This is a genomic window from Luteimonas sp. GW821-FHT14E02 (assembly GCF_058803905.1).
The window spans coordinates 375,593-488,837 of sequence record NZ_JBXAPK010000002.1 but is presented as its reverse complement, the minus strand read 5'-3'; the positions used below and the strand labels follow the sequence as shown (position 1 = coordinate 488,837).

Below are 113,245 nucleotides of genomic sequence, written 5' to 3'. Positions count from 1 at the left end.
ACGAAACCGACTCCGGCCTCGACATCGACGCGCTCAAGCATGTCGCCGAAGGCGTCAACGCGCTGCGTTCGCCCGAACGCGCCTTCCTGGTCATCACCCACTATCAGCGCCTGCTCGATTACATCCGTCCCGACGTCGTGCATGTGCTCGCCGATGGCCGCATCGTCGAAACCGGCGGGCCCGAACTGGCGCTTGAACTGGAACAGCACGGCTATGCCTGGGTGAAGGAGCGCATTACGCCCGAGGCGGCTGCGTGATGAGCACGTTGCTGCAATCCTTCCGCGAATCCATCGCGACGCTCCGGTCCTCGAGCGGCCCAGCGACGAGCGACGCCGATCGCCAAGCCGCGATCGAATCGATCGTGCAAGACGGCCTGCCCAGCCCGCGCAGCGAAGCCTGGAAGTACACCTCGCTGCGCGCACTGGAACGCCGCGCGTTCGCGCCGTCGCTGGACTTGCCCGCCTTCGACGATGCCTTGCTCGCCGACGTTCCCGCGCCGCGCCTGGTTTTCATCAATGGCTGCTTCGATGCCGCGCGCTCCGACACCTCCCACCTGCCGGCTGGTGTCGACTTGCGCGCGCAGGCCATCGGCACACCGTCCTCGGCCAGCGACGTGGACGACTCGCCACGCAACGATGAGGTATTCGCCAGACTCAACGACGCCCTGGCTGAAACCGGCGTGCAGCTACGCATCGAAGCCGGAGTCGCGGTCGAATCGCCCGTGCATCTGGTTTTCGTCGCCGCGCCTACGCCACGCGACCTGGCCTGGCACCTGCGCCACGACGTCGTGATCGGTGACGGCGCCACGCTGTCGCTGGTCGAGCATCATCTCCAGGCTGGCGCCCACCGCCACCTGGCCAATACGCGATTGATGCTGCGGCTCGGCGCCGGGGCGACATTGCACCATGCTCGCGCACAGCAGGAAGCCGATGGCGCGACGGCGATCCTGCGCACCGACGCGACACTCGCGCGCGAAGCCACCTACCACCGCCTCGATCTCGAACTCGGCGGCGCACTGTCCCGCCACGAACTCAACGTCCGCCTTGAAGGCGATGGTGCGCGACTCGTCGCCAACGGCGTGCTGCTCGCCGACGGCAAGCGCCATCTCGACACGCGCCTGGCCATCGAGCACGCGGCCCGCAATACCGCCTGCTCGCTGCTGTGGCGCGGTATCGGCGCCGGACGCGGCCATGCCGTGTTCCACGGCGGCATCACCATCCATGAAGGCGCCGACGGCAGCGATGCGAATCTTTCCAACAAGAATCTGCTGCTGAGCGAAAACGCCGAAATCGACACGCAGCCGGTGCTGGTGATCCACGCCGACGAGGTGAAAGCGGCGCACGGCGCTACGGTCGGTCAATTGGACCCGACGGCGATGTTCTACCTGCGCTCGCGCGGCTTGCCGGCGAACGAAGCGCGCCGCTTGCTGACCTCCGCGTTCGTGCGCGAACCGCTGGCCGTGATCGCATCTCCGGCGTTGCGCGACACGCTGCAGACACGTCTCGATGCTGCTTTGCACGATCTGGTGAGCGAATGAACGAATCACCATCCGTCGGCCCGACTCCCGTTCCCCAGCCGCATGGCACGGAAGCAGCGCATGCCATCGATTGGGATCGCGTCCGCGCGGACTTCCCACTGCTGCAGCGTCAGGTCCACGGCAAGGCGCTGATCTATTTCGATTCCGCCAACACCGGGCAGAAGCCCGCGGCGGTGATCGAAGCCGTCGACGACTTCTACCGTCGCCACAATGCCAACGTCAGCCGCGCCGTGCATCAGCTGGGCAGCGAAGCGACGGAATCCTACGAGAGTGCGCGCAAGAAGCTCGCCCGCTTCCTCAACGTGCGCACGGACGAGCTCGTGCTGTGCAGCGGCACCACCTTCGCGATCAATCTGGTCGCATACTCGTGGGCGCTGCCGCGACTGAAACCCGGCGACGCCATCCTGCTCACGCGCATGGAGCACCACGCTAACATCGTGCCGTGGCAATTGGTCGCCGAGCGCACCGGCGCCAGCATCAAGGTGGTCGAACTCACGCCCGAAGGCGCGCTCGACCTCGACATGCTGCACACGCTGATGACGCCCGAGGTGAAGCTGCTCGCCGTCGCCCACGTCAGCAACGTGCTCGGCACGGCGAATCCGGTGCGCGAGATCTGCCGCGAGGCAAGGCGCCGCGGCATCGTCACGCTGGTCGACGGTTCGCAGGCGGTGCCGCACCGCCCGGTCGACATCAAGGCGATCGGCTGCGACTTCTACGCCCTCACCGGCCACAAGATGTGCGGCCCCACGGGCACTGGCGCGCTGTGGGCACGCAAGGAACATCTGGTCGCAATGCCGCCGTTCATCGGCGGCGGCGAGATGATCAAGGAAGTCAGCTTCGACGGCACCGTCTACAACGACGTGCCCTACAAGTTCGAGGCCGGCACGCCCAACATCGCCGGATTCGTCGGGCTCGCGGCCGCCGTCGATTATCTGGATGCGCTCGGCATGGCCAATGTCGAGGCCCGCGAGCAAGCATTGCTGGCGCATCTCATGGAAGAACTGTCGAAATTCGACGGCCTGCGCATCTTCGGTACCGCGCCGGGCAAGGCCGCCGTGGTCTCGTTCCTGGTCGAGGGCGCGCATGCGCACGACCTCGCCACCCTGCTCGATCTGGAAGGCGTGGCCATCCGCTCCGGCCAGCATTGCGCGCATCCGCTGCTGCAGTGGTTCGGCGTGGCCGCCACCTGCCGCGCCTCGCTGGCGTTCTACAACACGCACGAAGAAGTGGAACACTTCGTCGCCGCGTTGCACAAAGTGCGCAAGCTGCTCGGCTGAGCACACTGGACCACTGCATGCCTTCCTCGCTCGCACGGGATCGGGAAGATTTCGACGACATCCTTGCGCAGGCCCTCCGTCACGCGCAGGCCTATCTGCACGGTCTCGACCAGCGTCCCGCCAGCGCGGGACTTGCCGAAGCCGACATAGGCGACGCGACCACGCTACCGGAGAACGGACCGGGCGCGGCCGCGGCACTCAATGAGTTCCACCGCGAATTCGAACACCATCTCTCGGCGAGTCCGGGATCGCGCTATTTCGGCTTCGTCACCGGTGGCGCCACCCCGGCGGCATTGGCCGCGGACTGGCTGGTCGGCACTTACGACCAGAACGCGCAACTCAACAACGACACCTGCGCGCCATACATCGAAGCCCAGGCCATCGACATGCTGCGCCAGCTGCTGGACTGGCCCGCGCACTGGAACGGCATCTGCGTCACCGGCGCGACAATGGCGAACTTCACAGGACTGGCGATCGCGCGACAGTGGTATGGCCACGAGCTCGGGCACGACATCGCCGCCGATGGCCTGCATGGCCTGCCTCCGCCCGCGATCTTCGCCGGCAGCGCGCATTCCAGCACACTCAAGGCATTGGCGATGCTCGGCCTGGGTCGCAACGGATTGCATGCCTTGCCGTTGCTGCCGCAGCGTGAAGCGCTCGACGTGTCTGCGCTCGAGTCCGCGCTGGATGCACTGAACGGCACGCCTGCCATAGTCTGCGCCAGCGCCGGCACGGTGAATACCGTCGACTATGACAACCTTGCCGCGATCGCGCATCTCAAGCAGCGCCATCGCTTCTGGCTGCACGTCGACGCAGCCTTCGGCGGTATCGCGGCGGCTTCGAATCAACACCGCCACCTGCTCGCAGGCATCGAGGCGGCCGACTCGGTCACGGTCGACGCGCACAAATGGCTCAACGTGCCCTACGACTGCGCGGTACTGTTCACGGCGCACCTGCCATTGCAGTTGCAGGTGTTCCAGAACCATTCGCCCTATCTGCCGCCACCGCGTGCCGTCACCAACAATTATCTGCATCTGGGGCCAGAGAATTCGCGCCGCTGGCGCGCGCTGCCGCTGTGGATGACCCTGCGCGCCTATGGACGGGACGGCCATGCCGAGATCGTGGAGCGCAATGTCGACGCCGCCCGCTATTTCGGCGAACTGATCGCCACCGAGCCGCGTTTGCGCCTGGCGGCACCGGTACGCTTGAACGTCGTCTGCTTCGGCCTCGCCGACGGCGACGATGCGAAGCTCGCGGCGCTGAAGCGACGCCTGGATGCCGAAGGCACCGCCTACTTCTCGGCATCGCGCCTGGGCGACCAGGCGATCCTGCGGGCGGCGATCTGCAACTGGCGCACCACCCGCGCCGACATCGATCGCAGCTTCGCCGCGCTGCGTGACTGCCTCGACGCCGAACTGCAATAATCCCGCACCCGCCGTCCCTTCCGCGCAGATGACTTCCACCCTGCAATTCCGCGCCGCCACGGCTGCTGACATCCCCGCCATCGTCGATCTCGTCACCTCCGCCTATCGCGGCGACGCCAGCCGTGTCGGTTGGACCACCGAGGCCGATTTCCTCGACGGCAACCGCATCGATCCGGTCGTCCTGCAGCACGACATCGAACGCCCGCGCAGCCGCGTCGTGCTGGCCGAGCGCGAGGGCACGGTGCTGGCTTGCGCGCATGTCGCCGAGGAAGATGGACACGGCTACTTCGGCATGTTCTCGGTCGTCCCCGGCCTGCAGAACGGCGGCATCGGCAAGCTGCTGCTGGCCGAGTGCGAGCGCATCGCGCGCGACGAGTGGGCCCTGCCCGGCATGCACATGACCGTGATCGACATTCGCGACGAGCTGATCGCCTTCTACGAGCGTCGCGGCTATCGTCGCACCGGCATCTACAAACCCTTCCCGCACGGCGATGCGCGTTTCGGCATTGCCAAGCGCGACGACCTGCGCTTCGAAGTCCTCGAAAAGGCGCTGTAGCCTCGCTTCTGGCCAACGTTTTCGAACAGGAGCAAGCCCTCATGTCCGACTGGATCCGTGTCTGCGCCACGTCCGAGCTGCTGCCGGGCGAGACCGTCGTGGCCTGGGACGGCGACACGCCGATCCTGGTCTTCAACTACGACGGCGACTACTACGCGCTGGAAGACCGCTGCAGCCATGAGGACTTCGAACTGTCCGCCGGCATGTTCGATGCCGACGAGGCCACCATCGAGTGCGCGCTGCATGGGGCCAAGTTCGATGTTCGCGACGGCCGGGCTTTGTGTGCGCCGGCCTATGCCCCGGTTCCCAAGTTCCCGGTCAAGGTCGAGGACGATGCGGTCTGGACCCGCGACGACCGTTGAAGTTGCCCAGTTGAAGACGCCCATTAGCCGGCTCTAGGCCGGCCCAAGCGTCTGCCGCGCCTTTGTAATCAAGAATAATTATCATTAATATATAGGCGAGCCGGCCGTCGGCCGGGATTGGGATCGTCCTGTAATGAATATCTCCGCGTTGGCTGTCGCTCCGCTGGCAGCCGCCCTAGCGACCGCGCTCGCCTCCCCCGCGTCGGCCTCCGATGCGCTTCCCGCCACCACTGTGGCCGCGACCGAATCGGCCACACCGGCCGGGACCGAACAAAAGGAAGCGACCCAGCTCGATACGGTCGAGGTCGAGGGTCGCCAGGTCCGCAAGGTCGCCTCTCCCAAATACACCGAGCCGCTGCTCGACACGCCGCAGTCGGTCACCGTCGTCACCAAGCAGGCGATGGACCAGCAGGGCCTGCTGTCGCTGCGCGATGTGCTTTCCACCCTGCCCGGCATCACCTTCGGCGCGGGCGAAGGCGGCGGCGGCTACGGCGACAGCATCACGCTGCGCGGATTCAACGCCAGCAGCGACATCACCACCGACAACGTGCGCGACAGCGCGCAGTACAGCCGCACCGATACGTTCAACATCGAAGCGGTGGAGCTGATCAACGGCGCCAATTCGGTGTACTCCGGTGCCGGTTCGGTCGGCGGCAACATCAATCTGGTCAGCAAGTCCGCGCGCGGCGGCGACTTCACCCTGCTGCAAGGCGGCGCGGGCACCGACGGCTACGGCCGCATCACCGTCGACAGCAATACCGATTTCGACAACGGCACCGCCTTCCGCATCAACGCGATGGTGCATCAGAACGACGCGCCGGGCCGCGATTTCGAGGACTTCGAGCGCTGGGGCATCGCGCCGTCGATCGCGTTCGGCCTGGGCAGCGACACGCGCTTCACGCTGAGCTATCTCCATCAGCACGACGAGAACGTTCCGCAGTACGGCGTGCCGTACTTCAGCGCCTTCGGCGGACCGTTGCCGGGCGTCGATCCGGAGAATTACTACGGCTATCGCAACCTCGACAAGCAGGAGATCGACGTCGACATGCTCACCGGCGTGTTCGAGCACGATTTCACCGAGAACACGACGCTGCGCAGCCTGGCGCGGTTCCAGAAGGTCGATCAGCTCACCGTCGTCGATGCGCCGCAGGGCACGTGGTGCCTGGAGAACGGTATCAATCCGGCGACTGGAGCGACTTGTACATCGCCGAATACTTATCGACCCAGCGGTCCGCGTGGCCATTCGCGCGACACCAGCAATGCGATCGCGATCAGCCAGACCGATCTGACCGCGCGCTTCAACACCGGCGCGGTGGAGCACGCGCTGGTCGCCGGCGTCTCGTTCTCGCATGAGAACTTCGATCTGGACACTGTGAGCCTGACGCGCAATCCGGACGGCAGCCCGGCCACATTGCCGCCGATGTCGCTGACCGATCCCGACGCGCGCTACAACGGCCCCATCAATCCCACCTTGACCGGCCGCACGGAAGGCACGCTCGACAACCAGGCCGTCTATCTGTTCGACACGCTCAAGTTCGGCGAACACTGGATGCTGAACCTCGGCGCGCGTTACGAGCACAACGAGGGCGACAGCGTCGCCTGGAACATCAAGACCTATACCGCGCCAACTGCAGAAAATCCGAATCCGGACAACAGCAACATCGGCAGCGTGCGCGGCAGGAACGATCCCGCGCGCAACGAGGACGACCTGTTCTCCTATCGCGCCGGCCTGGTCTACAAGCCGACCGCGAACGGCACGATCTATCTGTCGTACTCCAACAGCAAGACGCCGTCAAAGGCTTCGGTTAATGGCTCATGCACTCTGACTCAAACTACGAGCAATGGTGTCCTGCAAGGCAATGCCAACTGCTCTTCAGATCCGGAAACCGCAGTCAACATCGAGTTGGGGACCAAGTGGGAACTATCCGAGGGATTGGCACTGACCGCAGCCGTCTTCCGCAACGAACGCCAAAACTATAAGGTGTCAGACCCCGGCAATCCCGACAATCCTCTGGGCGAGCAACAGCTCGACGGCGAAGCGCGCGTGGACGGCATCACGCTGGGCCTGGCCGGCCACATCACCGAGGCCTGGGCGGTGTATGCCGACGTCGCCTGGCTCGACAGCGAAGTGCTGCAAGGCATCTCCGACTACAACAAGTCGCAAGGCGTCGCCGACCCGCTCAAGGGAAGGGCGATCAGCGGCACGCCGGAACGCTCAGGCAGCGCGTGGACCACCTACGACTGGAATGCCTGGACCTTCGGCTACGGCATTACCTATCAGAGCGGCTACGAGTGGTACAACGCGAGCGGCGCCAACGGCGGCGACGTCAGGGGTTACACCACGCATCGCGCGATGGTCGCCTACGAAGTCAACGATCGCCTGAGCCTGCAGCTCAACGCCAACAACCTGTTCGACAAGGAGTACTACATCCGCGTCCGCAACAACGGCTGGGCGACGCCGGGCGATGGCCGCCAGGTGGTGTTGAGCGCCAGTTACAGGTTCTAATCCGCCAACGCCGGCCACGCGGCGCCCGCCCCGGCGAGCGCCGCATCGAGAGCAAGCCATGCTGTTGCAGATTCCCCAAGTCCTCACCGCCGAACAGGTCGCGCTTTGCCACGAACGATTGGCGCAGGCTGACTGGGCCGACGGCCGCATCACCGCCGGCCATCAGTCCGCCAAGGCCAAGGACAACGCGCAGTTGCCGGAAGACTCCTCGGCGGCACGCGAACTGGGAACACTGGTGCTGGAAGCGCTCTCGCGCAACAGCACGTTCTTCTCGGCGGCGCTGCCCAAGCGGATCTATCCGCCGCTGTTCAATCGCTACGCCGGCGGGCAGTCGTTCGGTTATCACATCGACAATGCGATCCGTTACGACCGCAGCGGCGGCCGCGCCGAGCCGATCCGCACCGACCTGTCGGCGACGCTATTCCTGAGTGCACCGGAAGAGTACGACGGCGGCGAACTGGTGATCGAGGACACTTTTGGCACGCAAAGCGTGAAGCTGGCCGCAGGTGATCTCGTGCTGTATCCCGGCACCAGCCTGCACAAGGTATTGCCAGTCACGCGCGGCATGCGACTGGCCTCGTTCTTCTGGATCCAGAGCATGCTGCGCGAGGACGCGCAACGACGCATGATGTTCGAACTCGACGTGTCGATCCGCCGGCTCACGCAAGCCGTGCCAGAACATCCGGCGCTGGTGCAGCTGACCGGCGTGTACCACAACCTGCTGCGGCGCTGGGCGGAGCCGTGAGCGACGCCGCGCGCACGCCGGTCGCCGACCTCTCCGCGCAACAGCGGCGCGGTTTCTGGCTGCGCACGCTGCATCAGTGGCATTGGATCAGCTCGGCGGTATGCCTGATCGGCATGCTGCTGTTCGCGATCACGGGCATTACTCTCAACCATGCCGCGAAGATCGAAGGCAGTCCGAGGGTCGTCAACGAGAAGCTCGTGCTGCCGGCGGCATTGCTTGGTTCGCTCGGCAAGCGCGGCTCTGATGAGCATGCTGCCGGCAACGCACCCTTGCCTCCCACCGTCGGCGACTGGCTGGGGGAGCGGTTGAAGATTTCGATCGGAAGCCGCGAAGCGGAATGGTCCGAGGACGAAGTCTATCTCTCCATGCCAAGCCCCGGCGCCGATGCCTGGCTCAGCATCCAGCGCGCGGACGGCGCCGTGGAATACGAGCGCACCGATCGCGGCTGGATTTCGTATCTCAACGATCTGCACAAGGGCCGCAACGCCGGGCCGGCCTGGGGCTGGTTCATCGACATCTTCGCCATCGCCTGCGTGATCTTCACCGTCACCGGACTCTGGCTGCTGCAACTGCATGCGCGGCAGCGCCGCATGACCTGGCCCTATGTCGGGCTCGGACTGCTGGTGCCGTTGTTGCTGGCACTGATCTTCATTCACTAATCGCAAGGCTTCTTCATGCGCGTTCAACTCACCATCGCTCTGAGCGGCCTGCTGGCCATGCCGGCCTACTCCGCCGAATTCGATCTCGACATCGAGATTCCGCAACTCAAGGTCGCCGAATACCATCGCCCGTATGTCGCGGTCTGGGTGGAAGGCGCGGACCAGAAGACCGCGGCGAATCTCGCGGTCTGGTACATGAGCAAGGACACCAAGGAAGGCCACGGCACGAAGTGGCTGCCCGACCTGCGGCAATGGTGGCGCAAGAGCGGGCGCACGCTGAAAGTGCCGGTCGACGGCGTCACCGGCCCCACACGACCGGCCGGCAAGCACGCGCTGAATTTCGATAACAAGAGCCCGCAGCTGGCGCAGCTCGCACCTGGCGACTACACGCTGGTGGTGGAAGCCGCACGTGAGGTCGGCGGCCGCGAACTGCTCAAGATTCCCTTCCGCTGGCCCGCGCAATCGCCGCAGACCGGCAAGGCGCAAGGCACGACCGAACTCGGCGCGATCGCGCTCTCGATCAAGCCTTGATCGTCCATCCGGGCTTCCTTTTCCGGGCACCCCACGTTGCCACTTCGACGGAGCACATCATGAAACGTCTTTCCTTCCTCACTCCAGCAGCCCTCGCGCTGGCGATCGCCGCGCTGCCCTTCTCTGCCTTCGCACACAAGGCCTGGCTGATGCCGTCGCAGACCGTGATCGCGGGCGAAGATCCGTGGATCACCGTCGACGCCGCCGTCTCCAACGATCTGTTCTACTTCAACCACGTGCCGCTGCGCCTGGACAACATCGTCATCAGCGCGCCAGATGGCAGCCGCGTGGAAGCGCAGAACAGCGCCACCGGCAAGTACCGCAGCGTGTTCGACGTACAGCTCAAGCAGGCCGGCACCTACAAGATCGGCGTCGTCAACGATTACGCCATCGCCAGCTGGGACGTGAATGGCCAGCGCAAGCGCTGGCGCGGCACGCCGCAGGCGCTCGCCACCGAGGTGCCGAAGGATGCACAGAAGCTGGAAGTCGGGCAATCACTGAGCCGCGTGGAAACCTTCGTCACCAACGGCTCACCGAACGACACCGCGCTCAAGCCCAGCGGCGACGGCCTGGAGCTGGTGCCGGTCACACACCCCAACGATCTGTTCGCTGGTGAGGAAGCGAAGTTCCGTTTCCAGATCGACGGCAAGCCGGCCGCCGGCCTCGCGGTCGAGATCATTCGCGGCGGCACGCGCTATCGCAACGCGCAGGATGAGATCAAGCTCACCACCGACGCCAACGGCGAGTTCAGCGTGAAGTGGCCGGAAGCCGGCGTGTACTGGCTCAACGCGAGCAGCGAGGACGACAAGGTGACGGTGCCGCAAGCGAAGCAGCGCCGCCTCGGTTACGTCGCGACGCTGGAAGTATTGCCCCAGTAAGGCGGCCGTTGTTTCAGCAGCAAATCGTCTTATCCGACCGTGTTGGACTCCGCTCCTTCCATCGCCACGCAGGCCGTGCACATGCTCTATGGCGAAACCATGGGCACGCGTTGGCGCGTGAACGCGGTAGCGTCCACGAACGCCGATCTGCATCTTCTGCATCGCGACGTCCAGTCTCAGCTGGATGTCGTGGTGGCACAGATGAGCACGTGGGAAACGGATTCGGACATCTGCCGTTTCAACCGCGCCCCTGGCGGTACCTGGCACGTATTGCCGCAAGCCTTCTTCGATGTCCTGCGTTGCGCGTTCGACATCGCCGGGGCGAGCGGTGGCGCCTACGACCCCACCGTCGGGCCGCTGGTCAGCCTGTGGGGATTCGGCGCCGACGGCACCGGCCATCGCATTCCGGAAGCAGATGAAATCGCCGACGCGCGCGCGCGCGTCGGCTGGCAGCACATCGAGCTCCGCGCCGAAACCTTGTCGGCCCTGCAGCCAGGTGGCATTTCACTCGACCTCTCCGCGATCGCAAAAGGCTATGGCGTGGATGCGATCGTGGGGTGTCTGTGCGAACGTGGCATCCCAGCGGCGCTGGTGGACGTGGGCGGCGAACTTCGCGGTTACGGCCACAAGCCGGATGGCAAGGCGTGGCACATCCTGGTCGAATCCCAAGAAGAATCGGATGACGACGCCCCTTGCGTACTCGTCCTGGAGAGCGGCAAAGCAGTCGCAACTTCCGGCGATCGCTGGCATCGCTTCGAACAGGACGGACGCCGCTACGCGCACACGATCGATCCGCGTAGCGGACGACCGGTCGAACACGCGCCGGCCTCAGTGACCGTCGTCGCCGACACCGCCATGCAGGCCGATGCCTGGGCGACCGCATTGACCGTCATGGGCATGCAGGACGGCGTCGACTTCGCCACACGCCATGGCCTGGCGGCACGCTTCGTTGCACATGCCGAGGGGCGAATCGTCGTTCGTGTCACGCCGGCTTTTCCGCAACCGCTCGCGGCATGAGTTCGCGGCGCAAGTCGAAAATGATGTCGCGCCAGATGTTCGGCAACGCGGTCGTGCTGCTTGGGTTGTTGATCGTGATCGCGGCCCTGCTGCCGCTGCACGACGATGTCTGGTGGTACGGATCGCCGCGCGCGGAACGGTGGGCGTTCGCAATCTTCGCGATCGTGCTTTATGCCACATTCTGCGGCGCTCTCTGGTGGCGGACGTCAAGCGCTTCGCGCAAGGCGCGCCAAGCCCTCGCGGCATCCGGCGCGAATGCCGGCATCCTCGTGGCCTGGGCCAGCCAGACGGGCTTCGCCCAGCAGATCGCCGAACGCACCGCCGACTCGCTGGCAAAGGCGGGAGTCGCCGTCCGGCTCCGTGAACTTGCCGACATCGACGCGTCGACACTCGGCGCGCACGAGCGCGCCCTGTTCGTCGTCAGCACCACGGGCGAAGGCGACGCGCCCGATCACGCCCTCGCCTTCGTGCGCGACGTGCTCGATAAGGAAATCGCACTCAGCAACCTGCGCTACGGCATCCTCGCGCTTGGCGATCGAAAGTACGCGAATTTCTGCGGCTTCGGCCATCGACTCGAGCAATGGCTGCGACGCGCCGGCGCGACATCCTCATTCGACCTGATCGAAGTCGACAACGGCGATGCTGGCGCGCTGCGTCACTGGCAGCACCATCTCGGCCTGCTCGCCGACGCGCCGGAGTTACCGGATTGGGCGCCGGCCAGCTACGAACGCTGGACGCTGCACGAACGACATGAAGCGAATCCCGGAAGTGTCGGTGGCGGCGCCTATCACATCGAGCTGCGGCCGCCGCCGGGAATCACGCTGCACTGGCAAGCCGGCGACATCGCCGAAATCGGTCCGCGCAATGCGCCGTCGGCGGTTGCCACTTCCCTTGCCGCGCTGGGAATGCGGGGTGATACCGAAGTGATTCGCGATGGAGAAAAGATCTCGCTCGGAGAAATCCTGGCCCGATCGCATCTGCCAACAGCATCGGAGGTCAGGGCTCCGGACGCGCAGACGCTGGCGCAAACTCTGAACCCGCTACCGCATCGTGAATACTCCATCGCGTCGCTGCCTCAGGACGGCAGTCTGCATCTGCTGGTGCGGCGGATGCGGCGTGGCGATGGTCAGCCAGGACTTGGCAGCGGATGGCTGTGCGATCACGCACTGCCAGGCGGCGAGGTCGCGTTGCGGATTCGCAGCAATCCCAACTTCCATCCACCCGCCAAGGAACGGCCAATGCTTCTGATCGGCAACGGCACGGGCATCGCGGGCTTGCGCGCGCACCTGAAGGCGCGCATCGCCGCGGGCGCGCGGCGCAACTGGCTGGTGTTCGGCGAGCGCAATGCCGATCGCGATTATTTCTATCGCGATGAGATCGAAAGCTGGCGAACGGAGAGCTTCATCGAGCATCTCGACCTCGCGTTCTCGCGCGATCCGGCCGAAAGCACCAAAAACACCGGAAGCCTCGTTGAAAAGCGTTACGTGCAGCATCTTCTGCGCGACCGCGCAGATCGTCTACGCGTTTGGGCGGCCGAAGGAGCGGCGATCTACATCTGCGGTAGTCTCGAAGGCATGGCGCCAGGCGTGGACGCCGTGCTGCGCGAAATCCTGGGAGACGCCGCGGTCGACGGCATGCTGATCGACGGCCGCTATCGTCGCGACGTGTACTGAGCGGCACTGCGGCGCGCGATGCGCCCTATGACGAGGGAAGCGATACGATCCGGATTGCCAGCAGCTCGCCGCCGCCATCGAGCAGGAAGCGCTTGCGAACCGGCTCCGAAAGCATCACGGTATCGCCGGCCTGCAATTCGGGAAGTTCGGGCGCGCCATCGAACCGAGCCGCGCCGGCGATCAGATACAGCGCCCAAATCGTTCCGGGTTCTGTGAAGAAGACCATCGGCCCGACCAGCGGCCGGTGATGCAACTCCGCTTCGCACGCATCCCGGCGCCACATCAGATTGAAATCCTGGGTAGGCCCATCGACGAGTTCTCCGGTGACGACCCGCTCGCCGGCAAAACGCAGGCGGCCGTGCGGCGGTTGCAGGAGATGCGATTCGCCGTCATCGAAACGCAGGCGCAGTCCTTCTCCACTGAGCAAAACGAGTTCGCGTTCGATATCGGGAAATGCCGAGAACGGAGCGTCCTGCTCGATTTCGGCGATCGACAGGCGCCAATCCCAATCCCGGCTTCCCGCGGGCACGTGGGCGTGGATTTCGCGCGTCCACCCCAAGCCGTTGCGCCAGCGTTCCCGGCGATATTCGGATGCCGGAATCACCCGCGTCCGGCTCGCCTGTGCCTGTTCGTCTGCCATCGCGACAGTGTAGAGGCTGGTCGGAGCGCGCGAGCAAGAAAGCATGCTTGCGAAGTGAAAAAGCCCACACATCGAACCGCGCCGTCGGCGCGATGAGATGTACGGGCTCTTGCGGAGGGCCCCGCATCAAGGGACCCGCATAAAAAGAGTCGCCCGGCCACACACTACCTTGTGCGCGGCTCGGGCGACGGCACGTCCTTGTAGGCAATCCTTGCCATTCCATGTGAAGCTTCCCGCTTCCGCTAGCCGCCCTGCTCGTCCTGGCATGGCGTCAGCGATCGGAGGGATGGTCCGGACCGGCTCCCCTCGAACCGGTCCCGACGCACCGAAGTTTGTGCCCCTGCTCGCACTCCGGCCCCGATGACAAGCACTTGCGTGCCTGGCCTGCACCCGCCTTCCGTAGCGCGTGCAACGTGAAACTTTGCTTCCGTCTCCGCTCTCAGCGCTGCATCGCCGCGCGGGCCGAAGGCCTGGCCGGCGTCGCTGCCGTGCGGGGCGCCGCGGACGACGCGCCGATGAGGATGCGGTCGCGATTCTTCTCCACGGTCTTCAGCCCGATCCCCTTGACCATCGCCAGCTGTTCCGGGCTCCGGAACGCGCCGTTCTGCTTGCGGTAGGCGACGATCGCCTCGGCCTTGGTCGGGCCCACGTTCAGCAGAACGCGATCGAGCTCCGTGGCGTTGGCGGTGTTGATGTTGACCTTGTCGGTGGCCAGCGCGCTTCCGGCCAGCACCAGCGACAGCATCAGCGAGGTGAACACTTTTTTCAGGGTCGAGGTCTTGAAGAACTTCATGGCATTGCTCCTTGATTTGGTATGGGATCCATCCCTGGCGGTTCGCTCCGCCAGTGGAGACAGTGTCCATGACTCCATCGGCACAGCGTATCGCCGCACCGGCTGCGGAACAGCCGGGGGATGCCGCATCGCCGTGTAGGAAAAACCCTACCCCCCGGCGGTAGAATTGGCGTATCCCCCTTGCAGTGAGGTTTTTCCCATGGACGACAGCCAGTTCGAGCCAGCCCGCATTGAGCGCTTCGTCTCGGAAAAATGGGACGACGATATCGTTCCGCAACTGGTCGAATACATCCGCATCCCCAACAAGTCGCCGATGTTCGACACCGACTGGGTCCAGCACGGCTACATGGACGACGCCGTCCGGCTGATGGAATCCTGGGCGAAGGCGCAGGCGGTTCCCGGGATGACGGTGGAAGTGGTACGCCTGGAGGGCCGCACACCGCTGATCTTCCTCGACATTCCGGCGTCCGGACCGGAAACGGGCGAGGACTGCGTGCTGCTCTACGGCCATCTCGACAAGCAGCCGGAGATGACCGGCTGGGACGACGACCTCGGCCCCTGGAAACCCGTACTGCGCGGCGACAAGCTGTTCGGCCGCGGTGGCGCCGACGACGGCTACGCGATCTTCGGCTCGCTCGCCGCGATCCAGGCGCTGAAGGAGCAAGGCGCGCCGCATGCGCGCTGCGTGGTGCTGATCGAGGCCTGCGAGGAATCCGGCAGCTACGACCTGCCGGCCTACGTCGACCATCTGGCCGACCGCATCGGCAAGCCCTCGCTGGTGGTGTGCCTGGATTCGGGCTGCGGCAACTACGACCAGCTCTGGTGCACGACCTCGCTGCGCGGGCTGGCCGGCGGCAACCTGACGGTGAAGGTACTCGGCGAAGGCGTGCACTCCGGCGATGCCTCGGGGGTGGTGCCTTCGAGCTTCCGCCTGCTGCGCCAGCTGCTCTCGCGTATCGAGGACGAGAACACCGGCCGCATCCTCATTGAAGGCCTGTTCGCCGACATCCCCGCCGACCGGCTGACGCAGGCCAAGCGCGTCGCCGAAGTGCTGGGCACCGCGATCTACGACAAATTCCCGTTCCTGCCCGGCATGACCCCCATGGCGGACGATCTGACCGAACTCGTGCTCAATCGCACCTGGCGCCCGGCGCTGTCGATCACCGGCGTGGATGGCATTCCGCCGCTGGCCTCCGCCGGCAACGTGCTGCGTCCGCATACCTCGGTGAAACTGTCGCTGCGCCTGCCGCCCACCGTCGACGGCAAGCGCGCTGGCGAACTGCTGCAGGAAACCCTGCTGCGCGACCCGCCCAACGGCGCCAAGGTCACGCTCGATCTGGAAAAGGCGGCCACCGGCTGGAACGCGCCGGCGATGGCAACGTGGCTGGAGCACGCCATCGACGATGCCAGCCAGGCGTTCTACAACCGTCCCGCGATGTACATGGGCGAAGGCGGCTCGATTCCGTTCATGGGCATGCTCGGCGAGAAGTTCCCCGGCGCGCAGTTCATGATCACCGGTGTGCTCGGCCCGCATTCCAACGCGCATGGCCCGAACGAATTCCTGCATATCCCGATGGGCAAGCGCGTCACCGCCAGCGTGGCGAAGGTGATCGCGGCGCACCATGCCGCCAGCGTGCGCGGTGAGACCACCGGCTCGGCCGTGGCTGCGGACAGTGGTGATCGTCATGGGGATCACGGCTGCTGCTGAGGCAACGCTGCCAAGTCGGCGTTGTCGCGCGCCGTGGACGGCGCACGCGCGGCTCAAGCACGCAAGTGCTTGAGCCAGCGGTCGCGAATACGGGCTCCGTCCGAACTCGCAAACACCCAACAAGCACGGGATGGACTTGTCAGGTGTCGCCATGAATCCTGAATCGATCTCGGCCGAAACTGCGAACTCCGTTCCAATCCTAGGCCCGTCTGCTACAGTGCCGCCGCCATCCAATCGCGGGAGCGCGGCAACATGTTCAACGGCATCTTGGGTTACATCATCGGCGGTGCGGTGATCGGCATCCTGGCCCGGTTCTTCAAACCTGGCGCCGATCCGATGGGCTGGATCCTGACCATCCTGCTGGGCATCGCGGGCGCGGTCGTCGGCGGATACCTATCGGGCATGCTCGGCGTGACCAGCCGGTTCCTGGTGTGGGTGATCGCCATCGTCGCGGCGATCGTGCTGCTCTTCCTCTACGAGATGCTCCGCAAGAAGAAGAGCTGACCCGGCTTCGGCCGTCACAGCCAAAAAAGAAACCGCGCCCGATGCGCGGTTTCTTTTTTGGACGGCATCGTTCCGTCCGCATCACAGGACGATTTGCAGCCTGGCATGCGATATTGCCGATCGCGTCGGCTCCGCATTTTTTGATTTCGCTGACGTTCCAATTTCGCTCTCAAGGCCATCCCCCATGCCCGCCTATCGCTTCGTCACCGTGGACGTCTTTACCGATCAGCGCTTCGGCGGCAATCCGCTCGCGGTGTTTCCGGATGCGCGCGGCCTGTCGGATGCCGAGATGCAATCGCTCGCGGCGGAGTTCAATCTCAGCGAAACGACATTCGTGTTTCCGCCCGAGAATCCCGCGCACACGGCGCGCGTCCGCATCTTCCATCGCACCGCGGAGATGCCGTTCGCCGGACATCCCATGGTCGGCACGGGCTACGTGCTCGCGCGCGAGGGACGCGGTGGCGACGGCACCCTGCTGTTTGAAGTGCCGGCAGGTGTCGTGCGGGTGAACATCGAGCACGATGCCGCCGGCGAAGTGACCGGAAGCCTGATCTCCGCGCCACAGCCGCTATCGACCGGCGTGGAATTCCCTGTCGAAACGATCGCGACGTGCGCCGGTCTCGAGACCGCCGACATCGTGCTGACGATGCACCGTCCGATCCATGCTTCGGTCGGCACCTGGTACGTCATCGCCGAGGTCACGCCCGATGCGCTCAAGCGCGCCAAGCCAAACCTGGAAGCGTTTCACAAAGTATGCGTGGAACGAACGGAATTGAACGGCCGCTTTTCGCTGCATCTCTATGCGCACGATCGGGTGGAAGGCGAATCCGTTCACCTGCGCGCGCGCATGTTCGCGCCCGAGGCCGGCACGATCGAGGATGCCGCGACGGGCAGCGCGAACACGGCGCTCGCCGCATTGCTGTTGTCGCACTCGAACGATGACGCACGCCGTTTCGAGATCATGCAAGGCGTGGAAATGGGGCGTCCGAGCCTGCTCCATGCAACGGCGTCGCGCGCGGCGGACGGCATCCGCGCGACCGTCGCGGGTCATTGCGTGCCGATGTTGCGTGGCGAAGCCCTGCTTTGATGTTCGTGCTCGCCGTTCTCACGCGAGCGATCTGTCGCAGTTGATCCCGATCACAATCCCGACCGCGATCGATACCGATGCCGCGTTGACGCGGCGGCGATCACATTGACGCCCGGCGGAAGTCGATAGGCTGCCAGGACCGGATGGGGGCCGGTTGGCGCCGCATTCGACATAAGCGGAAAGCTCCGGGCATCCCGGAGTTTCCATGGATCAGGAACCCTCAGGGGATATATCGATGAGCAAGGTCGCAACACTGGTGTTGTTGGGCGCAATGCAATTCGGCGTTCTCGGCTTTGGCGCGGGCAACGCATCCGCCCAGGAAATTTGCCTTCCGCCAGCGGACGATGGGACTGGGCAGTTGCCGCCGGACGATTGCATTCCGGCGGACCCCTCGCCGCCTGGCCCATCCGGTCCATCGCACCCTCCGGGCCCGATACCGAATCCGCCTGCGGAAGATCCTTGAGCCGCTGACAGAAAAACGTTGACGCATCACGATGGCGCGGCCGGACACGATCGCGCCATCGTGCTTCAGATAGAACCGTCGGACACGCCCTACTCGTCCAGCACTTTCGCGATGACTCGCTGCGCCAGCGCTTCGGAGGTATGCGATAGCGTGTCGAGCACGATCTCAGCGTTCTCCGGCGGCTCGTAGGGCGAATCAATGCCGGTGAAATTCGGCAGTTCACCGCGCCGCGCCTTGGCATAGAGCCCCTTGACGTCACGGCGCTCGGCTTCGGCGAGCGGCGTATCGACGAAGACTTCGATGAAATCACCCGCGGCAAACAGCGCGCGCGAAGCCTCGCGTTCGGCGCGGAACGGCGAGATGAAGCTGACCAGCACGATCAGGCCGGCATCGGTCATCAGCTTGGCCACTTCCGACACGCGGCGCAGGTTCTCGACGCGATCCTCGTCGGTGAAGCCGAGGTCGCGATTCAAACCATGGCGCACGTTGTCGCCGTCGAGCAGATAGGTGTGAAAGCCGCGCGCGAGCAATCCCGCCTCGACCAGGTTGGCGATCGTCGATTTGCCCGCGCCGGACAAGCCAGTGAACCAGACGCAGCGCGGATGCTGCCCCTTCAGCGCGGCGCGTGCCCTGCGATCGACGCTGAGCGCCTGCCAGTGGATGTTGTCGGCACGGCGCAGGCCGTGACGGATCATGCCGCAACCGACCGTGGCACGCGTGAGCGGATCGATCAGCACGAAGCCGCCGAGCGCGCGTTCCTGCGCGTAAGGCGCGAAAGCGACCGGCGCATCCAGCGACAGCGTGATCTCGCCGATATCATTGAACTCCAGGCGTTTCGCGGCCAGCGGCTGCAGGCTTTCCGGATCGAGCTTGTGCTTGAGCTCGCTCACGCGCGCGCCGACGCTGCGCGCACCGAGCTTGAGTTGATAGCGCCGGCCGGGCAACAGCGCGGCCTGATCGAACCACAGCACGTCGGCGGCGAACTGATCGCTGGCCGCCAGCGGCGCCTGCGCGATCGCCAGCACGTCGCCGCGTCCGGCATCGACGTCCTCGAGCAACCGCACGGCGATGGCGTCGCCGCCGTATGCGACGTCGGTGGTATCGCCGGAACGGGTGATCTCCGCGACGGTGGCAACCACGCCCGCCGGCTCCACGCGCAGCGTATCGCCGGCATGCAGAATGCCCGAGACGAGCGTGCCGGCCAGCCAGCGCGCCCCATTGGCACCGCGCAGCACCGCTTGCACCGGCAGACGCGCCGGCAACGCGGCCTCGCGATTCTCGATCTCGACGTTGTCGAGGTGCTCCAGCACCGTCGGCCCCGCGTACCAGGAGAAATTCGCCGAACGCGCGGTCACGTTCTCGCCCGTCGCCGCGGCGAGCGGAATGGCGACGACGTCCGTGATGCCAAGCTGCGCGGCATGCGCGCGATAGGCATCGGCGATCTCGTCGAAAAGCGCGCGATTGTAGCCGTCGCGATCGAGCTTGTTCACCGCCAGCAGGATGTGGCGCACGCCGAACAGCGCCGCGATCGCGGTGTGCTGGAACGTTTGCGGCAGCAATCCCTTGCCAGCGTCGACGAGGACGATGGCCAGATCGGCGACCGATGCGCCGGTCGCCATGTTGCGCGTGTATTGCACGTGGCCGGGGCAGTCGGCGATCAGGTAACGGCGGCGCGCTGTCTGCAGATGGCGCCAGGCGACATCGATGGTGATGCCCTGCTCGCGCTCGGCTTCGAGGCCATCCAGGAGCAATGCGTAATCGAGTTCGCCGCCGCGCGTGCCGTGGCTGGCGCTGGCGCGCGTGAGTGCGACGCGTTCGTCGTCGGAAAGACGGCCGGCTTCGGCCAGCAATCGGCCGATCAGCGTGCTCTTGCCGTCGTCGACGCTGCCGCAGGCGACGATGCGCAGGATGTCGCGCCCGGCTCGCGCCGGCTTGGCTTCCTCATGCCCGGCTTCCGCGTGGATGCGTGGGACGGCCACCATCTCAGAAGTACCCCTCGCGCTTTTTCTTCTCCATCGTATCGCCGTCGGCGTGGTCGATGAGGCGGCCGGCGCGCTCGGATTGCGCACTGGTTTCCATTTCGGCGATCACGGCGTCCAGATCGGTGGCATCCGACTCCACCGCGCCGGTCAGCGGATAGCAGCCGAGGGTGCGGAAACGCACGCGGCGCAGCTGCGGGGTTTCGCCGGCTTCCAGGCGGAAGCGTTCGTCGTCGACCACGATCAGGGCGCCGTCACGTTGCACGGTCGGGCGTTCGGCGGCGAAGTACAGCGGCACGACGGGAATGTTTTCGCGGCGGATGTAGCGCCACACGTCGAGTTCGGTCCAGTTCGAGAGCGGGAACACGCGCACGCTCTCGCCCTTGCCGACGCGGCCGTTGTACAGCTGCCACAACTCGGGACGCTGCCGGCGCGGATCCCAGCGCTGCTGCGCGTCGCGGAACGAGAAGATGCGCTCCTTGGCGCGCGATTTTTCCTCGTCGCGGCGTGCGCCGCCGATCGCGGCGTCGTAGCCGCCCGCTTCCAGCGCCTGCTTCAACGCCTGCGTCTTCATGATCTCGGTGTGCACGCTGGCGCCATGGCTCTGCGGGCCGACACCGTCGCGCACGCCATCGGGATTGATGTGCACGCGCAACTCGATGCCGGTTTCGGACGCGCGCTGGTCGCGGAAGGCGATCATCTCGCGGAACTTCCAGGTGGTGTCCACGTGCAGCAGCGGAATCGGCGGCACGGCCGGCGCGAATGCCTTCAGCAGCAGATGCAACAACACCGAACTGTCCTTGCCGATCGAATACAGCAGCACGGGCTTGCGGCTCTCCGCGGCCACCTCGCGCAGGATGTGGATGCTTTCGGCTTCGAGGCAGCCGAGTTCGTCGCGGGGACGGTCGATTGGCTCGATTGGGTTGGTTGCAAGGGAAACGGTCATCGGCTCGGGTCGCACGGTTGTTCGAAATTGTACCCAGGGCCCCCTCGCCCTCCGTAAATGACTGCGGGGCATAACCGAATAACTCAGCTTCCTTTCCGCATCGCCGCCGGTGCGCCTAGTGTCGTCCCAACTCCGTGACCGGAACAACGGCCGCTCGCGATGCCATCGCCCAATCCCCTGCCCGCCCCGCCCTTGTCCGAAGAACAGGCGGACACGATCGCCAAGCTGACCCGCGCGCTCGACGCCCCCGGGCTATGGTGGCTGTCGGGCTACGCGGCGGGATTGGCGACCTCGCGGCCGGCTTCCGCCCAGTCCGCTCCTGCCGTTGCCGTGCGCCCCGATGCCGCGACGGCAGGGCGGCTGACCATCGTCTACGGCAGCCAGACCGGCAATGCCAAGCGCGTCGCCGAGCAGCTGGCGCTGGAAGTGGAAGGCGCCGGCCTCGCCGTCCGCCTGCTGCGCGCCGATGCCTATCCGGTGCGTGAGCTGAAAACCGAACGTCACCTGTACCTGGTCATCAGCACCCAGGGCGACGGAGATCCGCCGGACGATGCCCGCGAACTGTTCGAATTCCTGACCGGCAAGCGCGCGCCCCGCCTGGAGCACCTGCATTACGCCGTGCTCGGCCTCGGCGACTCCAGCTATCCGCAGTTCTGCGCGATCGGTCAACGGCTGGACGAGCGCCTGACCGAACTGGGCGCGCAGCGCCTGCTGCCGCGCGGCGAGGCCGATCTCGACATCGACACCGTCGCGATCCCCTGGCGCACGCAGGCCGTGTCCGCGGCCAAAAAATTGGAAAGTCCGGCCATGGATGGTCGGGCTCTTGCGAAGGATTCGCATACGGCAAAGCCGCTGGCGACGGTGACGCCGCTGCGCCCGCAGATCGCCGCATCGGCGGCAACCCACGACCGCGATCATCCGTTCTCGGCCGAGCTGATCGCCAACCAGCGCATCACGCTGGCGCGCGGCAAAGCGGCGTCGCCCAAGGACATCCGCCACATCGAACTGTCGCTGGAAGACTCCGGCCTGCACTACGAGCCCGGCGACGCGCTCGGCCTGTGGCCGCGCAACCCCGACGCGCTGGTCGATGCGATCCTGGCGACGCTCAAACTCGACGGCGAACAGGCCGTCGCGCAAGGCGATACCACCCTCCCATTGCGCGAATGGCTGGCGAGCAAACGTGAACTCACCAAGCTCGCCCGGCCCTTCATCGCTGCCCAGGCCGAACGCGGCGGCGACGCCGAACTGCAATCGATCCTGCAGCCCGGCAATGTGGTGCTGGGCGAGTGGCTCGCCAATCGTCAGGTCATCGACCTGCTGCAACGCCATCCCGCCGACTGGTCGGCCGAAGCTTTGGTCGCCGCGCTGCGGCCGCTGACGCCGCGGCTGTATTCGATCGCCTCCAGCCGCAAGGCCGTCGGCGACGAGGTGCATCTCACCATCGCGCACGTCGAATACGACAGCGGTGCCCAAGATGGCATGCTCCGTTGGGGCGCGGCGTCGCATTACCTCGCCACCCGCGGCGAAGGCGAGCGTCTGCCGGTCTACATCGAAACCAACGAGCGCTTCCGCCTGCCGGCGGACGCTTCGCGTGACGTGATCATGATCGGCCCCGGCACCGGCGTGGCGCCGTTCCGCGCCTTCGTGCAGGAGCGCGCGGCGACACGCCCGATGACAGCCGGCGCCCCCGGCCGGAACTGGCTGTTCTTCGGCAACCCGCATTTCCGCAGCGATTTCCTCTACCAGCTGGAATGGCAGCGCGCGCTGAAATCCGGCGAACTCGATCGCATCGACCTCGCCTTCTCGCGCGATGTATTGAGAAGTCAGGCCATGGATGGCCGGGCTCTTGCGAAGGATTCGCACAAGGTCTACGTGCAGGACCGCATCCGCGAACGCGGCGAGGACCTTTACGACTGGCTGCAGAATGGCGCGCACCTGTACGTCTGCGGCGCCATCGCCATGGGCAAGGACGTGCACGGCGCATTGCTCGACATCGTCGCCGAACACAAGCCCGGCGACCGCGACGCGGCGGCCGAATACCTCGACAACCTGCAGCGCCAGGGCCGCTATGCCCGGGACGTGTACTGATGAGCGCGCACTCCGTCGAAGACATCAAGCAACAAAGCGCGCGACTGCGCGGCTCGTTGCTGCAGAGCCTGGCCGACCCGGTCACCGGCAGCCTGCGCGAGGACGATCAGACCCTGATCAAGTACCACGGCAGCTACCAGCAGGACGACCGCGACATCCGCGACGAGCGCCGCCTCGCCAAGCTGGAGCCGGCCTACAGCTTCATGATCCGCACGCGCACGCCCGGCGGCGTGGTCACGCCCTCGCAGTGGCTGAAGCTCGATGCCATCGCCACCACGTTCGCCGAGCGCGGCCTGCGTATCACCACACGGCAGGCGTTCCAGTTCCACGGCGTGATCAAGACCGAACTCAAGGCGACGATGCAGGCGATCAACGCCGCTCTCATCGACACCCTGGCCGCCTGCGGCGACGTCAACCGCAACGTCGCCGTCGCTGCTAATCCGCACCTTTCCGCCGCGCATGCGACGGTGTACGCGCAGGCCGCCGCGCTGTCCGAGCACCTGCTGCCGAACACCCGCGCCTACTACGAAATCTGGCTGGACGAGGAACGCGTCGCCAGCAGCGGCAGCGAGGACGAGCCGATCTACGGCGAGCGCTATCTGCCGCGCAAGTTCAAGATCGGCTTCGCCATCCCGCCGACCAACGACGTCGACGTGTTCGCGCAGGATCTCGGCTTCATCGCGCTCTTCGATAAAAATTCTGTCGATGAAAATTCAGCCGGCGAAGCCGACGCACTCGTCGGCTACAACGTCACCGTCGGCGGCGGCATGGGCGCCACGCATGGCGATCCGGAAACATATCCGCGCCTCGGCAGCGTGATCGGCTTCGTCACTCCCGACCAGGTCACCGCCGTCGCCACGGCCGTGGTCACCGCACAGCGCGATTTCGGCAATCGTGAAGTCCGCAAGCGCGCCCGTCTCAAATACACCATCGACGACCACGGTCTCGACTGGTTCCGATCCGAAGTCGAACGGCGTGCAGGTTTCCCTCTCCTTCCTGCGCGTCCGTTCGGCTTCGCCCACAACGGCGACCGTTTTGGCTGGAGTACCGGCGAAGACGGTCGCTCCCACCTGACCCTGCGGATCCCCGCAGGGCGCATCGTCGATGGCGCGCTCGATGATCTCGGCGAAGCAGTGCGGCATCTGAGCGGCCTGCGCCGGATCGCGCAGATCCTCGAAGCCGCCAACACAGCCGCGCCCGACGCACAGCAGGCGCACTTCCGTCTGACGGCGAACCAGAACCTCGTCATCGCCAACATCACGCCCGACCTGCGCGAACGCATCGACGCGCTGACGACGGAATACGAACTCGATTCCTGGCGCCGTGCCAATCCGCTGCGCCGCAATGCGCTCGCCTGCGTGGCAATGCCCACGTGCGGACTGGCGATGGCCGAAGCCGAACGCTATCTGCCCGACATCGTCGGCAAGGTTGAAGCCTTGCTTGCTCGCCACGGCATCCCCGGCGCGCCGATCCACCTGCGCATCAGCGGTTGCCCGAACGGCTGCTCGCGCCCCTATCTCGGCGAAATCGCCCTGGTCGGCAAGGCGCCCGGCCGCTACAACCTGATGCTCGGCGCCGATCATCGCGGCCAGCGGCTCAACACGCTGTATCGCGAGAACATCGCCGAGCCCGAGATCCTCGACGCGCTCGATCCACTGATCCGCGACTACGCGCGCGAGAAACACTTCGACGAAGGCTTCGGCGACTTCCTGGTCCGCAGCGCCATCGTTTCCATCCCCGACAAAGACACACGCAACGGAATCCCCGTAGAGGTACTGGCATGAGTCCGCCCGATCCCATCACCGCCGCCGAATCGACCCAGTCGCTGGCCGAACTCAACCGATGGTTGGGCGAGCGCAGCGCCGAGGAGCGCGTGGCCTGGGCGCTGGAAAACACCGCCGGCGAACACGCGCTCTCGTCCAGCTTCGGAGCGCAGGCGGCGGTCTCGCTGCACCTGGTGACGCAGCAGAAACCCGATATCCCGGTGATCGTGATCGACACCGGCTATCTGTTCCCGGAAACCTACCGTTTCATCGACCAGCTGAGCGACCAGCTCGCCCTCAACCTGAAGGTCTACCGCCCGCAGATCGGCATCGCCTGGATGGAAGCACGGCATGGCAGGATCTGGGAAGAAGGTGTCGACGGCATCACCCGCTACAACCGCCTGCGCAAGGTGGAGCCGATGCAGCGCGCGCTGCGCGAGTTGAACGTGCGCACCTGGATCGCCGGCCTGCGCCGTGGGCAGTCCAGCACGCGCAAGGCCATCGACTTCCTCGAACTGCGCGACGGCCGCTGGAAACTGCACCCGATCGCCGACTGGAGCGATCGCGACGTCTGGAATTACCTGCAGGCGCATAACTTGCCCTATCACCCGCTCTGGCATCAGGGCTATGTCTCGATCGGCGACATCCACACCACGCGACCGCTGGAACCAGGCATGCGCGAGGAAGACACGCGCTTCTTCGGGCTCAAGCGCGAATGCGGGCTGCATTTCGACGACGGGGCCAGCGTCGCGGCCTGAATCCAGTGATCTTCTGATCCACGAATGCGGAATCAGCCGGCAGCCTGCCGCGCCAGCCGCTCGAGCCAGAGGAAATTGGCCAGTGGCGCCATCGCCGCTTTCGCCCTGGCTGTCGACACCTCGTCCAGCAATGCAAGCACGACCCGCTGATCGACCAGCCCCAGATCGGCCAGCACGCATTCCTGCAATTGCATGGCAATGGTGTTCGCCTGTTGCGAGATCAGATCGGACAGGACTTTCGCGAAGGTCTCCTTCACGTAACCGGCAGGGAAGATTTCTTCGCCCAGTTGGTGATGCAGATACCGTCGCATGACCGCACGGCCGTGTCTCGATTCCTTCGGAAGCCGATGGCAAAACGCCACCAGATCCGGAGCACCGAGCGGATTGACCGGCCACAGGCCATGTCGGAGCAAATGCGGCGCCTGACAGACGCCAGCGAGCAACCCCGATACCGTCACCGGGCTGGTCGGCGCATCGAATGCGCGCAAGAACCGAGCAACACTCTGCGCGCGCGGCGTCAGAAGCTGAAAAGCATAGCTTCTGGCCTCCGTGACCGCCCCAGGAGCGGCTTGGCCATCTCCCTGCGTTTCACCGGGATACACTGGAAATAGTTCGTCTCCGCCCAGGCCGGTGAACAACATGTCGCAGCCGCGCGCTCGCGCCGATCGCCACAAGGCCTCGAACGCTTCCAGATAGAACTCCGGATGCGGGTATTCGGTGCGAATCCCCGGCCGTAGATCGAGCGTCGGCGGAAATGCGGCGATCTCCACGGTATCGTCGAGCAAACCCAGCCGGGCCGCGATCTTCCGCCGGCGTTCGATCTGACTGCGTCCCAGATCGCCGTCCAGCAGAATGCCCAGGCTTGCAACCGGCCCATGCATCGACGTCAAGGCGCTGGCCACAGTGGCCGAGTCCATGCCGCCGCTCAGTTCTGTCGCCATCCGGCCGGCGGTCGCGGGCCGCATCGCGACCGCGCGATGCAGCAATTCTCCGAACGCGGTCAATCCGCCGTCGCCGGTCGGCGAAGATGCGGGCGAAGCCACCTCCGCCGCCGCGGGATACTGGTAGCGCGCCTTGCCCGGCTCCACGTAGAACGATGCCCGCTCCGTCAGCAAGAAGACACCGACGAACAGCTGGCGTGCCGAATAGAACGTCTGCAATGCCAGATGATGGCTCGCGACTTCGACATCGATCGCCAAAGGTGTTGTGAAGAAGTCCGCGAGATCCCAGGACATCGTCAAGCGCTCGTTCGTGGCTCGACAGTAGACCGGCGCGGAACCCAATACGCCGGCTCTCGCCCGCAGCCGACATCCGGCTTGAGCCACCTCGATCAGCACATAATCGAGTGGCCACAACAGGCACGCCTGGTATAGCTGATGGAACCGCTCGGCATCGACGGTTTCGATCGTGATCGGCTCACGAGTATCGCTGCCCGCCATCCGCTCCCGCACGACGGCGAACCACTGGCCATCGGTACGAATCAGCAACGTTTCGAGTGCCGGATGCGAATAAGGGTCGATCCTGCTTTGTCCCAGAGCAATGCAACCACCTCGCCATGTCGGATCGTTCGCAAGATCGGACAGCGCGATATCGGCCTTGAGCATCGGATGCTTCCTGCAAAGAGAAGCGCCGCCCTGAAGAAGGGCGGCGCCATGTCGCGAATGCGACGTTCAACCGAACAACGCGGACTCAGCCCCCCTGGCTGTAGTAGCCGCGAGCATCTTCAGGAAAGCCAATGGGCTTGGCGAGCAGTGCCTCGGTAATCGCGTCCTTGGGCATCGGTGCGTCGATTTGCACCCCGAACGGATTGATCTCGTTCGATTTCTCTTGCAGCTGAACTTTCAGCAGTTCCATGACAACACTCCTGTCATCTCATAGACCGCCATTTGGCGGCAGCCCGAAGTTATCACCAAATCCGTTGACGCTCCGTATGCACCATTTTCATGCCGATATTCCCTGGCCTCGTACCGGCCACGACCGCCAGTCTCTTCGTCCGCTGATACCTTGCGCCGTGATCTTCACATTCATTCAATGCAACCCGCACCAATCCGGCGTGGCGTGAACGGAATGTCCTGGTCCGGCGAAGGTTTCCGCTGATCAGAACGTCCAGGGAAACGCCTCGCAGACAGCGCCGCCGACGTGTTCCGGCAGGCGCGCATCGCCCTCCTCATGCTCGCAGACGAATACGCCGCCCGACAGGGCGCCTCAATCTCAGCCTGCCGAATACCGCGGCATGGGCCGTTATTCGAATCATCTTCCGTTCTTGAATTCAGCCCTGCCAAATCGGCGGGCGATATGACGGACCAAGCAGACACCTAGAACGGAAATTGCGGGAAGTATCCATCCCCCAATCAATTGAACCGCGATGGTGTTGTTGTCGTAACGCATCCAGGGCGCATGCATCCCTTGTGCCGATGCCGCGGCGAGGCCCAACGGGTTGTAAACCAGGCCGGTATAGAAAACCGATATCGCCCAGGCAACCAGAATGGCGATCGCACCTCGCACGAACAGCCGGCGTGGGTACGGAAGCAATGTAAGCGCTATCGCCACAGCAGCAGGCACCACCACGGAACCCAAGCCGGCGATCTGGAACAGCTGTTGCGCGGTCATATGCGCCCCCGCGCTACACCGTGATCGGCTGGCTCAGTTCCACCCACGCCGGCGGCGTCGGCCACTGCGGTTCGAGATTGCCTTCGAGCACGCGGCGCAGATCGCGCGGATCCAGCTGTGGCGCGAGATGGTGCAGCAGCGCCAGCGCGTAGTCGCGCAGGACGCGGCCGCGTGGGATCACCGCCCAGGTGATGCATTCGGGCAGCGCTTTTGGCGCGGGCAGGATGCGCAGATCCGCGTCCTCGCGGGCGCCGATCGCCATCTCCGCCAGCAATCCGGCGCCGAGGCCGGCACGCACGTAGGTCTTGATGAGGTTGGCGTCGCGCGCGGTCATCGCGATCTGTGGCTCGACGCCTTCGGTGGCGAACGCGCGTTGCAGCGAAGAGTCGGCGCGAATCGAGGATTCGTAACTGATCAGCGGATGCTGCGCGAGCTCGACGAGAGTCGGCGCGCGGCCGAGATCGGCCAGCGGGTGCGCGCGCGGCAGCAGCAGCACGCGCCGCCAGCGATACAGCGGCACCGCCAGCCCGCCCTGCGGCACGCTGCCGGCGCTGCTGATCAGTGCGAGATCGGCATTGTCCTGGGCCAGCTTCTGCAGCACTTCCGCATCGCCCGCGGCCTGCAGGTCCACGTTCACCTGCGGGAACTGGCGCTTGATCGCCGCGATCACCGGCGGCAGCACATAGCGCGCCTGCGTGTGCGTGGTGGCCAGCAGCAAGCGGCCGGCATGCTCACCGCGCTCGTTGGCAGCATAGCTGCGGATATTGGCGGCTTCCTCGAGGATGCGCCGCGCGTGCTCCAGCACGCGCTCGCCCGCGGGCGCGATGCCTTCCAGGCTGCGGCCCTTGCGCACAAACAACTGGAAGCCGAGTTCATCCTCCAGCTGCTTGAGCTGCTTGGACAGTCCCGGCTGGGTGGCGTGCACGCGCTCGGCCGCGAGCGTGATGTTCAGCCCGGAATCGACGATGGCGACGAGGTAGCGGAGTTGGGTGAGGGTCATCGCGACAGGTACCGTGGAGGCGCTCCGGGAGCGAGGCCACCCCGGAGATATATCTTTTTATCATGATGAAAGGATTCGTCAACATATCGTTACGCCTGGAACCTGTCCAGGGCGGACTTCGCCCAGCTTATGCCGATAAGGCATAAGCGCAGGAGTCGGCGCCATTTCCGCGCCGGGGCGGCCATCGCTAGCGTCGGTCTCCCAGCCGAGGCTTTCACATGCCCGACGATCCCACCCCTCTCTATCCCCTGTTCGCCGATCTGCGCGGCCGCACCGTGCTCGTGGTCGGCGGCGGCACGGTGGCGCGGCGCAAGGTCGAAGCGCTGCTGGAAGCAGGCGCCCGCGTGGTGGTCGGCGCGCCGCGGCTGGAACCTACGCTCGCGGACTGGGCGGCGCGGCATCGCATCGCCCATCGCGCCGGCGAGTTCAACCCCGACTGGTTGCGCGATGCCTGGCTCGCCATCGCCGCCACCGATGATGCCGCGGCCAACCACGCCATCGCCGACGCGGCCGAGCAGCGCTATGTCTGGGTGAACGTCGTCGACGATGTCGAACTGTCGCGCTTCCAGGTGCCGGCCCGCGTTGAACGCGGCCCGCTGCAGATCGCGATCTCCAGCGGCGGCGGTGCGCCGATGCTGGCGCGGCTGGTACGTGAACGGTTGGAAGCGCAGTTCGACGAGTCCTACGGCGCGCTGGCGCAGCTGCTGACGCGGCATCGCGAGCGCATCCGCGCGCGATGGCCCGACCTTGCCGCGCGCCGGCGCGGTTTTGCGCGCCTGCTCGCCGGGCCGCTGCAATCGCTGCTGCGCAAGCGGCAGCACATCGCCGCGGAGCATGCGTTCGAGAAGATCCTGGATGCGGATTCCGCGCACGAAGCATCATCACTTACACGGACGCCGATCGGTTCCGTGGCACTGGTCGGCGCCGGCCCCGGCGATCCCGGCCTGCTCACGCTGCGCGCGCTGCGTGTGCTCAACGAGGCCGACGTCATCCTCCACGACCGCCTCGTCAGCCCGGAAGTGCTGCAACTCGCGCGCCGCGATGCCGAGCGTATCGAGGTCGGCAAGCAGGCGGGTCACCATCACGCGACGCAGGAACGCATCAACGCGTTGCTGATCGAGCATGCGCTTGCCGGCCGCCGCGTGGTGCGGCTGAAAGGCGGCGATCCGTTCGTGTTCGGCCGCGGCGGCGAGGAGCTCGTAGCCCTGCACGTCCATGGAATTCCATTCGAAGTCGTTCCCGGCATCACCGCCGCAGTCGCCTGCGCGGCCTACGCGGGCGTGCCGCTGACCCACCGCGATCATGCGCAATCGGTGCGCCTGGTCACCGCGCAGTGCAAAGCCTCGCTCGACACACTGGATTGGCCGGCGCTGGCGCAGGAACGGCAGACGCTGGCGGTCTACATGGGCGTGGCAATGCTCGATACGCTGCAGGCACGGCTGATCGCCCATGGCCGCGATGCGGCGACACCGTTCGCGCTGATCGAAAACGGTTCGCGCGCCGACCAGCGCGTGGTGACAGGGCCACTGTCGCAACTCGCCGAGCGTGCGCGCGGGCATGACGTGCAATCGCCAGCGATGCTGATCATCGGCGAAGTGGCCGCGCTCGCCGATACGCTGCATTGGTTTGGCGAAGCGCCGCTCGGCGCGCTTCAACAGGTACTGGATAAAGCTGCATAACCCCCTGCTTGCAGGAGGGAAATGAAGAGGGGTAACGCGGCGCATGACGCCGAGTTGCGCACGTAAACGCCGGAACCCCTCCCGACCCGCCCCTGCATTCGCAGGGGTGGAAGCAAAAACCCAAACTCATACACTGAAGACACCACCATGGCCCTTTACGACAGCATCCTCGACACCATCGGCCACACGCCCATCGTCAAGCTGCACCGGCTGCCGCCCAAGCACGTCACGCTCTACGCCAAGGCCGAATCGTTCAACCCTGGCGGTTCGGTCAAGGATCGCCTCGCCCTGGCCATCGTGCTCGATGCCGAAGCCAAGGGACTGCTCAAGCCTGGGGACACCATCGTCGAGGCCACGTCGGGCAACACCGGCGTGGCCTTGGCGATGGTGGCTGCCGCGCGCGGCTACAAATTCGTCGCGACGATGACGGAAACCTTCTCCATCGAACGCCGCAAGCTGATGCGCGCCTATGGCGCCAAGGTGATCCTCACACCTGCCGCCGAACGTGGCAGCGGCATGGTGCGCAGGGCCGAGGAACTGGCGAAGAAGCACGGCTGGTTCCTGGCGCGGCAGTTCGAGAATCCGGCCAATCCGGCGTATCACCGTCAGACCACGGCGGCGGAAATTCTGCGCGACTTCGCCGGCAAACGGCTCGACTATTTCGTCAGCGGCTGGGGCACCGGCGGCACGCTCACCGGTGTCGGCCAGGTGTTGAAGGTCGCGCGCCCGGAAGTGCACATCATCGCCTCGGAACCCGCCGGCGCCTCGCTGCTCACCGGCAAGGACTGGCAGCCGCACAAGATCCAGGGCTGGACGCCGGACTTCGTGCCCGCCGTGCTCGATCGCGACGTCGCCGAACAGGTGCTGCCGGTCGACGACACGCTCGCGCGCGACACCTCGCGCCGGTTGGCCGCGGAGGAAGGCATCTTCGTCGGCATTTCCGCAGGCGCCACCGTCGCCGCGGCCTTGCAGGTCGCCGAACGCGCGCCGGAAGGTTCGGTGATCCTCGCCACACTGCCGGATACGGGCGAACGCTATCTGTCGACGTTCCTGTTCGAGGGCGTCAACGAAGGCTCGGACGACGACTGGCTGGCTTCGCTCGACACGAAGGCGGAAGCGGCTTGACCGTCATGTCGGCACCGGGAATGAAACGCAGGCGGAAAGGGATCTGCGATCGCTGTCCTCGCAACATCAATTGAGTTTGTTGCGATCTCGATCCCTCCCCCGCGTCGGCCGGCCCTCCGGAGGCGCTTCCCTCAAGCTCTCTCGAAGGAGACGCGCATGTCCGCGCCGCTTGCACGCCACCGCTTTGCCCGCCTGAGCCTCGCCGTCGCCTTGTCGACGACGGCACTGCCGTTGTTCGCCGCCGACCCGCCCTCTTCGCAACAGCCCACCGTCGAGGATCTCGAACGCCGTTTGCGCGCCCTGGAACAGCGTTACGGCGCGGTGCCCGCGAACGATGGCGAGACCGCGAGCGTCGCCGATCTCGATCAGCGCCTGCGCATTCTCGAGCGCAGACTGGAACTGCAGGAAGAAGCCGCGACAGCCAAGGCGGCCTCCGCCCCGGTTGTGGCCATCACGCCGGAAAAAGGCCTGTCGATCAAGTCGGCGGACGGCGACAACGAAATCCGCTTCCGCGGCCTGGTGCAGGCCGATGGCCGTTTCTTCATCGGCGACGACGCACCGCCGCAGAACGACACTTTCCTGCTGCGTCGCGTGCGCCCCACCATCGAAGGCACCTGGGGCAAGTGGATCGGCTTCCGCATCACGCCCGAATTCGCAGGCGACAGCGCGACGCTGGTGGATGCCTACATCGATCTGAAGTTCGATCCGCGCGCCACCGTGCGCGCCGGCAAGTTCACCGCGCCGGTGGGCCTGGAACGCTTGCAATCCTCCGCATCCACGGCACTGATTGAAAATGGTTTCCCCACCGAACTGGTGCCCAATCGCGACATCGGCGTGCAGCTGCAGGGCGAATTCGCCAAGGGCGCCGTCAGCTACGCGGTCGGCATCTTCAACGGAACGGTCGACGGACGCGATGCGATCACCTCAAATCCCGACAACGAACTGGAAACCGCCGCGCGCATCTTCTTCGAACCCTGGAAGAACAGCGGCAATGCGCTGTCCGGCCTCGGTTTCGGCATCTCTGCCACCAGTGGCGACAAGCGCGGCACCGGCAACAATTTCCTGACGCGCTACCGCACGCCGGGACAAGCGACCTTCTTCAACTATCGCGGCGCCGTCGCCGCGGACGGCGATCACACACGCTGGTCGCCGCAGGCCTGGTACTACCGCAACTCGCTCGGCCTGCTGGGCGAATACGTCAGTTCGAAGCAGGAAGTCGTGCTGCCCGCGAACGGCACGCGCGCCGAGCTGGATCATCGCGCATGGCAGGTGGTCGGCAGTTACGTCCTGACCGGAGAAGACGCCAGCTACCGGGGCGTGGCGCGGCCTAACCATCCTTTTACGCCCGGCGGTGCAGGCTGGGGCGCATTCGAGATTGCTGCACGCTACGGGAGGTTGACGCTCGACGACGATGCATTCCCCCTGTTCGCCGATCCCACGGTCGCCGCGCAGGAAGCCACCTCGTTGGGATTGGGCCTGAACTGGTATCTCACCGCCAATCTCAAGCTGATCGCCAACTACACCCAGACCAAGTTCGATGGCGGCGGCGCGAACGGCGATCGCGAGGACGAGAAAGCGTTCTTCACCCGCGCACAGGTGTCCTTCTAGGAATCCCGCATGTCGTCTCAGCATTCAAAGCATGATCGGACTTGCTCATGGAACGTTCGGAGCTGTCGTCGATGTCGATAAGACGTCGATGAAACGCAGCCCCCCACTCCCCACAGAGAACTCCATATGAAATCCCCACTTCGTACTCTAGCTCTCGGCCTCGCTCTTGCCCTATCCGCCGGTGCCGCGCAGGCCACAGAATTGCTCAACGTTTCCTACGATCCAACCCGCGAACTGTACGCGGACTACGACAAGGCCTTCGCCGCACACTGGAAGCAGCAGACCGGCGAAACGCTCGAGATCCGCGCCTCGCACGGCGGCTCCGGCAAGCAGGCGCGCGCCGTGATCGACGGGCTCGAAGCCGACGTGGTCACGCTCGCGCTCGCCGCCGACATCGATGCGATCGTCGACAACGGCAAACTGCTGCCCGCCAACTGGCAGAGCCGCCTGCCGCACAACAGCGCGCCCTACACGTCCACCATCGTCTTCCTGGTGCGCAAGGGCAATCCCAAGCAGATCAAGGACTGGGGCGATCTGATCAAGCCCGGCATCGGCGTGATCACACCGAACCCGAAGACCTCCGGCGGCGCGCGCTGGAACTATCTCGCCGCCTGGGCCTGGGCCTCTGCGCAATATCGCGACGGCGCCAAGGTGCTGGACTATCTCTCCAGGCTGTTCAAGAACGTGCCCGTGCTGGATACCGGCGCGCGCGGATCGACCACGACGTTCGTCGAGCGCGGCATCGGCGACGTGCTGATCGCGTGGGAAAACGAAGCCCTGCTCACGCTCGGCGACGCCGATACGCGCGGCAAGTTCGAGATCGTCGTGCCCAGCCTCAGCATCAAGGCCGAGCCGCCGGTGGCGTGGGTCGACAAGAATGTCGACAGGCACGGCACGCGCAAGCAGGCCGAAGCGTATCTGCAATGGTTGTATTCGCCGGAAGGACAACGCCTGGTCGCACGCTACGGCTACCGCCCGGCGGAGCCGGACAAAGTCGACAAGGCGGAGCTGTCGAGGTTTCCCGCGGTGAAACAGGTGACCATCGACAACGCCTTCGGCGGCTGGAAGAAAGCGCAGAAGGAACATTTCGCCGACGGTGGATTCTTCGATCAGATCTACAAGCCGGCGAAGTGAAATTGTTCCCCCTCTCCCGCGAATGGATGAGGGGGGAAGCGGATGCTCGCAAACCGTTTTTCCTGACGTCCAGATCATCGCAAGGAATTTTTTGACGCTCCGGACATGACCGCCTCCTCTCTCTCCCTACCCGCTCTTTCTCCCATGCGCCTGCGCAGGCCGCTGCCGGGCTTCGGCCTGAGCCTGGGGCTGGGCCTGGCCTGGCTCGGCTTGATCGTGATGCTGCCGCTGGCGGCGCTGGCGATCCGCGCCGCCGGACTCGGCACCGACGGCTGGCTGCGCGCGATCCACGACGAACGCGTGCAGGCGGCGTTGAAGCTCAGCTTCGGCACCGCGCTCGTCGCCGCCCTGATCGCCTCGCTCGCCGGCGCGCTGATCGCCTGGGTGCTGGTGCGTTACCGCTTCCCCGGCCGGCGCCTGTTCGATGCCGTCGTCGACCTACCGTTCGCGCTGCCCACGGCCGTGGCCGGCATCGCGCTCACCGCGCTGTATTCGCAGACCGGCTGGGTCGGCCGCTGGCTGGAGCCGCACGGCATCCACATCGCCTACACCTCCACCGGCATCGTGATCGCACTGGTCTTCATCGGCCTGCCGTTCGCGGTGCGCACCGCGCAACCGGTGCTGGAAACACTCGGGCGCGAACAGGAAGACGCCGCCGCCTCGCTCGGCGCTTCGCGCTTCACCACGCTGCGGCGCGTGATCCTGCCGGAACTGTTACCGGCACTGCTTACCGGCTTCTCCCTCGCCTTCGCGCGCGGACTTGGCGAATACGGCTCGGTGATCTTCATCGCCGGCAACAAGCCCTACCAGACGGAAATCGCACCGCTGCTGATCACCATCCGCCTGGAGGAATACGACTACAACGGCGCCATCGCCATCGCCGCGCTGCTGCTGGCGGCCTCGTTCCTGTGCCTGCTGGCAATCAATGCGATCCCGACACTGTTCGCGCATGAACGCAAAGGACGCCGCGATGTCTGAACACGATCATCTGCAAGGACCCGTCTGGCTGCGCTGGGGATTGATCGCGCTGGCGCTGCTGGTCATGGTGCTGCTGCTGGTGCTGCCGCTGGCAATGGTGCTGGGCGCGGCGTTCGCGAAGGGCGTCGATGTCTGGTTCGCGGCGTTGAAGGAGCCGGACGCGGTTTCGGCGCTGAAACTCACGCTGTTTACCGCCGCGATCGTGATTCCACTCAATGCGGTATTCGGCGTGTTCACGGCCTGGGCGGTGACGCGCTTCGAATTCCCAGGCAAGCGCGTGCTGATGGCATTGATCGACCTGCCCTTCGCGGTGTCTCCCGTGGTCGCCGGTCTGTGCCTGGTGCTCTTGTTCAGCACCAGCCACGGCTGGTTCGGGGAATGGCTGAGCGATCACGGCTACAAGATTCTTTTCGCGCGGCCCGGCATCGTGCTGGCCACACTGTTCATCACCTTCCCGTTCGTGGTGCGCGAGCTGATCCCGCTGATGCAGCAGCAAGGCAGCGATGAGGAAATCGCCGCGCGCTCGCTCGGTGCCAGCGCCTGGACCATGTTCTTCCGCGTCACCCTGCCCAACATCAAGTGGGGCCTGCTGTACGGCGTTCTGCTGTGCGGTGCGCGCGCGATGGGCGAATTCGGCGCGGTGTCCGTGGTCTCCGGCCATATTCGCGGTCTCACCAACACGCTGCCGCTGCACATCGAGATCCTCTACAACGAATTCAACGGCACCGCCGCGTTCGCCGTGGCCTCGCTGCTCGCGGGGCTGGCGCTGATCACACTGGTGCTCAAGTTCTGGCTCGAAGCCCGCCACGGCGATGCCCTGGCGCAATCCCATCGTCGACATTGATCCCGGGCATCCGCATGGCTTTCGTCAACATCATTCCCCTCGAACCGCCGACGGATGCACCGGCAGGCGCAATCGTTCATGATGAACGTATGGTCGATTCTCCGAAACACGGCGTTTCGCTGCATCTGCACGGCATCAGCAAACGCTACGCCAACAACGTTACCGCGCTCGACGCCGTGAGCCTGGACATCGCCTCCGGCGAGCTGGTCGCCCTGCTCGGCCCGTCCGGTTCCGGCAAGACCACCCTGCTGCGCGTGATCGCGGGGCTGCTGCATCCCGACAACGGCCGCCTACTGTTCGGCGACACCGACGCCACGCGCCTGCGCCTGCGCGAGCGCAACGTCGGCTTCGTGTTCCAGCATTACGCCCTGTTCAAGCACATGACCGTGGCGGAGAACGTCGCCTTCGGCCTGCGCAGCCGCCCCTGGCGCAAGCGGCCGAAGCGCGCCGTGATCGCGCAGCGCGTGCAGGAACTGCTGACACTGATCCAGTTGCCCGATCACGGCTTACGCTATCCCGAGCAACTGTCGGGCGGCCAGAAGCAGCGCGTCGCGCTGGCACGCGCGCTGGCCATCGATCCCACCGTGCTGCTGCTCGACGAACCGTTCGGCGCACTCGACGCCAAGGTGCGCATCGAACTGCGGCGCTGGCTGCGCAAGCTGCATGAGCAGACCGGACAGACCACTGTTTTCGTCACCCACGACCAAGACGAGGCGCTGGAACTGGCCGACCGCGTGGTGGTGCTGCGCGACGGCCGAATCGAGCAGGTCGGCACGCCGGAAGACATCTACGCGGCGCCGGCATCGGCCTACGTTTTCGAATTCATCGGCCGCGCCAACGTGATCGAAGGCCAGGTCGCGAACGGTGTGTTCTCGGTCCAGGATCAATCTTGGCATCTGCCCGCCGACGATCTGGTCGAAGGCGCGGCGAAGCTGTACGTGCGGCCGCACGATTTCGTCATCGCGCCCACGGGTGAAGGCCTGCTGCGCGGCCATGTCGTCGCCGCGCACCGGCTCGCCGATCGCATCGTCGTCGAAGTGGCACTGCCCGAGCGTTCGCGCACGCTCGAGATCGATCTCGTCGCCACGCCCAGCATCGAGGTGCCGGCACCTGGCAGCGAAGTGGGATTGCGCCCGCTACGTTTCCGGATTTTCCCCGCGCCCGAAGATCAGAACGGCGGCGCGTGACGGATGAAGGGGCTGTAGCCCGGCGCTTCCGGTTTCAGTTGCCTGCGCTCGTCCACGCCTGCGCTACGAACGCCCGTAGACGTCCTCGTAACGCACGATATCGTCCTCGCCGAGATAACTGCCGGATTGCACCTCGATCACTTCCAGCACCTCAGAACCCGGGTTCTCCAGCCGGTGCCGTGCGCCCAGCGGAATATAGGTGGACTGGTTCGGATGCAGATCGAACACGTCGTTGTCGCGCGTGATGCGCGCGGTGCCGCGCACCACGATCCAATGTTCGGCACGGTGCTTGTGCGATTGCAGTGACAATCGCGCGCCCGGCTTGACCTTGATGCGCTTGACCTGGAAGCCGTCGTCGGCATCGATGGAATCGTAGCTGCCCCAGGGCCGGTGCACCTCGCGATGCAGGACCGCATGGCTGCGCTGATCGGCCTTGAGCTTCGCCACCACGTCCTTGACCTGCTGCACGCGATCCTTGCGCGCCACCAGCACGGCATCGTCGGTTTCCACCACCACCAGATCGTCGACGCCGACCAGCGCCACCAGCCGTCGCGCATAGGCGTAGCTGTTGCGCGTGTCCACCGCGATCACGTCACCGTGATGCGCATTGCCGTCACCGTCCTGCTCGCTGACTTCCCACAGCGCCGACCACGAACCGACGTCATTCCAGCCGATATCCACCGGCAGCACCATCGCGTGATCGGTTTTCTCCATCACCGCATAGTCGATGGAGTCCGAGGGACTGGCGGCGAATGCTTCCTTGTCGAGGCGGATGAAGTCGCCGTCGTCCTTGGCCGTTTCGAAGGCGCGACGCACCGCGACGAGGATATCGGGACGGAAGCGCTCCAGCTCAGCCAGATAACGCGAAGCGCGGAACAGGAACATGCCGCTGTTCCAGTAGTAGCCGCCAGCGTCCAGATAGCCCTGCGCCGTGGCGGCATCGGGCTTCTCGACGAAACGAAGCACGCGGCGCACGCCGGTGCCTTCAGCGTCGGCCTGGATGTAGCCGAATCCCGTCTCCGGGGCTTCCGGCACGATTCCGAACGTGATCAGCGCATCTCCCGCGACGGCCGCGGCGGTTTCGACCGCGCGCCTGAACGCCTGCGCGTCACGCACCACGTGATCGGAAGGCAGCACCAGCAGCAGCGGATCGTCGCCACCGGCCATCGCCTGCAATGCCGCCGCCGCGATCGCGGGCGCGGTGTTGCGCCCCACCGGTTCGAGCAGGATCGCGGCATGTTCCACCCCGACCAGCCGGAGCTGCTCGGCGGCAAGGAAACGGTGCTCCTCGTTGGCCACCACGATCGGCGCGGCGGCGGCCAGCGGCGCCACGCGCTCCCACGTGTCCTGCAGCATCGTCCGCTCGCCAACCAGCGCCAGGAACTGCTTGGGATAGGCCTCGCGCGACAATGGCCATAGGCGCGTCCCCGACCCTCCCGACAGCAGAACCGGTTGCACGCGTGGATTTGCTGAACTCATCGACCATCTCGCCCGTTGCGTGCCGGGAGTTTACCCTGTTGCACGTCCACAAGAGGCCGTCCCCCTTGCCACACTCCGCCATACCGCGCGACCAGCAGCGCCTCGATTGGGCCCGGGCCGCCACCGGTCACGATGCGCTCGATCTGCAACGCGCATCGGTCGACGCGGGCTTCCGCAGCTATTGGCGCGCCACCGCCGACGGCCAAACCTCGACGCCCTCGATGACCTGGATCGTCATGGACTCGCCTCCCGACAAGGAGGACGCCCGTCCCTGGCTGCGCATGCGCGAGTTGCTCACGGCCGGTGGCGTGCGCGTGCCGGAGGTGCTGGCGCAGGATGTCGAGCATGGCTTCCTGCTGCTCGAAGACCTCGGCGGCCCGACGCTCGCGCAGATCTTGAACGAAGACAATGCCGATGCACATTTCGACGCCGCGATCGAACAGCTGTTGCGGCTGCAGTCGATCACGCCACCATCCGATATCGGCAGCTTCGGTGAAGCATTGCTGCAACGCGATGCGGGGCTATTCGAAGAATGGTTCCTCGGACGCCATCTCGGGCTGCAGTTGGACTGCGGCGACAGCGATCGCCTGGAACTCGTGCAACGCCGCCTGATGGACAACGCACTGGGGCAGAAACGCGTGCTCGCCCATCGCGACTACATGCCGCGCAATCTGATGCCCGTGTCCGACGGACCGGCCGTGCTGGATTTCCAGGATCTGGTCAGCGGTCCGATCGCCTACGACCCGGTCAGTCTGTTCAAGGACGCTTTCCTCAGCTGGCCGCTGGCGCGCGTGGATGGCTGGCTCGCGCGCTATCACGCGCGCGCGGCGGCGGCCGGACTTCCCGTGCCTGCCCTTGACGTCTTCATGCGCGATGCCGACTGGCTCGGCGTGCAGCGCCATCTCAAGATCCTCGGCATCTTCTCGCGATTGCATCATCGCGATGGCAAGTCGCGCTACATCGCCGATGCGCCGCGCTTCATCGCTTATCTCGACGAAGTGCTCCCGCGACATCCGCAGCTGCATCCGCTCATCGAGCTGATCGAGACGCGGGTGAAGCCGGCCATGCGCGCGGGTGTCGCCGCATGAAGGCGTTGATCTTCGCCGCCGGGCTCGGCGAACGCATGCGTCCGCTCACCGAGACCACACCGAAACCGCTGCTGGTTGCGGGCGGGAAGCCACTGATCGTCTGGCATCTGGAGAAGCTGGCGGCTTGCGGCATCCGTGACGTCGTCATCAACACATCGTGGCTGTCCGAGCAGTTCCCGCGCACGCTGGGCGATGGCACGCACTGGGGATTGCGCATCACGTATTCCTACGAAGGCGGGAAGCCGCTGGAAACCGGCGGCGGCATGCTGCATGCACTGCCTTCGCTCGGCGCGGAACCATTCCTGCTGGTCAACGGCGATATCTGGACTGATTTCGATTTCACCTCACTGCCGTCGTCGCCATCGGGATTGGCGCATCTGGTCATGGTGGATGCCCCCCGTTATGCCGCGCAGGGAGATTTCTCGCTCGGCGACGATGGGCTGGTGCGCGCGGAAGGCGGCGAGAAGCTGACCTATGCCGGGATCGGCGTCTATCGCCCGGAAATGCTCGATGGTTGGCGCGAGATCATCGGTGCGGCGCCAGGCACCGAACGGACGCCACCGGCTTTCAAACTCGCACCGCTGTTGCGCGCCGCGATGGCGGACGGAAAAATTTCCGGAGAGCATCATCGCGGCGCCTGGACCGATGTCGGCACGCCGGAACGGCTGCGACAACTCGATGCATCGCTCACCATGCACGGCGAAAGTACGTCAAGCCGACAATAATCGGTTTGGAATTCCGAGAAGAACGGATCACGGATTCGTCCGCGCGGTGAAGCCTCCCGCGCGAATCGGGCGACGCGACTTCGAACCGTCGCGCTTCCATTACAACTTCTTCTTCGCAACGCCGACCACCGATCTGCAACGCAGGAAGGCGGCAATGCCCTACCTCCGCGTCATTTCGATTCGTTATCTGAAAAGTAGAAGGGCGCGTTAGGGTGATGCGCGTCAAATGCGTTCTGTGTAAGGGGACGCGAAGAACCGAGAGTCGAGCGTCACTCGTTCACTCTTTACCAGTATGGGAATCACTCGATGAAGAAGTTGTCTAAACGGAAATTCGCCGTTCTCGGACTCGTCGCCGCGTGCGCCGGCGTCCTGGTCATCGCGCGCCAGCCGGTTGCGCAATCACCGATGATCGGCACGCAACAAGGTCCTCTCGCCACCAACAGCAATACCTACAGCGGGCTGCTGTCGCCGACATCGCAACCCGCCACATATTCGACTCCGACGCCACGCAATTCCGCGCAAGCGAAACTCGGTGCCGGCCAATTGTTGCAGGCAGTGCAATTGTTTGCGCAGAACCAGAGCGGTATCGCGCCCTCGTCGCAGAGCGGCGCATCGTCACGCACGCCTCGAAGCGGGACATCCCGCGCATCGATCGCGGCGCAGATCGCCGCGCTCGACGCGGCCGGCATCCCGCTGGATTTCCGTGACGGCGAAAAGGTCAAGATCAACATCAATCTGGGACTGCCCCTCGAGGAACTCCAGAATCCCAGCCTGCTCGATCGCGCCACCTCCGCGCTGCGCGAGACCTTGCACTCCGCCGGCCTGGAAGCGCAAAAAATCAACGGCTCGCCCAGCCTCGAGGCCAAGGTGCCGTTGGCGCAGCTGGAATGGGTGGCCAGTCTCGATCCGGTCTCACAGGTCTCGCTGATGGCGATGCCGCAAACGGTCGCCTTCACCGACGGCGCCGATGCGAGCAACCTCGACAAGCTGCGCTCGCTCGGCAATTACGATCAGCTGGCGGCGGGACTGCGCCGCGATCTCAAAGGCGAAGGCTTGACCATCGCGGTATTCGATCAGTTCATTGATTCCAGCGGGGAGATCAAGAAACTGCAGGACGCGAACGAATGGCCCAAGAACACTACTGCGGTGCCCGACAAGGTCACACTAACCAAGCCGACCGGGAGCGCATTCGGATTCGCCGACTACCGGGGCAAGCATGGCAATGCCGTCATCGAGATCGTCTACGACATCGCCCCGGAAGCCAAATACCGCATCTACGATGCCGGCTACACCGCCGATTGGGTGGCCGGCATCCAGGATGCGGCCAACCTCAACTCGCGCAACGAACCACAGGGAGAACCCCGCGCGCAGGTGATCACCGCTTCGCAAGGATCGCCTCTGCTCGCGCCGGGCGACGGCACCGCAACCGGCAGCAGCAAACTCAAGGGGCTGTACGATGCGCTTGAGGCGGCCGCGCGCAACGGCGTACTCGTGCTCAATGCCGCCGGCAACGAGGCCGATGGCAAATACTGGGACGGCGCCAGCACCGCCGGGGCCGGCGTCAATGTGGCGCAGGATTTCGATACCGGCAATCTCGACGCCAACGGCCAACCGATCCTCGACGCCGTCAACCGGGTGCGCAACTCCCAATTCGCCGACTGCGTCCCGGTCGGTTCGACAATCCGCGCCAACGATGGCTTCGCGCAAATCAAGGTGAGTCTGGCCTGGAACGATTGGACCCGCGCCGACAACACCACCGATGCGGATTACAAGCTCGAATTGGTGTACTGGGGCGATGAGGTCCGCAACTGGCTGGGCCAGGTCACGCAGATGGCAGGCTGGAGAGTGCTGAACACCTCCGACACCGCGCAGACCGGCCAACCCGGCCAGGAACCTACCGAAAACCTCAATGTACAGCTTGGTGCCGGAACCAAGACTTCGCAGTGCAATGGCGTTTTCAATTGGGCTGGCGCCGGTTTCGCAGGCGGCGGCAAGTTTGGCGTTCGCGTGGTGCGCAAAACCGCCAACGCGAGCAATTTCCTGCGGTTGTCCGCTGCCGGCTACAACGGTCATTTCGGATATTCGCAGTCGGCACGCTCGTTGATTCACCCGGCCGACCTGGCCAGCGTCGTCACGGTGGCGGCCCTGGATGCGGCGACCTCGAACCTGGAGGCCTACAGTTCGCGCGGCCCGGTGCTCGCCGCCGGCGGTGCGCAACCAGCGGGTCAGGCCGAAGGCAATGCCAAGCCCGACCTGGCCAACTTCGCCAACGTCGATACCGTGTCTTATGGCGACAATACGTTCAACGGCACGTCGTCCGCGACACCGCACGCGGCCGCATTGGCGTTACTCGGCTTGCAGCATCAGCGCCAGCTCACCAACGCAACGGTGCCGGCACCGTTGCCGGCGGATGCGACCGCGCAGCAGAAAGCCGATCGCACAGCCTTGTTGAAGCAGCGCAACGTCGACCTGTCCGACTCGACCTACGACTCGCTGGTCTACGTCGCCAACACTGGCGGCAACGATCTGGGTGACGCGGGATTCGACGCCAGCTACGGCCATGGCCGCCTCAAGTTCCACGACCAGGCGGAAGCCTGCTTCCTGGCGGCGACCTATGACGCCAAGTACCGTTCGCTGCTGCCGGCGCAGCTCAGCCCGCTCCCCGAAGGGCAGAAGAGCTACGACCAGCTGCAGACCGAGAACAGCACGCTCTGCGCGGCCGTGGCCGCCGGCGACGCAATTGCGCCGACAGCGGTGGATTGATTGAACCACTGAAGCGCATGACGTCCGCGCCGCTGCGGGGCGGCGCGGGCTCTCTCCTCAGCACCGGGGGAATCTCCGGTGCTTTTTTTATTCGGACGATCGGGCGATCGGCGGGCGATGGAGCGACACTCCCGTCTCAGTCCGCGTGCTTGCATGCGGCGGCATCAGGCGGAAGAATCCGCGGCGAACATCCATCATGCCGGTCCATACAATGATCGCGAACTCGATTTCGACCAGAAAATTCCTCAGCCTGATCCCTGGCTCACCGATACCGTGGCGCCGGAATTCATCGACTGGCCCGCACAGGAGTGACGCATGCGTTTGAGCGCACAGCAAGGAGACATCACCAGGCTCGCGCTCGATGCGATCGTCAACGCGGCCAATTCCTCGCTGCTGGGCGGCGGTGGCGTGGACGGGGCGATCCATCGTGCGGCCGGTCCCGATCTCGTGGCGGAATGCCGTCTCCTGCACGGCTGCAAGACCGGAGAGGCCAAACTCACGCGCGGCCATCGCCTGCCGGCGAAATACGTGATCCACACGGTCGGCCCGGTCTGGCGCGGCGGCAACGATGGCGAGCCGGAATTGCTGGCGTCGTGCTACCGGCGCTCGCTCGAAGTCGCGGCGAAGCATGACATCGTCAGCATTGCCTTCCCGTGCATCAGCACCGGCATCTTTGGATATCCGCCAGAGCCGGCGGCTCGCATCGCCATCGCGACGGTGCGCGAAACGCTGGCGTCGCTCGATGCGATCGAGGAAGTGGCGTTCTGTTGTTTCTCGGCGAGTGATCTGGCGCTCTACCGCGAGCTTCTTGCTGAGGCCTAGAGATAATCGTCATTCCCGCGAAGGCGGGAATGACGACGGTGGAGCGACAGCGGCTTAATCGATCCCCAAGGTCTGGCGCAGGAACGGCACGGTGATGCGCCGCTGCGCCGCGAGCGAGGCGCGATCGAGCGTATCCAGCAGCGCGGCCAGGCTGGCCAGGTCGCGATCGACGCGCTTGAGCAGCCAGTCGATCGCCGCATCCTCGATCACCAGGCCGCGGCGCTGTGCGCGAAGACGCAGCATCTCGCGCCGACCGGCGTCGTCGAGCGTCGTCAGCATGATGCGCGTGCACTGGGAGAGTCGCGAACGCAGATCCGGCAGGAGCAGTCCCAACGCATCCGGCGCTTTGCGCGCGGTGTAGAGCACGGCCTTGCCGGCGTCGAAGGCGCGGTTGTGGAAATCGAATAGCGCAACCTCGTCGTTGCGATCACCGGCGATGATGTCGAGTCCGTCGAGCGCGATCAGATCGTTGTCATGCAGGGACGCGAGCGCATCCCGCAGTCTTCCCGCAGCCACCATCAACGGCAGATAAGCGCTGCGTCGCCCCGCGGATTCGGCCGCGGCGCAGGCGGCCAGCGCGAGGTGGGTCTTGCCCGATCCAGCGCTTCCAGTGAGATAGAGTCCGCGCACAACCGCCCCATCCGCCGCGCGATCGCCGTCCACACCCGACGACATCGCCCGCAACAGCGGCAGCGCGCCCTCGGGCGCGGCGACGAAGGTCTCGAAACGCTGATCCGGCGGATAACGCAAGGCCAGGGGCAGTTGCGCGCCCTGCCCCGCGTTCGCTCCCGACTTCGGACCTGAAGCCGACCGGCTCACGCCTGATCGCCGTCCTTGCCGTCGTTGGAAGGTTTGGCGCTGTCCTGAGCGATGACGCCACTTTCAGCGGGCGCTTCCGGCATCACGATCGTCGGCGCATCGCCGGCGTACAGGCGGCTGTGCGTGTAGCGTTCGTGCGCATAGCGCAGTAGCACGTTGGCGACCGCCGCCACCGGCAGCGCCAGCAGCATGCCGAGGAAGCCGAACAACTGCCCGCCCGCGAGCACGGCGAAGATCACTGCCACCGGATGCAGGCCGATGCGATCACCGACCAGTTTCGGCGTCAGCCAATAGCTCTCGATGATCTGGCCGATGCCGAACACTGCCAGCACGCCCGCCACGTGCTTCCAGTCGCCGTACTGCACCAGCGCGGCGATCACGCCGAACACCACGCCGCTGACCGGGCCGAGATACGGCACGAAGGTGAGCAGGCCGGCGACGATGCCGATCAGCAGGCCCAGATCGAGCCCCACCGCCCACAGACCGAAGCCGTACATCGCGCCAAGAATCAGCATCACCGTGAACTGGCCGCGCAGGAAACCGCCGAGCATGCTGCTGGATTCGTTGGCCAGCCGCGAAACGGTGCTCAGGTGCGCGCGCGGCACCAGCGCGGCGACGCGCTCGATGAAGACGTCCCAGTCACGCAGGAAGAAGAACGTCAGCACCGGGATCAGCACGATGTTGGCCATCCATGCGAACAGCGCGAAGCCCGAACGCGACAGATAGCCGAGCGCGGTGGTGGCGATGCCGCCAGCGCGCTCCCAATGCGTGCGGACCTGCTCGATCAGGTATTCCGGATCGAGCCAGGTGGCGATCTCCAGGCCGGTGCGATGCTCGATCCACGGCACGGCGGTGTAGATGAACCAGTCGCGATACTGGGGCAGCGATTCGACCAGGGTGAGGATCTGGCGCTGGATGGTCGGCACCAGGATCACCAGCAGCAAGGCCAGCAACAACGCCATCAGCGTGAACACCAGGATCACCGCGGTGTTGCGCGAGCGGCCACGGCGCTCGAGCCAGTCGACCAACGGATCGCCCAGCCAGCCCAGCAGCGCGGCGACCACGAACGGCGTGAGCACGGGGCCGAGCAGCCAGATCAGCCAGCCGGCGGCGAGCGCCACCAGCGCCCACTGCAGCCGCTTCAGGAACAGCGCGATGTCGTCCATGGCTTCGGTGTGCATGGTCGAGGTCTCAGCGCAAGGTGAACACGACAGGTGCGACGATCGGGCCCGTCGCTTCGCCTTCCGGACTGCTGACTTCGACCAGCGCGCCGTCGCTGCCGAGCATGCGCCGGAATCCGGGCAGGCCGGTCAGCAGGTCGAGATCGACCTCCAGCCCTTCCGGCGTCGCCCGTACCGGCGTCACGCCGCGCACCACCGATATGCCCTGCAGGATGGCGGTCAGGCGGATGTAGTCGTCGGCGCTGCGCAGGCCGGTGAAGACGACGCGATACTTGCCCGGCTGCCCGGCGGCGCTGCGCTTGGCGTATTTCTTCATCAGCGCGTCGGCCGCGCCATCAGCGCCGTTGGCCATCGCCTGGCGCGCATCGCCCTCGTTGCCGCTCCACTTCGACAGCACGCGGCCGTTGTCGACGAAGACCCAGTCGGCGGTCCAGCCGCCCTTGTCGCGATAGAGCTTGCCGATCAGCTGCATCGGCGGGCTGTAGCGCGCCGACAGGCGCGCGATGGCGGCGGTGTCGCCGCGCCAGATCGCGCCCACGGCGGCCTGCTCGGCGGCGCTGCCGGAAGGCAGGCCGAGGCGGTAGCCGCGCTCGATCGCCCGCTGCAGCACCGAGCGGGCGACGTTGTTCTGCGCCAGCCCCACCAGCCGCGCGCCCGAGCCGTCGTCGATCGCCAGCCACAGCACCGGCTTCGGCCGCGGCTCCGGCCAGACCGGCAGCCCCAGGGCCGAGGCGATACCGTCCACGTCCGCCTGTTTGAAGCGCACCACCAGCGTGGTGCGGTAGGTCGGCGTGCCGTTGGGGGTGGCGCCCTCGTCCTGGCGGTAGTCGTAGGTGTCGACGAAATCCCTGGCGCGGCGCAATTCCTTGCCCACGCCGGGGCGGGAGGGCGCGCCACGGTCGCCGGAGAGCTTGCTCAGCACCTGCGCCAGCGCGCGGGCGAAGGCGCCGTTGCGGGCGGCATCGGTCTGGTCCTTCACCGGCACTTCGGCCTCGTAGACGCCCTGCGCCGCCGCGCGATCGCCTTCCACGCGCTGGGCCTGGGCAGTGCTGGCCACGCATAACGTAGCCGCCAGCAACCACTTCCAATGTCCCGTGAACCGGAATGCCAGACGCATCATTCGTCCTTCAGCCAAAGAATTCGGATGAAATGGTAGCGCAGCCGCCTCTTCAGCCGCGATTTCGGCGCCTGCGCCCGCTGTGGCGCTGTTAAAATTCGAGGTTTCCCGCCTCAGCGACCGCCGTGACGACTCCCAGCCCCCTCACCTACCGCGATGCGGGCGTCGATATCGACGCCGGCAACGAAGTCGTCGAACGCATCAAGCCGCTGGTCAAGCGCAGCTTCCGCCCCGAGGTGATGGGCGGGCTGGGCGGCTTCGGCGCGCTGTTCGACCTGTCGAACAAGTATCGCGAACCGGTGCTGGTCTCCGGCACCGACGGCGTCGGCACCAAGCTCAAGCTCGCCCAGCAGCTGAACCGCCACGACACCATCGGCATCGACCTGGTCGGCATGTGCGTGAACGACGTGCTGGTGCAGGGCGCCGAGCCGCTGTTCTTCCTCGACTATTTCGCCACCGGCAAGCTCGACGTCGACACCACCGTGGCCGTGGTCGGCGGCATCGCCAGAGGCTGCGAACTGGCCGGCTGCGCGCTGATCGGCGGCGAGACCGCCGAGATGCCCGACATGTATCCGCCGGGCGAGTACGACCTCGCCGGCTTCACCGTCGGCGCGGTGGAAAAATCGCAGCTGCTCGACGGCAGCCAGGTGGCCAAGGGCGACATGCTGATCGGCATCGCCTCCAGCGGGCCGCATTCCAACGGCTATTCGCTGATCCGCCGCATCTATGACCGCGCCGGACGCCCCGCCGATCTCGACGTCGGCGGCGTCAAGCTCGTCGACGCGCTGATGGCGCCCACCACGCTGTACGTGAAGCCGATCCTGGAACTGCTGCGCGGCGAACTCAGCCCGCACCTCCACGCCATGGCGCACATCACCGGCGGTGGCCTCACCGAGAACATCATCCGCGTCGTGCCCGACGGCCTCGGCCTCGACATCACCGCCTCCACGCTGACACTGCCGCCGGTCTTCGACTGGCTGCAACGCGAAGGCGCGGTGCCGGATGTCGAAATGTGGCGCACCTTCAACTGCGGCATCGGCTTCGTGCTGATCACCTCGGCGGACAGCGCCGCCGCAATCGAGGCCGAACTCGATCGCCTGGCGCTGGCGCACCGGCGCATCGGCGAAGTGGTCGCCGCTCGCGGAGACGAGCGCGTCAGGATCGGATAAGGGCATCCCGGGGCGGCTCGCATCGCCCCGATCTCCCCGACACCCGCATCCGAACCGGCGCGAAATCTTCCCATCTCGTCCCGGTTTCATCCCCAAACGTTCCTGTCCCCGGCGCCGCCATCTGGCTAGCGTCGATAGCCATCCGGCGCGCCGCGCCGGAGGGTTTCTTCGAACAGGAAGGGGGTTCCCATGTTAGGCAATGGAGATGGCATTTCCCGGTTGCGGCGTTCGCTCGCCGTCGCCGCGGCCAGCGGGCTGCTGCTGGCGTCCTCGCTCGCGCAGGCGAGCTTCGAGAGTCATTACGGCGAGAAGGAATGGCGCGACGGCGGTGAAGACGTCAAGGCCGTGCGTTATTGCAAAGGTGGCGGTTCGGTCGTCGCGGGCACGCGGCACTCGCCCGATGGCGCGAGCGAAGTCCTGGTCGTCCACGCCGATGACAACGGCGCGGTCATCCCGCCCGCGCAATGGACCTATCGCATCGCCGGCGCGGAGAAGTCCAGCGCCTACGGCATCGTCGAACTGCAGGACGGCCGTGGATTCGCCATCACCGGCGCCGTGAACACGGGCGATGGCAGCCAGATCTTCGTCCTGCAGATCAATTGCGAAGGCAAGCCGCTCTGGACCACCCTGCTTGCCAATCGCAGTGACAAGGACCGCGCGACGGGCTACGACATCCTGCAGAGCGCCAGCAAGGGCGATGTGGTCGTGGTCGGCGACGAACTCGACAGCGACGGCGGCCTCGGACGCGGACGCATCGCGCGCCTGGACCTGTCCGGCGGCGTGCTCTGGGATCAGGGCTACGACGGACCGGAGACCGGTCTTGGTCTGCGCTTCCGCGCGGTGACCGAGAATCTGTCCAACAGCGGCGCCTCCACCGATCTGGTCGTGGCGGGTTCCGCCATCGACAAGAACAATCTGCGCCGCGCCCTGATGTTCCGCACCGATGGCGGCGGCAATCCGCTGTGCGATTCGATCCTCGGCGACGGCCAGGATCATCGTGATTTCCTCGGCCTCACCGCGCTGAGCACGCCGAATTTCCTCGGCGAGACGGTGCTGGTCGGTGTCGTGTCCGGGCTGGATGAAGGGGCGCCGACGAGTGCCTATCTGGCGCGCTACACGCGTGGTGGTTGCCTGGCGCGAGTCCAGAGTGTCGTTTCCGACATCGGCAACGTCTATGCCTACGATGTCGCGGAAACGCCCGAGCTGGGCACCAGCGGCAGCGCGCTCGCCGTCGTCGGCACGATCAGCAATGCGAGTGCCGGCACGCGCGGCCATCTGTTCGTCGCCAACATCAGCAATCTGCTGTTCAACATCGCCCCGCCGCGGCTGTACGGCAACAAGCTCAAGCATACCGAAACGCTGTTCGCGATCGATCGCAAGTCCGATCACTTCGTTCTGGCCGGCAGCACGTTCAGCGATCCTGAGCATGTCGGCGATTCGCAGGACTTCTTCCTCGTGCAAACCGATACCGGCATGTGGACCGGATGTACCGACCCCTGGAATCCCGAAGTGAAGGCATCGACACCGAATCCGAAGAACTTCCCGCCTCGCGTCGAGAAGATCGTCGAGTTCAAGCAGACGGATAGTGCATTAGGCGAAGCGCACGATGCCGGCATCGTCTGCGATCCCACCAAGGACTGCGAGGCGGTGATCAACAACGGCACGGTGAAACTCGGCGTGTCCAAGACCGGCTACCTCAACGTCGATTGCCCGGACGCCAAGCCATCCATCGGGCGTGCCAGCACCACGCGCGTCGGCTTGCGCTATATGAAGTCGCCGCCATCGGGAACCGATGAAGCGGATGCCGCCTCGCCGGGCTGCCCTTGCGAGGGTTGGGGCGTGGCCGCCGCCGATCTCGGCGTCACCGCGCACACCTCGATGTGGGAAGGCACCAGCGCCAACATGATCGTCGATGTGTTCACCTACACGACGAGCGACGCGACTTCCGTGGTGCGGATCCTCGGCGCCTCGGGTGGTCCGGTGCTCCGCGTCACCCATCGCTACATTCCGATCACGGTCACGCCGTACCTGTATCGCGTGGAAGTGAAGATCGAGAACATCGGCACGAAGGCCATCAACGATCTGCGCTACACCCGCGGCATCGACTACGACGTACCGCCGAATGCCTTCTCCGAGTACATCACCATTCAAGGCGCGGGTTCGCCGATGGTGATCCAGGCGAACGACGACGGCTTTAATTCGGTCGACCCGCTCGCGCCCAACTTCAACTTCGGCGGCGTGGGCAACTTCATCGACTGGGGCGCCGGCGATTACGGCGCTCACTTCGACTTCAAGCTCGCTGGCACGCTGAATCCGGGGCAGACGCGCGGCCTGATCACCTATTACGGCGCGGCGCCGAAGGAAACTGCGGCCCTCAATGCCCTCAGCCTGGTCGGCGCGAACATCTACTCGCTCGGCCAGAGCAACTGGAGCGGCGGACCGTTCGGTTCCGGCGGCGGCCCGACCGGATCCTATGGCTATACGACCGGCGAGCCGGTGACGTTCATGTACGGCGTCGACGGACGCGAACGATAAGGCATCGCTTCCGCACTCCGGCATCGTGCCGGAGTGCGGCTGACGCTGCGCAGCAAGGAAGGACGGCTCGAAGCACGCTTCGAGCCGTCATCGTTTCAGTCCTTCATCAACGCCCGGCCCCACCCGTGCGCGAGCACCGCATCGATGCGTCGCTGCAGGTCGGCGCGCACGCACTGCTCCAGCGCGCACTCGTTCAGCACGTAATAGGCCGATCGCACGACTTCGCGCCAGCGCGGGTGGCGCGGCAGTTTCGCCAACGCCAGATAGCGCTCCATGGCGCGGGCGCGCAGGCGACCGTCGTCGATCGTGACGCGCCAGATGCGGCTCTTCTCCGCGAACTCGAGCCGGCGCAATCCCGTGCTGCGTTCCCATGCCTCGACCACGCCCAACATCAACTCGACGAGCGCGTAGCGGAACGATTCGCACGTATCCGCATCGCCTGCCGACGAAGCGGTCGTTGCCGCCACGACTTCCCGCGTCATACCCGCACCGGCGAGGGGAACGGCAACCGTCACCTCGGTTACGGCACGCAGGCGCCGCCTCCCCTGCACGTGGGCGGCCGAAGTACCCGCGAGAACCCATCGCCATGTCTTCATGCACCGCGTCCCTGGTTCGTCGCGATCGAAATCGCGGCGGCAATTGTTGTTCGGAGTCCCTAATCAACTCGCGAAACGATATTGCAACCCGACACGCTGTCCAGGAACGGGCGATACATTTTTCCGAAAGGAGACGCGGCAATCGCGTCTCCCCGGCATCGGATCACCTTTACTGCGTGATGAATGCCTTGTACGGCAAGGGCAGCGGCGATGCCCAGATCGCTGAATACGGGCAGTCGTTGCGCGCCGGCAATCCCTTGAAGCGATTGGCCAGATAGTTCAACGCGGGCAAGGCACCTTCTGCTTCACCCGCGATGTGCACCAATCCGATCAGCGGCACCGGCGTGAAGGTGCGCATCACCTCCACCGGAACGCCCTCGCGGCAGTATTGCAGCGCGAGATCGTTGTCGGCCTTCACCGGAACGAGTTCGTCGAACTCGTCGTGATAATTGAGGATCGGCACGGTCCGCGGCGCGCGCTTTCCGGCGAGCGTGTTGATCCCGAAGATGTACTTGCCGGCCTTCGACTCCGGCACGGGCACCCACGGCTCGACGGTGAACATTTCCAGCGGCGCCAGCACGGGACGCTTGAGGATGCCTTCGATCAGGGTTTCATCCTGCGCGGAATCGATCAGCTGCTTGCCCGCGGGATTGAGGTACTCGTAGATTCCCGCCTCCGGGAATGCGCGATTCAAACCGGCGATCGCCGTCACCAGCAGACTGCCGGCGACGAATTTGCCGTTGTTGTTGTAATACATCTGCACCAAGTCAGACGCCGCGCTCGCACCGACCGCGGCACCCTTGACGTTCAACTCCGGCGCATACGATTCCTTCAGATAGGCGGCCCAGCCGGTGGCATGGCCGCCGCCGGAATAACCCCACAAACCGACCGGCGTGTTGGACGCCAATCCGGCCGGCGCATAGTTCAACACCGCGCGCACGCCGTCGAGCACGCCGTGCCCGGCCTGCGGACCGGCGATGAACTGCGCGTGCGGGCCCTCGTAGTCCGGATAAACGATCGCGTAGCCATAAGCCAGCGCAGGCAGCGAGAGCGACACCTCGAAGGTCGGATTGGCCAGCGCACCCGCGCTCAGCAGCCCGGCGCGCAGAGTGTAGGAAGGCGCGGCGCGCGTGGTGGTGGAATCCTGCGCCACCTGGAACGCGATCAGCGGACGTGGCCCGCTGCCGATCCACGGCCCTTGCGGCACCAGCACCGTCGCCACCTGCGCGGTCGGCTGGTCGTGGCTGTCGAGCGACTTGTACAGCACCTGATAGGCGTTGATCTTCAGATTCTTGAGTTGCTCGAACCACGGAAAGAATTTCTCGGCCGAGCCGCCGAGCTCGCTCAGCACATCCGTGGACAGAAACGGCAGTAGATATTGCGCATTGATCGTCCTGTCGCGAAGCACCGTGCCATTGGGCAACGACTCGTAACCGGATGGCGGAACGTAGAACGGATCGTTGTCCGGCAACGGCACGACTTCGGCATGCGCCGGATTCGCCGCAACGCCGATCAATCCGAAGATCAAGGCAAACGCCCATGCGGTGAACCCGGCATGACGGCGCACAAACCGATCGCCGCGCGCACGATGCGCCGGCTGGATGACAACACTCATCGCTTACCCTCCCGAGGTAATGGCACTCCGGCCTGCTTGTATCCAGATGTATACCTAGCAAGCAGGCATGCCTGGCGCAACCGGCAGGCGACGAGCGGTCCCGGCATGGCCCGATCTGCACATCGTCCTGTCCTATCATGCTGGCCCCTTCCCGTCGGCCGCTGCATGCCCCGTTCTCTGCGTCTCGCCGTGCTCGCTTCCGGGCGCGGCAGCAATCTGCAGGCCCTGATCGACGCGATCGCCGAGGGCGAACTCGCGGCCGAGATCGTCGGCGTGTATTCCGACAAGGCCGACGCCGTCGCCTTGCAGCGCGCGCGCGGCGCAGGCATTCCCGCGCATGCGATCACGCCGAAACAGTTCGCCACGCGCGCCGAATTCGATGCCGCGCTGTTCGCGCGGATCGACGCGGCGACGCCCGACCTGATCGTCTGCGCCGGCTACATGCGCCTGATCACTGCGGACGTCGTCGACGCCAGGCGCGGGCGCATCATCAACATCCACCCTTCGCTGCTGCCGGCGTTCAAGGGCCTGCACACGCACGCGCAGGCGCTGGCGGCGGGCGTGTCCGAGCACGGCGCCAGCGTGCATTTCGTCACCGCCGATCTGGATGGCGGCCCGGTGATCGCACAGGCGCGGGTGCCGGTCCTGCCGGGCGACAGCGTGGAAACCCTCTCCGCCCGTGTTTTGGCCCAGGAACATCCCTTGCTGCTGGAAACCGTCCGGTGGCTGGCCGCGGGGCGGATCGTCCTGGCCGAAACCGGCGCCTCAGATGCCGGCGCTGCTGAAGCCCCCATTCATGTCGATGGTGCACCGCACCCGCCGCTTCAGCTGGCATCCAACCGCCGCTTTGCATGATGGCCGCCAAGCTTTCGAAGACGCCCCCATGAAACCCCTCATGCTGACCGCGGCCCTCGCCCTCGCGGCATGGCTGCCCGGCAGCCACGCCCAGGAAGTCGCGCCCGCGCCGGCATCCGCCTCCACGCCGGTCTCCACGCCCGTGCCGGAGACCACCGCGACGACGCCGCCCGAACTGCAGCCGTTCGTGGCCAGCTACCAGGCCTACAACGCCGGCAAACTGGCCGGAAACGCCACCATGCGCGTCGTCCACAACGGCGGCACGCAGTGGCGCGCGGATCTGGGCATCGAGGGTAATCGCGGCTTCATCGGCATCCTCGGGCTGAACATCCAGCAGAGCACGGTGTTCGACGACATCGACAACCGTTATCGCCCGCTCACCCAGAGCACGGTGCGCAAGGGCCTGTTCCTGGGCAAGAAGGTCCTGGGGGTGTACGACTGGAACGCGCACAGCGCGCAGTGGCAGGGCGATCTCAAGAAAGACCGCCGCAAACCCATTCCCCTGCAGGATGGCGACATGAACGGCCTGCTGATCGACCTCGCCATCATCCGTGATGCCCAACCCGGCAAACGCCTGCAATACCGCTTCGTTGAACTCGGCCGCGCCCGTGACCATATCTACGAAGTAGCCAAAGAACCGGAAACCGTGGCCGTCGGCGAACTGAGCTATTCCGCCCTGCGCGTTTCACGCGTCAACGGTGGCAACGACGAGACCATCTTCTGGGTCGCCGACGGCGTACCGACCCCGGTACGCATCCTGCAGCGCGAAAACGGCGAGGACGGCATCGATCTTCGCCTGACCGAATACCAAGGAGTGAACTGATGTCCCTCAGCCTGTCCCCCAAGAAGCATTCCATCGCCGCCGCCACGCTCGCCCTCGTGTTCGCCAGCGCGCCTGTCTTCGCCGTCAAGCCGTTCTCGGCCGACTATCAGGCCAGCTACATGGGCATCGCCGGCGTCGGCAAGATGACGCTCGAACCGCAAGGCGGCGACAAGTGGAAGTACACGCTGTCGGTCGGCAGCGGCGGCATCCAGCTCAACCAGAACACCGTGTTCGAGGACAAGGGCGGGCAACTGCGTCCCCTGTCCGGCCGCGACTCGGCGCTGCTGCTGATCAAGAAAAGCGACAAGACCGCGAACTACGACTGGGACAAGGGCGTCGCCACCTGGGGCGGCGACGTGAAGCCCGAGCGCACCGGCCCGGTGAAGCTGCAGTCGGGCGACGTCGACAGCCTGTTGCTGAATCTCGCCATCGCCCGCGACGTGGCGGCCGGCAAACCGCTCAACTACCGTCTGGTCGACGAGGGCCGCGTCAAGCAGGTCAGCTTCAAGGTCGCGGGCAAGGAAGCGATCACGATCGGCGGCCAGCCGAAGCAGGCCACGAAAGTGGTGCAGACCAATACCGATGGCAAGCAGATCACCGCCTGGGTCGTCGACGGCATGCCCGTGCCGGCGCGCATCCTGCAGCGCAAGGACGGCAAGGACGACATCGATCTGCAGGTGAAGTCCGTGCACTGAGCACACCCAACCAGCCTGCGTCATTCCCGGCGGAGCCCGATGCATTCGGGCTCCGCTTTTTTATGGCTCGCATCTGCCGACCTAGGGCAAGCCCCAGGTGTTTTTAGGGTCAGCCCTAGCTTGGTAGTGCGATCCCGGTTCGAGACGATAACGACATCCGTCACATCGGCGCCGCGCCTGCCAAGGAGACCGCGATGCTTCCGCGCGAAGATGTCTACGTTCCGCCGCCGCCCCCGCCGCCGCCCCCTCCACCGCCGCCCCCGCCGCCTCCACCGGAACTGGCCAAGAAGCCGCCCGCGGAGAAGCAGCAGATCGTCGACGGCATGACCGAACAGCAGGTCAAGGATTACAAGACCGAAGTCGACAAGCTGCCCAAGAGCGAGCAGCAAGAGGTGGCCAACAGCTTCGCCAAGGATCTCGACGCCAAGCAGCTGGCGAAACTGCGCCCGGCCTTCAGCGAAGGCGACAGCGGCAAGAACGCCGTCGACCAGGCGGTCGACAACTTCGGCAGCGCGCAGGTCAAGGCCGACTATCCGAAGGAAGTCATCGCCAACGATCCCGCCATCCACAACACGCTCACCAAGCTCGGCTTCAACCAGCAGGAAATCGACAGCGCCTCCGCCAGGACACTCAGCGCGCTCACCCAGGCCGCGGAACACGTCAACCAGCAGGAATACGGCAAGGCCTTCGACGAGTTGAAGCAGCTCGCCGCCGACGGCCAGCAAGCGCTGGCCGAAAAAGCATTCTCCGGTGTCGCCAAGCAGATCGAGAACCTGCCCGAACCGGTGCGCGACATCCTCACCGACGCCAACGCGGTCAAGGAACTGATCAACGCCGGCGGCGACGTCGTCGACAAGTTGTTGCAGGGCGACATTCCCGGCGCGGTCGGCGCCATCGGCAACAACAAGCCGCTGCGCGATGCGGTGATCGACGCGGCACTGAAGAATCCCGATTCCAGTTTCAGCAAGGGCGCGAAGGCACTCGGACTCGATGCCGACAAGCTGAAAGAAGCCGGCGACGCCGCACCTTCGCTGCTGCAGGCCGCCCAGCACGCCGCCAAGGGCGAATGGGCGCAGGCCGGCACCGCGCTGGCGGGCGCCGCCGAGAAGGCGCCCACGCTGGTCGCCGACGGCATCAAGCACATCGCCGACAAACTGCCCGAACCCGCCAAGTCGATCCTGGGCGACGACAAGGTCGCCGAGCATCTCTCCAAGGCCAGCCCGGAGGTGCTCAAGAACCTGATCGAAGGCAAGCCCGTCGAAGCACTCAAGGGCCTCGGCGCGAACAAGGAATTGCGCGACGCGGTGATCGACGCGGCGTTGAAGGACAAGAACTCCGACTTCAGCAAGCAGGTCGAGAAGCTCGGCCTGTCCGCCGACGATCTGAAGAGCATCGGCGACGGCATCCCCGACGCGATGAAGGCGATCGAACACGCCGCCAAGGGCGAATGGAAGGACGCCGCGCTCGCGCTGATCGACGCATCCGGTCATGCGCCCGACGTCGCCGCCAAGGCGATCCAGCATTTCGCCGACAAGCTGCCGGAGCCGGCCAAGTCGATCGTCGGCGACGACGCCGTCGCCAAGAAACTCGCAGAGGCGAGCCCCGAAGCGCTCAAGGCACTGGTCAACGGGGATCCCAGTGGCGCCCTGCAGCACATGGCGCAGGACAAGGGCTTGCGCGATGCCGTGATCGACGCGGCGCTGAAGGACAAGAACTCCGACTTCAGCAAGAAGGTCGAGAAACTCGGCCTCACCGCCGACGACCTCAAGCAGGCCGGCGATGGCTTGCCCGACGTGATGAAGGCGGCCGATCTCGCCGCCAAGGCGCAGACGCCGGAAGACTGGAAGAACGTCGGCCTCACGCTCGCCGACGCGGCCGGCAAGGCGCCCGACGTGGTCGCCAAGGGCATCCAGGGACTGGCCGGCAAACTGCCCGAAGGATTGGCGAAGACCATCCTCACCGACGAGAACGTCGCCAAGGAACTAGCCAAGGCCAGCCCGGAAGCGATCAAGGCCATGCTCAATGGCGACGCGGCCGCCGCGCTCAGCGCGGTGAGCGGCAACAAGCCGCTGCGCGATGCGGTGATCGATGCGGCCGTCACCGATCCTTCGGTCAAACCACTGCTCGAGAAGTACGGCATCACCGCGACCGATCTGAAGGAAGCCGCCGACGCCGCCGGCCCGCTGTTCAACGCCGTCAAGTACGCTTCCGAAGGCAAGATCACCGAAGCACTGAGCGAATTCCAGAAGGTCGGCGACGCCGCGCCCACTCTGCTCCCGAAGGTCGCCAAGGCGATCTACGAAAAACTGCCCGAAGCCACCCAGCAGAAGCTCAAGGATCTGGGCTACGGCATGGAGAACATCGGCGAAGTCGCCAAGGCCCTGCCCTCGCTGGTCAAGGCCGGCGAGGCGATGCTGCAGCAGCCGCCGGACTGGAAGACCGCGATCAAGGAAGTGCTCAACGCCGGCGAAGCCGCGCCCACCGTCGGCAAGGAAGCGATCCAGAAACTCGGGCAGCAGATCCCGGACGGCAAGTTCGATCTGGTCAAGAAGCTGCTCTCCGACGACAAGGTCGCCTCCGGCCTCGCCAGCGACACTGCGCTGCACGATGCCATCGACAAACTGCTCGACGGCAAGACGCCGGAAGGCGCCAGCGAACTGCTGCACAACGACGGCATGCGCGATGCCGTGCTCGATGTGGTCAGCCAGGATCCGAAGGTCGTCGAAGCGCTCGGCAAGGCTGGTCTCACGGCCGAAGACCTCAAGCAGGCCGGTGCCGCATCGCCGCATCTGCTCGATGCCGGCGTCGCGCTGCTGAAGAGTCCGCCAGACTGGTCGGGCGCACTCGATGCGCTCGGCGAAGTCCAGAACGCCGCGCCCGATCTGCTCGGCAAGGTCGCCGGCAAGATCTACGACCAGTTGCCGCAGCCGATCAAGGACAAGTTCGGCGAACTGAAGATCACCAAGGAAGACCTGCTCGAAGCCGGCGCCGCGCTGCCCCATTTCGTCGATGCGGTGAAGGCACTCGGCAATCCCGACGGTCCCGACTGGCAAGGCGCGCTGCAGGCGATCGGCCAGGCCGTCGACGCCGCGCCGGGCCTGGTCACCAAGGCGATCAACGCGCTCGGCGCCAAGATCCCGGACAAGCCTGAAACGCAACTGCTGCGCTCGATCCTCACCGACGAGAACCTGATCAAGACGCTGGTCAGCGACGACTCACTGCATGCCTCGCTGAAGCAGATGCTCGACGGTGACATCGCCGGCGGCCTGAAGGGCATCGGCGACAACGAGCAGGTGATGGGCGCGCTGGCCGACGTGTTGTCGAAAGACCAGGCGTTCATGGCGCGGCTGGAACCACTCGGCATCAAGACCGTCGACGACCTCAAGCAGCTCGGCCCGTCGGTCGCCAACGTTCTCGAGTTCGCCGACGCCGTCAAGAGCGGCAACATCGCAGAATCCGTCAAGGCCTTCGCGACCTTCGCCAAGGAACTGCCGGACGGCATGAAGCAGCACTTGATCGACACCATCGTCGACAAGTTCAAGCTCAAGCCGGAAATGAAGCAATTGCTCTCGGGCGTGCTCGAAGCGGCTTCCACGCCGGAAGTGGCGCAGGCGATCGGCGACGCGGTCAAGGCGTTCGCCGGCGGCAACCCGGTCGAGTTCATCAAGGCACTGGGCAACGCCGGCAAGATCATCGCCGAGAAGACGCCCGACCTCGCCGTCACCTTCCTCAACGCACTGAGCAAGCTGCCCGGTTCGGTCGGCGAATTCTTCTCCGATGCCAAGCTCAACGAAGGCATCGTCAAGTCCGGCGCGCTGTCGAGCTTCTTCGATGCCGTGACCAAGGTCGCCGACGGCGACATCGGCGGCGCGATCGGATCGCTGGGCGATGCGATCGGCAAGCTGATCACCTACGGCGAACGCGCGCAGATCGGTCCGTTCGATCCGCTCGGCATGTTCGGACCCAGCTTCGGCCCCTACGACCTGCCCTTCGGCAAGGACTCGATCGAACTGATCGGTCGCCTGGTCACGCAGTTCGTCGATGCGATGCCGGACAAGGTCAAGGCCTTCCTCAAGGAGAAGGCCGGCGAAGCCGTCGCCAGCACTGGCCTGAAGTCGATTCCGGTGGTGGGTCCGGTGATCGGCGTGGTCGATGCCGGCTCGGATCTGATCAGCAGCATCTCCAACGGCGAGAGTGGCCTGACCATCGCGCTCAACGCCGCCGATCTCGCGATCAACGCCGCCAGCTTCTTCCCGCCGGCGCAAGCGGTGCTGACGCCGTTGAAGACATTGCTGGGCGTGGCCAAGGGCGTCAATGCCACGGTCGAGTTCGTCAACGACATCCAGGACTTCGGTCAGCAGTTCACCGGCATGAGTTGAACCTCACGCCGATCCCCATCCTCTCCCGCATGACGGGAGAGGATTGGAGGCGAATGTGGTGTCGTGCGCAGAACCGTGGCCCCGCGTTTTTCGAGATGCCTCAGCCGAGATTCAAGCCGCGCAGGAATTCCAGCGTCCTCGCGACGCGCTCCGCATGCGGCATTCCGGGCTCGAGTTCGAGCAGGCGTCCGGGCGCAACGAACTTGTCGGTGCGCTCATGGATGAAACGCTTGGCCTCGGAGCGAAACATGTTGCCATCGCCTTCCGACACGCGTGGCGCGGTGGCGCGCTTCTCCACTTCCGACCAGTCCACCACGCAGGCGTCGACATGTTCGAGATAACTGAGCCATGCGGTGCCGTACAAACCCAGGCGCGGCTTGTCGCCATGCAATCTCTGCAACACCTGCCGGTAATAGCCCGCCAATGCATCGACGGGACCGAGCGTGTGACCGCCGTTTTGCAGCAGCGCGTCCAGGGTCGTCTGATCCTGCGCCATCGCCTTCGAGATCTCATCGTTGCTGACCGGATGGAATCCGGCCTCGCGAAAGACTTCGTCGGCCCAGGCATCCGCATCCAGCGGCGGGTTGTCGAGAATGATCGCGATCTGGCTGCCCATAACGCCCCCGTTACTTTTGAAATTCCAGTATAGCCTTCAATACCATTCTCTTCTGACAACGGAGACCCTGGATGAAAATCCAATCGCTGTCATTGCTCGCCGCCGCCGCGCTCGCATGCGCCGCGTGCAAGAACAACGCCGAAGCACCTGCTGCGACCGCTGACGCATCGGCACCCGCCCCCTCTTCTCAACAAGCGCCAACCGCCGAAACGCCTGTCGCAGACAGCGCGACGACGGCGGAAGCCACGACCGCGACGGCGCCCGCCGCGGATGCAGCAACCGACGCCGCACCGGCGACTGCGTCGGGCGGCTGGAGTTATGAAGGAAGCGACGGCGCGAAGCGCACGGCCAGCGTACCCGGACGCGGCAGCGACGGTGGCAGCGCGCAACTGGTCTTCGCCGACGATCCCGTCTGGGGCCGCACCGCGTATGTCGAATTCACGCAGGACGGCATCGATTGTCCGACTGGCTGCAAGGCACAGGTCAGCGTCGACGGCGGCGCCGCGAAAACCGTCCAGGCCTCGCGACCGGAAACACCGCAGCCGCGCCTGTCTCTGCGTGAACCGGACAAGCTCTGGCAATCGATCGCGAGCGCGAAAACACTCTCGATCGAATTTCCGGCCAAGTCCGGCATCGGCAAGGTCGAATTCGACGTTGCCGGCGTCGATGCCAGCAAGCTCCCCGCCGGCTGGAACTGAACACATGGGCGCCTGGACCTACGAAAGCATGCCGGTCGACGGCGGCACGCGCGTCACCGCCACGCTGATCAGCATGATGCGCGTGTATCTGGACAACGGCGGCGCAAACTTCGTGCGGCTGGTGTTCCGCGACGACCCGATCTGGGGCTACGACGCACATCTGGCGCTGGACAGCGGCGACTTCGATTGCCCGACCGGTTGCAGCGTCGACATCGCCATCGATGGCGGCCCGCTGCGCACGATCAAGGCGTCACGCCCGGAGTCGTCAACGCCGATCCTGTCGATCCGCGAACCGCGCGAACTCTGGTATGCGTTGCGGGACGTGCAACTATTGACGGTGGATTTCCCCGCTCGCGGCAAGGGCATGCAGCGCGCCAGCTTCGATGTCAGCGGACTGGATCGTTCGCGTTTGAATTGGGATCAGCAGTCCTACGCACGGACGCACGCGCCTGCGACGTAACCATCCGGTCAGGCCGCTCCGCGCGGAGCTGGCGCTTACTTGTCCTTCCCAGCGACTTCAGTGCGGCACGACACCTTGAACGGGTCCTTCTCGCCCTTGCCGATCCAGTAGAACGTGCGACAGGTGCGCGCGCCCTGCTGCGTGGTGCGCACGCCCACGGCATACGCGGCCTGCAGCATTTCATGATTGGAGACGTTACCGTCGCCGTTCCAATCCATTTCCTTCGGCTGCACGCCCGCCGTGAAGGCGACGCCCACGTACCAGGCCCAGCCTGCATAGGCGACCAGGACGACGCAGACGATCCACCATAGCCTGCGGCGTCTGCTCAAACGTGTGCGTGGGTCTGTCGGCATGTCGTTGTCCTCAGTCGAGGCTGTGGAACACTCAATCGGTCCTGCGAATCTGCGCGCCGAGCGCGGACAGCTTGTCCTCGATGCGCTCATAGCCGCGGTCGAGATGGTAGATGCGATCGATGATGGTATCGCCATCGGCGACGAGGCCGGCGAGGATCAGCGAGGCCGAGGCGCGCAGGTCGGTCGCCATCACCGGCGCTCCGCTCAACTGCGCCACGCCGTGCACGGTGGCGCGATGGCCCTCGACGTGGATGTCGGCGCCGAGACGCAGCAGTTCGTTGACATGCATGAAGCGATTTTCGAAGATCGTCTCGTCGATGATGCTGGTGCCTTCGGCAATACAGTTCATGGCCATGAACTGCGCCTGCATGTCGGTCGGAAATCCGGGATGCGGCTGCGTGACGATATCGATCGCCTTCGGGCGGCGCCCGCGCATGTCGACGGTGATGCGGTCGTCCTGCACGCTCACGTCGGCGCCGGCTTCCGCCAGTTTTTCGAGCACCGCTTCCAGCGTGCCCGGATTGGCATGCGTGGCGGTGACATGGCCGCCGGTCATGGCAGCGGCAACGAGGAAGGTGCCGGTCTCGATACGATCGGCGACGACACGATGGGTGCCGCCATGCAGGCGCTGCACGCCCTGCACCTCGATGCGGCTCGTGCCCGCGCCTTCGATCTGCGCGCCCAGTTCGACCAGGCAGGCGGCGAGATCGACGATTTCCGGCTCGCGCGCGGCGTTCTCGATGATGGTGGTGCCTTCGGCGAGCGTGGCGGCCATCAGCGCGTTCTCGGTGGCGCCGACGCTGACCATCTCGAAATTGATGCGTCCGCCCTTCAGGCGCTTCGCCTGCGCCTTGATGAAGCCGTGTTCCAGCGTGATCTCCGCGCCCAGCGCTTCCAGCGCGCGGATGTGCAGATCGACCGGACGCGATCCGATCGCGCAGCCGCCCGGCAGCGAGACTTCGGCAGCGCCGTATTTCGCCAGCAGCGGCCCCAGCACCAGCACCGAGGCGCGCATGGTCTTGACCAGCTCATACGGCGCGACGTGGCTGTGCACGCTGCGCGGATCGATGCGCAGCGAATAGTCGTCGGCGATCTCGACACCGGCACCCAGCTCGGTGAGCACGCGCAGCGTGGTCTTGACGTCGTGCAGCCGCGGCACGTTGCCGATCGCCACCGTCTCATCCGCCAGCAGCGCCGCGCACAGGATCGGCAGCACGGCATTCTTGGCGCCGGAAATGGCGACTTCGCCCGCGAGCGGACGCCCGCCGGTCACTACGATCTTCTGCATTTAGACGCGCTCTTCTTCAGGTGTCAGCGTGCGCAGGGCAAGCGCGTGGATCGCGCCGCCCATCAATTCGCCCAGCGTGGCGTAGACCATGCGGTGCCGTGCCAGCGGCAGCTTGCCCCGGAACGCCTCGGCAACCACGGTTGCCTCGAAATGCACACCGTCATCGCCCTGCACGGCGGCGCGTGCGCCCGGCAGGCCCTGTTCGATCAGATTGCGGATGGTATTGGCGTCCAAATTTCTGCTAATCCTGCCTGCCGCGCCGGGCGCTCCCAGATGGTGCTTACCGGACGGTTCTTGAATCGCGGCACTACGGTCAGTCCGGGATTTTTGGGAGTTTCCGGGCTTTCGCGGGAATAACCGCATAAAATGAATGGATTAGATTAACGGAAACGGCCCCGGTCTGGTATGCCCGCCAACGGAACACAGCCCATCGACGACGCAGCGCTCGCCGCCAGCGGCCGCCGCGTTTTCGAGATCGAACAGCAGGGTCTCGCCGCCGTCGGTGCGCGCATCGACGGCGAGTTCTCGCGCGCCTGCCGCCTGATGCTGGCCTGCACGGGCCGTGTGGTGTGCCTGGGCATGGGCAAGTCGGGACACGTGGCGCGCAAGATCGCCGCCACCCTCGCTTCCACCGGTACGCCGGCCTTCTACGTGCATCCGGGCGAGGCCGGCCACGGCGATCTCGGCATGATCACCGACGCCGACGTGGTGCTGGCGCTGTCGTACTCGGGCGAGTCCGACGAGATCCTGACGCTGCTGCCGGTGCTCAAGCGCCAGGGCAATCTGCTGATCGCGATGACCGGCCGTCCGCAATCGTCGCTGGCGCGCGAGGCCGACGTGCACCTGGACGTCAGCGTGCCGGCCGAGGCCTGCCCGCTCGATCTCGCGCCCACCACCAGCACCACCGCCTCGATGGCGCTGGGCGATGCGCTGGCGGTGGCGCTGCTGGATGCGCGCGCCTTCACCGCCGATGACTTCGCGCGTTCGCATCCGGCCGGCGCGCTCGGCCGGCGCCTGCTGCTGCACATCCGCGACGTGATGCACACCGGCGAGGAAGTGCCGCGCGTGCCCGGCGATGCCACGCTGGCCGAGGCGCTGATGGAGATGAGCCGCAAGCGCCTGGGCATGACCGCGATCGTCGACGGCGACGATCGCCTGCTCGGCCTGTACACCGACGGCGATCTGCGCCGCACGCTGGCCGATCCGGCCATCGATGTGCACGGCGCGCGCATCGCCGACGTGATGACGCGTGCGCCGGTCACCATCGACGTCGATGCGCTCGCCAGCGAGGCCGCGCGACTGATGGAAACCCGCAAGATCACGATGCTGATCGTGCTCGACGAGGCACAGCGCGTCGTCGGCGCGCTCAACATTCACGACCTGTTGCGGGCGCGCGTGGTGTAAGAAACGACTCGACACACCCTTGAACGGACCCATAGACATCTTCGTGCCCAATCCGCCCACCTATTCCGCCGATCTGCTCGCACGCGCCGCGAAGATTCGTCTGGCGTGCTTCGACGTCGACGGCACCCTGACCGACGGGCGCCTGTACTTCGACAGCGAAGGCCGTGAGCTGAAGGCCTTCCACGTCCTGGACGGCCAGGGATTGGTGTTGCTGCGCAAGGCGGGCATCACGGTGGCGTTCGTGACGGCGCGCAACAGCGTCGTCGCGGAAAGGCGCGCCGCCGAACTCGGCGTCGAGGCGCATATCGGCGTCAAGGACAAACAGGCCTGCGTCGACGAGATCCGCGCGCGCCTGGGCCTGAGCGCCGATCAGGTCTGCTTCATGGGCGACGATCTGCCCGACCGCGTCCCGATGCAAGCCGCCGGCCTGGCGGTGGCGCCGGCCAACGCGCACGCCAGCATGCTCGCGATCGCGCACTGGCGCACCACCGCACGCGGAGGCGAAGGCGCCGCGCGCGAGCTGTGCGATCTGCTGCTCGCCGCGCAGGGCCATGACGTGGCGGAGGTCGCATGACCTGGCGCGGCACCCTTACGCTCGTGCTGCTGGCGGCGGCCATCATCACCGGCTGGTCGGTCTGGCAGCAGCGCGCCGAACAGGCTCCGACTGTGACCGCCAGCACACGACCGAGCTACCTGCTCCACGATTTCGAGGTCATCGCCCTCGACAAGCAGGGCAAGGAATCCCTCACCCTGCGCGCGCCGCAACTGGCACAGAACCCCGACGACAGGACCATGTCGATCGAAACGCCGCTCTTCTTCCTGCCCGACAAGGAAGGCCAGCGCTGGGAAGTGCGCTCGAAAACCGGCTGGGTGGCCGCCGACAACAGCGAAGTGCGCCTGCGTGGCAACGTCGTGGCCAACAGCCCGCCGGGTGCGCAGAAGCCCTCGACGCTGAAAACCGAGCAACTGAACGTTTTCCCGGACAAGAACGAGGCGACCTCCGAGGTTCTGGTCACGGTCACGTCCCCGGGCTCTACAATGCGGGGCGTGGGGATGCAGGCCGATCTGGCGGACAAGCGCATCCGCCTTCTTTCCAAGGTACAGATGACCAATGACCCGAAGCGCCGTTAGCCTCCTGCCCTTGATCGCGGCCGCCCTTTTGCTGGCCGGCCCCGCCTGGTCGAAGACTTCCGATCGCGATCAGCGAATGAACGTGACGGCCGACAGCAGCGACTGCTCGACCACCGACGGCCCCTGCCTCCTGATCGGCAACGTCCACATCGTGCAGGGCACGCTGGACATCCAGTCGGCCAAAGCCGACTTGCGACGTGCCGACGGCGACATCAAGACCGTGAAGCTCAACGGCTCGCCGGTGAAGCTGAAACAGCAGAATGACGACGGCGGCTGGATGAATGCCATCGCCGACCAGGTCGACTACGACCTGCCCAACGACACGGTGGTGTTCACCGGCAACGCGCATGTCGATCAGCCCGGCCGCGGCTCGATGGCCGGCGGCCGCATCGTCTACAACACCAAGACCGGACAGGTGCAGAGCGGCTCCGCTGTTGGCGACGGCAAGGGAGTACAGATGACCTTTGAGCCGAAGAAGAAATCCCAGCAGCCCGCCGAGAAGAGCAAGACGCCAGCACAGACGCCGCCGAAGCAGGACAGCAAGTAATGCTGATCGCGAAGGGACTGCGCAAACGCTACCGCTCGCGCGAAGTCGTCCGTGATTTCGGCCTGACGCTCGATGCCGGCGAAGTGGTCGGCCTGCTCGGCCCCAACGGCGCCGGCAAGACCACCTGCTTCTACATGATCGTCGGCCTGGTGCCGGCCGATGACGGCGAGATCGTGCTCGACGGCCGCGACATCACCGCCGAGCCGATGTACACCCGCGCACGCCTCGGCGTCGGCTATCTGCCGCAGGAACCGTCGGTGTTCCGCAAGCTCACCGTGGCCGACAACATCCGCCTGGTGCTGGAACTGCGCGAGGACCTGGATGCGCGCAACCGCCAGCGCGAACTGGAAAAGCTGCTCGACGAATTGCAGATCGGCCACGTCGCGGACCAGATCGGCGCCAGCCTCTCCGGCGGCGAGCGCCGCCGCGTGGAAATCGCGCGCGCCCTGGCCGCCAATCCGCGCCTGATGCTGCTCGACGAGCCCTTCGCCGGCGTCGATCCGATCTCGGTCGGCGAGATCCAGCGCATCGTCGAACATCTCAAGCACCGCGGCATCGGCGTGCTGATCACCGACCACAACGTGCGCGAGACCTTGGGCATTTGCGATCGCGCGTATATCCTCAGCGAAGGCGGCGTGCTCGCGCAGGGGGCTCCGGACGCGCTGCTGGCCAATCCCGATGTGCGCCGGGTCTACCTGGGGGAATCCTTCCGCCTGTAGATGACGGGGCGCGTTCGACGGATGTCATCGACATCTGTCACGCTCTCCGAACGCCTGGTCACGGATGGCTAGGCCGTGGGCTTCCAGAGCCCGTCATTTCGCGCCAGGGACGACGACGCGAGGTAGCGGGTTCCGGGAGACCACGGGCAACATAACGTGGATCCCCCGATGAAGCCGCGCCTCCAGACATCCCTCAGCCAACAGCTCGTCCTGACGCCCCAGTTGCGCCAGGCGCTACACCTATTGCAACTCTCGGCGCTGGAACTGGAATCGGAAATCAACGCGGCGATCGAGAGCAATCCGCTGCTCGACTGGGAAGAGGCCGAGCCGTTGCGCGTCGCCGCCTCGCCCGACAAGCCGACGTCCCAGGCCGCGGGCAGCGATGAGCCCGACGCCGACGCGCACCGCTGGGAAAATGCGCACGAGGACGGCTGGCAGGAGCAATCCTGGCAAGAACATAGCTGGCAGGAGCGGCATGAAGGCGGCCGGCCCGGCCATGAGGACGACAACGCCGCCGAGCGGGTCGTGCAGACCGACGATCTGCGCAATCACCTCACCTGGCAGCTGCGTCTCACCCAGCTGTCGTCGCGCGACATCGCCATCGGCCTCACCCTGATCGACGCCATCGACGACGACGGCTACCTGCGCGAGCCGCTGTCCGCCATCGCCGAGGCGCTGCGGCCGGATCTGCTGTGCAGCGAGGACGAGATCGTCGCCGTGCTGCGCCAGATCCAGCGCTTCGACCCCTCGGGCGTCGGCGCGCGCGACCTGGGCGAATGCCTGTCCCTGCAGCTGGACGCCCTCCCCGACGACACCCCCGGCAAGGCCCTGGCCCGCCGCCTGATCGCCGGACCGATCGATCGCCTGCCCAGGATCGGCATCGCCGGGGTCGCCGCCGAGCTGAAATGCGACGCCGAGGCCGCCGCGATCGCGCTGCAACTGCTGCGCACCCTCGATCCGCGCCCCGGCGCCCAGGTCGGCGCCCTGCCCACCGATACCTACGTCACCCCGGATTGCATCATCAGCCGCCACCAGGGCATCTGGCGGGTCAGCCTGGCCGATGAGCGCCGCCCGCGCCTGACCATCCACCACGGCTACGAGCAGATGATCCGCCACGCCGGCGCCAGCGACGCCGGCTACCTGCGCGGCCGTCTCCAGGAAGCGCGCTGGCTGCTGAAAAACCTGCACCAGCGCGGCGAAACGCTGCTCAAGGTGGTGCAATGCCTGGTGCGCCAGCAGTCCGGATTCCTGGAATTCGGCGCCCAGGCGCTACGCCCGCTGACCCTGCGCGAGGTGGCGGCCGAGATCGGCCTGCACGAATCCACCGTCTCGCGCGCGGTGGCGCGCAAGTACGTGCGCACACCGCGCGGCACCCTGCCGCTGCGCGCTTTCTTCGCCTCGGGCATCGATACCGGCGGCGGCGGCGAGGCCTCCAGCACCGCCATTCAGGACATGATCAAACGCCTGATCGAGGCCGAGAACCCCGGCAAACCGCTCTCCGACGCTCGCCTGGCCGACATGCTGAAGGCCTCCGGCGTGCCGGTCGCGCGGCGGACGGTCGCCAAATACCGGGAAGCGCTCAACATCCCCTCCTCGCACGATCGGGTGCGGGTGGACTGAAGCCGGCGAACCGCACCGGCCGGCCGGCGGAACCGCACGCAACCCGGCATCGTTCCGCAACATGACGGCAACCTGTCCGTCCAGCCGGGTGGAAACTGTCATAAACATCCCTTCCCGCGCTCCCCGGGCTGCGTTAACCTGCTTTTAGCCATCGCCGTCAAAGTTGGCGCGATGCTGATAGCCGTCCAAGTCGAAAGGAGAAGCGGATGCGTATCGAGACCCATGGTCAGCAAATCGAAGTCACTCCCGCACTGCGCGATTACGTTGAAAACAAACTGCAACGACTCTCGCGCCATTTCGACCAGCCCTTCGATGTCCGTACCCAGCTCAGTCTGGACAAACCGAATCACTGCGCCGAAGCCACCGTCAACCTCGCTGGCAAGACCTTGCACGCCGATGCCAATGCCATCGACATGTACGCCGCGATCGATCTGCTCGCCGACAAGCTCGATCGCCTGCTGATGAAGCACAAGAGCAAGGTCGTCGATCATCATCGCGGCGAAAACGCATCCCGTGACGGGAGTTTTGGGTGAGAGACCGCGCTTAGTCGATGCCCCATCGGCATCGACTGCGGTCCCGAACGCCCGACCAGGGATCGAACCGCGCCGTCAGCGCGGTGAGGCGGGCCGGACGATCCGAAGCCAGCAATCTCTCGCCACGGACGGCAGCCATGACGCATCAAGCCATCCCAAGATAGCCACCCCAACGATGTCGCTCGCCACCCTGCTCGCCCCCGAGCGCATCGCCCTGCTCGCCGATCCCGGCGATCGCGACGACGTGCTCGACGCCGCCGCCCGCCTGCTCTCCGCCGCATCCTCCGCGCAAGCTTCCGGCATCGCCGAAGCGCTGCGCGAACGCGAGCGCGAGTGCTGCACCGCCATCGGCTGCGGCGTCGCCATCCCGCATGCGCGCGGCGATGCCTTCGAGCGGCCACGCGGCGCATTCCTCCGTCTCGGGCACGCGGTCGATTTCGGCAACGGCGACAAGCCCGTTGATCTCGTCTTCGCATTGAGCGTGCCCGAGGATGCGCCGGAACTGCACTTGCAGGCCTTGTCCGAACTCGCCGATCATTTCTCCGATGCGCAATTCCGCGAGGCCTTGCGCAGCGCGCGCGACCGCCCCGCCTTGTGCGAGGTGTTGCTCGGGGAATCCGACAGCTCCACGACAACGGCCAAGACAGTCCGATGAATGCCAGCATCACCGCGCAAGACCTGTTCGACCAGTTGCGCGACCGCCTCGGCCTGCGACAACTCGCCGGACAACGCGGCGAATCGCGCGTGCTCGAAGCGGTGGAAACCGTGGCGCGACGACCATCGCTGGCCGGTTACCTCAACATCATCTATCCGAACAAGGTGCAGATCCTCGGCACCGAGGAACTGGCCTGGCTCGACAGCCTGGAATCGCGCATCCGCTGGGCGACGATCGAGAAGATCATCCAGTACCGGCCGCTGGCGATGGTGATCAGCAAGGACCAGATCTGTCCCGAGGATCTGCGCCGCGCCGCGGAAGAATCCGACACGCCGCTGTGGACCTCGCCCAAGCGCGGCCACGAGCTGCTCAACCACGTCCAGTACTACCTCGCGCGCACGCTGGCGCCGCGCGTGACGCTGCATGGCGTGTTCATGGAGATCTACTCGATCGGCGTGCTGATCACCGGCGAGTCGGGCTCGGGCAAGAGCGAACTCGCGCTGGAGCTGATCACGCGCGGCCACCGCCTGGTCGCCGACGACGCGCCGGAATTCACCCAGATCGCGCCCGACGTGCTCGACGGCACCTGTCCCGAACTGCTGCAGGACCTGCTGGAGCTGCGCGGCCTGGGCGTGCTCAACATCCGCCAGATGTTCGGCGACACCGCGGTGAAGCGGAACAAGTACCTGCGCCTGATCGTGCATTTGAGCCGCCCCAACACCGAACTGGGCGCCGAGAGCGACGGCATGCACCGCCTGACCGGCGACCTCGGCGTGCGCCAAGTGCTCGATCTGGACGTGCCCATGATCACCCTGCCGGTGATGCCCGGCCGCAACCTCGCCGTACTGACCGAGGCCGCCACGCGCACCCACATCCTGCGCGCCAAGGGCGTCGACCCGGCCGCGGCGTTCATGGCGCGGCACTCGCACTTCCTGGAGCGCGGGGACCGGGACGGGTCGTGACGGTGCGCTTAGCCGATGCCCGATCGGTATCGGCCGCACCAGCGCAACGCCCGGCCATGGATGACGCCAAGAGCGATTCCCGCCTTCGCGGGAATGACGAGTCAAATGCCGCGGGGCGGCCGTCCCGGGCCTTCCGTGGTGGAAGCTGCCACGAATCTTTGAAACCATAGGGCCGATGAACAACACCGCCCCTCCCCTGCTCCTCGTCGTCAGCGGCATGTCCGGCAGCGGCAAGTCGGTGGCGTTGCACACCTTCGAAGACCTCGATTTCTACTGCGTCGACAACCTGCCGCCGGAGCTGCTGCCCAATTTCGTCGACAGCGTCGCCCGCGACCACGGCGCGCCACAGCGCCTGGCGGTGGGCATCGACGTGCGCAACCGCCAGAGCAACCTCACCAACATCCCGGAATGGCTGTCGGCGGTGGGCGCGCTGGGACTCGATCCGAAACTGGTGTTCTTCGACACCCGCGACGAAGTCCTGCTCAAGCGCTACGCCGACACGCGCCGCCGCCACCCGCTCAGCCAGCGCGGCCTCGCGCTCGGCGATGCCATCGCGCTGGAGCGGCAGATCCTGAAACCGCTGCGCGCGCTGGCCGACGTCATCATCGACACCAGCGATCTCAACGTGCACCAGCTGCGCCGGCGCATGCGCTACGAGCTCGACCTCGAACGCGAACTGCCGCTGTCGCTGCTGTTCGAATCCTTCGCCTACCGGCGCGGGATTCCGGCGGACGCGGATTTCCTGTTCGACGCGCGCATGCTGCCCAACCCGCACTGGGACGCGCGGCTGCGCCCGCTCTCCGGCCGCGATGCCGGCGTGCGCGAATACCTGGAAACGCAGCCGGAAGTAAACGAGTACCTCCAGCAGATCACCGGCCTGCTCGACACCTGGCTGCCGCGCATGCATTCCAGCACGCGCAGCTACGTCACCATCGCCTTCGGTTGCACCGGCGGGCGCCATCGCTCGGTCTATCTCGCCGAGAAGCTGGCCGAACATGCGCGAGAGATGGGATGGGCGGATGTGTCCACCTATCATCGCGAGCTGGAATAAGTTCGTATGACTGGCCAGGCGACGACTTCCACGGAAGCTCCAGTCTCACGCTTCCGGCCCGTCGCCCTTGTCTGTTAAGTTGACCACATGGCCGTCGGCATCCTCCTCGTCACCCACCAGGGCATCGGCACCGCATTGCTCGCGGTGACGACAGCGTTGCTGCGCAACCTGCCGCTGAAGGTCGAGGCGTTCGAGGTGCCGTTCGAAGGCGACCCCGACGCCCTGCTCCCGCAGGCCAGCGCCGCGCTGCGTCGCGCCGACGGCGGCGACGGCGTGCTGGTGCTGACCGACCTCTACGGCGCCACGCCCAGCAACCTGGCGGCGAAGCTGGCGCGCCTGGGCACGCCGGTGCGGCGCGTCTCGGCGCTGAACCTGCCGATGCTGCTGCGCGTGCTCAACTACCCCGAACTTCCGCTCGACGAATTGCCCGCGGTCGCCGCCGCCGGCGCCCGCAACGGTGTGATCCATAACGATGCATGAGAGACAGGTTCTGAGATGATCGAACGCGAACTGATCGTGTCCAACAAGCTCGGCCTGCATGCGCGCGCCACCGCCAAGCTTGTGCAAGTGCTGTCCGGCCATCGCTGCAGCGCCACGCTCACCGCCAAGGGCCGCGAGGTCAACGCCAAGAGCATCATGGGTGTGATGCTGCTCGCCGCCGGCTACGGCACGCCGGTCGTGCTGCGCGTGGATGGCGAGGACGAAACTGCCGCGATCGACGCGGTGGTGGCGCTGTTCGAACGAAGATTCGACGAGGAGACCTGATGCGGCAACTCCTCTCCGGCCATGGTGCGTCACGAGGCAATGCCCTGGGCCGGGCACGGGTGCGTCATCCGCACGCGCTGGAGGTCGCCGAGGAGCGGATTCCCGCCGAGGCTGTCGATGCCGAAGTCGAACGCATGCACGAGGCGATCGCCCTGGTGCAGACGGAGATGCAGGCCATGCGCCAGCGCCTGCACGGCGCGCTCGCGCAGGAAATCGGCGAGTTCATCGACATGCACGCGCTGCTGCTCGACGATCCCGAGCTGCTGCAGGGCCTCGACGAACTGATCCGCCAGGCCCGCTTCAGCGCCGACTATGCCCTGCGCCTGCAGCGCGACCGCCTCGCCGGCGTGTTCGAGGCGATGGACGATCCTTATCTGCGCAGCCGCATCGACGACATCGACCACGTCATCGGCCGCCTGCACGCCGCCCTGCATCGCCGCGATGCCGATCTGCAGGGCGTGGCCGGCGAAGTCCTGGTCACCGACAATGTCGCGCCGTCGGAACTGGTCCAGCTGCAGGCCCAGGGCGTGATGGCGATCGTCACCGCGGCCGGCAGCACGCTCTCGCACAGCGCGATCCTGGCGCGCAGCATGCATCTTCCGCTGGTGGTCGGCGCCGCGCAGGCATTGCATGCAATCAACGACGGCGACGTGCTGGTGGTGGACGGCGCCAGCGGCCTGCTGGTGGTCGAACCCAATGCCGACGATCTGCGCGCCTACCGCAATCGCCTGCGCGAGGAGAAACGCGAACGCAAGCAGCTGTACCGCCTGCGGCGCGAACCCACGCGCACGCTCGACGGCGTCGACATCAAGCTGTTCGCCAATGCCGAATCGCGCGAGGACGTCGCCGAAGCGCACGCGCTCGGCGCCGCCGGTGTCGGTCTGTACCGCACCGAGTTCCTGTTCCTGCAACGCAGCGAGCTGCCCGACGAGGAAGAACAGTTCCGCGCCTACCGCGACGTCGCGATCGGCATGACCGGGCGCGCCGTCACCATCCGCACCCTCGACGTCGGCGCGGACAAGGCCGACCGCACCGGCCTTGCACTCACCAACGAGCCGAATCCCGCGCTCGGCTTACGCGGCGTGCGCCTGTCGCTTGCCCGCCAGGACGTGTTCGAGACGCAGTTGCGCGCCATCCTGCGCGCTTCCGGCTACGGCCCGATACGCATCCTGGTGCCGATGATCACCAACCGCGAGGAAATGCTGGCGGTGAAGCGGCTGATCAAGCGCGTGACCGCCGATCTGCGCAGCGAAGGCCACGAAATCGCCGAGAACATTCCGCTCGGTGCCATGATCGAGGTCCCGGCCGCGGCGATCGCGCTGCCTTCGATCATCGGCACCGTCGATTTCATCTCGGTCGGCACCAACGATCTGGTGCAGTACCTGCTCGCGACGGATCGCGGCAACGAGGCGCTCGGCGACCTGCATACGCCGCTGCACCCGGCGGTGTTGCGCCTGCTGTTCGAGGTGATCCGCACCGCCAAGCGCCGCGGCAAACCCGTTGCGGTCTGCGGCGAGATGGCCGGCGATCCGCTGTTCACCCCGCTCCTGCTGGCGCTGGGCCTGGAAGAATTCAGCCTGCATCCCGGCACGTTGCTGGAAGTGCGGCGCGCGATCCGCGCCAACGATCTGGCCGCCTTGCGCGGCGACGCGCGCGCGCTGCTGCGCGCCCGCGATCGCGATGCGATCGAAGACTGGCTGCGCAAGGCGTCTTCGGGCGGCATCACGACGGCCGCGCACTAAACAAAGCGATAACGCCACGCTTCACAAGCGACACGAAGAAGATTCGCCGTATCAACACCGCCGCTTCTATTTCCCGCGCATGCTGGTGTGTGCAATCAAACATGTGACGAGATCCGCGAATTCCGTCGTCCGCACGAAAGCGATGATCGTCCGAACTTCGCCGATACCGGGACCTCGTTCTCATAACTCCGCCGACCGAATCCACACGAAGGACTTGTCGCGCGTGTTAATGCCGTTACGTCGGTAACGCAATCGATGCGCCGCGGCCTCCGCCGCCGGCAACCAACGCGACTGCGCACACCAAACCCCTGTTACGCGATGGCTTCGCAAGCGTTGCCGTAACGATACTTATCGCCTCCAGATGCGCTTCCTAGAGTCGACGACGTCGGCAATGCGGATCCGTGTTCCAGCCTCGGCCAGGAATCCGGAACGCGAGTGATCCCGGCATCCATCCATTCTTCCAAACGCATTCCAGAGGATTCTCCAATGAGCAGCCTGACCCTTTGCAACAACACGCCCTATATCGCCCAGTACGTGGTCCTCAACGGCGAACAGGTGATCGCACGCATCCCCGGCATCGGACCGAATTCGCAGATGCTCATCCCGACCAACGACACCTATCAGGTGACGGCGACGGCGGTGATCAACGGCAATACCTACATCTCCGCGCCGCTGGACGTGAACGGCCCGACCAGCTTCCTGGCACAAGTGGTGCAGGTGCAGGCACAGGGTACCTACGAGTTCAACCTGGTCGAACTGCCCAGCAGCAATCCCAACCAGCTGCAGTTCCAGAAAACCTGCCTGAGCTCGGTCACCTTCACCATCAGCAAGAACGGCGCGCCGTTGCAGACGGTGGTGGTCAGCAACGCCTTCGAGATCCAGACGCTGACCATCGGTGACACGTTCTACATCTACGCGGTGATCAACGGCGTCACCACCGACACCACCACCACCACCAACCCCAACGCGGTCGTCACGGCGAATACCGACACCAGCACGCTGGAGTTCGGCTACTACACGCTCGACATCGGTTGACGGCACCTCTGTCAACGGCATGCCAGCGGTGTCGCCGTGCGGCCTGCTTCCGCCCCCCGCGCAGGCGGGGGGCCGGCCGCGGCGATGACGCCTTTTCCCTTCTGCAAGGAAAACTCTCATGAGCACAACCAACTTCACCCTGCGCAACGGGGTGCCGCCAAGCATCGGCCTGCTGACCTATGAGATCCACGATGCCAGAGGAAGGCAATCCAGGATCATGGTGCAGCACGAGGGGACCGTGTTGCACCCCACGTCGCTGGAACACGCGCCGTGGACCGTCGGCTACCAGATCACCGATGGCAAAAGCTCCCAGCCGATCCTGGTCGGCGATGCATGCAAGACGCGCGATCCGTCGGCCAGATTCACCGTGGACTTCGGCATGCTGATCGATACCGACGAGACGCCGGCGCCGCCGGACGACGGATGGCCCGGTGACTGGAAGCCGATCGACAGGATCATTCCGGACGCTTCGCTGTTCGAAGCACCGGTCACCAAGAAACTGGACTTCGCCATGCAAGCGCAGGCGCAGACCCAGTGGTGCTGGGCCGCGGTGAGTTCCTCGGTCGCCGGCTTCTACCGGCCGTCTGGCACTGATCCCAATCCCGATTTCACCCAGTGCAGGCTGGCAGGCTGGGCATTCGCACCGTCTGGCAAGCCGGACGAATGCTGCAAGGACGGCGGCAGCTCGACCTGCAATCGCCCGTACAAGACCAGGCTGGCACTGCAGCATGTGAAACACCTGCACGAAGTGCTCGAACATCGCCTGAGCTTCGAGAAGATCCAGGAGGAAATTGTCGGCGACCGTCCGATCGGAGTGTCGATCGGCTGGACCCGCGGCGGCGGTCATGCGGTGACGATCACCGGCTACACCACGATCGAGGACGCTCAATACATCCAGGTACAGGATCCGGGCGGCGCCACCAAGAAGCTGGTGCGGTTGACGAGCTTCCCCAAGGGCGGCACCTGGCGGCGAACCTTCACCACTCAGGCCTGAAACGGAGATATCACGATGAAAATCATGCAACAGCACAACCTCCCGGCCGTCGATCATCTGGTCCGGAATCTGGTGGAAGGCGCGCACGATCAAGGACTGCTGTCTTCGGACCTGCAAGACGTGGCGCTGTCGGAAATCGAAAGCGGCATGCTGCACGAGATCCGCGAGATCTCGCTGCACGACCTGGCCGAAGGCGGCGGATTCCAGCACGCCGTGCCGACCGGACTGCGTTGCCTGCTGCGCAGTGGCAGGACCACCAGCGCCGCGGTCGATCTGGACACGGGCACCGCGCACGACGAAGGCGATGTCGAGATCGAGGGGCTGGTGGAAGGCGACCAGATCCGCCACGTCGGGCAGGCGCTGCAGCGCATCAACGCGCATTCGCCAAGCAGCGGCGGCGATGCAGGCGTGCTCTCGCTGCTGCGCTGCCGTGCCCTCAACCTCGAGGTCCTGGTCATGGAACCCGAGGGCGGCGGCAAGCCGCTGGTCTTTCCGCTGCTGCCCGGGCTCGCGCCGCTGAAGGAACGTGTCTACAGCGAACTCGCGTTCCGCAAGGCGATCCAGCCCGAAGCCAGGCGCGTGCTGGCCGAGTATTCGCGCGCCAGCGGCGAAAGCCTGGAAGGCTGAGTCAGTCGTATCTGGATGTCCCCGCCAAGGATCGGCGGGGACGCCCCCGCAAGCCTCCGAGAGAATCCCGTCATGCACAGTCATCGCGAACCATCGATTCCCGTGCCGGACGCGATTCCGGCTTATGACCATCATTGGCGGAAGACGGCACGCGCCGGCTTCGAGGTCGAGGTGGCGTGGCGTTGCCTGGATCGCGGCCGCGCGATCGAAGGACAGGTGCGCGACTTGCGCGGATCGGCACTGATGCCGTTCGCGCTGGCGCTGGACGGGCACGAACGCATCGTGCTGGTCCTGACGCATTCGATGCTGCCGCAACCCAACGAGACCTTCGTCGATGTCACCCTGCAGTTGCAGCGCCGGGGTGATCTGGTCCTGCTCAATTGCGAGCTGCCAGTCAGCGACAGCGAGTACTACAACGGACCGATCGGCCAATGGCAGTTCGCTCCGCCGACGCCTGGTCCGTCGCCCTCCCCCGATCCCGACGACGACGACGACATCTCGATCCTGGCGCCGATGGACGCGGGCGATCTGTTCCCGTTCGTGTGGATGCAACCGCTCACGCCACGCGAGATCGACGAGATCCCTTTGCGTTTCGTGCATTGCGCGAATCCATCGTCGTTGCCGCTGTACCAGCAGTTGCTGCAGGCAGACAACGCGGCGGCGAAGATCGCCGCCGCGCAAACCTTCCATGCCGGCAGCGGTTTCGTGAAGGATCTGTCCGCGCTCGGGCCGACCGTGGCGCGCATGCCCGGCGTCTGCCGGCAATTCCTCGGCCTGACCGGCAGGATCGGACCGCTCGAACTGATCGAACTGGCCGAACTGGAACTGGGATTGCCGCCGGGCACGAGCCTGGAGGATTACCTCAGTGGCAGCGAATGGCAGACGGCTCTGCCCGCGCTGTGGCAAAGCGTGTTCGCGATCGCACTGGCGGGCATGCCTTCCGATGCCGCGATCGCGTCGCGCATGTGCGCGACGCTGCGTCTGGGACAGTTCCTGACACTGGTGACGGAAGATGCCATCACGACACCGGCGCTGGACACCGAAGCGGCGCGGCACCTTGCGCTGCAGGCGCGACTGGTCGTGCCGGATGCGGTCGCCACGCAACCGCCCTCACCGTCCCTGCATGGCGGCACCGGGAGCGCGAGCTGGGAAGTGCTCGGCATCGGACAGCTCAGGCTGGCACGTCATTGCCTCGTCGGTTATTCGACGGGCGAACTTGCCGACGTGGTCAACGTGATGCCGCGCGAACGACAGGAAGTGCAGGAACACAATCTCACGCACGCATCCGCGCACGAGCAGGCGCGCAGCGCCGGCGAACGCGAACACGAACAGCGCCGGCAGCGCTCCGACAGCAGCGAACTGGCCGACGCCGTCGCCGAAGTCATGGCCGCCGATGGCCTGGCGCGCAATCTCAGCAAGGTCACGCCCTCTTACGAGAATCTCAACATGTCACTGTCCGGCACCTGGGCCGGCAGCGCGGCCAACGCGGCCTGGAACCGCAAGGACCAGACTTCGCTGGTGCAGCGGATCACCGAACGCGCCGTGCATCGGCTCAACGACCGCGTCAGCCGGCGCCGCGGCCTGGAATGGCAGGCGCTGCGCGAACAACGCCGCTCGCAATTGATCGACAACAGCGGCCACGGCCGTCTGGTTGGCCTCTATCACTGGATCGATCGCGTGGTGCGGGTGCGGCTGGAGCCATTGGGCGGCCGGCTGGTGCTGGAATTCCTGCTGACCGACCCCGCCGGACCCTGGCTGCAGCAGCTGTGCGATGCCAGCCAACCGCCCCTGCAGAAACCGCCGTCACTGCCGGCGCCGCAATCGCAACAACCGCCCTACAGTATCGTCACGGCCGACAGCTATCAGGCACTCGGCGCCAGCTACGGCCTGCTCGATCTCGAAGCACCGCCACCGCAGCAACTCGCGGTGAGCGCGACCATCGACCAGATCACCTTCGGCGATCTTTCGCGGCTACGCATTCCCGACGGTTATCAGGCCGCTTCCGGCAGCGCCACCCTGGCCGTGGCCGACAGCCGCTATGCGCTGGCCTGCTCGATCGGCGGCATCGATCTCCCCGCCACGAAAGCAATCGCCGAACCGCAACTGTCGGCATCCGTGCCCGCCTGCACGAGCAGCAGCGCCGGCCCAGTGGTGATCGCGCCGCCATCGCCCGTGGCGCCGCTGTTGCAGACGAGCGCGCTGAGCGGGATCGCCAAGGCGACAGGCGCGGTGCCGGTGACTGTCATCACCGCCGCACCGGCCTTCGCCGTCACCGTGCAATTGCAATGCGAACTGGCGGGCACGGCCGAGAGCAACCCGCTGTATGTCGCCTGGCAGCTGCGCGTCTACGCGCGCCTGCTCGAAGCCTGGCGCGAAGCCGACGCGCGTTACGCGCTTGCACTCTCCGAGCGCATCCGCATCGCCGCGCCGCATCCTGGCGATCTCCAGCGCAACCTGCTGCGGCAGGGCTGTCTCGACACGCTGGCGCCCGCGCCGCAAGCCGACGGCCATAGCCAGCGCGATTACGCGGCGCTGTTCGGCTGGGCGCACATGACCTGGCAGTACATGCAGCACCCGATCGATAACGGCCGGAGCTGGCCGGAGCCGGCGCCTTCGGCGCATCTGCGGCCCAGTGTCGAGGATGGACTGGACGATTTCCTGCACGCATCCGCCGCACGCGTGCTGCTGCCGGTGCTGCCTGGTTCGGAAGCGTGGCTGCTGTGGCTGCTGCAATTTCCGATTCCCTGGGCGGCTGGTCCCGCCGACGTGCCCGCCACGACCGGAACCGTGGCGCTGCTGGAAGAACTGCAGACGATAGCCGAAACGATCGCGGAGACGATCCCGGGCTGGACGCTGCGCGTTCCCACCACCTTGCTGTACCTGCAATCCGGTTCACGACTGCCGCCACCCCTGCTGGATGTTTCCCCTTCCATCGTCACCGAGGAGATCGCGGATGCGTCCTAGCGGCGAGCTGCCCTGGGCCTACTTCCCGGCGCTGCTACCGGTGCCGGGCGCGCTGCCGATCGGCGCGGTGTTGACGTATGCCGGTCCGCTCGCGGCAAGTGATACGCAACCGGCGGGATTGAATCTCGCCGAAGTCAGCACGCGTCTGGCCGCCAGCGGATGGCTGCCTTGCGACGGTCGCTCCCTGTCCTGCGGCGACTATGCACTGCTCTACGGCGTGATCGGCAAGGCCTTCGGCGGCGACGGCACGCATTTCAATCTGCCGGATCTGCGCGGCCGCTTCGTGCGCGGCGTCGATGGCGGTGAAGGACGCGATCCTTCGTCAGCGAAGCGCACCGCTTCCGGCGACAGCGGCAACGGCGGCGATCAGGTCGGTTCGCTGCAGAGCGATGCCTACCAGGGCCACGAACACGACTACAGCGCCGCCAACACCAGCATCGTGGTGCAGCCGGGCGAGACGGCCGTGTTCGGACCGACCGAAATCACGCAGGCGACCACGGGACAGATCGCCGACACCGCCGGTAACGGTACGCCACGCGTGGACAAGGAAACGCGGCCGGTCAATCTGTACCTGAACTACATCATTCGCTACAAATGAAGCGCCGCGACACCGGCCCTTCATCCTTCAAGAGATCTTGAACGTCTCCTGTGCGGCGTGCGCATGCGCGAACGCCGCACTGGCGGACGCGGCGAACACTTCCTGCTTGAGACGAATGCTGATCGACGCCGCCAGCGCCTCCTGCGCACGCAGCACGTCGTCGGCTGCGTGATCGAACCGGGCCGACCAGATCAGGCAATGGCTGCGGGCATCGACCAGCCGCATCGTGGCCCGCAGCATTCCCGCCGCCTGACGCAAGCCGCCTTCCAGCCGATAGTCGACCTCGCGGGCCTCCGCGTCGCTGTGTGCCGATATCGCCACGGCCACCAGGCCGTGCAGTTCGCCGAACAATCCATGCAGCAGTTCCTCGCGCAGGCCGCGCGCGAAGAGCGCGATCGCCGGCTCGTCACCGACGCCCACGATCGCATCCAGCACCAGCACCTGATGGAAGGTCTTGAACGGTGCCTGCCGCCGTTCGCGCGAGACACTCGACACGATCGTGGCATAGCTGCCCTGCGGAATCTCGAAACGCACCGTGTCCGCGATACCGTCTTCCTCGTAGTAGCGGCGCAGACGATCGCGCAGGCGTCCCATCTGCACGCGCACGCTGGGATCGTCGCCCGGGCTGTAAAGGTTCGGATCCTTGCCCAGCGCTTCCAGGCCGATGCTGTACTCCGTCAGTCGTCGCAGGTCACCGGCAACGCTGTGCTGCACCACGAAGCGAAGCAGCCGACGCATGCACGGCGACTTCGCGAACAATGGGCTGTCCAGCACCCGTGCCAGGGCCGCCATCGCCACCTGTTCGGGCACGACGACGTCCACAGTGGCCGCAGACGCGTCACGGTGCCGGGGCAACGTATCGGCGGCAGCCGTGGAGGCGACGGCCTTGCTGGTATTCATCGATGACTCCCAAGCCGGTTTCCGCGTGAACCCATGAGCCGCGGCCACGACGCATCCGCAGTCGCCGCGGCATCAAACGTGTCGGCGATCGCATTCCGGTTCGACCCGGGTTCTCACCGCCGGCCGCAGTGCAGCGCACTCCCCATCCGAAATCCCTTCCGAATACCTTACGATTCACAACGCTTTGAAAAGAAAAGCGAATTGCGCCGTCCATCCTCTCGGTTGCCCACGGCGGATTGGCACAAAGCGGCGTCAAACGGCGTCAAATGGGGAGGCGCTGGCGGATGTCCCAGGCGAGTTTTCGCTTCGGCGACTGGCGGGTCTGGCCACAGGCCAACGCCATCGGTCGCGATGGTGTACGACGGCAACTGGAACCGCGCCTGATGCAGGTGCTGTCGGTGCTGTGCGCGCGCAGCGGCGAGGTCGTCAGCTCCGAGGAATTGCTGCGGCTGTGCTGGGGGTCCACCGTCTACGGCGACGGACCGGTGCACAAGGCGATCACCCAGTTGCGCAAGGCGCTCGGCGATCAGCCCACCGAAGCACGCTACATCCAGACCATCCGGAAGCGCGGCTATCGCGCGGTCGCACATGTGACGAACCCGGATGGAATCCGCTCGCGACGCGAGCCGGTCGAATGGCGTGACGGCTCGCCGTTCCGCGGCCTGGAACCTTTCGACCGGCGCCATGCCGGCGTGTTCTACGGCCGGGCGCAGGCCGGAGCCGGACTGCTGGCCTGCCTGCGCGCGCAGACGGCGCAAGGATGCGCGATGGTCCTGCTGCTGGGACCCAGCGGCAGCGGCAAGACTTCGCTCGTGCAAGCCGGCGTGCTGCCTGCACTGATGGGCGAAGACGAAATCGCCGTCGGCGCAATGGACACGATGGACACGATGCAATGGGAAGACGGCATCGCGCTGGCAGCCGTCGCGAATCTGGATGTCGCCAATCTGGATCCGACGCGCCTGGACGATCATGATCCCTGGCGTTTGCTCGCCGAGGCCATGCTCGACTGGCGCATCGGTGCCCGCCCCGTGTTGCCACCGCAGTCCGCCGAACTGCTGGCGCAGCGCCTGGCGCAATCGTTCGATCTGGTGCAAGCCGAGCTGCGCTGGCAGCTGGATGGCCTCCTCGGCGCCACGCGCAAGCAGGCGGCGCTGGGATTGTTCGTCGACCAGCTCGAGAAACTGTTCCTCGCCCCGACTCTCGATGCTGCGACGCAGGATGCCTTCATCGCCGCCTTGCACGCGCTGGCCAGCGGCGGCGACGTGCTGGTGATCCTGGCCTGCCGCAACGATCTCTATCCGCGGCTCGCGCGCCAGCCCTTGCTGATGGCGCTGAAGACGCGCGGCGGCCATTACGATCTTCCGGCGCCGAGCCATGCCGAGATCTCGCAGATGATCCGCATCCCCGCGCACGCGGCCGGCCTCTCGTTCGGGATCGATCGCGACACCCAGACGCATCTGGACGATGCGCTGTGCGCCGCGGCCGCCGCCAGCCCGGACGCGCTGCCGCTGCTGCAATACGCGCTGCACTTGCTCTACGAGGCACGCTCGACCTCCAATGAACTCGACTTCGCCGCCTACCGCCGCATCGGCGGCATCGAGGGTGCGATCAGTTATCGCGCGGAGATGCTGCTGTCGGGCATGGGAGAACGCGAACAGGCCAGCCTGCCACGCGTGCTGGCACTGCTGGTGTCGCTCCCCGAAGACGAAGGCGTCGTCGTCGGCCGCCGCGCACTCTGGAGCGCACTGCGCTCGGAAGCCGAACGCACGCTAGTCCATGCCCTGGTCGATGCGCGTCTGCTGGTCAGCGAACTGGTGGCCGGCGCCCCCGGCTTCGGTGTCGCACATGAAGCGCTGTTGCGGCGCTGGCCGCGCGCCACTGCCTGGATCGAACAGCATCGCTCGCTCCTGCGCGCGCGTGCGCGCCTGTCGACACTGGCCGCGCGCTGGCAGGAAACCCAGCGCAGCCATGACCTGTTGCTGCCCGATGGCCGTCAATTGGAGGAAGCCCGGCAGTTGCTCGCGGACGAAGTGATCGTGCTGGCGCCGATCGAACGCGCCCTGATCGACGCCTCTACGGCACGCGCCACACGGCGGCGGCGACTGCGCAGCGCCGCCCTCGCCAGCATCGGCGCACTGGCGTTGCTGGTCGGTGTGCTGGGCCTGCTGGCGATCCGCGCGGATCGCGCCGCGCAGACCCGACGCGTCCAAGCCGAAGGACTGATGAGTTACATGCTCGGCGATTTCGCCGACAAGCTGCGGCCGCTCGGCCGGCTCGATCTGCTCGAGGGCATCAGCGCGAAAGCCTTCGCCTATCTCGCCGATACGCACGGCGAACGCCTCGACCCGGCCGAACAGAAGCAGCGCGCGCAGGCGCTGCAGGTCATCGCCGAGGTGCAGATCGCGCGCGGCGCGCCGGAACAGGCCGACAAGGCCCTGAATGCCGCCCGCGCGCTGCTGCTGCGCCGCCTCGACGAATCTCCGGACGATGCGGACACGCTCAAGCTGCTCGGCGTCAATGCGTTCTGGCTCGGCAGCATTCGCCTGGATCGCAACGACCTGGCACAGGCGCAGAAACATTTCGACGAATACCTGCGTGCCAGTCAACGCCGGCATGCGCTGCGGCCCGACGATGTCGATGCCTGGATCGAGGAATCCTATGCCCTCAACAGCCTCGGCACGCTCTCGCTGAAGCGCGGCGAATTGGAACGCGCGGCCAACGCCTTCGCCCGATCCGTCGACCTCAAACTGCGCGCACTGCAACGGCAGCCGGAGGACGCCACGCTGAAAGCCGATCTTGCCGACAGCATCTCCTGGGAAGCCACCACCCAGCAGCGCGCCGGACAGCTGCAGGCCGCGCTGGCGGCTTACGCGCGCGAGGCGGCCATCATCACGCGCCTGCAGGGCAACCCGCCGGTGGAAACACTCTGGCGGCATCGGCTGGCCTACGCGCTCATGCACAGCGCCGAGCTGCGTCTTGCCCTCGGCCAGCACGAACATGCGGCCAAGGAACTTCGGCAGGCACTGCATGAACTCGAGGACATCGTCGCGGCACAACCAGACAACCTCGACTGGGCCAGCGATCTCCTGTACGCGCGATTGCTATGGGAAGACCTTGCCTCGGCGATGGCGCAGACGCGCTCCCTCACGGCCGCGCAAGCCCTCATCGCGCAATCGCGGGCTCTGACCGCGCACGATCCGGACAACGAAACGTGGCGGCGTCTGCGCGCCGACGCCGGCGTGCAACTCGCCCTGGCACTGGCCGAACGCGGCGATCGCGACCGCGCACGCACTCAAATCACCACATCCCTGCAAGACCTGCAATCGATTTATCGCCGCGATCCGGACAGCCAAGCCAGCCGCCAGGCACTGGCCGAGGCCTGGCTCGCATCGGCGCGGATCACCAGCGGCGACGCGGCGCGCGAGGACTGCCGTCGCGCGGCCGAACTGTTACGCGGCGCCGCGAACCAGAGCCGCGACTACCGTATCCTCTCGCCCTGGCAGCGCAGTCAGGCCTGCCTGGGAAATCACGCGGAAGAAGCCGCGGCCACGGCACTGCTGGCCCGCATCGGCTATCGCGAATGGCGCGCGCCCGAGATCACCAAGCACAGAGGAAGCCAGCATGAATGACCGCAGCACCACCCCAAATCCCGCCATCGAAGCGAACATCGAAGTCGAAGTGGACGTGTTCCGGGTCGCGGAAATGCCCGAAGGCAGCCTCGGCAATACCGCCAGCGGACGTTATCTCTTCATCTTCAGCAAGGACGTGGTGCACGTCGACGCCATCGGCATCAACACGCGGATCGCCTACCGGCTCTCCGCCGGCACCATCGCGCGAGGCTTCAGCTTCATCGATGCCTATGTCGACGACAGCAAGTTCCAGCTCGTCGGCCCTTACCTGGAATGCACGTTGAACGACGATTCCGGAGACAACCCGCGCTACGACACGCTCTGGTTCGACCACAGCAACACCCATGCCTCGCTGATCTCGATATCTCTGCAGGTCGAAGACCATCAGGCCCCGCCAGAATTGCGCCGGATCGCCTACGACCCGCAGGTCACCAACAAACCCGGCCGGACCTGAGCTCCGCGCGGGCGAGTAGCCACTCGCGGGACAGCGAATTCCGCACTGGCACAGAACACGCGCATCGGGCCGCCGCCTCGCCGGTGCGCGGCCGAAACGACACGAGGGTAGGCATTGCGGACCGCGCGGGCGATAATGCCGTCATGAACGCCTGATCCTGTCGCGCCTTTGTGTCGCGACGCTGCCACGGAAGTACCGAATGGCCGAAGCCGTCCGCCACGACAAAACCGCGCGTCAGCTGCGTCTGCTCTCGGACGCGCTCGACAGCGGGCGTCTCGGCCCGGTGCGGCGACTGGTCAACACCCTGGCCCCCGCGGAAATCGGCAACCTGCTCGAATCGCTGCCTCCGGGCAAGCGCGAGATCGTCTGGGGGCTGGTCGATCCGGAGGACGACGGCGAGGTGCTGGTGCACGTCGGCGACGAGGTGCGCGAGAGCCTGATCGCGGACATGGATCCGGACGAGATCGTGGCCGCGGTCGAGGACCTCGACATCGACGATCTTGCCGATCTCGTCGAGGACCTGCCCGACACGGTCATCGACGAAGTGCTCAAGTCGATGGATCGCGAGAACCGCGAGCGCCTGGAACAGGTGCTGTCCTACGACGAGGACACCGCCGGCCGCCTGATGAACCCGGACGTGGTGACGGTGCGTGCCGACACCACCGTCGACGTCGTGCTGCGCTACCTGCGCCTGCGTGGCGAGCTGCCCGAGCACACCGATCATTTGTACGTGGTCAGCCGCCGCCATCAGTATCTCGGCCGCATCGCGTTGCAGGCGCTGCTCACGCACGAGAGCAATACGCCGATCAATACCCTGGTCGATGACGAGCAACCCGCGATCGACGTCGGAGAATCCTCCGAAGAAGTCGCGCGCCAGTTCTCCGACCACGACTGGATCAGCGCGCCGGTGGTGGACGACAACAACATCCTGCTCGGCCGCATCACCATCGACGACGTCGTCGACATCATCCGCGAGCAGGCCGAACACCAGGCCTTCTCCGCCGCCGGTCTGGACGAGGACGAGGACATGTTCAGTCCGGTGCGGCGCGCGTTCCGGCGCCGGCTGCTGTGGCTCAGCGTCAATCTCGGCACCGCGTTCCTGGCGGCGAGCGTGGTCGGTCGTTTCGAGGGCACGATCCAGAAGATCGTGGCGCTCGCGGTGCTGATGCCGATCGTCGCCGGCATGGGCGGCAACGCCGGCACCCAGGTGCTGGCGCTGATGGTGCGCGGCCTCGCGCTCGGCCAGATCGGCCGCTCCAACGCCACCACGCTGCTGTGGAAGGAAATCCGCGTCGCGCTGATCAACGGCATCACGCTCGGCGTGCTGCTCGGCGCGATCGTGTTCCTCTGGTACCGCGATTTTCCGTTGTCGCTCGTCATCGCCAGCGCGCTCACCATCAATCTCTGCTCGGCCGCGCTCGGCGGCGTGCTGGTGCCGCTCACGCTCAAGCGCATGGGCTTCGACCCGGCGCTGGCCGGTGGCGTGATCCTCACCACCGTCACCGACGTGATGGGATTCCTGAGTTTCCTCGGCCTGGCCACGCTGATTCTATTGAACTGAACTGTCGCATTGATCTGCTGCACTCACTGGAAAGGACTACCGAACGACGCCATGAACACCAAACTGGTTTCTGTCATTCTCCTGATCGTTTTCCTGCTGAGTGGATGCCAGCACGGCATGGTGCGGAACGAACGCGGTGGCAAATTCGTGGCCCGCGAAGTCACGGTGGACGGTGTCGCGCGCCGCTATCAGGTCTTCGTGCCGTCCCGGCAGAGCGGCGGCGAGCATCCGCCAGTGATCCTGTTCCTGCACGGGTCGGGCGAGCGCGGCAACGACGGCGTGAAACAGACGCAATCCGGACTCGGCCCCTACGTGCGTGCGCATGCCGACAGTTTTCCGGCCATCGTCGTGTTTCCACAGGTGCCGGACAACGAAGAGTGGTATCAGGGCAGCGCCAAGGTCGCCTTCGCCGCGCTCGATGCCGCAACGGATGAGTTTGCCGGCGATCGTGATCGCACCTATCTCACCGGCCTGTCGATGGGCGGCTACGGCAGCTGGGAGCTGGCACTGCGCGAACCGCAGCGTTTCGCGGCGATCGTGCCGATCTGCGGCGGCATCAAGCGCATGCATGATGCACGCGCCTTGTTCGTGACGCAGGTCGTCGACGATCCCGATCCCTATGCGACGGTCGCGCAGCGACTGCGCGACAAGCCGATCTGGCTTTTCCACGGCGCCCAGGACAACATCGTGTCGCCCGAGGACGATCGCAAGCTGTTCGCCGCGTTCAGCGCCGTCAAGGCGCCCGACGTGCACTACACCGAATTCGCGGACGCCGATCACAACGCCTGGGATCCGACCTACGCGATGCCGGAACTCTGGAGCTGGCTGTTCGAAAAGCGGCGTTGATTTCCATACTACACCGTATGTTAGGATTCGCCTGACGACTGACTGCGGCCAGGAGAGGTCCGACGATGCGGTTTTCCGAACTGATGCGCACCGTGGCACGCGAGGGCGATGCCTGGAAGGCGGAGATCCCCGAAGACTGGACCCAGGGCCGAAGCCTGTTCGGCGGCTTGCAGGCGGCACTGCTGGCGCGGGCCATGCGCGACCTGCTTCCGCCCGATCTGCCGATGCGCAGTCTCCAGATCGCCTTCCTGGCACCGGTCCCGGCCGGCACCGTGGAAATGCACGCGCGGGTGCTGCGCACCGGCAAGAACGTGCAGCAGCTGGAAGCACGCATCGTCTCGGGCGAGCAAACGCTGTGTCTGGCGATCGGCATCTACGGCGCGGCGCGGGAATCGCAGGCGCGCCGATTGCCCGAGCAGCCGCCGGCACCCGTGGGCAAATCGATCGCCATGCCGTATCTGCCCGGCATCATGCCCGACGATCTGCCGCGCAGCCTGCCCGCACCGTTCTCCATGCCTTACGTCAAGGGTTTCATGTCCAGCTTCACCCAGCACTTCGCCTCGCGCTGGCTGCAGGGCGCTCTGCCCTATTCCGGCGGCACCGAGAGCCAGTACGTACTCGAACTCGATCTGCTGGACGAAGACAACGCCGCCCTCGACGAGACGCATGTGCTGGCATTGGCCGACTTTATTCCACCGATCGGACTCAGCATGGTGACGACGCCGGTCACCGGCAGCTCACTGACCTGGATGATCGAACTGCTGCGCGATCGTTTCAACGATCTCGGCCCGACCGGTTGGCGCGTCGATGCCGAACTCTTCGCAGCGCGCGATGGCTACACCAATCAGGGACTGACGTTGTGGGGACCGGGTGGCGTACCCGTGGCGTTGAGCCGGCAGACCATGGTGGTGTTCGGGTAAGAAACCCCGGCTGTTGAATCCTTGCGCACCCGCACTCGTGACGGGGCGCATGCGAATCACGGCATGATCAATGCGCCCAGGCCGCGGATCACCCCCGCAACAACGCCTCCAGCACCGCCATCCGCACCGCCACGCCATTAGCGACTTGCCGCAGGATCAGTGACTGCGGCCCATCGGCAACATCGCTGTCGATCTCCACGCCGCGATTCATCGGCCCGGGATGCAGCACCACCGCATCGGCGGCCGCACGCTTCAAGCGCGCGGCGGTCAGGCCGTAATCGCGATGGTAGTCCTCGAGCGAATCGATCAGCCCTTCCTCCATGCGTTCGCGTTGCAGGCGCAGCATCATCAGCGCGTCGGCGCCCTCGAGCGCGGCATCGAAATCCTGCGTGACCGTGCAAGCGGCGAGCGTGCCGTCGTCGGGCAACAACGACGGCGGCGCGCAAACGCGAATCTCGCCCGCGCCGAGCGTGCGCAACGCCTGCAGGTCCGAGCGCGCGACGCGCGAGTGCTTCACGTCGCCGACGATCAGTACACGCAGTGTCGAGAAATCGCCGCCCTTGGCCTGGCGCAGTGTCAGCATGTCGAGCAATCCCTGCGTGGGATGCGCGCTGCGGCCGTCGCCGGCGTTGAGCAGGGCCGTTCCGGGATTGGCGGCGGCGGCGAGCCGCGCCACCGCGCCGTCGTCCGAATGCCGCACCACGAAACCGCGCACGCCCATCGCCTCGATGTTCTTCAGCGTGTCGAGCGCGGTCTCGCCCTTGGTCGTGGAGGACGTGGCGGCGTCGAAATTCAGCACGTCGGCGCCGAGCCGTTGCGCCGCGCGCTGGAAGCTCAGGCGCGTGCGCGTGGAAGGTTCGAAGAACAGCGTGCAGACGCCGACGCCACTGAGCGCGCCACGATCGGCGTCGCCATCGACGATGGCCTGGGCACGTTCGAGCAGCGCGACAATGCCGGTACGCGGCAATCCTTCGAGCGTGAGCAGGTGTTTCAGGCGGCCGGTGTCGTCGATCTGTAGGGAAGACATGCAGGATTCCAAGGTTTTCTGCTTTTCCTTCTCCCCTCGGGAGAAGGTGCCCCGAAGGGGCGGATGAGGGCGAGGAAACTCAGGCTCACGGGAACTTCCCCGGCAAGTCATTCTCCTCCCTCATCCGGCGCTTCGCGCCACCTTCTCCCGGAGGGAGAAGGGAAAAAACAAGCTAATTCAACGTCGTCGCATCCTGCGGCGCCGCCAGCCAGCGCTCGACGATCACCGCCGCCGCGACCGCATCCAGCGCCACCGCGTCACGACGGCGCCTGCGCCCTTCGGCGCGATCGACGGCGAAACGCTGCGCGGCCTCGATCGAACTGGCGCGCTCGTCCATCAGCACCACCGGCTTCGCGTAACGTGAGCGCAACTCGCGCGCGAAGTGGTGCGCGCGCTTGCGGATCGGCTGGTCGCCGCCATCGAGCGTCATCGGATCGCCGACCACGAACCCGTCGGGCCGCCATTCCTGCTGCAGCTTGTCGATCGCATTCCAGTCGATCTGATCGCCATGCACGTCGATCACCGCCAGCGCGCGCGCGCCGTGGCCGAAGGCACTGCCGACCGCGACCCCAATCCTGCGCGCGCCGACGTCGAAGCCGAGCACGGTGCCGTCCGGCTTGATCGCGTCGGCTGTCATGTCATGCGTGACCGGCGTAATCGGCCATACGCGTCATGTCGACGCCGATACGGCCCGCGGCGGTCTGCCAGCGTGCTTCCAGCGGCGTCGCGAACAGCAGGTCGGCGTCGGCCGGCACCGTCAGCCAGCTGTTCTCGGTGAGTTCGTATTCGAGCTGTCCCGCGCCCCAGCCCGCGCAACCCAGTGCGACCGCGGCGCGCTCGGGACCTTCGCCGCGCGCGATCGCCTCCAGCACATCACGCGAAGTGGTGACGAACAGGCCTTCGGCGATCGCGAGACTGGAATCCCATGCACGCGCACCGTCATGGATCACGAAACCACGCTCCGGATGCACCGGCCCGCCGGCCAGCACGGCCTGACCGCGCAGCGTGTCGTCGTTGGTATCGATGCCCATCTGCTGCAGCACGTCGCCGAGGGTGTACTCGGAGGCACGATTCACCACCACACCCATCGCGCCATCGCCATCGTGCTGGCAGATCAGGGCGACCGAGCGCGAGAAGTTGGGATCCTCGAGCGACGGCAGCGCGATCAGCAGCTGATTGGCGAGCGGGAGCGAAATGCTGGACATGGCGGCATTTTAGAGCGAAGCGGCGAATTTGCGAGAGAAAATCTGCCTCCGCGCCGTCGATCGCGTCCTGGTGAACCCGTGGACAAAATGCCATCTCGCGGACGAGCCTTCCATCCCGCCCCGCACTCAATGGCTTACGGGAAACCCGCTTGCTTCAGGCGATCAGAGCCCGAACTGGATTTCCTGCGGCGTCGCCACCCGGACGTCGACGACTTCCAGCTCGGCATGGAAGGTGCGACCGGCCAGCGGATTGTTGCCGTCCACCGTGATCTGGTCGCCCGCCACCGCCGTCACCACGACATTGAGCGGTCCGCTGGCGGTCTGCGCCAGCAGTTTCTTGCCCACCTGCGGCACCGAGGCGTTCTCGCCCAGCATGCTCAGCGGCAGCGTCTGCACCAGCGCATCGTGGCGCGGGCCGAAACCGAGTTCCGGCGGCACCGTCACCTTGAAGCGATCGCCCGGCTGCTTGCCGGTCAACGCCTCCTCCAGGCCAGGAACAATCTTGCCGGTGCCGTGCAGATAGACCAGCGGATCGTGCCCATGGGTCGTGATGATCTGCTGGCCCTGCTCGTCGGTGAGCGTGAAATGGACGGTGGCGACACGACGATCGGCGATTTCCATGGGCAATCTTTCCGGTGGCGATCCCCCATGGTCGCCCGAGCGCGAATGCCCATGCAACCCCGGACGGAATGCGCGAATCACGATTCCGGAATGCTGCACTGCGATTGCATCATCGAGATCATGCAATCCGGCATCCGCTATCCTGCGCACATGGCCAGCTATTGCGACATCGCGCCCGGACATCCGCTGCACGGGCCCTATCATGAATCCGAATATGGCTTTCCGCAGCGCGAGGAAGCGGTTCTGTTCGAACGTCTGCTGCTGGAGATCAACCAGGCCGGACTGAGCTGGGAAACCATCCTGCGCAAGCGCGAGGCCTTCCATCTCGCATATCACGGCTTCGACGTCGACAGGATCGCCGCGTACAAGGAGAAGGATCGGGAACGCCTGCTGGCCGATCCCGGCATCATCCGCAATCGCCTGAAGATCGACGCCGCCATCCACAATGCCCAGATCGTGCGCGGCCTGCGCAAGTCGCACGGCGGCTTCGTGGAATGGCTCGACGCGCATGTATCGGTCGACGGCAAGCAGCGTGACAAAGCGGCTTGGGTGAAGCTGTTCAAGCAGACCTTCAAGTTCACCGGCGGCGAGATCACCGGGGAATTCCTGATGAGCCTGGGCTACCTGCCGGGCGCGCATCGGCCGGGATGCCCGGTCCTGAAGAAGATCGAGGCGGCGCGCGGAAAAACCGCTCGCTAGCCCCGCTTTCCCTGCCCTGAAGGGCCGGAATCACCGATCACGACCTGCCGGCCTAGGGTACGCCCTAGCTGTCTTCGCCCGGGAGAATTGCTATGGTCCGAAATTGAAAACGTTTTCACGCAGAGCTTGATGCCCTGCGCAACGACTTTCACAAGGAGGGCTTCTCATGGCAGACGCCAGTTCCGGTGCTTCCGGCGCATCCGGTTCCCAAGATTCCGCGGCCTCCCGCGCGCAAGAAAGCCAAGCGGCTGCCGAGGCAGCGGAAGCCCAGATGGCGGCTGCCGCCGCGGCCGTCAATGCCGCGCCGCCCCCCGCGGTCACTCAGATCAACCCCGCCCCCATCGATCTGTCGATTCCGACGGGCGTGCTCTCCCAGCTCAACACCATGCAGGTGAACACGCCGACGCTCGACTTCTCGTCGTTGAACACGCTCGGGGGCATTCCTTCCAGCCCCACCTATGCGGACATCGCGACGGCCACCGCGCCGACGACGCCGACAGTGCAGGAAATCAATGCATTCTCGCCGAGCTTCAGCATCGACGGCTTCAACACGACCAACATCGCCAATACCGACATCAGCGCCGTCGGCGTGAATCTCGGCGTGAACTACACAGGCACGACGGTCAACGCGAGTCTCGCGGCCAGGATGGGACTCAGTCCGCCTAGCGTGTCGCTCACCGGAAAATATGGATATGCCAGCGAAGTGAGCATGCCCGGCCAGATCAACTCCTTCGACCTTGGCCTGACGGCCGGTCCCTTCGGGACTGCAGCGACGCCCAATTACGGCGCCTCGCTCAACGCCAGCCTCGGCCTGACCGATGTGGATTCGCTCACGTTCGGCGGCACCGCCAACTTCGATGCCGTCAGCGGGTTCAAGAACGGCAGCGCCACGCTCGGCCTCACCCACGACTTCAGCGACAACCTCTCGGGCTACGCCAAGGGCAACATGGGCTTCGATACTGACGGCATCACCAATGTCGGCGGCGAAACCGGCCTCGGCTTCAAGGGCGAGGGCGGCGCTACGCTGGGCCTGACCGGACGGGGCAACTACGATGTGAGGACGGGGGATTTCACCGGCTACGCCGGCGTCCGCGCCAACTTCAAGTTCTGATCGGCACTCCGGTCACTGACGGGTCCTTCCCCCGAACGAGGAAAGGACCCGTAGCAAACAACTTCTCGACTCAGGCGCCGACGGCGGCCTGGTAGCGACGCTCGACTTCGTTCCAGTCGATCACGTTGTAGAACGCCGCGATGTAGTCCGGACGGCGATTCTGGTACTTCAGGTAGTAGGCGTGTTCCCACACGTCCAGGCCCAGGATCGGCGTATTGCCGGAGCCGATCCCCTTCATCAGCGGGTTGTCCTGGTTGGCGCTGCTTTCCACCAGCAGCTTGCCGCTCTTGTCCGTGCTCAGCCAGGCCCAACCGCTGCCAAAGCGCGTGAGCGCCGCCTGGGTGAAGGCTTCCTTGAACTTGTCGAAGCCGCCGAGGTCGCTGTCGATATGCTCGGCCACCTTGCCGACCGGGTTGCCGCCGCCCTTGGGCGACATCACCGTCCAGAACAGGCTGTGGTTGGCGTGACCGCCGCCGTTGTTGCGCACCGCGCCGCGGATCTTCTCCGGCAGCGCGTCGAGATCGACGATCAGCGCTTCGGCCGGCTTGTCGGCCAGATCGCTGCCTTCCAGCGCCTTGTTGAGGTTGTTGATGTAGGTCTGATGATGCTTGGTGTAATGGATTTCCATCGTCTGCGCGTCGATATGGGGCTCGAGCGCGTCGTAGGCATAAGGCAGTTCGGGGAGGGTATGGGCCACGTGCGTTCTCCTATCGGGGATGGGCGGTATTGTCCGCCAAGTCAGGTAAAGGTCGCGATAAGGATAAGGGGATCGCGGGGGCTTTTCCCAAGTCCGGGGAGCCGACAACAGACTGTTGCAACGCGTTTTGCTCAAACGCCGCGCATCGTCGGGGATCGCGTCGCCATCGATGGCGACCATCGGCTCCGTCTATCGCACCGTGCGACGCGTCCATGCGCGCCATCCCATGTACACAGGCACACCCAGCGCGATGATCACCAGACTCATGCCGACGTCGCGCGGATTGTCCAGCGCCGTCGCCAGGATCACGCCGGGCACCGTCAGCACGAACAGCAGCGGCACCCATGGATAGCCCGGCACACGATACGGCGGCGGCTCATCCTTCAGCACGTGGCGATACCAGAACAGCGTGGCGATGCCGAACGCATGCGACAGCCACTCGCCCACCGTGGTGTAGTTCAGCAGCTGGCCGAAGCTGCCGGACAACGTCAGTGCGATCGCCCACGCGCCAAGCGCGAGCAGCGCCACCTGCGGCGCATGCGTGCGTGGCTCGACACGGCCGACCGCGCGAAAGAACATGCCGTCGGCGCCCATCGTCTGCAGCACGCGCGCACCACCGGCAATGGCGATGTTGCAGTAGCCGAACGTGGAACAGGCGATGCCAACCGCGATCAGCGTCGCGCCCTGCGCGCCGAACAATCGGCTCATCAGATCGGCCGCGGGCGCCTGGCTACTGGCCAACCCGGCATGGCCGAGACCAGCCAGGTAGGCGACGTTCACCAGCACGTAGGCCAGCACCACACCGATCATTCCCAATGCCAACGCACGCGGCAGCGTGCGTTGCGGCTCGCGCACTTCGCCGGCCAGATCGTTGAGATAGTGGAAGCCGCCGTAGGCGAACAGCACCGGCACGATCGCGCTGACGAAAGCGCCCGAGGACACCGGATGCGCGAGATTGGTGTCCAGAATCCCACCGAGATGCCCGCGCGCCAGCACCAATCCGACCACGACCAGCAACGCGACCACGCTCAGCTTGAGCACCGTGAACAGATTCTGCACCCAGGCACCGGCGCGGATGCCGAACAGATTGACACTCACCAGAAACGCGATCGCCCCCACCGCGACCGGCTTGATCCAGAACTGCGGCAACGCCAGCGCCTTGCACAGATAGTCGGCGAAGGTGGTGGCCACCGCCGCGATGCTGCCGGGATAGTTGATCAGCGCCATCGTCCAGCCGAATAGGAAAGCCGGCAGCTGACCGAAGGCCTCGCGCAGATAGACATAGGTGCCGCCCGCCTGCGGACGTCGCGCGCCGAGTTCGGCATAGCTCAGCACACCCGCCAGCGTGAGCAGCCCGCCGAGCACCCACAACAACAGCACCTGCCAACCCGAATCCGTGCGCTCGGCGACGGTCGCGGGCGTGCGGAAGATGCCGGCACCAATCACGCCGCCGATCACGATCATCGCGGCGTCCCAGGTACCGAGGCGGCGCACATAGGCGCCGGATGCGGGGACGGTCATGCCGGCCACCATGCCAGCAGCCGCGGCGTTGCGCCAGCCAAGGATGCGCAACGCAGTGCGTCGGAAACGACGTCGGCCGGGAACTCCGGCCGACGCGCAATCACTGCCGATCCTGTTTCAGCACCTACATGCGACACAAGACCTGGATGGCATCGATGCGGGCACGTTCCAGATTGTTGAGCCGTTTGAAATCGAGATGGATCTTGCCGTCGGTGACATTGGCGAAAATGCCATAACGCAGGGCATAACGCTGTCCAACCAACTGATAAGGGCTGAAGTTGTCGAGCCGCTGAACCTCGTTGGACAGCATTTCATCGGAATTTAGAGCGCTGAAAGAACCGCGGATCGATTACCGCACTTCCGCCACTTCCACGCCATCCAATCCTTTTGCCAGCGTGTGCGCGTCGCCGCCTTGCGCGAGCTTGATCGACAGGCGCACTTCGTTGGCGGAGTCGGCGTAACGCAGGGCGTCCTCGTAGCTGATGTCGCCAGCCTGATACAGCTCGAACAGACTCTGATCGAAGGTCTTCATACCCTGATTGGTGGATTCCTTCATCACTTCCTTGAGCTTGTGGATCTCGCCCTCGCGGATGTAGTCCTGGATCAGCGGCGTGCCGAGCAGGATCTCCATCGCCACGCGCCGCCCTTTGCCATCGGGCGTCGGAATTAGCTGTTGCGCGACCACACCCTTGAGGTTGAGCGAGAGATCCATCAGCAGCTGCTTGCGGCGGTCTTCCGGGAAGAAGTTGATGATGCGGTCCATCGCCTGGTTTGCATTGTTGGCATGTAAGGTACACAGCACCAGATGGCCGGTTTCGGCGAAGGCGATGGCGTGGTCCATGCCTTCGCGCGTGCGCACCTCGCCGATCATGATCACGTCCGGCGCCTGGCGCAGCGTGTTCTTCAGCGCCGCATCCCAGCTGTCGGTATCGATGCCGACCTCGCGCTGCGTGATGATGCAGCCCTCGTGCTTGTGCACGAACTCGATCGGGTCCTCGATCGTGATGATGTGACCGGTCGAGTTCAGGTTGCGGTAGCCGATCATCGCCGCCAGCGAGGTCGATTTACCGGTGCCGGTGGCGCCGACGAAGATGATGATGCCGCGCTTGGTCATCGACAGCGTCTTGATGATCGGCGGCAGGCTCAGCTCCTCCACCGTCGGAATGCGCGTCTCGATGCGACGCAGCACCATGCCGACCTGGTTGCGCTGGTAGAAGCAGCTGACGCGGAACCGGCCCACGCCAGCCACGCCGATCGCGAAATTGCACTCGTGCGAGCGCTCGAACTCCTCGCGCTGCGGCGGCGACATCACGTTCAACACGAGATCGCGGCTCTGCTGCGGGGTGAGCGGGCTCTGCGTGATGGGCGAGATCTTGCCGTTGACCTTCATCGACGGCGGCATGCCGGCGGTGATGAACAGGTCCGACGCCTTCTGGTGCGCCATCATCTTGAGGAAGGAGGTGAAGTCGATGGTGCTCATGGCGAAACTCCGATAGACGGAAAACGGGATGAGGGAGACGTGGAATCCGGTGCGGCGCGCTTGCGTCTCCCGTCTGCCGTCTCTCTTCTCCCGTTATTCGAACAACCGCTTGTCTTTGGCGTATTCCTTCGCCTGCGGGCGCGTGACCAGGCCGCGCTTGACCAGATCCTGCAGATGCTGGTCGAGCGTCATCATTCCGTATTGCTGGCCGGTCTGGATCGAGGAGTACATCTGCGCGACCTTGTCCTCGCGGATCAGGTTGCGGATGGCCGGGATGCCGACCATGATCTCCCACGCCGCGGTACGGCCGCCGCCGACCTTCTTCAGCAGCGCCTGCGAGATCACCGCGCGCAGCGATTCGGACAGCATCGAACGCACCATCGGCTTCTCGCCGGCGGGGAACACGTCGATGATACGGTCGATGGTCTTGGCGGCACTGGAAGTGTGCAGCGTGCCGAACACCAGGTGGCCGGTTTCCGCGGCTGTCAGCGCCAGGCGGATGGTTTCCAGGTCGCGCAATTCGCCGACCAGGATGTAGTCCGGGTCTTCACGCAGCGCCGAACGCAGCGCCTCGTTGAAGCCGTGTGTGTCGCGATGCACTTCGCGCTGGTTGATCAGGCACTTCTGCGCGGTGTGCACGAATTCGATCGGGTCCTCGATGGTGAGGATGTGGCCGTATTCCTGCTTGTTGATGTGATCGACCATCGCCGCCAGCGTGGTCGACTTGCCCGAACCGGTCGGGCCGGTGACCAGGATCAGCCCCTGTGGCTGGTTGATCAGATCGCGGAATATCGGCGGGCAGCCGAGGTCCTCCAGCGAAAGCACGTCCGAGGGCACGGTACGGAACACCGCGCCTGCGCCCCGGTTCTGGTTGAAGGCGTTGACGCGGAAGCGCGCCAGGCCTGGAATCTCGAACGAGAAGTCGACCTCGAGGAATTCCTCGTAGTCGCGGCGCTGCTTGTCCGACATGATGTCGTAGACCAGCGCGTGCACCTGCTTGTGATCGAGCGCCGGAATGTTGATGCGGCGCACATCGCCATCCACTCGGATCATCGGCGGCAATCCGGCCGACAAATGCAAGTCGGACGCCTTGTTCTTGACGGAAAACGCCAACAGTTCGGCAATATCCACGCATGCTCCCCTGGTACAACCCACTGGAACGAGTGGGTCCCCACGCGGCAGTATAGCCCCGGTCCCCAGGGCAAAATCCAGCCGCAACAACTTGCAAGGGTATCCGGCTTTGTTAGCTCAAGCGCTGCACCGCGTCACGCAACGGCTCGCTGATGCCGCACGTAGTGCGGGTCGGCCGGCGCCGCGATTGCTGGCGGTCTCCAAGACACAGCCCGCCGCCGCGATCGCTGAACTGGCGGCCGCCGGCCAGCACGCATTCGGCGAAAACTACGTGCAGGAGGCGCTGGCCAAGCAGGTCGAACTGCGAGCCCTGCCGCTGGAATGGCATCTCATCGGCCATCTGCAATCGAACAAGGCGCGCGAGGCCGCGACCGCGTTCGACTGGGTGCAGACCGTCGACCGCGCCAAACTTGTCACCGCCCTCGCCCGCCATCGCCCGGCCGAATCGCCGCCGCTCAATGTCCTGATCCAAGTCAACATCGACGACGAAACCAGCAAGCACGGTTGCACGCCGCAGGAAGTCCCATCGCTCGCCGCGGCCATCGCCGCCGAGCCTCGGCTGCGCCTGCGCGGCCTGATGGCGATTCCCGCGCCTGCGCCGGAGGAAGCCGTCCGCCGTGCCGCCTTCGCACGCATGCGGCACCTGTTCGAGGTACTCGCCACTGAACATCCGCACGTCGATACGCTGTCGATGGGCATGAGCGACGACATCGAACTGGCCGTCGATGAAGGGGCGACACTGGTGCGCGTGGGCACGGCCCTGTTCGGAAAACGCAATTGAGCGACTGGCCGCCTCGCTCGACGGGATTGCTATCCTGAGCCTTCCGTTCCAGTGATTTCGTCCATGCCGACTTCAGACTCTCACTCCGGCCCCATCGCCTTCATCGGCGGCGGCAACATGGCGCGCAGCCTGATCGGCGGTCTGGTCGCGCGCGGCACGTCGACGGCTTCGATCCGCGTCGCCGAGCCGATGGATGTGCTGCGCGACGGCCTCGCGAAGGACTTCGGCGTTCACGTCTTCTCTGACAATCGTCAAGCCGCCGACGGTGCCGCCGTCTGGATTCTCGCCGTCAAGCCGCAGGTGATGCGGCAGGTGTGCGAAGCGCTCGCGCCACTGGCGCAGAGCGCGCGTCCGCTGATCGTCTCCATCGCCGCCGGCATCACCAGTGCGCAACTGGCGCGTTGGTTAGGCGGAGGCGAGCTGCACGATGGCACGATCCGGATCGTGCGCTGCATGCCCAACACGCCCGCCCTGCTCGGCGCGGGCGTGACCGGCCTGTTCGCCAACGCCGCGGTCGACGCCACAGGACGCGCGCAGGCCGAAACGCTGCTGTCCGCCGCCGGCGCGACGGTCTGGATCGAGGACGAGGCGCGCATGGACGCCGTGACCGCCGTTTCGGGCAGTGGCCCGGCCTACGTGTTCCTGCTGGCGGAAGCAATGGAAGCCGCGGCGCGAACCGAAGGCCTCTCCGGCGAGGCGGCACGCACGCTGGTGCTGCAGACGGTACTTGGCGCGGCCCGCATGCTCACCGAATCCGGCGAGGCGCCGGCGGAACTGCGCCGTCGCGTGACCTCGCCCGGCGGCACGACGCAGGCCGCCGTCGAAACCTTCGAGGCCGGCGGCCTGCGCGATCTCGTGGCGCAGGCCATCCGCAATGCCACTGAACGCGGCAGGCAGCTGTCGGCCGCCAACGATGCGGATGCGTGAGTTGTATCGGCACACCGCGCTCATCGCAGCAGGGACGTTCGCACTTCTGCTGTTGACGGCTTGCGGCGGCGGCAGTCCGGACGCCGCGCGCGAGCACGCAAACGCACAGGCGCGCGAGGAAGCCCTCGCGCGCGCGGGCGATGCGACGGTGCGCGCGAACGCGATCCCGGCCGCCCTGCTCGGCGAGGCGGTGGCGAAGCAATACGGCATCGTCCGCGACGACAACGCGGTCATGCTGATGGTCGGTGTGCGCCTGGCCGCGGGCGCACAGGAAACCGCATTGCCGGCCCGCGTGACGGCGACGGCGACCGATCTGCTCGGCAAGCGCCAGACCATCGCCATGCGCGAGGTGCGCAGTGGTGAATTCGTCGACTACGTCGGCACCGCGACGGTGATCGCGCCCGACACGCTGCGCTTCGACATCGCCGTGGATGCCGGCGCGGGCCGCCGCGCGACGCTGCAGTTCAATCGCGATTTCTTTCCGCGCTGAGGGCGCGGCATCGAGCGCCGACTGCCGTCAGCACCCGCCATTATCAACGCGCGGTGTCATCAACGCTGATTGATCGCATAGCCCCCGGGGCCGAGCAGCGCGATCGCGACCGCCGCGAACAGGAACATGCCCTGCAACTCCAGCGCCCAGCCGCCCTGACCATTGAGCTGGCCGAGCTGTCCCGTATGCGCCAGCACGAACGCGAACAGCATGTTCACCGCCACCAGCACCGCGCCGATCCGCGAGTACCAGCCCAGCAGCAGCAACACGGGCGCCACCACTTCGCCCACCAGCGCGCCGTAGGCGAGGAAATGCGGCAAGCCGTGCGCCCGCAGCATGTCCTCGATCGGGTCCAGGCCGTGCTTGAGCTTGGAAATACCATGCAGCAGGATCAATGCACCCAAGACGATGCGCAAAATGAACTTGCCGATGTCCTGTTGGGTGGATGCATTCATGCGTTGGCTCGGGAATTCGGGAATGGAGTGGCGGACATGATCGCAGATATGGTGGCCGATGGAGCGGCCTGCCAGGAATACCCCCTCCTTCGTCATCCCAGCGAAAGCTGGGACCCATTTTGACTTCTGCCTGATCCCTTTCCCGCGCGTTGAAAAGCAAATGGATCCCGGCTTTCACTTGGATGACGGCGCTTCATGTCTAAGCGTGGGTTCTTTGCCACGTCCGAATGATCGCCGCGATCTCTCGCACGCCATCCGACAGTGCGGCCGGCCCGGGCTGCAGGATCACGGGCGATTTGATCTCGTGCAACTCACCGTCGCGCACGGCCGGAATCGCCTCCCAACCCGCGCGCGCCGCGACCTTGTCGGGACGGAACTTCTTCCCGCACCACGAGCCGAGGATGATGTCAGGCGCACGACGAATCACCTCGCCGGCATCGGCCAGGATGCGCTGCTTCGCCAGCGGTTCGGCGGCGTGCTCCGGGAAGACGTCCTCGCCACCGGCGATACGGATCAGCTCGGCGACCCATTGAATGCCGGTGATCGGCGGCTCATCCCATTCCTCGAAATAGACGCGCGGCCGACGCGCGAACCCCGCGGCCTCGGCCGCGATGGCATCAAGTCCGCGCTGCAATTCGTCCGCATAAGCACCCGCTTTTTCGGAGGCGCCCACCAGCGCGCCCAGCCGGCGGATGTAATCGAGAATGCCATCGACGCTGCGATGGTTGCTGATCCACACCTCGACCCCGCGCCGGATCAATTCCGCGGCGATCTCGGCCTGGATGTCGGAAAAACCGATCACGAAATCCGGCCGCAGCTTCAGGATCTCTTCGATCTTGGCGCTGGTGAAGGCGCTGACCTTCGGTTTTTCCTTGCGCGCGATCGCCGGCCGCACGGTGAAGCCGCTGATGCCGACGATGCGATGTTGTTCGCCGAGCGCGTACAGGGTCTCGGTGGGTTCTTCGGTGAGGCAGACGATCCGTTGCGGCCCCGAGAGGCTCACGGATACAGCATCCGCTTGCGCCAGACGCCGGCCTGGTCGCGTTCGTACAGCCAACGCTCGTGCAGACGGTAGGTGGCCGCGTACCAGAACTCGATACGGCGCGGCCGCACGCGGAAGCCGGTCCAGCCGACCGGCCGCGGCACGTCGCGTCCTTCGAATTCCTTGCGCGCCTGTTCGATGCGCTGCTCGAACACGTCCCGGCTTTCCAATGTTTCCGACTGGCGTGAGGCCCATGCACCCAGCTGGCTGTCGCGCGGGCGCGAGGCGAAGTACGCGTCGGCTTCCTCGTCCGGCACGGTGTGCACGCGCCCTTCGATCCGCACCTGCACGCCATCGCCGATGCGCGGCCAGTGGAACAGCAGCGCGGCGAAGGGATTGGATTGCAGTTCGCAGCCCTTGCGTCCGTCCAGATGCGTGTAGAACACGAATCCGCGCTCGTCGTGCGCCTTCAACAACACGGTGCGCAATGACGGGACGCCGCCGATGGTGGCGGTGGCCAGGTACATCGCGGTGCGATCGGGTTCGCCGACGGCCTGCGCCTGGTCGAACAGGCGGTCGAACGTGGCGAGGGCTTCTGCGTGGAGATCGGGCTCTGTCATTGCGTTATTGTGGCGCGATGGAAGCGTCTGCGCATCCCTTTGGCTATCCCGAAAACGTCGTTGCGAGCGTTCTTGACGATATCTTGACGCATGACGGCACCGCCGTTTACGCCATCGCCGGACTGCAGGGCAGCGGCAAGTCGACGCTGGCGGCGCAGGTCGCGGCGCTCGCCGCCTCCCGGGGCAGGCGCGCCGCCGTGGTCTCCATCGATGATTTCTACCTGGATCATGACGACCGCGAACGGCTCGGCCGCGAGGTACATCCGCTGCTCGCCACACGCGGCCCGCCGGGCACGCACGATCTCGCGCTCGCGCGGGAGACGCTGGACGCCCTGCGCGCGGGCCGTCCGGTGCGGCTGCCACGCTTCGACAAGCTCGCCGACCGGCGCCTGCCGGCGTCGCGATGGCCGCATGTCGAAGGGGCGGCTCCTGGACAAGAGCGGGTTCTGACGATCTTCGAAGGCTGGTTCCTGAAGACCCCGCCACAGTCCGAGGCCGAGCTCGTGGCGCCGATCAACGCGCTCGAACGCGACGAGGACGGCGACGGCCGCTGGCGCCGCCATTGCAACGACGCGCTCGGCCGCGATTACCCGGCGCTCTGGGCATGCATCGACCGCCTGCTGTTCCTGCAAGGTCCCGGGTTCGATGTGGTGCCGGAATGGCGCTGGCAACAAGAGCGCGCTCTTCAAAATCAGGCGCCGCAAGCGGCACAGCCGCAACACCAGGCGATGTCGCGGGCGCAGGTCGAACGCTTCGTGCAGTTCTTCGAACGCACCAGCCGGCAGGCCTTGCGCACGCTGCCGGGTATCGCCGACACCGTCATCCGGCTGGATGCCGGACGCGGGATCATGCCGTGACTGCGCCCGTCGCGCAGTCACGGCACTCGATCAATCACTGCACGAGGAAGGTGATGCGCAGATTGACGCGCCACTCGGTGATGTTGCCGGCATCGTCGGTGACCGCCTTGATCTCGTTCACCCATACCCCCTTGATGCCTTTCACCGTTTCGGAAGCTTTCTTCAGGCCGTGCTTGACCGCATCCTCGATGCTGACGTTGGAGGAAGCGTTGAGTTCGATGACCTTGGCGACGGACATGGGAGTCTCCTGTCTGGGGCGGCGATTCGCCGGGGACGCCTACCCTAAGCCTGACGGTGTTAAGAGAACGCTTGCCGTGCGCATTCGCTGCTAGCATGCGTGGCATGTGTTCCGGCCCCAATCCCACCCCCGATTCCGACATCAATTCCGACAGCGACACCGACCGCGCCACCGCCCCTGGCGCGGCCTTGCCGGCTGCGCGCGGCGACTCGGCGCCGAACCTGGTCCTGGTCGGTCCGATGGGCTCCGGCAAGTCATCCATCGGCCGCCGCCTGGCCGAGCGCTTCGGGCTGGTGTTCGTGGATGCGGACCGCGAGATCGAAACGCGCACCGGCGTCAGCATCAACACCATCTTCGAGTGCGAGGGGGAAGCGGGATTCCGCGAGCGCGAGCGCGCCACCCTGGCCGAACTGATGAACGCCAGCGATACCGTGATCGCCACCGGCGGCGGTGCCGTGCTCGATGCGCAGACGCGCCGGCTATTGCGTGAGCGCGGCTTCGTGGTGCACCTGCATGTCAGCGTCGAACAGCAGCTCGAACGGCTGGCGCGCGACCGCACGCGGCCGTTGCTGGCCGGCCCCGATCGCGAGGCCGTGCTGAAGCGTCTGGCGGAAGCGCGCGAGCCGCTGTACGTCGAGGCCTCGCACCTGCGTTTCGACACCGATGCACTGACGACGGCCGAAGCCGCTTCGAAACTCGGACATCTCCTGGACACCCATTGGCGGCACACGACCAGCATCGACCCCGGTGCGGCGCGAGACGCAGGCATGAACGCATGACAGACAGACGCACGGTCGCCGTTGGCGGCACGCAGCCCTACACCATCACCATCGCGCCGGGGCTACTCGGTGACGGCGCGCTTCTTGCCGCGCACCTGCGCGGTCGTCACGCCCTCGTTGTCAGCGATGGTCACGTCGCGCCGCTCTACGGGCAGGCCGTGACGGAAGCCCTGCGCAGCCGGCGCCCGGATGCGCGAATCGAATCGCATGTGATCCCGCCCGGTGAATCGTCGAAGACGCTGGCGAATTTCGGCGGCGCCGTCGATACGCTCGCCACGCTTGGCGCCACGCGCGATGCCTGCATGTACGCGCTCGGTGGCGGCGTGGTCGGCGACCTCGCCGGTTTCGCCGCGGCCTGCTGGATGCGCGGCATCGATTGTGTGCAGTTGCCGACCACGCTGCTGGCGATGGTGGATTCCTCGGTCGGCGGCAAGACCGCGGTCGATTTGCCGCACGGCAAGAATCTGGTCGGCGCCTTCCATCCGCCGCGCGCGGTGCTCGCCGACACGGCCACTTTGCGCACGTTGCCCGCGCGCGAATTGCGGGCCGGTTTCGCCGAAGTGATCAAGTATGGCGCGATCGCCGACGCGCCCTTTCTCGACTGGCTGGACGCCAACGCCGACGCGCTGCTCTCCGGCGACGACAACGCTCTCGCCGAAGCCATCGCGCGCAGCTGCGCGCACAAGGCGGCGATCGTCGAACGCGATCCGTTCGAGCGTGGCGATCGCGCCCTGCTCAATCTCGGCCATACCTTCGGTCACGCCATCGAGACGGAGCAGGCTTCCAAAAGCGGGGGCTACGCCAGCCCCGACAACGACAACTTCAACCACGGCGAAGCGGTGGCAATCGGCATGGTGCTGGCGGCGCGGCTGTCGCGAACGCTTGGCCTGGCTTCCGAGGCCGACGTCGAGATCCTGCGCGCGCTGCTGCAACGTTTCGGGCTCCCCGTTTCGCTGCCGGAATCGCTCGACGCCGGGGCGCTGCTCGCGCACATGCGCCTGGACAAGAAGGCGCAGGCCAGCGGCCTGCGCTTCGTGCTCTGGGACGGCATCGGGCGCGCGCGCGTGGTCGCGGATGTCGCGGAAGACGCCGTGCTCGCGGCGCTGCGGGCAGGTTAAACGCTGCCCGCCCTCTCGATCACCAGGATGCGTGCCTGTCCCACGGGATGCGCGGCATGTTCCAGCCCCTCTTGGGCATGGAACACATCGCCAGGCTGTAGAACGACGACGTTTTTCTGGCCCTCTTCGCGATAGCGCATCTCGACGGCGCCGTCGAGAACGACGAAGACTTCCTGCCCATCGTTGACGTGCCACGGATAGGGCTGATCCGTCCAGTGCAGGCGCGTGGTGATGCCCTGCATGTTGGCGATCTCCAACGCGCCCCAGGGACGATCGGCAGTGAACTCGCGGCTCCGGATGATTTTCATGAGCTTCGCTCGCGTCTGCGGTTCAGAGCGGCAGCGCCAGTTCGACGCGCTTGCCCGGCTCCAGCGAGATCAGGCGCGCGCCGATGCCGAGCGTGTCGAAGCTGAAGGCAAGATCCGCCTGCGACTCCTTGAAATGCGCCCAGCCACGGTTGTGCACGGCGACGATCCTGGCCTCGGGAAACGCGTGCGCGGTTTCGATGGCGTCGTTGCTGTCCATCGTCATCCGGAACGGCCCGCGCGGTTTCGCCGAACCGGTGAAGACGATGACCAACTTCGGCGAATAGCGCCGTGCGATTTCGGCGATGCCGTCGTACCAGACGGTGTCGCCGGTGACATAGATCGCGTCACCTGGTTGCTCGCGACCGATCAGAAGGCCGATCACTTCGCCGGAAATCGGTTCGATGCCTGCCGGCCCATGCCTGGCCGGCGCGCCGGTGACGAACAGTTTGTCACCGGACCGGTTCGCGAACTCGACGGTTTCAAACGGCTGCAATCCACGCGCGTTGCCGCCCAGGCGCTGCGCGCCATCCACGGTGGTGAACGTGGCGACCGCCTTCGCCAGCAGGCCGCGTCCGGAACGGTCCAGGTTGTCCAGGTGCTGGTCATGGCTGAGCAGCACGGCATCCACCGGGCCGATGTCGTCGATCGCGATCGCCGGCCCTTCCGTCTTTTCCATGTGCACGGGCTGCTTCTGGAACAGGCCGGGGGGATCGAAGGTCGGGTCGGTCAGCAGGCGGAAGCCGTCGATTTCGATCAGGGCGGTCGGACCGCCGATCAGGGTGAGGCCGACCGATGTTTCGGTGGGCGCGAGGTTGTCGAGCAAGGCATTCATGGGGGAACTCCAGGGAAGCAGTGGATGGCGCCATTCTGGAAATCTCATGCCCCTGCCGATAGTGGCCCGAATGACAATATTCGATAGAATCGGGTCATGACCAATCCTCCCACTGCCGCCAGAGTCGCGGTCATCGCCTTCGACCGCATCAGCCCCTTCCATCTGTCCGCGCCGTGCCTGGTGTTCAAGGACCATGGTGACGAGGAACTGCCGCGCTACGACCTCCGCGTCTGCGCCGCGGAACCCGGACCGCTGCGCACCGAGGCGGGTTTCAGCATCCATACCCGTCATGGCCTGTCGGGCCTGCGCGGCGCCGACACGGTGATCGTGCCGTCCTGGCGCGACATCGAGGAACGCCCGCCGGAACCGCTGCTGGTCGCGCTGCGGCGTGCACATGCACGCGGCGCGCGTATCGTCAGCCTGTGCCTGGGCGCCTACGTGCTGGCCGAGGCCGGCCTGCTCGACGGCCGCCCCGCCACCACCCACTGGGCCTGGAGCCCGCATTTCCATGCGCGCTATCCGCGCGTGTCGCTGCAACGCGACGTGCTCTACGTCGACGAGGACGACATCGTCACCTCGGCCGGCACCGCCGCCGCGCTCGACTGCTGCCTGCACCTGCTGCGCCGCGATCACGGTGCCGATGTCGCCAATCGCATCGCGCGGCGCCTGGTGCTGGCGCCGCACCGGCAGGGCAGCCAGGCGCAGTACATCGACCAGCCGCTGCCCGTCTCGCCCGACGACGACCGGCTCGGCGCGACCCTGAGCTGGGCGCTGGCGCACCTGGAGCAGTCGCACGACCTCGACAGCCTGGCCGCGCGCGCGCTGATGAGCCGCCGCACCTTCACCCGGCGCTTCCGTCAGGCCACCGGCACCACCGTCGGCCAGTGGCTGCTCAACCAGCGTCTGGCCCGCGCGCAACGATTGCTGGAAACCTCGCGACTGCCGCTCGAAGCGATCGCCGCGCAGTCCGGCTTCGGCTCGGCCACGACCTTGCGCCAGCGCTTCGCGGCGGTGCTGAAAACCTCGCCGTCCGTGTACCGCCGGGAATTCCGCGAGGCCTGACTCCGATCGCGGGTAACTCGTGAAAACGCGCCTCACGCGGAACGGCGAGGCCGCTGCCCTACAATCCGCACCATGCGCCTGCTCCTGCAACAACGGCCCGACGGCCGCGAAGCGCCACGCTTCGTGCAACTGATGCTGCAACCCGACCTGCTGGGCGGGTGGACGCTGCTGCGCGAATCCGGCCAGATCGGCGGCCGCAGCCAGATCCGGCGCGAGCAGCATCTCGATCAGGCCAGCGCGATCGCCGCGCTCGAACATGCCCGCGATCAATTGATCAAGCGCGGGTTCCAACTGATGTTCGCGCAAGGCGTGGGCGAGGCGGCACGCTCGTGAACTGCCCTGCCGGCAGTTCACGCGCTGCCGAGCGCCCGGCCATGGATGGACGGGCCGGAGTCTCCGAAGCACGTATCGTCGCGCCACGGATGGCAGCCACGCCCCTCGCCCCCGTCTTCTTTTCCTCAAAATATCCATGACCTTGAAGAACGATCGTTTCCTTCGCGCGTTGCGCCGCGAGCCCGTCGACCGCACCCCCGTCTGGCTGATGCGCCAGGCCGGCCGCTATCTGCCCGAATATCGCACCACGCGCCAGCGCGCCGGCAGCTTCCTCGCCATGGCACAGAATCCGGAGATCGCCTGCGAGGTCACGCTGCAGCCGCTGGCACGCTTCGATCTGGATGCCGCGATCCTGTTCTCCGACATCCTCACCGTGCCCGACGCGATGGGGCTCGGCCTGTATTTCGTCGAAGGCGAAGGCCCGAAATTCCACTCGCCCGTGCGCGATGCCGCCGCCATCGCGCGCCTGGCCGTGCCCGACATGGAAACCGAGCTGCGCTACGTGATGGATGCGGTGCGGCTGATCCGTCGTGAACTCGATGGGCGCGTGCCGCTGATCGGCTTCTCCGGCAGCCCGTGGACACTGGCCTGCTACATGGTGGAAGGCGGCGGCAGCGAGAACTTCGCCACGATCAAGGCGCTCGCGCTGAACGATCCGGCCGCGCTGCATGCGCTGCTGTCGGTGAACACCGACGCGGTGATCGCTTATCTCTCGGCGCAGCGAGCGGCGGGCGCGCAGGCCTTGCAGGTGTTCGATACCTGGGGCGGCGCGTTGAGTCCCGCGATGTATCGCGAGTTCTCGCTGCCATATCTGACTCGCATCGCACGCGAACTCGAACGTGGCGCAGGCGCCGAGCGCACGCCGCTGATCGTGTTCGGCAAGGGCAACGCGCCCTATCTCGAAGAGCTGGCCGCCTCCGGCGCGGAGGCCCTCGGCGTGGACTGGCTGGTGGAACTCTCCGAGGCCGCGCGGCGCACGCAGGGCAAGGTCGCATTGCAGGGCAATCTTGATCCGACGATGCTGTACGGCGCGCCCGATGCGATCCGCACGCAGGTGCGCAACGCGCTCGACAGCTATGCGGCCGGCAACGGCGGTTCGCGCGACGGCCATGTCTTCAATCTTGGCCACGGCATGTCGCCGGACATGAATCCGGAACACGTCACCGTACTGGTGGATGAAGTACACGCCCACAGCGCGCGCTGATCTTTGAGCCCCCTCTCCCGCAAGCGGGAGAGGGGCGAATCAAAAGGCGCTAGGAAGCGGGCTGCGCCTGCGTGAGCGCGGCATCGATCGCATCCGCCAGCATTTCGCCGGTCACCGGCTTGCGCAGGAATCCGTCGAATCCCGCCTCGCGCGCCGCCGGTTCCGCATCGGCGTCGGCGCGTGCCGTCACCGCGATCATGGGTTGCCTGAAGCCTTGCGCGCGCAACTGCTGTGCCAGCGCGAGGCCATCGATGCCGGGCAGATCGAGATCGAGCAGGGCGAGATCGAAATGCCGGCTCGCGATCTCGGTGAGCGCCGCCAATCCATGCGCGACGTGCACCACGCGATGTCCTTGCGCACGCAGCAGTTCGGCGATGACCTGGGCGATGGTGGGATCGTCCTCGACCAGGAGCAGATCGCAGACCGCGCATGCACGCCTGCCTTCCACGCTCGCGGGCGCCTCCGGCACGAGTTCCGGCGCATCGACGCCGGACAAAGGCAGCTCGACGAGAAAGCGCGTGCCCTGCCCCAGGCTGCTTTCGACCCCGATGCTGCCTCCCATCGCCGCGGCGAGTTCCTGGCAGATCGCCAACCCCAGCCCGCTGCCGCCATAACGCGAGGCCGTGCGCATCCCCTCGGCCTGCTCGAAGCGGCGGAACAGGCGACCGCGCTGCTCTTCGCTGAGGCCCGGACCGGTATCGCTGACGATGAAACGCACGCCGCCCGCCGTCGTTTCCACGCGCAGGCCGACCTCGCCGCGCTCGGTGAACTTGATCGCGTTTCCGAGCAGATTGAGCAGGATCTGGCGCAGCCGCACCGAATCGCCGCGAATCCAGGCCGGCACGTCCGGCGCGATCACCGTCTTGAATTCGAGCCCGCGCTGACGCGCCATCGGGCCCATCAGATCGATCACGTCGTCGAGCAATGCGCGCAACTCCGTCGGCTGCGCGTCCAGTTCGAGCTTGCCGGCTTCGATGCGCGCGAGATCGAGCGCGTCGTTGACCAGTCGCATGAGATGGTCACCCGCGCGATGGATCGATTCGGTGTAGCCGCGCTGCCTGTCATCGAGATGGGTAGTGAGCAGCAGCTCGCTCATGCCGAGCACGCCGGTCATCGGCGTGCGCACCTCGTGCCCGAGCGTGGCGAGGAAGCGCGTCTTGGCTTCCGACGCCTGTTCGGCCAGCTCGCGCTTTTTCTGATGCAGCTGCCAGTCGCTTCTGCGCCGCAGGCGCCGCTGGTACAGCCGCGTGGCGATCCAGAACCAGAGCAACACGATGAGCCCGTATGCAAGATAGGCCCAGGAAGTGCGCCACCACGGATAAGGCACGTCGAGCGCGAAGCCGCGCGGCTGCGACCAGATGCCGTCGACACCCGCGGCCTGCACCACGAGGCGGTACTGTCCGGGTTCCAGATGCGAGAAGACACGCTCGCCGTTGCTGTTGTCGGGCGACACCCAGTCCGGGTCGTAACCTTCCAGCTTGAAACGATAGGCGTGCGAACGCGGATCGACGAAGGACAGCAGACGCGCCACGATGCGCAGGTCGCGATCCCCCGGCAACAGTTCGATTACGTTGGCCGAAGGATCGAGCGGCCATTCGTCCTCCTCGCGCCGCACGCTGACGCTTTCCAGCGAAAGACGAGGCGGCTCGGCCTTCGTCATCTGCATGTCGAGGTCGAACAGGATCACCGAGTTGTTGGAGAGCGCGGCCGCGGTCGCATCCGCGCCGACTTGCAGGTTGGTCAACAGCAGGTTGGGATCGGGCAAGCCACTACCGGCACCAAACATGCGGATGCTGTCGCGCTCGGGCGAATACAGCCAGAGCCCACGTGCGGTCGCCAGCCAGCCGCGGTTCTTCGTGCTGATGCAGATGTCTCCGATGTCGACATCCGGGAGCCCGTCCGCATGGGTCAGGCTGTATTCGAGTGCGAGCTCGCGGCCATCCCAACGATAGGTCTCGACGGCGCCCCGGCGCGCCAGCCACAACTGGTGCGGTCCCGCAAAACGGAAAGCCGAGATGTCCGGAATACGTCCACCAGGCACGAGCACGAAACGTCCCGACTGCAAGCGGTAGAGCCCATCCGCGCCGGCATACCAAAGCGTGCCGTCGGAGGCCGCGGAGAATCTCGCTCCGTTCACGCCGTAGCTATTGATCAGTTTTTCCGCGTCGCCTTCCGGATACGCTTCACCGGAGGGGTGATAGCGCCGGGTACGGCCATTGGCGAACGACAGCCAGAGCGTGCCGCCCGGCTCTTCGTGCATGTACCAGACCGAGGCGTCGATGGGCCGGCTGCCATCCCAGGGGCCCGGCCTGACCCCATTGCGCTTGGGGTCGTACAGAAGCAGGCCGCTGCCGTAGGCCACCCAGATGCTGCCGTCGTCGCGGATGTAGATCGAATTGATGACGTCCGCACCGAAATCGCGCATGTCCGCTTCATGCACGAGCATGCTGCTGCCGCGCTTGAGCCAGTACAGATCGTAGATCGAAGCGACCCAGAACCCGCCGTCGCCGTCCGACGTGATATCGCGCATGTCCAGCTTTTCCAGCGGCGTGCCGTCGGCCTTGATGATCGACGTGAAGCGATTCCAGTCGGGCGGCAGGTAGATCACACCTTGGGAATAGGTGGTGAACCAGATGCCGCCCTCGTTGTCCTGGCGCATCCGCAGCACGCCACTCTGCTTGTCCCAGATCCCGTCGCCGACGTCGCCTTCCAGGAAATGCTCGTGCCCGTAGTTGTCGATGCGATGGAGGCCGTCGCTGGAGCCGATCCAATAACCGCCGCCCTGGTCGCGCTCCACGATCGCATTCCGGCTGTTGGCCGCCATCGGCCACGGCGCCCTTTCGTAGGCATCCTTGTCGGTGAGGTAATACAGCCCCTGTTCGCTGCCGATCCAGATCTTGCCTTTACTGTCCTTCGAGAGCGCACCGATCGGCACGCCCGCCAGCACGTCTTCACCGACGCGCGCGAACTTGCCA

At 65.8% G+C, this 113,245-nt stretch carries 108 protein-coding genes (2 of these 108 cut by a window edge); 74 read left to right on the top strand and 34 right to left on the bottom strand.

The features are described 5' to 3' along the window. The 13 genes from sufC to AC1RNP_RS05155 form a co-directional block, all read left to right on the top strand. Window positions 1-257, top strand: the final stretch of a protein-coding gene (sufC, locus tag AC1RNP_RS05215) for a Fe-S cluster assembly ATPase SufC (protein WP_493050186.1). It extends 508 nt beyond the left edge of the window; only the last 257 of its 765 coding nucleotides appear in the window; the start codon falls outside the window, past its left edge; the stop codon is at window positions 255-257. Further along, complete coding sequence (sufD, locus tag AC1RNP_RS05210) at window positions 257-1,537, top strand: Fe-S cluster assembly protein SufD (protein WP_493050185.1); 1,281 nt, start codon at window positions 257-259, stop codon at window positions 1,535-1,537. The genes sufC and sufD overlap by 1 nt, the downstream gene beginning before the upstream one ends. Further along, window positions 1,534-2,814: a cysteine desulfurase gene (locus AC1RNP_RS05205; RefSeq protein WP_493050184.1), complete on the top strand. Its 1,281-nt coding sequence runs from the start codon at window positions 1,534-1,536 to the stop codon at window positions 2,812-2,814. The genes sufD and AC1RNP_RS05205 overlap by 4 nt, the downstream gene beginning before the upstream one ends. 17 nt (window positions 2,815-2,831) lie before the next feature. After that, window positions 2,832-4,238 (top strand): pyridoxal phosphate-dependent decarboxylase family protein, encoded by a 1,407-nt coding sequence (locus AC1RNP_RS05200; protein WP_493050183.1) that lies wholly within the window; start codon window positions 2,832-2,834, stop codon window positions 4,236-4,238. A 28-nt stretch (window positions 4,239-4,266) separates the two neighbouring features. Further along, window positions 4,267-4,794 (top strand): GNAT family N-acetyltransferase, encoded by a 528-nt coding sequence (locus AC1RNP_RS05195; protein WP_493050182.1) that lies wholly within the window; start codon window positions 4,267-4,269, stop codon window positions 4,792-4,794. A gap of 41 nt (window positions 4,795-4,835) precedes the next feature. After that, complete coding sequence (locus tag AC1RNP_RS05190; RefSeq protein WP_493050181.1) at window positions 4,836-5,156, top strand: Rieske (2Fe-2S) protein; 321 nt, start codon at window positions 4,836-4,838, stop codon at window positions 5,154-5,156. A gap of 133 nt (window positions 5,157-5,289) precedes the next feature. Continuing rightward, a complete protein-coding gene (locus AC1RNP_RS05185) occupies window positions 5,290-7,662 on the top strand; it encodes a TonB-dependent receptor (RefSeq protein ID WP_493050180.1) in 2,373 nt (790 codons plus the stop codon). A 58-nt stretch (window positions 7,663-7,720) separates the two neighbouring features. Next, a complete protein-coding gene (locus AC1RNP_RS05180; protein ID WP_493050179.1) occupies window positions 7,721-8,407 on the top strand; it encodes a Fe2+-dependent dioxygenase in 687 nt (228 codons plus the stop codon). Beyond that, entirely contained in the window at window positions 8,404-9,066 is a 663-nt protein-coding gene (locus tag AC1RNP_RS05175) for a PepSY-associated TM helix domain-containing protein (protein WP_493050178.1), read from the top strand. The genes AC1RNP_RS05180 and AC1RNP_RS05175 overlap by 4 nt, the downstream gene beginning before the upstream one ends. Before the next feature lie 15 nt (window positions 9,067-9,081). Then, window positions 9,082-9,597: a DUF2271 domain-containing protein gene (locus AC1RNP_RS05170; protein WP_493050177.1), complete on the top strand. Its 516-nt coding sequence runs from the start codon at window positions 9,082-9,084 to the stop codon at window positions 9,595-9,597. A gap of 59 nt (window positions 9,598-9,656) precedes the next feature. Continuing rightward, entirely contained in the window at window positions 9,657-10,475 is an 819-nt protein-coding gene (locus tag AC1RNP_RS05165) for a DUF4198 domain-containing protein (protein ID WP_493050176.1), read from the top strand. Between the two features lie 42 nt (window positions 10,476-10,517). Continuing rightward, window positions 10,518-11,492 carry an FAD:protein FMN transferase gene (locus AC1RNP_RS05160; RefSeq protein WP_493050175.1) on the top strand — a complete coding sequence of 325 codons (975 nt, stop codon included), beginning with the start codon at window positions 10,518-10,520 and terminating at the stop codon, window positions 11,490-11,492. Beyond that, complete coding sequence (locus tag AC1RNP_RS05155) at window positions 11,489-13,165, top strand: sulfite reductase subunit alpha (RefSeq protein WP_493050174.1); 1,677 nt, start codon at window positions 11,489-11,491, stop codon at window positions 13,163-13,165. Before AC1RNP_RS05160 ends, AC1RNP_RS05155 begins: the two co-directional genes overlap by 4 nt. Before the next feature lie 25 nt (window positions 13,166-13,190). Here AC1RNP_RS05155 and AC1RNP_RS05150 read toward each other — a convergent pair whose 3' ends face one another. Next, the gene (locus AC1RNP_RS05150; RefSeq protein ID WP_493050173.1) at window positions 13,191-13,805 is read right to left on the bottom strand and encodes a HutD/Ves family protein; all 615 of its coding nucleotides are present in this window, start codon (window positions 13,803-13,805) and stop codon (window positions 13,191-13,193) included. Between the two features lie 439 nt (window positions 13,806-14,244). Then, window positions 14,245-14,598, bottom strand: a complete 354-nt coding sequence (locus AC1RNP_RS05145; RefSeq protein ID WP_493050172.1) for a ComEA family DNA-binding protein — start codon at window positions 14,596-14,598, stop codon at window positions 14,245-14,247. A 199-nt stretch (window positions 14,599-14,797) separates the two neighbouring features. Here AC1RNP_RS05145 and AC1RNP_RS05140 point away from each other — a divergent pair, with 199 nt between their 5' ends. From AC1RNP_RS05140 to AC1RNP_RS05130, 3 genes are all read left to right on the top strand, one after another. Beyond that, window positions 14,798-16,306: a M20 family metallopeptidase gene (locus AC1RNP_RS05140; RefSeq protein ID WP_493050171.1), complete on the top strand. Its 1,509-nt coding sequence runs from the start codon at window positions 14,798-14,800 to the stop codon at window positions 16,304-16,306. A gap of 252 nt (window positions 16,307-16,558) precedes the next feature. Beyond that, the gene (locus AC1RNP_RS05135) at window positions 16,559-16,810 is read left to right on the top strand and encodes a GlsB/YeaQ/YmgE family stress response membrane protein (RefSeq protein WP_493050170.1); all 252 of its coding nucleotides are present in this window, start codon (window positions 16,559-16,561) and stop codon (window positions 16,808-16,810) included. 184 nt (window positions 16,811-16,994) lie between these two features. Further along, complete coding sequence (locus AC1RNP_RS05130; RefSeq protein ID WP_493050169.1) at window positions 16,995-17,897, top strand: PhzF family phenazine biosynthesis protein; 903 nt, start codon at window positions 16,995-16,997, stop codon at window positions 17,895-17,897. Between the two features lie 552 nt (window positions 17,898-18,449). Here the strand turns inward: AC1RNP_RS05130 and cysC are convergent. Together cysC and cysD are read right to left on the bottom strand one after the other, a co-directional pair. Next, window positions 18,450-20,342 (bottom strand): adenylyl-sulfate kinase, encoded by a 1,893-nt coding sequence (gene cysC / locus AC1RNP_RS05125; RefSeq protein WP_493050168.1) that lies wholly within the window; start codon window positions 20,340-20,342, stop codon window positions 18,450-18,452. Window position 20,343: 1 nt separating this feature from the next. Continuing rightward, a complete protein-coding gene (gene cysD / locus AC1RNP_RS05120; RefSeq protein WP_493050167.1) occupies window positions 20,344-21,285 on the bottom strand; it encodes a sulfate adenylyltransferase subunit CysD in 942 nt (313 codons plus the stop codon). A gap of 159 nt (window positions 21,286-21,444) precedes the next feature. On the opposite strand from cysD, the gene AC1RNP_RS05115 reads away from it, so the two are divergent. The 3 genes from AC1RNP_RS05115 to AC1RNP_RS05105 are packed head-to-tail and all read left to right on the top strand — an operon-like array spanning window position 21,445 to window position 25,894. Beyond that, window positions 21,445-23,373, top strand: a complete 1,929-nt coding sequence (locus AC1RNP_RS05115; protein ID WP_493050166.1) for an assimilatory sulfite reductase (NADPH) flavoprotein subunit — start codon at window positions 21,445-21,447, stop codon at window positions 23,371-23,373. Further along, window positions 23,373-25,157, top strand: coding sequence for an assimilatory sulfite reductase (NADPH) hemoprotein subunit (gene cysI, locus AC1RNP_RS05110; RefSeq protein ID WP_493050165.1), 1,785 nt, complete (start codon window positions 23,373-23,375; stop codon window positions 25,155-25,157). The genes AC1RNP_RS05115 and cysI overlap by 1 nt, the downstream gene beginning before the upstream one ends. After that, complete coding sequence (locus tag AC1RNP_RS05105) at window positions 25,154-25,894, top strand: phosphoadenylyl-sulfate reductase (protein ID WP_493050164.1); 741 nt, start codon at window positions 25,154-25,156, stop codon at window positions 25,892-25,894. The genes cysI and AC1RNP_RS05105 overlap by 4 nt, the downstream gene beginning before the upstream one ends. 32 nt (window positions 25,895-25,926) lie before the next feature. Here AC1RNP_RS05105 and AC1RNP_RS05100 read toward each other — a convergent pair whose 3' ends face one another. The 4 genes from AC1RNP_RS05100 to AC1RNP_RS05085 form a co-directional block, all read right to left on the bottom strand. Then, on the bottom strand, window positions 25,927-27,498 hold the full coding sequence (locus AC1RNP_RS05100; RefSeq protein ID WP_493050163.1) for an asparagine synthase-related protein: 1,572 nt from the start codon (window positions 27,496-27,498) through the stop codon (window positions 25,927-25,929). Window positions 27,499-27,583: 85 nt separating this feature from the next. Further along, entirely contained in the window at window positions 27,584-27,748 is a 165-nt protein-coding gene (locus AC1RNP_RS05095; RefSeq protein WP_493050162.1) for a hypothetical protein, read from the bottom strand. A 396-nt stretch (window positions 27,749-28,144) separates the two neighbouring features. After that, entirely contained in the window at window positions 28,145-28,504 is a 360-nt protein-coding gene (locus AC1RNP_RS05090; protein WP_493050161.1) for a hypothetical protein, read from the bottom strand. Between the two features lie 13 nt (window positions 28,505-28,517). Then, window positions 28,518-29,504 (bottom strand): LysR family transcriptional regulator, encoded by a 987-nt coding sequence (locus AC1RNP_RS05085; protein WP_493050160.1) that lies wholly within the window; start codon window positions 29,502-29,504, stop codon window positions 28,518-28,520. Between the two features lie 218 nt (window positions 29,505-29,722). Here AC1RNP_RS05085 and cysG point away from each other — a divergent pair, with 218 nt between their 5' ends. The 7 genes from cysG (at window position 29,723) to AC1RNP_RS05050 (ending at window position 38,059) form a co-directional block, all read left to right on the top strand. Further along, window positions 29,723-31,183, top strand: a complete 1,461-nt coding sequence (cysG, locus tag AC1RNP_RS05080; RefSeq protein WP_493050159.1) for a siroheme synthase CysG — start codon at window positions 29,723-29,725, stop codon at window positions 31,181-31,183. A gap of 147 nt (window positions 31,184-31,330) precedes the next feature. After that, window positions 31,331-32,308, top strand: a complete 978-nt coding sequence (cysK, locus tag AC1RNP_RS05075; RefSeq protein WP_493050158.1) for a cysteine synthase A — start codon at window positions 31,331-31,333, stop codon at window positions 32,306-32,308. 156 nt (window positions 32,309-32,464) lie between these two features. After that, entirely contained in the window at window positions 32,465-33,916 is a 1,452-nt protein-coding gene (locus tag AC1RNP_RS05070; protein ID WP_493050157.1) for an OprO/OprP family phosphate-selective porin, read from the top strand. Window positions 33,917-34,042: 126 nt separating this feature from the next. After that, a complete protein-coding gene (locus AC1RNP_RS05065; RefSeq protein WP_493050156.1) occupies window positions 34,043-35,050 on the top strand; it encodes a sulfate ABC transporter substrate-binding protein in 1,008 nt (335 codons plus the stop codon). Between the two features lie 105 nt (window positions 35,051-35,155). Further along, window positions 35,156-36,028, top strand: a complete 873-nt coding sequence (gene cysT / locus AC1RNP_RS05060; RefSeq protein ID WP_493050155.1) for a sulfate ABC transporter permease subunit CysT — start codon at window positions 35,156-35,158, stop codon at window positions 36,026-36,028. After that, a complete protein-coding gene (cysW, locus tag AC1RNP_RS05055) occupies window positions 36,021-36,872 on the top strand; it encodes a sulfate ABC transporter permease subunit CysW (RefSeq protein ID WP_493050154.1) in 852 nt (283 codons plus the stop codon). The genes cysT and cysW overlap by 8 nt, the downstream gene beginning before the upstream one ends. 89 nt (window positions 36,873-36,961) lie before the next feature. Further along, entirely contained in the window at window positions 36,962-38,059 is a 1,098-nt protein-coding gene (locus AC1RNP_RS05050) for a sulfate/molybdate ABC transporter ATP-binding protein (RefSeq protein ID WP_493050153.1), read from the top strand. A 63-nt stretch (window positions 38,060-38,122) separates the two neighbouring features. On the opposite strand, the gene AC1RNP_RS05045 is transcribed toward AC1RNP_RS05050, so the two are convergent. Then, complete coding sequence (locus AC1RNP_RS05045; RefSeq protein ID WP_493050152.1) at window positions 38,123-39,538, bottom strand: mannose-1-phosphate guanylyltransferase/mannose-6-phosphate isomerase; 1,416 nt, start codon at window positions 39,536-39,538, stop codon at window positions 38,123-38,125. Window positions 39,539-39,603: 65 nt separating this feature from the next. Here AC1RNP_RS05045 and AC1RNP_RS05040 point away from each other — a divergent pair, with 65 nt between their 5' ends. The 5 genes from AC1RNP_RS05040 (at window position 39,604) to AC1RNP_RS05020 (ending at window position 44,936) form a co-directional block, all read left to right on the top strand. Further along, window positions 39,604-40,626, top strand: a complete 1,023-nt coding sequence (locus AC1RNP_RS05040; RefSeq protein WP_493050151.1) for an aminoglycoside phosphotransferase family protein — start codon at window positions 39,604-39,606, stop codon at window positions 40,624-40,626. Beyond that, window positions 40,623-41,351 carry an N-acetylmuramate alpha-1-phosphate uridylyltransferase MurU gene (gene murU / locus AC1RNP_RS05035; protein WP_493050150.1) on the top strand — a complete coding sequence of 243 codons (729 nt, stop codon included), beginning with the start codon at window positions 40,623-40,625 and terminating at the stop codon, window positions 41,349-41,351. The genes AC1RNP_RS05040 and murU overlap by 4 nt, the downstream gene beginning before the upstream one ends. A 306-nt stretch (window positions 41,352-41,657) precedes the next feature. Further along, entirely contained in the window at window positions 41,658-44,114 is a 2,457-nt protein-coding gene (locus tag AC1RNP_RS05030) for a S8 family serine peptidase (RefSeq protein WP_493050149.1), read from the top strand. A 153-nt stretch (window positions 44,115-44,267) separates the two neighbouring features. Beyond that, complete coding sequence (locus AC1RNP_RS05025) at window positions 44,268-44,426, top strand: hypothetical protein (RefSeq protein WP_493050148.1); 159 nt, start codon at window positions 44,268-44,270, stop codon at window positions 44,424-44,426. 3 nt (window positions 44,427-44,429) lie between these two features. After that, window positions 44,430-44,936 carry an O-acetyl-ADP-ribose deacetylase gene (locus AC1RNP_RS05020; protein ID WP_493050147.1) on the top strand — a complete coding sequence of 169 codons (507 nt, stop codon included), beginning with the start codon at window positions 44,430-44,432 and terminating at the stop codon, window positions 44,934-44,936. A 54-nt stretch (window positions 44,937-44,990) separates the two neighbouring features. Here the strand turns inward: AC1RNP_RS05020 and hda are convergent, their stop codons facing one another. Genes hda through AC1RNP_RS05005 form a run of 3 tightly spaced genes read right to left on the bottom strand, consistent with a single transcriptional unit; the run spans window position 44,991 to window position 48,053 of the window. After that, window positions 44,991-45,755 carry a DnaA regulatory inactivator Hda gene (hda, locus tag AC1RNP_RS05015; RefSeq protein ID WP_493050146.1) on the bottom strand — a complete coding sequence of 255 codons (765 nt, stop codon included), beginning with the start codon at window positions 45,753-45,755 and terminating at the stop codon, window positions 44,991-44,993. Continuing rightward, window positions 45,752-46,936 carry an AI-2E family transporter gene (locus AC1RNP_RS05010; protein ID WP_493050145.1) on the bottom strand — a complete coding sequence of 395 codons (1,185 nt, stop codon included), beginning with the start codon at window positions 46,934-46,936 and terminating at the stop codon, window positions 45,752-45,754. The genes hda and AC1RNP_RS05010 overlap by 4 nt, the downstream gene beginning before the upstream one ends. A 10-nt stretch (window positions 46,937-46,946) precedes the next feature. Beyond that, entirely contained in the window at window positions 46,947-48,053 is a 1,107-nt protein-coding gene (locus tag AC1RNP_RS05005; RefSeq protein ID WP_493050144.1) for a DUF2066 domain-containing protein, read from the bottom strand. 125 nt (window positions 48,054-48,178) lie between these two features. On the opposite strand from AC1RNP_RS05005, the gene purM reads away from it, so the two are divergent. Then, window positions 48,179-49,222, top strand: coding sequence for a phosphoribosylformylglycinamidine cyclo-ligase (purM, locus tag AC1RNP_RS05000; protein ID WP_493050143.1), 1,044 nt, complete (start codon window positions 48,179-48,181; stop codon window positions 49,220-49,222). Between the two features lie 189 nt (window positions 49,223-49,411). Next, window positions 49,412-51,757 (top strand): hypothetical protein, encoded by a 2,346-nt coding sequence (locus AC1RNP_RS04995; RefSeq protein WP_493050142.1) that lies wholly within the window; start codon window positions 49,412-49,414, stop codon window positions 51,755-51,757. A gap of 95 nt (window positions 51,758-51,852) precedes the next feature. Here the strand turns inward: AC1RNP_RS04995 and AC1RNP_RS04990 are convergent, their stop codons facing one another. Together AC1RNP_RS04990 and AC1RNP_RS04985 are read right to left on the bottom strand one after the other, a co-directional pair. After that, window positions 51,853-52,353, bottom strand: a complete 501-nt coding sequence (locus AC1RNP_RS04990) for a hypothetical protein (RefSeq protein ID WP_493050141.1) — start codon at window positions 52,351-52,353, stop codon at window positions 51,853-51,855. A gap of 169 nt (window positions 52,354-52,522) precedes the next feature. Further along, window positions 52,523-53,968, bottom strand: a complete 1,446-nt coding sequence (locus AC1RNP_RS04985; RefSeq protein ID WP_493050140.1) for a lipase family protein — start codon at window positions 53,966-53,968, stop codon at window positions 52,523-52,525. A gap of 165 nt (window positions 53,969-54,133) precedes the next feature. Between AC1RNP_RS04985 and purN the strand changes: the two genes are divergently transcribed. The 4 genes from purN (at window position 54,134) to AC1RNP_RS04965 (ending at window position 60,720) form a co-directional block, all read left to right on the top strand. Continuing rightward, complete coding sequence (gene purN, locus AC1RNP_RS04980) at window positions 54,134-54,823, top strand: phosphoribosylglycinamide formyltransferase (RefSeq protein WP_493050139.1); 690 nt, start codon at window positions 54,134-54,136, stop codon at window positions 54,821-54,823. A 28-nt stretch (window positions 54,824-54,851) separates the two neighbouring features. Next, window positions 54,852-55,646: a DUF3108 domain-containing protein gene (locus AC1RNP_RS04975; RefSeq protein WP_493050138.1), complete on the top strand. Its 795-nt coding sequence runs from the start codon at window positions 54,852-54,854 to the stop codon at window positions 55,644-55,646. Further along, the gene (locus AC1RNP_RS04970) at window positions 55,646-56,341 is read left to right on the top strand and encodes a DUF3108 domain-containing protein (protein ID WP_493050137.1); all 696 of its coding nucleotides are present in this window, start codon (window positions 55,646-55,648) and stop codon (window positions 56,339-56,341) included. Before AC1RNP_RS04975 ends, AC1RNP_RS04970 begins: the two co-directional genes overlap by 1 nt. Before the next feature lie 194 nt (window positions 56,342-56,535). Further along, window positions 56,536-60,720: a hypothetical protein gene (locus tag AC1RNP_RS04965; protein ID WP_493050136.1), complete on the top strand. Its 4,185-nt coding sequence runs from the start codon at window positions 56,536-56,538 to the stop codon at window positions 60,718-60,720. 100 nt (window positions 60,721-60,820) lie between these two features. Here AC1RNP_RS04965 and AC1RNP_RS04960 read toward each other — a convergent pair whose 3' ends face one another. Beyond that, window positions 60,821-61,336, bottom strand: coding sequence for a hypothetical protein (locus AC1RNP_RS04960; RefSeq protein WP_493050135.1), 516 nt, complete (start codon window positions 61,334-61,336; stop codon window positions 60,821-60,823). 71 nt (window positions 61,337-61,407) lie between these two features. Here AC1RNP_RS04960 and AC1RNP_RS04955 point away from each other — a divergent pair, with 71 nt between their 5' ends. Further along, complete coding sequence (locus tag AC1RNP_RS04955) at window positions 61,408-62,034, top strand: hypothetical protein (protein WP_493050134.1); 627 nt, start codon at window positions 61,408-61,410, stop codon at window positions 62,032-62,034. A gap of 4 nt (window positions 62,035-62,038) precedes the next feature. After that, window positions 62,039-62,494, top strand: coding sequence for a hypothetical protein (locus AC1RNP_RS04950; protein WP_493050133.1), 456 nt, complete (start codon window positions 62,039-62,041; stop codon window positions 62,492-62,494). Between the two features lie 35 nt (window positions 62,495-62,529). On the opposite strand, the gene AC1RNP_RS04945 is transcribed toward AC1RNP_RS04950, so the two are convergent. From AC1RNP_RS04945 to AC1RNP_RS04935, 3 genes are read right to left on the bottom strand one after another with little or no spacing between them, the layout of a single operon-like run. Next, complete coding sequence (locus AC1RNP_RS04945; protein WP_493050132.1) at window positions 62,530-62,847, bottom strand: EF-hand domain-containing protein; 318 nt, start codon at window positions 62,845-62,847, stop codon at window positions 62,530-62,532. A gap of 31 nt (window positions 62,848-62,878) precedes the next feature. Further along, a complete protein-coding gene (gene murA, locus AC1RNP_RS04940; RefSeq protein ID WP_493050131.1) occupies window positions 62,879-64,135 on the bottom strand; it encodes a UDP-N-acetylglucosamine 1-carboxyvinyltransferase in 1,257 nt (418 codons plus the stop codon). Beyond that, window positions 64,136-64,369 (bottom strand): BolA family protein, encoded by a 234-nt coding sequence (locus AC1RNP_RS04935; RefSeq protein ID WP_493050130.1) that lies wholly within the window; start codon window positions 64,367-64,369, stop codon window positions 64,136-64,138. A gap of 171 nt (window positions 64,370-64,540) precedes the next feature. Between AC1RNP_RS04935 and AC1RNP_RS04930 the strand changes: the two genes are divergently transcribed. The 18 genes from AC1RNP_RS04930 (at window position 64,541) to AC1RNP_RS04845 (ending at window position 81,482) form a co-directional block, all read left to right on the top strand. Next, entirely contained in the window at window positions 64,541-65,539 is a 999-nt protein-coding gene (locus tag AC1RNP_RS04930) for a KpsF/GutQ family sugar-phosphate isomerase (RefSeq protein WP_493050129.1), read from the top strand. Window positions 65,540-65,582: 43 nt separating this feature from the next. Further along, window positions 65,583-66,113: a KdsC family phosphatase gene (locus AC1RNP_RS04925; RefSeq protein ID WP_493050292.1), complete on the top strand. Its 531-nt coding sequence runs from the start codon at window positions 65,583-65,585 to the stop codon at window positions 66,111-66,113. Further along, a complete protein-coding gene (gene lptC, locus AC1RNP_RS04920; protein WP_493050128.1) occupies window positions 66,110-66,670 on the top strand; it encodes an LPS export ABC transporter periplasmic protein LptC in 561 nt (186 codons plus the stop codon). Before AC1RNP_RS04925 ends, lptC begins: the two co-directional genes overlap by 4 nt. A 10-nt stretch (window positions 66,671-66,680) precedes the next feature. Next, window positions 66,681-67,217, top strand: coding sequence for a lipopolysaccharide transport periplasmic protein LptA (gene lptA / locus AC1RNP_RS04915; protein ID WP_493050127.1), 537 nt, complete (start codon window positions 66,681-66,683; stop codon window positions 67,215-67,217). Beyond that, window positions 67,217-67,936: an LPS export ABC transporter ATP-binding protein gene (lptB, locus tag AC1RNP_RS04910; RefSeq protein ID WP_493050126.1), complete on the top strand. Its 720-nt coding sequence runs from the start codon at window positions 67,217-67,219 to the stop codon at window positions 67,934-67,936. The genes lptA and lptB overlap by 1 nt, the downstream gene beginning before the upstream one ends. Before the next feature lie 168 nt (window positions 67,937-68,104). Beyond that, a complete protein-coding gene (locus AC1RNP_RS04905) occupies window positions 68,105-69,556 on the top strand; it encodes an RNA polymerase factor sigma-54 (protein WP_493050125.1) in 1,452 nt (483 codons plus the stop codon). Between the two features lie 206 nt (window positions 69,557-69,762). Then, window positions 69,763-70,089 carry a ribosome hibernation-promoting factor, HPF/YfiA family gene (hpf, locus tag AC1RNP_RS04900; RefSeq protein WP_493050124.1) on the top strand — a complete coding sequence of 109 codons (327 nt, stop codon included), beginning with the start codon at window positions 69,763-69,765 and terminating at the stop codon, window positions 70,087-70,089. 175 nt (window positions 70,090-70,264) lie between these two features. Continuing rightward, window positions 70,265-70,744, top strand: coding sequence for a PTS sugar transporter subunit IIA (locus AC1RNP_RS04895; RefSeq protein ID WP_493050123.1), 480 nt, complete (start codon window positions 70,265-70,267; stop codon window positions 70,742-70,744). Further along, complete coding sequence (hprK, locus tag AC1RNP_RS04890) at window positions 70,741-71,706, top strand: HPr(Ser) kinase/phosphatase (protein ID WP_493050122.1); 966 nt, start codon at window positions 70,741-70,743, stop codon at window positions 71,704-71,706. The genes AC1RNP_RS04895 and hprK overlap by 4 nt, the downstream gene beginning before the upstream one ends. 175 nt (window positions 71,707-71,881) lie before the next feature. Further along, window positions 71,882-72,757: an RNase adapter RapZ gene (gene rapZ, locus AC1RNP_RS04885; protein WP_493050121.1), complete on the top strand. Its 876-nt coding sequence runs from the start codon at window positions 71,882-71,884 to the stop codon at window positions 72,755-72,757. A gap of 87 nt (window positions 72,758-72,844) precedes the next feature. Next, window positions 72,845-73,237 carry a PTS sugar transporter subunit IIA gene (locus tag AC1RNP_RS04880; protein WP_493050120.1) on the top strand — a complete coding sequence of 131 codons (393 nt, stop codon included), beginning with the start codon at window positions 72,845-72,847 and terminating at the stop codon, window positions 73,235-73,237. Window positions 73,238-73,252: 15 nt separating this feature from the next. Further along, complete coding sequence (locus AC1RNP_RS04875) at window positions 73,253-73,522, top strand: HPr family phosphocarrier protein (protein WP_493050119.1); 270 nt, start codon at window positions 73,253-73,255, stop codon at window positions 73,520-73,522. Further along, a complete protein-coding gene (ptsP, locus tag AC1RNP_RS04870; RefSeq protein ID WP_493050118.1) occupies window positions 73,522-75,264 on the top strand; it encodes a phosphoenolpyruvate--protein phosphotransferase in 1,743 nt (580 codons plus the stop codon). The genes AC1RNP_RS04875 and ptsP overlap by 1 nt, the downstream gene beginning before the upstream one ends. Before the next feature lie 486 nt (window positions 75,265-75,750). After that, entirely contained in the window at window positions 75,751-76,299 is a 549-nt protein-coding gene (locus AC1RNP_RS04865) for a hypothetical protein (RefSeq protein ID WP_493050117.1), read from the top strand. A 118-nt stretch (window positions 76,300-76,417) separates the two neighbouring features. Then, complete coding sequence (locus tag AC1RNP_RS04860) at window positions 76,418-77,293, top strand: C39 family peptidase (protein WP_493050116.1); 876 nt, start codon at window positions 76,418-76,420, stop codon at window positions 77,291-77,293. Window positions 77,294-77,308: 15 nt separating this feature from the next. Then, on the top strand, window positions 77,309-77,920 hold the full coding sequence (locus AC1RNP_RS04855; protein WP_493050115.1) for a hypothetical protein: 612 nt from the start codon (window positions 77,309-77,311) through the stop codon (window positions 77,918-77,920). A 72-nt stretch (window positions 77,921-77,992) separates the two neighbouring features. Beyond that, complete coding sequence (locus tag AC1RNP_RS04850) at window positions 77,993-80,884, top strand: hypothetical protein (protein ID WP_493050114.1); 2,892 nt, start codon at window positions 77,993-77,995, stop codon at window positions 80,882-80,884. Then, a complete protein-coding gene (locus tag AC1RNP_RS04845) occupies window positions 80,874-81,482 on the top strand; it encodes a phage tail protein (protein WP_493050113.1) in 609 nt (202 codons plus the stop codon). The genes AC1RNP_RS04850 and AC1RNP_RS04845 overlap by 11 nt, the downstream gene beginning before the upstream one ends. 27 nt (window positions 81,483-81,509) lie before the next feature. Here AC1RNP_RS04845 and AC1RNP_RS04840 read toward each other — a convergent pair whose 3' ends face one another. Further along, the gene (locus AC1RNP_RS04840; protein ID WP_493050112.1) at window positions 81,510-82,382 is read right to left on the bottom strand and encodes a hypothetical protein; all 873 of its coding nucleotides are present in this window, start codon (window positions 82,380-82,382) and stop codon (window positions 81,510-81,512) included. Window positions 82,383-82,666: 284 nt separating this feature from the next. Between AC1RNP_RS04840 and AC1RNP_RS04835 the strand changes: the two genes are divergently transcribed. The 5 genes from AC1RNP_RS04835 to AC1RNP_RS04815 all read left to right on the top strand — a co-directional run bounded on the left by AC1RNP_RS04835 (window position 82,667) and on the right by AC1RNP_RS04815 (window position 89,792). Then, window positions 82,667-86,011: an nSTAND1 domain-containing NTPase gene (locus AC1RNP_RS04835; protein WP_493050111.1), complete on the top strand. Its 3,345-nt coding sequence runs from the start codon at window positions 82,667-82,669 to the stop codon at window positions 86,009-86,011. Beyond that, window positions 86,004-86,465, top strand: a complete 462-nt coding sequence (locus AC1RNP_RS04830) for a hypothetical protein (RefSeq protein ID WP_493050110.1) — start codon at window positions 86,004-86,006, stop codon at window positions 86,463-86,465. Before AC1RNP_RS04835 ends, AC1RNP_RS04830 begins: the two co-directional genes overlap by 8 nt. 199 nt (window positions 86,466-86,664) lie before the next feature. After that, entirely contained in the window at window positions 86,665-88,026 is a 1,362-nt protein-coding gene (gene mgtE, locus AC1RNP_RS04825) for a magnesium transporter (protein ID WP_493050109.1), read from the top strand. Between the two features lie 51 nt (window positions 88,027-88,077). Continuing rightward, a complete protein-coding gene (locus AC1RNP_RS04820; protein WP_493050108.1) occupies window positions 88,078-88,872 on the top strand; it encodes a carboxylesterase family protein in 795 nt (264 codons plus the stop codon). 65 nt (window positions 88,873-88,937) lie between these two features. Beyond that, window positions 88,938-89,792 (top strand): thioesterase family protein, encoded by an 855-nt coding sequence (locus AC1RNP_RS04815; RefSeq protein WP_493050107.1) that lies wholly within the window; start codon window positions 88,938-88,940, stop codon window positions 89,790-89,792. Window positions 89,793-89,880: 88 nt separating this feature from the next. Here the strand turns inward: AC1RNP_RS04815 and AC1RNP_RS04810 are convergent, their stop codons facing one another. From AC1RNP_RS04810 to AC1RNP_RS04795, 4 genes are all read right to left on the bottom strand, one after another. Continuing rightward, entirely contained in the window at window positions 89,881-90,819 is a 939-nt protein-coding gene (locus AC1RNP_RS04810; protein WP_493050106.1) for an aspartate carbamoyltransferase catalytic subunit, read from the bottom strand. A gap of 172 nt (window positions 90,820-90,991) precedes the next feature. Further along, the gene (gene ruvX, locus AC1RNP_RS04805; protein WP_493050105.1) at window positions 90,992-91,456 is read right to left on the bottom strand and encodes a Holliday junction resolvase RuvX; all 465 of its coding nucleotides are present in this window, start codon (window positions 91,454-91,456) and stop codon (window positions 90,992-90,994) included. Between the two features lies 1 nt (window position 91,457). Beyond that, complete coding sequence (locus AC1RNP_RS04800) at window positions 91,458-92,024, bottom strand: YqgE/AlgH family protein (RefSeq protein WP_493050104.1); 567 nt, start codon at window positions 92,022-92,024, stop codon at window positions 91,458-91,460. 162 nt (window positions 92,025-92,186) lie between these two features. After that, window positions 92,187-92,645, bottom strand: a complete 459-nt coding sequence (locus tag AC1RNP_RS04795) for an FKBP-type peptidyl-prolyl cis-trans isomerase (protein WP_493050103.1) — start codon at window positions 92,643-92,645, stop codon at window positions 92,187-92,189. 150 nt (window positions 92,646-92,795) lie between these two features. On the opposite strand from AC1RNP_RS04795, the gene AC1RNP_RS04790 reads away from it, so the two are divergent. Further along, complete coding sequence (locus AC1RNP_RS04790; RefSeq protein ID WP_493050102.1) at window positions 92,796-93,344, top strand: DNA-3-methyladenine glycosylase I; 549 nt, start codon at window positions 92,796-92,798, stop codon at window positions 93,342-93,344. 271 nt (window positions 93,345-93,615) lie between these two features. Beyond that, window positions 93,616-94,455 carry a hypothetical protein gene (locus AC1RNP_RS04785; protein ID WP_493050101.1) on the top strand — a complete coding sequence of 280 codons (840 nt, stop codon included), beginning with the start codon at window positions 93,616-93,618 and terminating at the stop codon, window positions 94,453-94,455. Between the two features lie 70 nt (window positions 94,456-94,525). On the opposite strand, the gene AC1RNP_RS04780 is transcribed toward AC1RNP_RS04785, so the two are convergent. Both AC1RNP_RS04780 and AC1RNP_RS04775 read right to left on the bottom strand, forming a co-directional pair. Beyond that, the gene (locus tag AC1RNP_RS04780) at window positions 94,526-95,152 is read right to left on the bottom strand and encodes a superoxide dismutase (RefSeq protein WP_493050100.1); all 627 of its coding nucleotides are present in this window, start codon (window positions 95,150-95,152) and stop codon (window positions 94,526-94,528) included. Between the two features lie 189 nt (window positions 95,153-95,341). Next, window positions 95,342-96,673, bottom strand: coding sequence for an APC family permease (locus AC1RNP_RS04775; RefSeq protein WP_493050099.1), 1,332 nt, complete (start codon window positions 96,671-96,673; stop codon window positions 95,342-95,344). Between AC1RNP_RS04775 and AC1RNP_RS04770 the strand changes: the two genes are divergently transcribed. Further along, window positions 96,672-96,998 carry a hypothetical protein gene (locus tag AC1RNP_RS04770; RefSeq protein WP_493050098.1) on the top strand — a complete coding sequence of 109 codons (327 nt, stop codon included), beginning with the start codon at window positions 96,672-96,674 and terminating at the stop codon, window positions 96,996-96,998. The genes AC1RNP_RS04775 and AC1RNP_RS04770 overlap by 2 nt on opposite strands. Window positions 96,999-97,022: 24 nt before the next feature. On the opposite strand, the gene AC1RNP_RS04765 is transcribed toward AC1RNP_RS04770, so the two are convergent. Together AC1RNP_RS04765 and AC1RNP_RS04760 are read right to left on the bottom strand one after the other, a co-directional pair. After that, window positions 97,023-98,153: a PilT/PilU family type 4a pilus ATPase gene (locus AC1RNP_RS04765; RefSeq protein WP_493050097.1), complete on the bottom strand. Its 1,131-nt coding sequence runs from the start codon at window positions 98,151-98,153 to the stop codon at window positions 97,023-97,025. Window positions 98,154-98,246: 93 nt separating this feature from the next. Then, on the bottom strand, window positions 98,247-99,284 hold the full coding sequence (locus AC1RNP_RS04760) for a type IV pilus twitching motility protein PilT (RefSeq protein ID WP_493050096.1): 1,038 nt from the start codon (window positions 99,282-99,284) through the stop codon (window positions 98,247-98,249). Between the two features lie 124 nt (window positions 99,285-99,408). On the opposite strand from AC1RNP_RS04760, the gene AC1RNP_RS04755 reads away from it, so the two are divergent. The 3 genes from AC1RNP_RS04755 to AC1RNP_RS04745 all read left to right on the top strand — a co-directional run bounded on the left by AC1RNP_RS04755 (window position 99,409) and on the right by AC1RNP_RS04745 (window position 101,482). Beyond that, window positions 99,409-100,065: a YggS family pyridoxal phosphate-dependent enzyme gene (locus AC1RNP_RS04755; RefSeq protein WP_493050291.1), complete on the top strand. Its 657-nt coding sequence runs from the start codon at window positions 99,409-99,411 to the stop codon at window positions 100,063-100,065. Between the two features lie 63 nt (window positions 100,066-100,128). Then, the gene (gene proC, locus AC1RNP_RS04750) at window positions 100,129-100,992 is read left to right on the top strand and encodes a pyrroline-5-carboxylate reductase (protein ID WP_493050095.1); all 864 of its coding nucleotides are present in this window, start codon (window positions 100,129-100,131) and stop codon (window positions 100,990-100,992) included. Window position 100,993: 1 nt separating this feature from the next. Further along, complete coding sequence (locus tag AC1RNP_RS04745) at window positions 100,994-101,482, top strand: DUF4426 domain-containing protein (protein WP_493050094.1); 489 nt, start codon at window positions 100,994-100,996, stop codon at window positions 101,480-101,482. A gap of 59 nt (window positions 101,483-101,541) precedes the next feature. Here the strand turns inward: AC1RNP_RS04745 and AC1RNP_RS04740 are convergent, their stop codons facing one another. From AC1RNP_RS04740 to pdxH, 3 genes are all read right to left on the bottom strand, one after another. After that, window positions 101,542-101,937 carry a DoxX family protein gene (locus AC1RNP_RS04740; protein WP_493050093.1) on the bottom strand — a complete coding sequence of 132 codons (396 nt, stop codon included), beginning with the start codon at window positions 101,935-101,937 and terminating at the stop codon, window positions 101,542-101,544. Between the two features lie 199 nt (window positions 101,938-102,136). Beyond that, window positions 102,137-102,940 carry a cobalamin-binding protein gene (locus tag AC1RNP_RS04735; RefSeq protein WP_493050092.1) on the bottom strand — a complete coding sequence of 268 codons (804 nt, stop codon included), beginning with the start codon at window positions 102,938-102,940 and terminating at the stop codon, window positions 102,137-102,139. Beyond that, window positions 102,937-103,539: a pyridoxamine 5'-phosphate oxidase gene (pdxH, locus tag AC1RNP_RS04730; protein WP_493050091.1), complete on the bottom strand. Its 603-nt coding sequence runs from the start codon at window positions 103,537-103,539 to the stop codon at window positions 102,937-102,939. The genes AC1RNP_RS04735 and pdxH overlap by 4 nt, the downstream gene beginning before the upstream one ends. 17 nt (window positions 103,540-103,556) lie before the next feature. Here pdxH and AC1RNP_RS04725 point away from each other — a divergent pair, with 17 nt between their 5' ends. Next, window positions 103,557-104,396 carry a kinase gene (locus AC1RNP_RS04725; RefSeq protein WP_493050090.1) on the top strand — a complete coding sequence of 280 codons (840 nt, stop codon included), beginning with the start codon at window positions 103,557-103,559 and terminating at the stop codon, window positions 104,394-104,396. Between the two features lie 34 nt (window positions 104,397-104,430). On the opposite strand, the gene AC1RNP_RS04720 is transcribed toward AC1RNP_RS04725, so the two are convergent. After that, complete coding sequence (locus AC1RNP_RS04720; protein ID WP_493050089.1) at window positions 104,431-104,634, bottom strand: dodecin family protein; 204 nt, start codon at window positions 104,632-104,634, stop codon at window positions 104,431-104,433. Between the two features lie 104 nt (window positions 104,635-104,738). Here AC1RNP_RS04720 and AC1RNP_RS04715 point away from each other — a divergent pair, with 104 nt between their 5' ends. Then, window positions 104,739-105,413: a shikimate kinase gene (locus AC1RNP_RS04715; RefSeq protein ID WP_493050088.1), complete on the top strand. Its 675-nt coding sequence runs from the start codon at window positions 104,739-104,741 to the stop codon at window positions 105,411-105,413. Then, entirely contained in the window at window positions 105,410-106,531 is a 1,122-nt protein-coding gene (gene aroB / locus AC1RNP_RS04710) for a 3-dehydroquinate synthase (RefSeq protein WP_493050087.1), read from the top strand. Before AC1RNP_RS04715 ends, aroB begins: the two co-directional genes overlap by 4 nt. Here aroB and AC1RNP_RS04705 read toward each other — a convergent pair. Continuing rightward, entirely contained in the window at window positions 106,528-106,839 is a 312-nt protein-coding gene (locus tag AC1RNP_RS04705) for a cupin domain-containing protein (RefSeq protein WP_493050086.1), read from the bottom strand. The two genes, aroB and AC1RNP_RS04705, sit on opposite strands and share 4 nt — an antisense overlap. 22 nt (window positions 106,840-106,861) lie before the next feature. Beyond that, window positions 106,862-107,671, bottom strand: a complete 810-nt coding sequence (locus AC1RNP_RS04700) for an MBL fold metallo-hydrolase (protein ID WP_493050085.1) — start codon at window positions 107,669-107,671, stop codon at window positions 106,862-106,864. 96 nt (window positions 107,672-107,767) lie between these two features. On the opposite strand from AC1RNP_RS04700, the gene AC1RNP_RS04695 reads away from it, so the two are divergent. From AC1RNP_RS04695 to hemE, 3 genes are all read left to right on the top strand, one after another. Then, window positions 107,768-108,733, top strand: a complete 966-nt coding sequence (locus AC1RNP_RS04695) for a helix-turn-helix domain-containing protein (protein WP_493050084.1) — start codon at window positions 107,768-107,770, stop codon at window positions 108,731-108,733. 72 nt (window positions 108,734-108,805) lie between these two features. Continuing rightward, complete coding sequence (locus AC1RNP_RS04690) at window positions 108,806-109,066, top strand: WGR domain-containing protein (protein ID WP_493050083.1); 261 nt, start codon at window positions 108,806-108,808, stop codon at window positions 109,064-109,066. Window positions 109,067-109,202: 136 nt separating this feature from the next. Continuing rightward, on the top strand, window positions 109,203-110,270 hold the full coding sequence (gene hemE, locus AC1RNP_RS04685) for a uroporphyrinogen decarboxylase (protein ID WP_493050082.1): 1,068 nt from the start codon (window positions 109,203-109,205) through the stop codon (window positions 110,268-110,270). A 49-nt stretch (window positions 110,271-110,319) separates the two neighbouring features. On the opposite strand, the gene AC1RNP_RS04680 is transcribed toward hemE, so the two are convergent. Beyond that, window positions 110,320-113,245, bottom strand: partial view of a sensor histidine kinase gene (locus AC1RNP_RS04680; RefSeq protein ID WP_493050081.1) — the 3' portion only. 611 nt of this gene lie beyond the right edge of the window; 2,926 of the gene's 3,537 nt are visible here — the last part of the coding sequence; its start codon lies off the right edge, out of view; it ends in the stop codon at window positions 110,320-110,322.

What these genes read in the sequence shown, in the direction of transcription:
- sufD (WP_493050185.1), top strand. Translation starts at nt 257, where the DNA reads ATGAGCACGTTGCTGCAATCCTTCCGCGAATCCATCGCGACGCTCCGG.
- AC1RNP_RS05205 (WP_493050184.1), top strand. Translation starts at nt 1,534, where the DNA reads ATGAACGAATCACCATCCGTCGGCCCGACTCCCGTTCCCCAGCCGCAT.
- AC1RNP_RS05200 (WP_493050183.1), top strand. Translation starts at nt 2,832, where the DNA reads ATGCCTTCCTCGCTCGCACGGGATCGGGAAGATTTCGACGACATCCTT.
- AC1RNP_RS05195 (WP_493050182.1), top strand. Translation starts at nt 4,267, where the DNA reads ATGACTTCCACCCTGCAATTCCGCGCCGCCACGGCTGCTGACATCCCC.
- AC1RNP_RS05190 (WP_493050181.1), top strand. Translation starts at nt 4,836, where the DNA reads ATGTCCGACTGGATCCGTGTCTGCGCCACGTCCGAGCTGCTGCCGGGC.
- AC1RNP_RS05185 (WP_493050180.1), top strand. Translation starts at nt 5,290, where the DNA reads ATGAATATCTCCGCGTTGGCTGTCGCTCCGCTGGCAGCCGCCCTAGCG.
- AC1RNP_RS05180 (WP_493050179.1), top strand. Translation starts at nt 7,721, where the DNA reads ATGCTGTTGCAGATTCCCCAAGTCCTCACCGCCGAACAGGTCGCGCTT.
- AC1RNP_RS05170 (WP_493050177.1), top strand. Translation starts at nt 9,082, where the DNA reads ATGCGCGTTCAACTCACCATCGCTCTGAGCGGCCTGCTGGCCATGCCG.
- AC1RNP_RS05165 (WP_493050176.1), top strand. Translation starts at nt 9,657, where the DNA reads ATGAAACGTCTTTCCTTCCTCACTCCAGCAGCCCTCGCGCTGGCGATC.
- AC1RNP_RS05155 (WP_493050174.1), top strand. Translation starts at nt 11,489, where the DNA reads ATGAGTTCGCGGCGCAAGTCGAAAATGATGTCGCGCCAGATGTTCGGC.
- AC1RNP_RS05150 (WP_493050173.1), bottom strand. Translation starts at nt 13,805, where the DNA reads ATGGCAGACGAACAGGCACAGGCGAGCCGGACGCGGGTGATTCCGGCA.
- AC1RNP_RS05145 (WP_493050172.1), bottom strand. Translation starts at nt 14,598, where the DNA reads ATGAAGTTCTTCAAGACCTCGACCCTGAAAAAAGTGTTCACCTCGCTG.
- AC1RNP_RS05140 (WP_493050171.1), top strand. Translation starts at nt 14,798, where the DNA reads ATGGACGACAGCCAGTTCGAGCCAGCCCGCATTGAGCGCTTCGTCTCG.
- AC1RNP_RS05135 (WP_493050170.1), top strand. Translation starts at nt 16,559, where the DNA reads ATGTTCAACGGCATCTTGGGTTACATCATCGGCGGTGCGGTGATCGGC.
- AC1RNP_RS05130 (WP_493050169.1), top strand. Translation starts at nt 16,995, where the DNA reads ATGCCCGCCTATCGCTTCGTCACCGTGGACGTCTTTACCGATCAGCGC.
- cysC (WP_493050168.1), bottom strand. Translation starts at nt 20,342, where the DNA reads ATGGTGGCCGTCCCACGCATCCACGCGGAAGCCGGGCATGAGGAAGCC.
- cysD (WP_493050167.1), bottom strand. Translation starts at nt 21,285, where the DNA reads ATGACCGTTTCCCTTGCAACCAACCCAATCGAGCCAATCGACCGTCCC.
- AC1RNP_RS05115 (WP_493050166.1), top strand. Translation starts at nt 21,445, where the DNA reads ATGCCATCGCCCAATCCCCTGCCCGCCCCGCCCTTGTCCGAAGAACAG.
- cysI (WP_493050165.1), top strand. Translation starts at nt 23,373, where the DNA reads ATGAGCGCGCACTCCGTCGAAGACATCAAGCAACAAAGCGCGCGACTG.
- AC1RNP_RS05105 (WP_493050164.1), top strand. Translation starts at nt 25,154, where the DNA reads ATGAGTCCGCCCGATCCCATCACCGCCGCCGAATCGACCCAGTCGCTG.
- AC1RNP_RS05100 (WP_493050163.1), bottom strand. Translation starts at nt 27,498, where the DNA reads ATGCTCAAGGCCGATATCGCGCTGTCCGATCTTGCGAACGATCCGACA.
- AC1RNP_RS05095 (WP_493050162.1), bottom strand. Translation starts at nt 27,748, where the DNA reads ATGGAACTGCTGAAAGTTCAGCTGCAAGAGAAATCGAACGAGATCAAT.
- AC1RNP_RS05090 (WP_493050161.1), bottom strand. Translation starts at nt 28,504, where the DNA reads ATGACCGCGCAACAGCTGTTCCAGATCGCCGGCTTGGGTTCCGTGGTG.
- AC1RNP_RS05085 (WP_493050160.1), bottom strand. Translation starts at nt 29,504, where the DNA reads ATGACCCTCACCCAACTCCGCTACCTCGTCGCCATCGTCGATTCCGGG.
- cysG (WP_493050159.1), top strand. Translation starts at nt 29,723, where the DNA reads ATGCCCGACGATCCCACCCCTCTCTATCCCCTGTTCGCCGATCTGCGC.
- cysK (WP_493050158.1), top strand. Translation starts at nt 31,331, where the DNA reads ATGGCCCTTTACGACAGCATCCTCGACACCATCGGCCACACGCCCATC.
- AC1RNP_RS05070 (WP_493050157.1), top strand. Translation starts at nt 32,465, where the DNA reads ATGTCCGCGCCGCTTGCACGCCACCGCTTTGCCCGCCTGAGCCTCGCC.
- AC1RNP_RS05065 (WP_493050156.1), top strand. Translation starts at nt 34,043, where the DNA reads ATGAAATCCCCACTTCGTACTCTAGCTCTCGGCCTCGCTCTTGCCCTA.
- cysT (WP_493050155.1), top strand. Translation starts at nt 35,156, where the DNA reads ATGACCGCCTCCTCTCTCTCCCTACCCGCTCTTTCTCCCATGCGCCTG.
- cysW (WP_493050154.1), top strand. Translation starts at nt 36,021, where the DNA reads ATGTCTGAACACGATCATCTGCAAGGACCCGTCTGGCTGCGCTGGGGA.
- AC1RNP_RS05050 (WP_493050153.1), top strand. Translation starts at nt 36,962, where the DNA reads ATGGTCGATTCTCCGAAACACGGCGTTTCGCTGCATCTGCACGGCATC.
- AC1RNP_RS05045 (WP_493050152.1), bottom strand. Translation starts at nt 39,538, where the DNA reads ATGAGTTCAGCAAATCCACGCGTGCAACCGGTTCTGCTGTCGGGAGGG.
- murU (WP_493050150.1), top strand. Translation starts at nt 40,623, where the DNA reads ATGAAGGCGTTGATCTTCGCCGCCGGGCTCGGCGAACGCATGCGTCCG.
- AC1RNP_RS05030 (WP_493050149.1), top strand. Translation starts at nt 41,658, where the DNA reads ATGAAGAAGTTGTCTAAACGGAAATTCGCCGTTCTCGGACTCGTCGCC.
- AC1RNP_RS05025 (WP_493050148.1), top strand. Translation starts at nt 44,268, where the DNA reads ATGCGGCGGCATCAGGCGGAAGAATCCGCGGCGAACATCCATCATGCC.
- AC1RNP_RS05020 (WP_493050147.1), top strand. Translation starts at nt 44,430, where the DNA reads ATGCGTTTGAGCGCACAGCAAGGAGACATCACCAGGCTCGCGCTCGAT.
- AC1RNP_RS05010 (WP_493050145.1), bottom strand. Translation starts at nt 46,936, where the DNA reads ATGCACACCGAAGCCATGGACGACATCGCGCTGTTCCTGAAGCGGCTG.
- AC1RNP_RS05005 (WP_493050144.1), bottom strand. Translation starts at nt 48,053, where the DNA reads ATGCGTCTGGCATTCCGGTTCACGGGACATTGGAAGTGGTTGCTGGCG.
- AC1RNP_RS04995 (WP_493050142.1), top strand. Translation starts at nt 49,412, where the DNA reads ATGTTAGGCAATGGAGATGGCATTTCCCGGTTGCGGCGTTCGCTCGCC.
- AC1RNP_RS04990 (WP_493050141.1), bottom strand. Translation starts at nt 52,353, where the DNA reads ATGAAGACATGGCGATGGGTTCTCGCGGGTACTTCGGCCGCCCACGTG.
- AC1RNP_RS04985 (WP_493050140.1), bottom strand. Translation starts at nt 53,968, where the DNA reads ATGAGTGTTGTCATCCAGCCGGCGCATCGTGCGCGCGGCGATCGGTTT.
- purN (WP_493050139.1), top strand. Translation starts at nt 54,134, where the DNA reads ATGCCCCGTTCTCTGCGTCTCGCCGTGCTCGCTTCCGGGCGCGGCAGC.
- AC1RNP_RS04975 (WP_493050138.1), top strand. Translation starts at nt 54,852, where the DNA reads ATGAAACCCCTCATGCTGACCGCGGCCCTCGCCCTCGCGGCATGGCTG.
- AC1RNP_RS04970 (WP_493050137.1), top strand. Translation starts at nt 55,646, where the DNA reads ATGTCCCTCAGCCTGTCCCCCAAGAAGCATTCCATCGCCGCCGCCACG.
- AC1RNP_RS04965 (WP_493050136.1), top strand. Translation starts at nt 56,536, where the DNA reads ATGCTTCCGCGCGAAGATGTCTACGTTCCGCCGCCGCCCCCGCCGCCG.
- AC1RNP_RS04960 (WP_493050135.1), bottom strand. Translation starts at nt 61,336, where the DNA reads ATGGGCAGCCAGATCGCGATCATTCTCGACAACCCGCCGCTGGATGCG.
- AC1RNP_RS04955 (WP_493050134.1), top strand. Translation starts at nt 61,408, where the DNA reads ATGAAAATCCAATCGCTGTCATTGCTCGCCGCCGCCGCGCTCGCATGC.
- AC1RNP_RS04950 (WP_493050133.1), top strand. Translation starts at nt 62,039, where the DNA reads ATGGGCGCCTGGACCTACGAAAGCATGCCGGTCGACGGCGGCACGCGC.
- AC1RNP_RS04945 (WP_493050132.1), bottom strand. Translation starts at nt 62,847, where the DNA reads ATGCCGACAGACCCACGCACACGTTTGAGCAGACGCCGCAGGCTATGG.
- murA (WP_493050131.1), bottom strand. Translation starts at nt 64,135, where the DNA reads ATGCAGAAGATCGTAGTGACCGGCGGGCGTCCGCTCGCGGGCGAAGTC.
- AC1RNP_RS04930 (WP_493050129.1), top strand. Translation starts at nt 64,541, where the DNA reads ATGCCCGCCAACGGAACACAGCCCATCGACGACGCAGCGCTCGCCGCC.
- lptC (WP_493050128.1), top strand. Translation starts at nt 66,110, where the DNA reads ATGACCTGGCGCGGCACCCTTACGCTCGTGCTGCTGGCGGCGGCCATC.
- lptB (WP_493050126.1), top strand. Translation starts at nt 67,217, where the DNA reads ATGCTGATCGCGAAGGGACTGCGCAAACGCTACCGCTCGCGCGAAGTC.
- AC1RNP_RS04905 (WP_493050125.1), top strand. Translation starts at nt 68,105, where the DNA reads ATGAAGCCGCGCCTCCAGACATCCCTCAGCCAACAGCTCGTCCTGACG.
- hpf (WP_493050124.1), top strand. Translation starts at nt 69,763, where the DNA reads ATGCGTATCGAGACCCATGGTCAGCAAATCGAAGTCACTCCCGCACTG.
- AC1RNP_RS04895 (WP_493050123.1), top strand. Translation starts at nt 70,265, where the DNA reads ATGTCGCTCGCCACCCTGCTCGCCCCCGAGCGCATCGCCCTGCTCGCC.
- hprK (WP_493050122.1), top strand. Translation starts at nt 70,741, where the DNA reads ATGAATGCCAGCATCACCGCGCAAGACCTGTTCGACCAGTTGCGCGAC.
- rapZ (WP_493050121.1), top strand. Translation starts at nt 71,882, where the DNA reads ATGAACAACACCGCCCCTCCCCTGCTCCTCGTCGTCAGCGGCATGTCC.
- AC1RNP_RS04880 (WP_493050120.1), top strand. Translation starts at nt 72,845, where the DNA reads ATGGCCGTCGGCATCCTCCTCGTCACCCACCAGGGCATCGGCACCGCA.
- AC1RNP_RS04875 (WP_493050119.1), top strand. Translation starts at nt 73,253, where the DNA reads ATGATCGAACGCGAACTGATCGTGTCCAACAAGCTCGGCCTGCATGCG.
- ptsP (WP_493050118.1), top strand. Translation starts at nt 73,522, where the DNA reads ATGCGGCAACTCCTCTCCGGCCATGGTGCGTCACGAGGCAATGCCCTG.
- AC1RNP_RS04865 (WP_493050117.1), top strand. Translation starts at nt 75,751, where the DNA reads ATGAGCAGCCTGACCCTTTGCAACAACACGCCCTATATCGCCCAGTAC.
- AC1RNP_RS04860 (WP_493050116.1), top strand. Translation starts at nt 76,418, where the DNA reads ATGAGCACAACCAACTTCACCCTGCGCAACGGGGTGCCGCCAAGCATC.
- AC1RNP_RS04855 (WP_493050115.1), top strand. Translation starts at nt 77,309, where the DNA reads ATGAAAATCATGCAACAGCACAACCTCCCGGCCGTCGATCATCTGGTC.
- AC1RNP_RS04850 (WP_493050114.1), top strand. Translation starts at nt 77,993, where the DNA reads ATGCACAGTCATCGCGAACCATCGATTCCCGTGCCGGACGCGATTCCG.
- AC1RNP_RS04845 (WP_493050113.1), top strand. Translation starts at nt 80,874, where the DNA reads ATGCGTCCTAGCGGCGAGCTGCCCTGGGCCTACTTCCCGGCGCTGCTA.
- AC1RNP_RS04840 (WP_493050112.1), bottom strand. Translation starts at nt 82,382, where the DNA reads ATGAATACCAGCAAGGCCGTCGCCTCCACGGCTGCCGCCGATACGTTG.
- AC1RNP_RS04835 (WP_493050111.1), top strand. Translation starts at nt 82,667, where the DNA reads ATGTCCCAGGCGAGTTTTCGCTTCGGCGACTGGCGGGTCTGGCCACAG.
- AC1RNP_RS04830 (WP_493050110.1), top strand. Translation starts at nt 86,004, where the DNA reads ATGAATGACCGCAGCACCACCCCAAATCCCGCCATCGAAGCGAACATC.
- mgtE (WP_493050109.1), top strand. Translation starts at nt 86,665, where the DNA reads ATGGCCGAAGCCGTCCGCCACGACAAAACCGCGCGTCAGCTGCGTCTG.
- AC1RNP_RS04820 (WP_493050108.1), top strand. Translation starts at nt 88,078, where the DNA reads ATGAACACCAAACTGGTTTCTGTCATTCTCCTGATCGTTTTCCTGCTG.
- AC1RNP_RS04815 (WP_493050107.1), top strand. Translation starts at nt 88,938, where the DNA reads ATGCGGTTTTCCGAACTGATGCGCACCGTGGCACGCGAGGGCGATGCC.
- AC1RNP_RS04810 (WP_493050106.1), bottom strand. Translation starts at nt 90,819, where the DNA reads ATGTCTTCCCTACAGATCGACGACACCGGCCGCCTGAAACACCTGCTC.
- ruvX (WP_493050105.1), bottom strand. Translation starts at nt 91,456, where the DNA reads ATGACAGCCGACGCGATCAAGCCGGACGGCACCGTGCTCGGCTTCGAC.
- AC1RNP_RS04800 (WP_493050104.1), bottom strand. Translation starts at nt 92,024, where the DNA reads ATGTCCAGCATTTCGCTCCCGCTCGCCAATCAGCTGCTGATCGCGCTG.
- AC1RNP_RS04795 (WP_493050103.1), bottom strand. Translation starts at nt 92,645, where the DNA reads ATGGAAATCGCCGATCGTCGTGTCGCCACCGTCCATTTCACGCTCACC.
- AC1RNP_RS04790 (WP_493050102.1), top strand. Translation starts at nt 92,796, where the DNA reads ATGGCCAGCTATTGCGACATCGCGCCCGGACATCCGCTGCACGGGCCC.
- AC1RNP_RS04785 (WP_493050101.1), top strand. Translation starts at nt 93,616, where the DNA reads ATGGCGGCTGCCGCCGCGGCCGTCAATGCCGCGCCGCCCCCCGCGGTC.
- AC1RNP_RS04770 (WP_493050098.1), top strand. Translation starts at nt 96,672, where the DNA reads ATGCCGGCCACCATGCCAGCAGCCGCGGCGTTGCGCCAGCCAAGGATG.
- AC1RNP_RS04775 (WP_493050099.1), bottom strand. Translation starts at nt 96,673, where the DNA reads ATGACCGTCCCCGCATCCGGCGCCTATGTGCGCCGCCTCGGTACCTGG.
- AC1RNP_RS04765 (WP_493050097.1), bottom strand. Translation starts at nt 98,153, where the DNA reads ATGAGCACCATCGACTTCACCTCCTTCCTCAAGATGATGGCGCACCAG.
- proC (WP_493050095.1), top strand. Translation starts at nt 100,129, where the DNA reads ATGCCGACTTCAGACTCTCACTCCGGCCCCATCGCCTTCATCGGCGGC.
- AC1RNP_RS04740 (WP_493050093.1), bottom strand. Translation starts at nt 101,937, where the DNA reads ATGAATGCATCCACCCAACAGGACATCGGCAAGTTCATTTTGCGCATC.
- pdxH (WP_493050091.1), bottom strand. Translation starts at nt 103,539, where the DNA reads ATGACAGAGCCCGATCTCCACGCAGAAGCCCTCGCCACGTTCGACCGC.
- AC1RNP_RS04725 (WP_493050090.1), top strand. Translation starts at nt 103,557, where the DNA reads ATGGAAGCGTCTGCGCATCCCTTTGGCTATCCCGAAAACGTCGTTGCG.
- AC1RNP_RS04720 (WP_493050089.1), bottom strand. Translation starts at nt 104,634, where the DNA reads ATGTCCGTCGCCAAGGTCATCGAACTCAACGCTTCCTCCAACGTCAGC.
- AC1RNP_RS04715 (WP_493050088.1), top strand. Translation starts at nt 104,739, where the DNA reads ATGTGTTCCGGCCCCAATCCCACCCCCGATTCCGACATCAATTCCGAC.
- aroB (WP_493050087.1), top strand. Translation starts at nt 105,410, where the DNA reads ATGACAGACAGACGCACGGTCGCCGTTGGCGGCACGCAGCCCTACACC.
- AC1RNP_RS04705 (WP_493050086.1), bottom strand. Translation starts at nt 106,839, where the DNA reads ATGAAAATCATCCGGAGCCGCGAGTTCACTGCCGATCGTCCCTGGGGC.
- AC1RNP_RS04700 (WP_493050085.1), bottom strand. Translation starts at nt 107,671, where the DNA reads ATGAATGCCTTGCTCGACAACCTCGCGCCCACCGAAACATCGGTCGGC.
- AC1RNP_RS04695 (WP_493050084.1), top strand. Translation starts at nt 107,768, where the DNA reads ATGACCAATCCTCCCACTGCCGCCAGAGTCGCGGTCATCGCCTTCGAC.
- AC1RNP_RS04690 (WP_493050083.1), top strand. Translation starts at nt 108,806, where the DNA reads ATGCGCCTGCTCCTGCAACAACGGCCCGACGGCCGCGAAGCGCCACGC.
- hemE (WP_493050082.1), top strand. Translation starts at nt 109,203, where the DNA reads ATGACCTTGAAGAACGATCGTTTCCTTCGCGCGTTGCGCCGCGAGCCC.